Origin of the sequence: Colwellia hornerae (assembly GCF_007954355.1) — a bacterium.
Classification (GTDB): Bacteria; Pseudomonadota; Gammaproteobacteria; order Enterobacterales; family Alteromonadaceae; genus Colwellia_A; species Colwellia_A hornerae.
On the sequence record NZ_VOLR01000010.1, the window covers coordinates 57,672 to 163,073 of the forward strand.

Here is a 105,402-nt window from a genome sequence, read left to right on the forward strand (position 1 = left end):
CGCGTTTTTCGTCCGGGCTTAAGTGTTTCGCAAAAAACGCGTGATAAAGTAATGACTGCTGCAAATAGAATGGGCTATCGACCAAATGCAATTGCCCGAATGCTTATCACTAAGCAATCGGGAATGGTCGCGGTTATTGTTTCTTCGCGCGCAAACGTTAATTACCCAGAAGTTCTTTCGCAAGTGAGTAAGCAACTTGCGGCTCAAAATAAACGAGTTTTATTATTTACATTAGATGACCCTGATGGCGTCGACGAATTATTTGAACAAATTTGGACATTCCAAGTAGACGGGGTTATTGCATTAGCCGCTCATTTCGAAAGCCATAGATTAGCTCAATTTGAAGAGCATGATATTCCTGTCGTGCTTTATAACCGAAATGTGCCTGACTCAATGGCTAATACCGTTTGTTGTAATCATGAGTTGGGTATTAAGCAACTTATTACTGAATTAGAGAAAAATAATCCTAAAAAGTACTTGGTATTATCTGGCCCTAAAGACTCAGACGTTGCGAATGAACGTCGAGAAATTGCTATTAGTTTATTAAAACAATTTGATGTTGAAGACGTTTCTATTCTTTATGGTGATTATTCGTATCAATCGGGTCGTGACTGCTTAGCAAAATGGCTACAGAAGAACCCAGCACCAGATGCGATTATTTGTAGTAATGACACAATGGCCATTGGTGTTATTGATGAGGCAAGAGAAAATCACAACATTCATATTCCTAATGATATCTCGGTAGTTGGTTTCGATGGCATCACATCATCAGCCTGGTTAAGTTATCAAATTACAACCATTAAACAGCCTGTAGAGCAATTGGTAAAAGCCGCTGTAGCAATGTTATTAGAGCGTATAGAAACCCCTGACTTACCACCTGAAGCACGTGTATTAACCGGTGTTTTAATTAAAGGTAATTCAGTTAAACGTCCTTAGTTGGCCCAGGTTACCCAATATAATTGAGTGTTCTGTCGTTAGCTATTATATGAAATAAGCGATTAACGATGACTCAACTACCCATACTTATATTACCTGGTACCTTATGCACAGGTACTATGTTTAACCAGCAGATAAATCACCTACAGCAATATTGCCAAGATATTACTGTCGTGCAATTTACCACTGAAAAATCACTCGCTGAAATGGCTAACAAAGTCATTACAGCAGCTAAAAATAAACCTTGTGCATTCATCGGCTTTTCCATGGGAGGCATCGTTGCTTTAGAAGTAGCACGAACACACCCACATCTCATTGAAAAACTAGCCTTAATTAACAGTAACTGTCATGCGGATCTACCTGAACGAAAAAGTGCACGTAAAGCACAAATTGCTCAAGCAAAATCTGGACAGTTAGTTGAGTTAATTTCGGAAACATTTTTACCAAATTATTTGTTCAAAAAAAATAACGATCACGAACAATTAATCATTGAAATGGCAACACATCTTGGTGCTGATTGTTTTGCAGCGCAAGCAATGGCCATCGAAGATCGGTCTGACTCTTTATCCGTGCTTCAGAAACTTAAAATCGACATTCTCATTGTTGGAGGCAAGCAAGATAAAATATGTCCTGCTGAACATCAACAAATGATGCACGATAACCTTCACGATAGCCATTTAGAGTTACTTGAACAATGTGGTCACTTTTCTCCACTAGAACAAGCCGAAAAAGTTTCAAAATCATTAGCACATTGGTATTTATCTAACGCTCTTTAATCATTATTATTACATTACTAACAGGTCTATTGTTATGTCTTTAAAACAGTCTTTAGCTCAAAAAAAACCTTTAATTGGTACTTTTATAAAAACACCCCATTTTCATAATACGGAAGTGCTAGCTCATACAAGTTTTGATGTTTTGTGCTTGGATGCAGAACATGCACCGTTTGATCGCTCTGATCTCGACACATGTGTATTAGCCGCTAAATCAAAACAAATGCCGGTGGTAATACGAGTGCCCGACACAGAGAATGCCACTATTTTAAATGCGCTCGATTTGGGCGCAGACGGTATTGTATTACCGCACATTTTAAATGCAGCACATGCACGTAGAGTCGTTAAGAAATGTTTTTACGGCCCTGATGGTAGAGGTTATGCTGGGTCTACTCGGTTTGCAGGTTACACCACTAAAAAACTGCCTGAAAATTTAGCAAACAATCAAAATGAAACATGTGTTATCGCTCAAATTGAAGACTTGGAAGCAGTCAATGATATCGATGCAATATGCCAAGTGGATGGCATAGACTGCATTTTTATTGGCAGAATGGATCTAACCGTTGCCTTAGAGCAAACTAATGCCAGCCATTCTGAAGTATTAGCAGCAGTAGAGAAAGTTGTAAAATCAGCAAATAAACATGGTAAAAATTGCGGCATGTTTGTTGGCGACTTAACAGAACTTCCGCACTGGATTTCACTAGGTGTTAGCTTATTTTTACTTAGCTCAGACCATGGGTTTATGCTAAGTGGGGCACAACAGCTCCAACAAACATTTAACGATGCTATAAAACAAGCAGAGAAGTAATACCCAATGAATTAATGAGTGATCTACTCATTAGTTCATTGCCATTACTATACATATAAAAAGCGCTTAACTAGCGCTTTTCTTATAACTGTTTTAAAACCAAAAAACCTAACGACGCGCTTTATTAAATTCCCGCATGCGTCCCAGTACATCAACACCCAATTGATGATAGACATGTAGTAGGTCAACTAAAACCCAATTTTCACGAATCAATCCATTTTCACAACGCCAAAAATCTAAGCTACGCATGGTGATTTCTTGATTTGATGGCGCTATTCCAAGCCAGCCATCACCACTCACCTTCATTTGCATACCTGGCCACGCGGTAAACCCTACGTACTCGCTATCACTAAAAATATAACCTTTACCTACATCACCGACACGATTAGGTAGCGCATTTAAAAAAGGGATTTGATGCCAATTTCTAAACCCTTTAATACCACGTCCAGTACCAATTCCTGACGGACCATACCAGCTACAACGTGGATGCCAATACTTCTCAAGTTGCATTGCTTCAACGCCACCTGTCGCGTAATGTCCCAATGAATCACACATATCGGCAACGAGCTTACAGCTAATATTCGCTTTTTCATTATCATACTGAACAGATAAACCATCTTGTGTGGCCGGTGCAGGCACGTGCCATTCTCGACCTAAGCTAGGAGACATAGGCCATGCGTTAGCTTGCATCATAACTTCTGGAATATCCCATAGTGCTTGCATTTCGATCACTTTGCCATTTTCTATACGATAAAATTCATGAAATCGCATAGAAACTTGATGACCTGTTGCTGGAATATCTAGCCAATTTTTTTCGAAGCTACCGGTATAATAACCACAGCACCCCACCCAAGCACTGTCATCTTCAGCTGTGCCCGATATGACAATTGTTTCACGTCGTTCAAGATCAGGAATCGCTTTATGCAAAGGCTTATACACATCTTCGTAAAGGTTTACTGGACTTGCTAATGTTTCAAAAGGATAGCAAAGCTGTATTTTAGCTTTGGGTGAAAACACTTCTTTGAAAGCCTGTCTAACTGCTTTGTCCTCGTAATCATACAATGCATTGCTGAGTACTTTTATTAAACTCTTATTCGCGTTATATAAATGTTGATACACCCGCATTCTCCTCTATTTTAATACTGCATATATATTATATATTCAATAAAACCAAGACACATATAGCCGCTAATTTAAATGATATTCGATATAACACAAAACAAATGACTTCGAAGTCACTAAATGATAACCTCATTGAAAAGTAATTCAAGTAAAAATTAATTGAGTGGAGAAAATTATGTTATCTGTTATTGATAAATTGTATAAGCAACTTAAATCATCCCCTGGCAACATTGAACAATATATTCACGATGATGTAGCGTGGCATGTTAGTGCTCCTATTAATGATTTGTTTGGCTTTGCAGAGGTATTAACGTCATTTTGGCAACCTTTAGTAAATGCCCTACCCGATATAGAACGTAGGCCTTTTATTAATGTACAAAGCGAATACAAAGGTCAAGATTGGATTGCTAGCACAGGGTATTTTGTTGGTACTTTAAGACAACCGCTTTGGGGAATACCTGCTAACAATAAAACCTTATATTTACGGTACACAGAACTTGTTCAATTAAAAGATAATAAAATTAAGCAGTGTTTTATTATTGTCGACTTTCTTGATGCGATGAACCAAGTGGGTGTTAATCCATTAAGAAAAAGCTTAGGTCATAGCGGATTAATAATGCCTCCATCAACAATGGACGGCTTAGTAAGAGAAAAAAGTAATGCAGGTGCTGCACAAAAGTCTCAACAACTCATACTAGATATGCTTGATGAATTAGGCCGCTTTGACGGTAAGTCATTATCAAGCATGAAGTTAGAAAACTACTGGCATCCAGACTTTATGTGGTACGGCCCAGCAGGCATAGGAACAACGCGTGGTATTGAAGGTTTTAGAAGAGACCATCAAGGGCCGTTTGTCTTTAGCTTTCCTGACCGGGATGTAGACCATAAAGCAACCTTAGTGGCTGACGGTAATTATGTAGCAACCGGTGGTTGGCCACACATGCATGGTACTCATAGCACAGGCGGTTGGTTAGGGCTACCTCCTTGTAATAGACAACTCTCGTTACGTGTTATGGACATTTGGCGTAGAGAAGGCGATCTGCTCAAAGAAAATTGGGTAGCTATCGACATTATTGATATGTGTATGCAAATGGGACTTGATGTATTTGCTATGATGAAAGAGCAATTGGGTGATGAAGCTTAGCAGCTGATTAAATGAGTTAAATAAGAGCCAAATAAAAAGGAAGCTGAGTAAGCTTCCTTTTTAATAGATTTAACTATCAGAGATGTTAACTTGCCTTTACCCAGATTAACTCGGGTTATTAATTTTTCGACTTCGTTCTAAAATATCCAAGCCCTGCTGTTTTAACCAATATGGAATATCAATTAACACCCAGTTTTCCACCAGCTTATTTCCTTCACGGCGATAGACATCAACAACACGCATATCTGCACGAATTTCAGATCCCGGTAATCCCAAGAAACCACCAATAGGTGTACTGCTTAAATTAGGCCAGCCGAAGAAACAAGCATAATTCCCCTCTGCATATCGACAAATATGACCATTAAAAACCTTATCTTTCAACCCTTGTCTAAACGGGTAAGAATGTTGCTCTTGGAATTTAGGAATAGTATACGTAGCGCCAATGCCAGCTGGCCCATACCAAGCCATGTCTTTTGCCCATGTTTTTTCTAATATCTCAGGTGGATAATTATCGTTCGCTGTTTTATTGAGCTGTGAAAAATCATCAATCATTTGATTGAGTAAACTCATTGTTTTTTCACCATCGGCGAAATCCATATCCTGTAACTGAATACCATCATGTGTTCTTGGCCCAGGATAAATAAAAGAATGTCCTGTCGATTGCGGTAATGGATTGATCCCTACTTGATTCATCACACTGATGATGTCACAAAAGAAACCTGAACGAACAATTTTGCCATTTTCAATACAGTTGAAATCAGCATATCGAATCATCGCCACTTTACCTGATCGTGGTATTCCTAACCAATCTTGGTCAAATTGAACCATAAAGTGGCCCATACTGGTGACCCAGTTGGCACCATCATTACCACTGACACCTGCCATAAAGACATCTTGGCGACGCTGAACATGTTTAAATGCATGTAAAAAAGGCTGCCAGAAGATTTTATTTACCGCTTCAGGTCCTTTTTGCTCATTAAAGGGATGTACACCATACCACTGACAATCATCACTCATATAGTCAGATAAAACATCACCGATAGTTTCAGCATTAGCCTGCTCAATTGCTTGATAATACTCAAGGATGAGTTCTTTATTTTTCAGCTCGATACTCATTAAATGAGTTCTCCGTTAAATTTATGAAATAAAGTGTTTATGTAAAATTTAGATACTTTTCAAAAAATGGATACTTAAAAAACTAATACATATTAAATATTTATAGCACCCCATAGTTACGTAATTCATGCTTAACAATAATATAATCTTTCAAATCATTTTAATCGATGCTATTCTTATTTGACTTCGAAGTCAAATAATGTAGATTATAATAATCACTACAGCCTTGAAACAATAAGAGAAATATACATGACTGAATTTGGTACATTAAATTGGACTATTTTAATCGTCTACATCTTAGCCAACCTTCTACTGGGTTATGTTATTAGTAAAAAAGTTAGCACTGCAGATGATTTTTATTTAGGCCAAAAACAAACACCTTGGTGGGCTATTGGTATTTCTGTTATTGCAACTTATGTCAGCGCAATGACTTTCCTTGGAGCCCCCGCATGGGCATATAAAGATGGCTTATCCGTTATTGCCATTCACCTTAACTATCCCTTGGTTATTATTGCCGTTATCACCTTCTTCTTTCCCTTTTTCTATAATGCTGGGTGTGCTTCTATTTATGAATATCAAGAGAAACGATTTGGTAAGAAAGCACGCGCTTTAGTCTCTGGTATTTGGCTGATATCTCAAACAATGAGTTCGGCTGCTGTTTTATATGCTACAGCAATTGTCCTTAGCTACATCACGGGGATTCCTGAAGTTGCGGGTATTGTCATTGTTACTATTATCGCCTTAATCTATACAGTAATGGGTGGGATCACCGCCGTTATTTGGACCGACGTTATTCAATCAGGGATTCTATTGCTGGGGGCAGGCATCATTATGTATGCGCTTATCGATGGCAGTTCAACCCCGATAATGGAAAGTTTATCTCAGTTAAAAGAGCAAGGTAAAACCAATCCACTGAATTTCGATTTTGACGTATCTCAGGTATCCACTGTCTGGTCGGGTATCCTTGCAATGACCCTTTACCATATTACCGTTTATGGCACGAACCAAATGATGGTTCAGCGCACACTTGCTGCCAAAAACATTGGTGATGCGAAAAAAGCGTATGTATTAATGGGCTTTTTGGCATTTTTTGTCTATTTCTTTTTCATCATCATGGGGATCCTATTTTATAACTATTATCAAGGTAAGCCGTTTGAAAATGAAAATACCATTATTTTAGAGTTTGCTTCTGAGTATGGTATGCCTGGATTAATGGGCATTATTGCCGCAGCGGTAATGGCTGCTTCAATGTCGAGCTTAGACTCTGCATTTAATTCTTTGTCTACTGTTTCTACACTAGATTTTTATAAAAAGTACTTCAAACCTAACGAGACTGATACACATTATCTTAACGTATCACGCGTATTCACCGTATTTTGGGCCACGATTATTATCTTCCCAGCAATTATGTATCACTTACACAGTACCGGTTCAATTTTAGAAGTATTAAGTAAAGTCGGTTCATTTTTTGTGGGTGCACAACTGGGTATGTTTGGTTTAGGTTTTTTCTCTAAACATGCAACAGAACGCGGTTTATTAGTAGGAACATTTGTTGGGGTTCTAGCGGTCACTTACGCAGCACTTTTTACCGATGTTGCTTGGCCGTGGTATGCAGCAATAGGCGCTTTTGTAAACGTTGCTGTCACCATTGTCGCGAGTATCGCAATAGATGGAAAGCAAGCGGAATACTCTCCTTACACCGTAAAAGGTCAAATAAAAGCTTTTGCAGATAGTGGCGCTGAAGAAAAAGAAAATGGCTGGTACTTAGTCCCGGGTAAAGTTGACAAAGTATGTTATGTGCTTTTCGGTTTCTTTATTTTTACACTAGTTTTTTTATTCTCCTTTGAATCATTCATTTAAGGGTAACAGGTAATATGATGAGTTCTACACTTAAAAATACAATCACCCAAGTGCATTGGCAACCGCTCACAAAATTGTTAAATCCTTCGGGAGAAAAACAACAAAATCTTGATGGATTTGATGAGGAATTTATTGATATTGTTGATTATATTATTCGTATAACCCATCGAATTTGGGAGCAAAAGAACGTTGGGCTTTGTTATAAATACTATAGTGATATTTGTCCTGTTTTTACCCTAGGCGGATATTTTGAATGTGTTGAGCAAGTCGTTCAAGGTACGTTAAAAACCATTGCCGCATTTCCTGACAGAAGCTTAATTGGCGAAAATGTGATTTGGAAAGAAGAAGATGATAACACTTATTATTCTTCACATTTAATCACAAGCATCATGACCAATACGGGTAACTCTGATTTTGGCTTAGCAACAAATAAAACCGGTCGAGTAACCACTATTGCTGACTGTGTATGTTTTGAAAATAGAATTATTAAAGAATGGTTAGTACGTGATAATAGCTTTCTAATCGCTCAACTCGGTATTGACTTGATTGACGCTGCGATTCATTTTTCGAAGCTGGTACAAAATGACACGTTTAATACTTGGTATAGCGATGAGTTTGACCGTGTACGAAAAAAAGAACACAGAGCACCTTTAGGTTTTTCCGATAAAAGTTGGACCGTTGAGAGCTTTGTACAATCATGGGCACAAACCATATTCAATCAAAAGCAATTCTCAACCTTAACTGACTTTTACCATGTTGCCGCCGCACAACAATGGCCAGGGGGAAGAAAATCAACGGGTCTTGCACAAATTAGTGGCACCATCATTCAATGGTTAGCACAATGTCCCGATGCCAAAATGACAATAGATCATGTTGCTGTTGTCGGTTTTGATGGCGATACTATTGATATTGCGCTTCGTTGGTCGGTTGCAGGTACTTATTCTCCACATATTGAACGTCTAGCTTCGCTAAAAGGCAGTCAATTTTTTGTACTAGGCTGTACTCATCTACGAGTACAAAATCAAAAAATAATTAAGGAAGTCACTGTTTTTGATGAAATTTCACTTTACGCTAATATGATCAGAGAATCAGGCAAGTCGTTACCCTTACTACAGGAAGGAGCTTAATTATGTTTAATAAACTCATTGAGCTATATACTCAAGGTGATATCGCGCAACTATCTTCGAATGTACTGCATAGCACGTCTTGGAAACAACACGATTTTACCGCCTACGGTAATATGCAAATCGAAAAATTATGGTTAAAAAGTCTTGAGCAATATGGCTTTTTAGCACTGTCTAAAAAGCAAACCGTGCAGGGTGAAGCGTTTTCTGCCCTCTATTTTGAATTGGCCGATGATGAAACCGGGCAAAGTGTTTCTATCACGTTTTTCTTAGAGCATAACAATGTACATATTAAACGCCTGCACGCTATAGTCGATACCGTTAAACTAGCGAAACTATTAAATTTAACGCCGGCACAAGTTATTGCAGAATTACCGGCACCTGATCCTTTGCTGTTGAGTCAGTTTGATCATCAAATGCACCCACAAAGCTACCATGCGATCCCCTCTGATATCTGCGATATGCCTAAAGACATCAATCAAGTAATGACGCAATGGTGGAACATCTGGCAAGAAAAACATTTTGCCAGCTTTGTAAATATTTATCATGCTGATGCCGAAGTGACCATATCAGGGTTTGGTACAAACCAAGGTTATTCCGCATTAAGAAAGTTTCATTTGCAATTACACAATAGAATGAATCGTAATTACTGTCAGCTTGAGCATATGTGCTTTGATGAGAAACAAAACACAATTGCTGTGCAATGGCATATTGATGGTGACTACATTGAGAATGGCAGTTTTAATCGCATACGCATCCCTATTACCTCGATAATACGATTAGAAGATAATTTAATAGTCGAAGAATGCTTTCAAGTAGATTGGTTAGCTATTTGTAAAGGTTTCAATTTGTCCTATCCGTTTGTATGAGTCAAATAACATCGTGGGTTGATGCTCACCATCACCTTTGGGATTTAGACGCGGTCCATTACCCTTGGCTTGCTGCCAAGGGTGAAAAGCGATTTTTTGGTCAACCCGACCCAATCAGAAAAAACTACCTTCCTGAAAGTTTTGCTACAGATCATCAGCACAAAATAAGTCAAAGTGTTCATATCCAAGTCGGTGCCTCACATTCATTAGAAGAAACGGCACTCATACACCATTTATCTCAATCAACTCAAAGTGATAATATACGTTTTCCTTCTGCTGCCGTTGTGGCGATTGACATGCGTCAGCCATCTATTGAACAACAGCTTGCTGCTCATTTACCTTTTGGCATCACTCGCGGCGTTAGAGATATTATAGGTAAAAGCCCTGAAGAAAATAAATTCCTCCCTGAATTTATTCCTAGCATTTGGTTGCATAACTGGCAATATTTGGCCAGTAAGTCCATGAGTTTCGACCTACAATTAACGAGTGAACAATATAAAATTGTGCTAGAAACCTTGGAAAAAGTGCCAGAGTTAAAAGTCGCTATTTGTCACTTTGCTTCTCCTTGGGACCAGTCAAAGGAAGGTTTTTCTTTTTGGACAAAACAGATGAAAGCGTTTGCTCATCTACCGAATTGTTATATGAAGCTTTCAGGGTTTTCAATGTTTAAACACGCTTTTGAGCCAGAAAGCTTTCAACGTTACGCACATGCTGCGATTGAAATTTTTGGCCCTGAACGTTGTATGTTTGGCTCTAATTTCCCTGTTGATAAACTTTATATCTCGTATGCTGATTTATTCATCCAATGGCAAGAGATCACATCGGTCTATAATAACCATGAAGCTAACTATTTAACGGCAAAAACTGCTATCAACTTTTATCAGCTGTAACTCAACCTGTAAAAAGCAGCTTAGTGTTATTCATTTATTATTGAATAAAGCTTTATAGTCATTTTTAATAAACAAAAATGACTCACGTTTACGAAAATCATCCCTAGCTTGTTCAAATAAAGTATTAACTAATCCGGATGCTTGATAATGTTTAATCAAGATATTAAATTTATCTGAATATTTTGCGCAAGGAGAAGTTTTTGCAAATGAGAAGTGAACTGAATTTAAACTTAAAGAGTCAGATAGTTTAATTACATCAACTAAACCAAGCATTTCTGCATAACCTTGAATATTTCTTTTTTCTGATAACACATAATCAACCCTGCCAGCTAAAAGTTGGCCGATCATCGCGGAATTATTTTTAAGTTCACCAATTTTATAACCTGATATTTCTCCAGATGTATATTCATCAATAACAGCTCCATAACTTGCCCCGCTTGGTTTCACGCCAACTAGACCTTTTAAGTCGGAGATTTTCTCAACTTCGAGTCTTTTATCTAAGTATACGGCTCGAATATCATCAACAAATAAACCATCACTTACTTGCCAGTTTTGTTCACGCTTTGGATTCAAATAATGGCCAACTAGCATATCTATTTTACCTGAATCTAAATAACTGATTGCTCTCTTCCAAGGCAGCTGGCAATTAAATATTATATCTACATTTAACTTTTTATTGGCAGCACGTACAATTTCGACCGCAACCCCACTTGCTCTATTTTGATTTTCAGATAATAAAAATGACACTGGATACCAAGTAGAACTGCAAGCAGCGTTGATAACTTTACACTCATTTGCAGAGCTTGAAAAATGTAAGAAAATAAAAAGGAAAGGCCAGAAAAGATTTTTTACCATTACAACATTCCAGTATTTAACATCGGATTAGTATATACATAATCCTAGATTACATAATCTTATATAAACAGTGAACATAACTAATTTTTCTAACGAACTAAAAATAATTTTAGCTTTGATAAATATATAACTTAATAATATGCATTCATAAAAAAGCCGTAGATATTACTACGGCTTTTTTATCACTAAACTAATTAAATTAGAATGTGTACTTTAGGCTCACACCCCAAGTTCTTGGGTCATTCCAGTTTGCTTGTACTGAATTGAGAGGCTTTGCATCACGAATTTGTGAATGTACAACAGCACGCGTAAGTATAGTTTCATCTGTTAAGTTTTTAACAAAGAAATCCATTTGTATGTTTTCTTGGATGATCCAACTTACTCGAGCATCAATCATTGCATGAGCATCAACTTTAGCTTCTGGAATATTCGTATCGAAAGCATAATAGTCATCACTATAATTCACTTGTATGTGTGGAATTAGAAATGCTCCTTTACCTAAATCGATTTCATATGTCGCAGCAAGACCAACAGTATACTCTGGAGCCATTGCTGGAGACCAACCAGCAAAACTAAATTGACTGTCATTGTTATTTATATCTTGGCGGCCATCGATATTTCCTAAGCCAAGTAATGGACGCAACAAGTCGTTACCTACTGCAAAGTCTTCTGAAAACTCAGCATCAAGCCATGTAAATGTACCTGAAATTGATAAGTTATCTATTGGGTACCACTGCATATCAATTTCTGCACCGGTAGTGTCTATGCCGCCACCATTTTCGTAGTATTCGAAGCTTTGGGTCGTTCCAGCATTAACACAGTCTAAAACGGTATCTGTGCTTGTTGTATCACTACAAGCTACAGCAAATAATTGTGCTTTTACATCTTCGTATTCATTTAAAAATACCGATATGTTTAAACGCATTTCGCCATCGAGTAATGTACTTTTCATACCTAATTCATATGATGTTACTTCTTCATTATCATATAAAGGGTCTGCACCACGAGATACAACACGACCATCGTTTGCGCCACCGGTTCTAACACCCGTAGACGCTGAAGCATAAAGCATTAGATCATCGCTTTGGTCGAACTCAATAGCTGTTTTCCACAATACCGCTGAATCATCCCAATCTGGAATACTGTCACCGGTAAATGTTTTTTCATCCTTGTTGTAACGTAAACCACCGACTAAACGTAAATTATCTGATACTTCATAACGAAGTTGTCCAAAAGCAGCGATTGAATTTGAAGTATGTGGGTCATGATCTGGATTCCCCCAACCTGGAACAACTAACGAATCGGCTACACCATTTCCTGTGGTATCTTCTCGCCAGACCCATTCCCAGTCAGCTTCTTGATCAAAATAATAAACACCCGCGATCCACTGTAAAGGGCCATCATGATTTGATGATATTTGTAATTCTGTTGAGATAGTTTTTTGATCGTCTTGACGACCAAATCCACCAACAAAGTCTAAGCCGCCATCACTATAATCATTGTCATAAAATTGTTTACCGCTTAATTCAGAATAGTTTGATGTCCACTTAAAATCAGCCATATCTGTATACCATTCTAAAGTGGCCGTAGCAGAAAAAGCTTCTTGCTTATCTAAAGACATTGCATTTCGATAAACATCATAAGGCCCAGCGTCATTGCGTTCAGTGTCGCTAGGTTGATAAATATGGCCTTGGGTGACAGTGGCATTAGGGTTAAAAACACCTGAACCTGTTCCCGTTTCAGTTAACGAATAACCTGCTATTTGTTGATACCCCCAAATGGCTTCAGAGTTAGCATCTTTTTTAGAGTAATCTATACGGATCGTGGCATTAAAGTTTTCATTTGGCTCATAGCGCGTAATTGAACGAGCATAAAACGCGTTTTTTTCACGTAAATCATCTGAAGGGCCTGGTATAACGTGATTATTAATATAACCATCATGTCTATCGGAAGCGATAACAATACGTGTTGCTAAATTATCAGCTAGAGGAATATTTATCACTCCCTCATATGCACTGCGATTGTAAGCACCCGTTGTTATTTTTATATTACCTTCAACCTCATCCATCACAGGACTGTTAGTAATGACATTAATACTTCCCGCAAAGGTATTACGACCATAAAGTGTACCTTGTGGTCCTCTTAATACTTCAATTCGTTCAATATCAACAAATGCGCCCATACCTGCTGTTGTTGTTGGAACATAAATGCCATCTTGAAATATTCCTACAATTTGTTCAGCAATACCTGTGCCGGCTACACCCACTTCATTTGTACGAGCACCACGCATTGCTGGGCGTACTTCACCACCAGAGCTACCTATTTTCAATCCAGGTACGACTTGTTGTAAGCCTGTAATATCAACAATTCCCGCTCGTTCCAGATCATCTGGCCCTAACGCTGTTATAGACGAAGATACTTCTTGTAGATCTTGAGAGTGGCGGTTAGCAGTAACGATAATTCTTTCAATTTTGTTGGAGTCGATATTTTTAGATTCTTCTTCTGCATATACAGATTGACTCAAACAAGCATTGAAGACTGCCAACGCGATAGTGGATTTAACAAGTTTTCTTGATGTAACTGGCTTCATGGATAACCCCTGTTCTTTCACTTAAAAATTTAAGTGCATATTATTATAATTAGTGTCAGCTATGGGATATTTATTGGCTATATATTACCCATCCTTATATTTATACTTCGAAGTCACTTTGATGTCAAGTAAGTAACGTTTAAGTTTATATTCAATTATTACAACTCTTGCTAAAAAATCCTTTAATAAACACGTAAAACTTACAATCACCTGTTTTAAAACAGTTAAAAAACTAAAACTAAAATAAGAAGTAAAGTGTAAATAAGCAATAACCCTATGACTCCGCTGTCAATAAGTCACTTTAAAATCAATAATATGAACAAAGTCTAAATGTAAATTGTGGTATTTATAACTATTATTTAGATATTAGTTGAATTTAGTCTGCTATTCAGGTGATTTACAAGGCTTATGATCCCTGCTAATGACTCCGAAGTCACCATGAGTGCCATAGATTGATGATTAATGATTAACAACTAATAACCCATCATGAGATATAGCGTTAACGATAAATCCACCATAGTCACTATCATGGTTTTACTCATGAGCTTATTTGCTTAGATGCAAGCTATTAGCTTACTTGGTATTACCATTCCATTTAGCCTACTAAGTAATGAAACGTCTACTCACTCGGTTGAGCAAGTTATTGTCTGATGGATGCCATGGAAGAAAGTAGCAAGAGTGGGGATACACCGTTTGTCCAATGTCATGGCAATGATATGTTCTCTTACATGAATGAAAATAAAGATTTTAATGACTTAACAATCAAAATGATGAATCAAGTTTTCCGATATAATTTCTATAAATTTAGTTGGAGAAAGCTATCTCGGTTTGTGCCCCACAGCGAGTTAGAGCTAACTGTCACTAATGCCACACTACTGTCTAAGATCTGAAATATTAATTTAGTCCTCGCAGCCTCTTCCTAGCGCACTTTGGGAAAGTTTATTAAATGAGTTTTTAGAAAGTTTTCAAAATAGAAATACCCGATAACGGGGTCATAGTATCGTGCCTGCATATACAGTAATTGAACTAAGGCGCCCTATGCTCCTCTCGCAAAATTAGTAAACATATATGTTAGCGGTATGATCGGAAAGCAGGACTACATTTTCGAGAAGGCGTAATGACTAATGAGCACAACGTTACCTATTTATCTAAACTAGTATTTCTTTATGACGGGCTATATCACAGAATAATTATTAAAAAGTAAGGCAATCACTTTTAAATCACAACTTTGTCACAAAATAACAACCACTGACTAAATTATTTGATTGTATTAAATAAAATACATTTACGCCTTAATAAACGGAAAATAATGGTTGGCTAAAATAAGTGAACGTAGTGAACAAATAGCCAACTATTATTTGTCCTGCTTGAATACCCTGTTAATTAAGGGCTGTAGGAACAGAAGCCTATAATTGAGAAATTATAAATATTATTTTTTGTAGTTAAGTGAGTAACTCTACGTGCAATTTACTGGTTAATATTTACGTCAATACTGAACTATTTTATTAACATTTCTAAAAGGTCCCTGCTTTGATAGATTTTTAACAGACATGATTACATTGCGCTAGACCATGATTTCGATGTTAAGGGAAAGTCGTGTTATGCGTATCAATTATTGATAAAAATCTCCCTGATCGGAGGTGCGATTTAGTTGGCTAAAATGTTGCGTGCAGTAAAAAAAGCCATTATCTGCTTTAATGGCTTATACATTAACCTAATTAAACATACATTTTTTTGATAGTTTTTCCTTTAGTTACCCGGATTAAGGTTCCTCTTTAACAAAGCGCAATGAATAGCCTTTAAATGACTTGTTTAAGATAAATCTCATACAATACATTGATACTGGAATCGCCACGATATATCCCGCAATAGCACCAAACACAGTTGCTCGCCAAAAGAAACTCCACCACACTAGATTTGATTTAGACCAAGAAAATTCAACTTTTTCCATAGTAATACTCCTTATTTCACTTGAACTTCAACATAAAATTAACACTCTAGATATAATTGCTTAAAATAAGTAGCGATGAAGTATCTGCTAACTATCTATTACCCTTATTCAACAATTACCTGTTCTTTTTTGACTGCCAATGTATCTCTTTTTATCGGCCTACCACGCAAAATTATAGTATCGATACTATTCCATGACTCAATTGAAATTAATGGATTTTTTTTAAGTAATAATAAATTAGCCATTTTACCAACTTCGACCGTACCGTAATCATTATCAATTTTAAATTGTTTAGCATTGTTAATAGTTGCAGCCGCTAGTACTTCCTCTAGCGATAGTCCTGCATCAGCCATCGCTTTCATTTCTTGGAACGTCGTTAGTCCTGGTTGATTGGCAAAGCTAGGACTACCCGGAAAATCAGATGCTAACAATAGGGGGTGCTTAGATTTGTTCAAGTAATTAATCACTATGTTCCCCTTCCCGATCCGGCCATATAAAAATGCATCTGAAATTGCTTTATCAGGCATTCCATCAAAACCAATGCGAAGCTCGTCTATAAACCATTGCGCTTGCGGAGTTTTATACCAATCTAGCAGTGACTGTGGCGTAATAGATAAAAACTCAGTTGAGTCAACAATGTCAGCAAGCATGACTTCGCCTAAACCTGCTATGACTCTTTGTGTCGGCATATAACCTACTTTTTCATCAACTATGTGGTCGAGTACTTGAGATATCTCTTTAGAGATAACGCGCTCTCGAGCATATTCACCCCAATTCCACATTCCATGTGCGATAACGTCAACATCTGCCGCTAGCGCTAATTGCTGCATGTCTAAAGCATTTGCGTGCGCTAAAATAGGTAAGTTCACTTTTCCAGCAGACACTTTAATTCGTTGAAGTGTTTTAGGTGAAAGTATTGGCCATTGGCTCGCATTGCCATATCCGTTTTCAAAATAGATTTTTATGCAAGAAGCACCCGATTTATAAATTTTTTGTACAACACTTTCTACTGAATTAGCCTCATGCTCTAAAGCATGCTCATCAACTAAATAAGTAAACATTGATTTAGATTGATCGTCTTTCTTCTCGACATAAGGAAAGGTCTCCTTTGACGTAATAACCTCACAACGAAAATAATCAGGATGATCTACAGCTGATGTAAAATGTTTAAAGTTCAAACCAGGATTAGGGTCAAGGAGTTGTGTGACTCCGTAATATAAAAAACTTCTGGGTTGTTGAGCAAAGTAAGCCGCTGCAATTTTTGGATTTTTAACTGAGATTGGCTCAACACCGAATCCCATACCAGGGATTGATGAAACGTGAGCATGACTGTCCATTAAGCCCGGTGTTAAGAATTTTCCTGAGCCATTTATCTTAAAATCAAAAGGAATAATTTTATCTTGGGTGATCTTAGCAATGCGACCATCCTCCACCAACACGTTCATATGCCGTTGAGGAGCTTTTAGGTGGGATGACACAACAGTGACATTTTCAATCAGTACGGTATTTTTTGAAAATGCTGTAAAAGAGGATACTAAAACAGCAAATAGTAATACTTTAATCATAGGACTTCCATGTCGGATAGATAAAATAGTTATCACCTTATTATATGGCAATAAAATTGTTAGTTTAAATTTTCGAGTGACCAACACAATCAAGCCTTACTGACTTATTAAGCGGATGGTATAATTAAATTATTACCTCTATTGTTGACATTTACACGGTTCGATTTAATTGAATTTATCCCCTTTAATAATTGCCCTCTTGGGTTAAGCCGGTTTTGATTTTACGCTGAACTTTCAGTATCTGTAGAACAGGAAAGATCATTTTTTAATATTAAGACAATGAGATAAACGATATTAAGTGGCGGAACAATACATAACACAATGCCAATTAATGTAGCAATTTTAGCAGAAGATGTTTTGCGTTTACCTAAGTAATAACTTATCGCACCAACAATGAACATAGAATAAAAAACCAGTTCACCAACAAATGAAATATTCACTATATAATCCTTTCGCATATTCCCCAATAAAGGGTAATGTTTGTTCTGATAAATGTCATGAGGGAAAATTTGTCAACACAGACCTGTTATCGTTTATTTATAATAAAGGTTACGCCTTTTTAATAAGGCCAATAATAAACAGCAGCAACGCTGCACCGGCAGTTGCGGTAACAATTGAACCAACTAACCCACCTGCAGATATGCCTAAAAAACTAAAAACAAAACCACCGAATGCGGCACCTATGACGCCGATAACTATATTACCCAGTAAGCCAAAACCACGACCTTTCATTAGAATTCCAGCCAACCAACCAGCAACAGCACCAATGGCTAAAAATATAATTAATTCTTTTATGTCCATAATCTCATCTCTGTTTAAAAACACCTAGGTACACTAAAACCTAACAGTCAACGCCTCAAGAGAAGCAATAAAATAATCAGTTAAAATAAGCCAAGCAAGAACAAAAGCCAACTGTTTTTTGCCGTTATTGATGAGTTTACTTATAAAAGCATCATTGCTAGTGCTTGAATACCTCCCTAAGTAAAAGAGTCATTGATGTTTAACCGCTTTTATTTAACTTAAACCTAAGGGAGCAACGAATCTCAAGTGAAATAATGAGTCAATAAAGATGACCGTTGCTAAGTTATTAAATAGTATAAAGGGCACTTGCCTGATATTCTCAGATTGAAAGACCATAATCACGTTATATAAAGATAGATTATTTACAAGCCTTTCAATTGCGCTTAAACTATTATTAATTTTTACCAATATAATAAAAACAAGATCCATTCAAGGCGAGACACAATTCGTCATATTCTTAAAATAAATAGGTCAATTATGCAACAATCCTTCATGAGTGCATTTTATAAAAACTTTCTCGGCAATTCGCCAGAATGGTACAAGCTGGCAATAATCTCATTTTTAGTGATCAACCCTATCCTCTTTTTCTATGTCGACCCTTATACTGCGGGTTGGGCATTAGTTATAGAGTTCATATTCACTTTAGCTATGGCATTAAAATGTTACCCGCTGCAACCCGGCGGTTTATTAGCGATTGAAGCTATTGCCATCGGTATGACGTCACCGGCTCATGTAAAACATGAATTAATGATTAACTTTGAAGTAATTCTGCTACTAATATTTATGGTGGCTGGAATATACTTTATGAAGACTTTATTGCTCTTTTTGTTCACGAAAATAGTGACTAAAATCCGTTCAAAAATAGTGGTCTCTTTATTATTCTGTTTTTCAGGCGCATTTTTATCAGCCTTTTTAGATGCACTGACGGTAATTGCGGTTATTATCAGTGTTGGTCTCGGTTTTTATTCTGTCTATCATAAAGCCGCATCCTTAGGAGAAGACCACTCTTCTGACCATACAGATGATGACAACATAAAAAGTGACTTGCAAAGTTTTAGGGGATATTTACGTAACCTATTAATGCATGCTGGTGTTGGTACTGCTTTAGGTGGTGTCTGTACTATTGTTGGCGAACCACAAAATTTAATTATTGGTCAACAAGCGGGGTGGGACTTTATTGAATTCGCTATTCGTATGTCGCCAGTTACTATCCCCGTATTTTTTTCCGGCTTAATAACCTGTGCTTTATTAGAAAAATTCAAATGGTTTGGTTATGGTGTCGCCCTACCAGAAAATGTTTATCAGATATTACGTGACTTCGATATTGAAGAAAGTAAAAATCGCAACAAAAGTGATAATGTAAAATTAGTCGTGCAAGGGTTAATTGCCGTTTGGTTGATTATCGGCTTAGCATTACATTTAGCGCCGGTTGGCTTAATTGGTTTATCCGTTATTATACTTGCGACCGTATTCACTGGCGTAACTGAAGAGCATCAAATTGGCCATGCCTTTGAAGAAGCATTACCTTTTACTGCGCTATTAGCGGTATTTTTAGCCATAGTTGCGGTGATTGTTGATCAACAGTTATTCACCCCTGTCATTACTTGGGTATTAACTTTTGAAGGTAATATGCAATTAGTAATGTTTTATTTGGCTAACGGCGTACTGTCTATGGTCAGTGACAACGTTTTTGTTGGCACGGTATACATTACTGAAATTGAAAAAGCACTTTCTTCTGGAATAATAAACCGTGATCAATTTGATTTACTGGCTGTTGCTATTAACACAGGTACCAACTTGCCAAGTGTCGCTACGCCAAATGGTCAAGCTGCATTTTTATTCCTATTAACTTCGGCGCTTGCTCCATTAGTTAGGTTGTCATATGGCCGTATGGTTATTATGGCTTTCCCTTATACTATCGTATTGACTATTGTCGGTTTACTGGCTATTTCTTCAGGTCATTTAGAGGAATCAACGCAAGGTTTTTATGAGTCTGGTTTAATTCAGCATCATAGTGCTAAAGAGGGTGCTTCTTCTTCAGAAGAACACTAAAGTTAATCTTTAGTTTTCCCTTTGATTTTTTATAAATAAAGCGCCCGTGTGGCGCTTTTTATATATTCAGATAGCAAAATAAAACGATAACAATGAACATGACTAAGGAAAAATTTTGAAATTTTTAAGTGATCTATCAGTAAACACCCGTGCTTGGCAATTACTTGCTCTTAGCGCTTTTGGTTTAGAATTATCAGCACTTTATTTCCAATATGTGATGGGCTTGGCTCCTTGCATTATGTGTATTTACCAACGAACCGCACTATGGGGAATATTCTTTGCTGGCATAGTAGGCAGCATGGGTAATAAAAACAGTGTCTTGCGCTTAGTCGCCTTTTCACTATGGGGTGTTGGCGCTATATGGGGCTTATTGATTGCCATTGAGCATGTTGACATCCAATCCGCTACTTTATCATTTCTCTATAGCTGTGAGTTTGTACCTAACTTTCCTAGTTGGGCGCCCTTACATGAATGGTTGCCTTCTCTATTTGAAGCAACAGGTGATTGTGGTGATATTAATTGGCAATTTTTTGGCTACACTATGCCACAAATGATGATTGTTGTTTTTGGTGGCTTCACAGCGGCTTTAGTGGTTATTTTATTAGCTCGACTTATTGATAAAAGATCACTGTAATATTTGAAATGCAGCTTTGTCGCTGCTTTTAAATAAATACGCATAGAACGCAATAGTCAAATTATAAGGCTTTAATGGCCTAAACTAACGACTCTTATTGTTTTAAACTATAGCCTCACAATGAGGCCTAACTCCTTAAGTGATAAAATAATGTCTGTATTACTCACTGTTATCATCTCGACATTTCTTGCTGGATTGGCTATGCCACTAGGTGCAGCCATTGCCTGTTTCGAAAAAATTGGCAGTGACTGGCTTGAGCAAGAGCTAAGGCATAGTGTGATGGCTTTTGGCGGCGGAGCGCTGTTGTCAGCGATTGCTTTAGTTTTAGTACCAGAAGGTATAGAAAGTCTTAGCATCTTACCCGCGTGTATTTGGTTTATCGTTGGTGGGCTTAGTTTTATGGCGCTTGATATTTATCTTAAAAAAATAGCGACCCCCGCTAGTCAACTGGCAGCAATGCTGGCTGACTTTATTCCAGAATCAATAGCACTTGGAGCGGCATTCGCAACAGGAAGTAGTAGTGCATATTTACTGGCAGGATTAATCGCATTACAAAATTTACCTGAAGGATTTAGCGCTTATCGTGAGTTAAACGCTTCTTCAGTGTATAAACCTCAAAAAATTATTATGGTCTTTGCTTTAATGGCAATACTCGGTCCTATAGCAGCAGTTTCTGGCTATTTATGGCTATCTGAATCACCCAAAGTTATTGGCGCAGTCATGCTGTTCGCTTCTGGCGGAATTCTTTATTCGATATTCCAAGATTTGGCGCCACAAGTAAAACTAGAAAATCATTGGGCTCCACCAATGGGTGCTGTGTTAGGCTTTACTCTGGGTATGTTAGGTCTAATGTTAACGGTACCATAAATAATAATGGCACTATAACTGAATAATATAGAAGGAAAAGGGGCTGAAGTTAAGCCCCTTTTTCGTCAAGTTATAGCAAAAATAAATAGCAAACAATTGCTATTAAACAAGACAAAATAAAACTTAGGATTGCCCCTTCTTTCACCATATCTTTAATTTCAAGTTCACCGGTACCATAAGCAATTGCATTGGGCGCAGTGGCAACAGGTAGCATAAACGCACAACTTGCACACATAGCGGCAGGTACCATTAATACCATGGGATCGTAACCCGCAGAGGTGGCAACTACGGCCAAAATAGGCATCAGCAAAGTTGCTGTCGCGGTGTTACTGGTAATTTCTGTGAGATAAGTAACCACTAAACAAATTGTCAGTATCATCACAATTACCGGTAAATTGGCCAATGAAGACAACCACTCGCCTAGTATCTGGCTTAGACCTGATTCAACAAAGCCTTTAGCAATGGCAATACCACCAGCAAATAACAACAACATTCCCCATGGTATTGTTTTAGCGGTATCCCAATCAAGCAGACGCGAGCCTTTGCCATTGGGTATTAAAAACATTAAAACCACCGCGAACAAGGCTACTGTGCTATCGCCCGCAATTGAAATATTTAACAAGTCACTCCAACCACCAAACGGCTCTGAACGTGTGATCCAGGCAAGTGCCGTTAAGCCAAAAACCCAAAGTGTTCTTGTTTCTTCACTTCGCCACACTCCTTGTGCTGGTAGTTTTATTTCATGGTCAAGTCTTACATTTCTGGTTAACCACCACGCCATTATAGGTAAGGCAATTAACACTATCGGGACACCAATTTTCATCCATGACAAAAAGCCAAATTCTCTGCCAGTGTGCTCTTCATATATCCCCATAAAAATCACGTTAGGTGGCGTACCAATTGGGGTACCAATACCCCCAACAGAAGCGGCATAAGCAATACCTAAAATGAGAGCAACTTTAAGTTCTTTGTTATCTACATGAGCAAGTATCGCTAATGCAATGGGCAGCATAATTAACGTGGTTGCGGTATTTGAAATCCACATACTCAATAAAGCAGACGCCAGCATAAAGCCAAAGACTAATCGCCGTCCACTTGATACACCTACTAACTTGACCATATAAACAGCAAGTCTTTGGTGCGCGCCACTTTTCTCTATTGCTTTTGACAACATAAATGCCCCCATCAACAACAAAATAACGTGACTACCTAATGATGAAGCCACCGTTTTGTGATCAACGACCCCCAATAGCGGTAATAAAGCAAAAGGGACTAAAGAAGTAGCGGGAATAGGTATGGCTTCGCTAACCCACCAAATAACGGTGAGCAGTGTTATAGCGGCTGCGGTTGCTGGTTTTTCTGCCAGGCCCAGCCAAAGTAGTAAAAAGTAAAACCCAAAGGCTAGCAATGGCGCTAGCACAATAAAACTTTGTTTAGTTAACTTCATTTAACTCTCTATTTTTATTATTTTTAAGAGGACGGTAAAATTATTTTATAAGTATTTAGCTAATGCTTGCCGAGCATGTTGCCAATGAGTATTTGCCTTTAACTCTCTGAGCCCACTCGTTGACGTTTTCAATAAACGTAACAAGCGCTGATTACTCTTTTCATCAATACTAATATTGGCATGGTCGATAACATCGATACAGCTGTCTCGGTTATTACACAGCAGTAACATGTCGCAACCTGCTTGTTGAGCCGCTTCAGCTCGTTCGACATAACCACCAACACATGCGGCACCTTCCATCGATAAATCATCACTGAAAATAACACCGCTAAAACCAAGTTGCTTGCGCAAAATATCTTTAAGCCAATAAGCAGAAAAACCGACGGCTTCGGGGTCAACATCAGGAAAAATAACGTGGGCAGGCATTAATGCATCGACCTTATTGCTATTAATTAACGTTTTAAAAGGTAACATATCGACCGAAAATATTTCATCACGTGAACGAGGGTCAATTGGTAAGGCAAGGTGCGAATCAGCTTCAACACTGCCATGACCAGGAAAGTGCTTACCCGTAGCCTTCATACCAACCAGATGTAAGCCATCGACAAAAGCACTGGCGAGCTGACAAACAATTTCTGGGTTTTTATGAAAAGCCCTATCACCGATAACCGCACTGATATCATCAATATCAAGAATAGGCGCAAAACTGATATCAATACCGACCGCTTGAACTTCTAAGGCCATTAATATTGCACTTTGTTTAGCCAGCTCTTGAGCTGCGACAATATTTTGATCGCCATAGTGCCAAATTTTGCCCATCGCAGGAATAAGAGAGAAGCCATCACGAAAACGCTGTACTCGACCACCTTCGTGATCAACGGCAATAAGCAGGGGTTTATTGGCGGCACGGCGAATATCAGCAGTTAATTCAGCTATTTGTTGGGGAGATTCATAATTACGAGTAAATAAAATTAATCCGCCAACGAGAGGATGTTGCAGCAGTTCTTTGTCTTCTGCCGTTAAAGATGTGCCAAGCACATCTAACATAATAGGACCCATATACACACTTTGAAGATGATAAATTTTTGATGTTGCTACTTTACCTAAAACAATAGCAATTACAAAGGCTGATCTTTATATATCCAATTAAAACGACTAATTAAAGATTATAATAAAGGAGCCGCTACACCTGCAGCAACATAAGGAATAACTTTTTTAATTACGCCAGCAATATCCATTTTTTTATCAAAATCACTTTTTGCAATATCGATTAAAGCGTCACTCGACGACATAGTAAATACCACGGTGCCCATGGTGAAATGCAAACGCCAGAACATTTCTTCAGCCGTTAACTCTGGATAAGCTTTTTGCACGGCTTTAACAAAGTTATTAATAACACCTGGATATTGCGTGGTTAAAAACCAGCGTAGAAAACCTTGGCTGTCACTATAACCTCGCCCTAGCAATTGTAAAAAATTACTAGTACCATTTTCTTTAAATTCATTAAGTGATAACAAGGGGTCAATAAAAGCTGAGAACACCTCAAGCAAGGTCAGATCTTCTTGTTCACATATATTCACCAGTGATAATTCTAAGCGTGGTGAAAGCTCATTCATATAGCGCGACATTACCGACTTTATTAACTCTTTCTTAGAGCCAAAATGATAATTTACCGCAGCTAAATTAACTTCTGCCTGGCTAGTGATTTCTCTTAACGATGTACCATTAAAACCTTGTATCGCGAATAATTTTTCTGCTGCGTCTAAAATTTTGTTTTTTGTACTCATCTGACAACGATACCTCTTACCTACACCATAAATGAAAATATTCATCATTAATTAAGCCTAGTTTAAACAAGCGTTTGAAATAACGCAACAATGAATATGCGAGGCAATATTTTTTCATATAATTCAATGCGATATAATAGCACTAAATAAGCACTGCCATTCCTTAGGTAACTATGCTGGTTGAAAAAATCCGTTAACTTTTATAGTAATCTTAACTTTTCCACAAAATATACCTAATGTGGAATTTCTAATTATCTCTGCTTTAACGTTATTTTAGAAAACACTTAGTAAATTTACTGAGCTTTTTTCTGTCAAAGCTTTAAGCCGCCTAGACAATTTTATATACTGGCTATACATTATCTCTTAATAATAATAAATATAAGACTTTTATGATAAAACTGTTCAAGCAAACAAGCGTAGCCCTGTGTGTACTTGCATCACTTACCGCGTGTAACGATGAAAATACCACGCAAACTCAACAAGCACAAAAACAAGTAGCTCAAGCATTAACGGCAAAAGATGCCAATGCATTTCTTAACGCTACCGAAAAAGAATTAATCGCATTAGGTATTGAGGGTAACCGTGCCGAATGGATTTATTCAAATTTTATTACCGATGATACTGCGGCGCTGTCAGCAGCAGCAAACCAAAAATCAACAGAAGCTGGCGTTCGTTTTGCTATGGCAGCAGCTAAATTTGACCATGTTGATGTTACTGAGACTCAACGCAGAAAATTAAATACCTTAAAACAAAGTTTAGTCATGCCTGCACCACAAGATTCTGAAAAGTCAGCTGAACTGTCAAAAATTGGCTCAGAGCTTGGCGGTATGTATGGCAAAGGTACTTATACCACCCAAGCTGGCAAAACCTTAAGCTTAGGTGAAATGACATCAACAATGGCCACGTCACGTGATTACGACGAATTGCTAGAAATGTGGCAAGGTTGGCGGACAATTAGTCCTGAGATGAAACCTTTATTTGTTCGTCAATCTGAGTTAGGTAATGAAGGTGCACAAGGTTTAGGTTACAAAGATTTAGGCGCAATGTGGCGTTCAAACTACGATATGCCTGCTGACGACTTTGCCAAAGAACTTGACCGTTTATGGGGGCAAGTAAAACCCTTGTATGATGACTTGCATTGTTATGTTCGTAGTGAACTAGGTAAAACCTACGGAGAAGACAAGGTACCACAAGACCAACCTATTCCAGCTCATTTATTGGGTAATATGTGGGCCCAATCATGGGGAAATATCTACGAGTTAGTTGCTCCCGAGAATGCAGATCCAGGTTATGATGTTACCGAGCAATTAGCTGCAAATAACTATGACGAAATTAAAATGGTTGCTGGTGCTGAAACCTTTTTTACATCTTTAGGTTTTGATGAGCTGCCAGAAACATTCTGGACTCGCTCATTATTTACTAAACCAGCAGATCGTGATGTTGTTTGTCACGCTTCAGCATGGGATCTTGATGCAAAAGATGATATTCGCATTAAAATGTGTATCCAAAAAACAGGCGAAGAATTCAATGTTATTCACCACGAACTTGGGCATAACTTCTACCAACGCGCTTATCAAGATCAGCCGGTTTACTTTCAAAATAGTGCTAACGATGGTTTTCATGAAGCGATTGGCGACACCATTGCACTTTCAGTAACACCTAAATATTTGAAAGAAATTGGCTTAATCGACACTATTCCAGATCAATCAAAAGATATTGGCCTATTAATGAAAATGGCGCTCGAGAAAATAGCCTTTATTCCCTTTGGCTTAATGGTTGATCAATGGCGTTGGAAAGTCTATTCCGGTGAAATCACACCAGAAAATTACAACACAGCTTGGTGGGAGTTACGTGAAAAATATCAAGGTGTTGCTGCACCATTAACTCGTGAAGCTAATGCCTTTGATCCAGGTGCTAAGTATCATGTCCCTGGAGGTGTGCCTTACAGCCGCTATTTCTTAGCTCATATTCAACAGTTTGAATTTCATAAAGCGCTTTGTGAAATATCGGGTAATACCGATCCCATTCATCGCTGTTCAATTTACAACTCTAAAGCAGCGGGTAAAGCACTTAATACCATGTTAGAGATGGGCTCTAGTCAACCTTGGCAAGAAGCTTATAAAGTTTTAACGGGCAGTAAGCAGATGGATGCAACTGCGGTACTCGATTATTTTGCCCCTTTACAAGTCTGGTTGAAAGAGAAAAACAAAGGTAAGCAATGTGGTTTTTAAGTTTTTAAAAACGTTATAAATTTGTTTGATGATAAAGCCTGATAATTAACTTATCAGGCTTTTTTATTGGAAAACAGGGTGGAAATGATTAGTTAAAGTGTTGCATCACTTCATAGCTAACATTTAACAAAGTCGCTTGTTTTATTTTAATTTCAGCACCTTTAAAATTAAACAATATATGAGCGCCTGGTTTATTTTCTATCGAAAATTCTTGGCTAAATGTCGCTTTAACCATATTTCCGGAGTACTCAGAATAGTTAAAATTAATTTTACCATTTGATAAACCTTTATAAGATAACGTTTTTCTGAAGTAGCCTTTTTCAGGTTTTTTGCTATTATCGCTAAATATATTATAAGGGATATTTAAAGAGGCGCTTTCATCCCCAGTAAACGTTCCCCTTTCAAAATAACCATCTTTATCTTCATCGAATAAACAAAACTTAACCAAGCTATCGCCGTATTCAGCGTCATTAAAACAAGCGGCATTGCCCCCTGTAGTACTCATTCCCAATAGGGTGGTTTTTCCTTTACCCAACCCTGGTTGTTCATCATAAATAAACTTAATCTTGGTAAGTAAACTAACAGACTGCGTTTTGTATTCTAAGTAACTACCCGACACTTTAGTTAATAAATTATCACCTATGTCTACCATAAACTCTTGCGCTAATTCAGGACTGTTTTTTTTAGCATTTACCACTACAGCATCACTAGACAAATTCTGATAAACAGGTAACGAAGAACAAGCACTCATTATAACGCTACTCGCAACCCAACAAATAACAGGTAAAAAACTTTTCTTCATTCTACTCATCAATAACCCTTTATCGAAAAATCAAAATATTATGAGTAAGGTAGCTTAAACCTAAACTTTACGTCAACCAATCTGTACAAGTAATTGCCTCAGATATGCTTTTATCGGCAAAGTAAAAAATAATATTGCGATCGGCTCGTGCCTATTTATTAAAAAAATCGTTTTTATTGCATTATCTACTTTTAAATTCACTTTACTGACATTGTTTTGTCGACTATTACACAAAAATTATAAAGAGAACCTATACTTGTGTTAATAAAAGCTAAAACTGTAAACAGGGATCATAATGAATAACATTGAACATTTTGTTGATATTGGTATCGCGCTATCAACAGAAAAAAATCACCACGCTTTATTAGAGCTTATTCTTAAAAGAGCGATGTTATTTGCTAATGCCGACGGTGGTACTATTTATTCAGTGACCACAGACAAAAATGAGCAAAAGTCTTTAGTCTTTGATACAGTTTTAAATAATAGTTTAGCCTGTCACTTAGGGGGTACAAGCACTAACCCAATAGACTACCCAAATATTAAGTTGTTCAATTATGGTAAAGTCAACAATAGCGCGCTTGTCGCTATAGCGGGGGCAACGGGGCAAGTTATTAATGTTAACGATGTTTATCACTGTACAGAATATGACTTAACCCAGGCAAAAATTATGGACAAACGCATCGGCTATCATACCCAGTCGGTATTAACTCTGCCGATGCAAGATCACCAACAAGAGTTAAATGGTGTTATTCAACTCATCAATGCCACGGATCCCCAAGGTAAGGTCATCACTTTTGAGGCTGACGTTGTTAAAACAATCACAGCGCTAACCTCTTTAGCCGCCGTTATTTTAACCAATAAACAATTGATTGACGAAATGGAAAATCTCTTTGCGGCATTCTCTCGGTTAATCGCTTCCGCCATTGATAGGAAGTCGCCCTACACCGGTAATCACTGCCGACGTGTGCCCGAAATAACCATGTTATTGGCCAAAGCATGCCATGACATAGATTGTGGGCCATTAACAGATTTTAACTTAGCCGCTGAAGACTTTCATGAACTCAGCGTTGCCGCTTGGTTACATGACTGTGGGAAAGTAGCGACGCCTGAATATGTAATGGATAAATCAAAAAAACTTGAAACAATCTTTGATCGAATAGAGTTGGTCAACGCTCGATTTGAAATAGCGGCACGTGATATTACCTACTCAACTAAAATGGTTGATAAAGAAAAACTCAATTTATTAAAACAGCTCAATAACGATAGAGCGTTTATTAATGACGCTAATACCGGTGGTGAGTTTTTTGACGATGATAAGATAACGCGTGTTTATCAAATTGCTAAACATTATAAAATAATGATTAATGGTATTAATCAAGCGGTAATTAATGATGATGAAGTGCTTAATTTGATCACTAAACGAGGCACATTAACGGCTAAAGAGCGGCAAATCATAAATGACCATATGAAAGTTACCGTAGAAATGTTGGAATCGATGCCCTTTCCAAAGCATCTAAAAAATGTACCTGAGTTTGCCTGTGGTCATCACGAAAAAATGGATGGTACCGGTTATCCAAAAGGATTAACCCGTGACCAAATGTCAACGCAAGCAAGAATTATGGCTATCGCCGATGTGTTTGAAGCATTAACCTCAAATGACCGCCCTTATAAGGCACCTAAAACCTTATCTGAAACATTAACCATTATGGGTTACATGAAATTAGACAATCACCTTGACCCTGATTTGTTTGATGTCTTTATTCAGGAAAAAGTCTATCTCGAATTTGCCAATAAGTTTTTAGATGCATCTCAAATTGATGATTTTGATATCCAGAACATACCTGGATATCAAAAAATAGCTTAAGCCTGTTTACGCAACTTACTCTCCTTGAGTAGCTGTGATTGGCTATTGAATATCAGCTTACTCTTTAACCTTAGATAGCATTTTTATCGCTGTTCTGGTCTTAAATAAGCTAGATCATCTTCATCATCAGCATGAAAGTCATAGCCACCATCAAAGTCACCATTGAGCTCATTTTCAACCGTGATAGGCAGTTCTAATATTTCTTGAATATACATCGAGATATTTTCTTGTTGATCAATAATGCCTTTTAGTTCGGCAAATGTTAATAATTTTATCTCTTGCAAGTAACTCTTAGTTATAACGGACAATTGTTCAGTAAAACTGGCAACACACGTAGCCAGTTTAGTCAGTAATGCCTGTTTATCGGTCTTGGTCAGGTAAGTATTCAACTGCTCATATAAACGAGTTGTGAACACTTTTTTGTCTGAATCAATCAGCAATAATGCAATGGCAGTATTTAGAAATTTTTGCAATTCAAACAACAAGACCTCTTCATCATCATCGACAAGTAAAGTCGTTGCACAATAGTCTGTGGCAATACTTTTATAAACTTGTAGTAACTTGGCACTTTTATAGCCTTCATTGACTAACGCTGTATGCATTGCTCTGATATCACTGGTATCATTAATGGCGAGAGCATAACGACGAATAGATATTTCTTCGAAGTATGAAGGCGATATGGTTTTTAATTGGGCATACTTTGCCCAACCTGCCCGAAAGCAATAAACAACACCTTGGTTTTTTAGGATCTCTTTCGCATTATCTGTGTCATTATCGCAAAGATCTAATAAACCTAAATTGCTCATACCCAGAACAATTTCACAGCCTTTTTTAATTTGATCGGCGTAAATTATTGATAGGTTATCAGACGCTATTCTCAAAGACATATCTGATAACTGTTGTTTGGTTTTATGCATAAATTCAGGCGTAAAAAAGCCTTCACTTTCGCCATCTCTTAAGACTAAAAGTAAAAATGGATAGTTTCTTAACTCTGCAATGTTCATTGATGAATTCCAATCAATTAAATGAAATAAATAAATACGGTGGCTGTTTAGCGTTAAAGTGGCGCAAACATATCGTCGGTATCCATTTCTACAGCAGTAACTCTTTGTTTATTTGCATTTTGCTTTAAGGCATTCTCTATATTATCGAGTGTACCATTACTGCTAACCGTCATCACTTCACGGTAAGCTTCTTCGCTTAAGGTTTTTATTTTCATTAATAATTCTTCAATACTGCCTGACGTTTGCTCTTCATCTTCTTCTATTTCTGAAAAATCATGGCCGATGAACGGTAAAGACAAATATAAAAGCCCAAAGTCATCTTCAACTATCGCGGTTAATACTTCTCGTTGCTTTTCTTCATCATCAGAAGAAAGAAATATTTGCGTTAATAAGCTGTGCGCTTCTGTTTGCGCACAAAAAACGTGATCTTCATCGATATTTTGCCAATAAGACGGTTCAACATTTAAGAGCTGTTTAATTGATTCTGCATCCATTAACCACGTGGCAATAGAGGGAATGGTGGCATCGTGCTCTCTAACGATTTTTGCGACCGTTAAAATATCCATTTCTGTTAACACCGCAAGCATTTTTTCGTCGCCGTGTTCAGAGGCAATTGCTTCTAATGAAGTACCCGCACGTCTACCACTGTGTTGTGCTTGTTCAATAATATCGCTAGCTAGAATTAATGCATTTTTTGTCAAGGTGATTCCTTAAAACTTATATTTGTTTATCAGTGAGTTCAGTTGTTAATGAGTGAATCTAAGTGTATAAAACTAATACTTAGTAGTTCTCATCATAATCATTAGATTCATCGTCATCATCGACTTGAGCGTATTCATCTTCTTCAGCTTTTAACGGTGTTGCATCATAACCATTATAAAAATGAATGAGCAAAACAGCTTTTTTCAAGTCTTCTTCTGCGTGCGCCATTATTTCAGTAATACATGCTCGGGCATCGGCATGAACACCAACAAAAGGTTTCACGTTGGCCCATTCAGGTTCGTCGTTAAGCTCGAGTGTCGATAAATTTTTACTATCGATTCTTACCTTAGTTGAGATAGCCATTGCCAATTGATCAACCATGCCATTAAATAATAAAGGCATTTGTTTTAATTGTTCAAACAAGTTTGATAAATAATTTGATAATAGCTCAGGATTTTCTGGATCTGATAATGAATTCATATTCTCTAAATACATAGAGAAGTCATCCGTTAAATATTCAGGTAAGTTGGTTTGGGATTGCATGTAAATGTCCTAGTAGAAAGGCTAATTCTGCGCTGGGTTAAAAGCACTTTGCCAAAAAGAATCAGCAATTTCTCGCGGATCGGTTATGACGGTATAGTTACTTTTTAAATATAAAGACCGTTTTTTGGGATCAGAAATAACATCATATGCCTTTTGAATAAGTTGAAATTTTTCTTTAGCCTCAACATTATCATTTCTATCTGGGTGATATTTATTAGCAAGTTTTCGATAAGCTTTTTTAATTTCGATGGTGGTCGATACCCTACTCACGCCTAACTGTTCAAAATAATCCATAAAATTTCAACTACCTTTAGCAAGACAACATAAAAATGACTGTTGACACAATTGGCGCAATTTTACCTTCGCAATTACATAATTAACATCATTATGTTTGCTTATTTGTCGTTTATATTAAGGGATAGGGCTAATCTATTAAAACTAAGCACAAATAATTTTTCTTAGGCTAACTTCAACAACAGATATAATCAGTAATAGCCAATGAAACAGTAGGCTATTTTATATTTTGATTATTTCAGGTCTTAAAACAGCTAATTTAACCAGTATTTTATTTTGGGATTGATAAGAAATATCAACATCTTCCATCGCTTCTATCAGCAATTCCACCACCCGATTAAAATCTGCTTCATTGATATTCATACCGGTATGAATATCAATCATGCTATCACCATTATATTTACATGGGCCATTGACCACGCCACATAAATGGTTGATAAAGCCTTGCTTAAAATGTTTTACGCTCGACTTGGCAAAGTAAGGCAAAATGGCTTTATCTTTAACAATTCTTTGCACAAAAGCATCAACAAGTTTTTCGATCCCTTGATGAGCGCCAATATCATAATAAAGCTGATCACTTTGTGCTACATTTTTACTACTACAGCCAAGGCAAAGTTGCAGTACTAAGACAATCAACAAACCGTAAACATACTTAATCATTAATAAGATCCCGACAAAGATAAATACCAACCCTTTTGGTCGGTTAGTGCGGCTATAGTGCCTAAATCAAGGTAGGCGAGAGTAACATTGAGGTGTTTGTTTGGAAACCAGGCAACAAAAATGTCTTGCCAGTCGTCTTCACCTAGGCCTAAATTATCAGGTTTATGGCGATATTCAGTACCAACAGCAAGGTGTTTATTCAATAATACCAGCACTGACATTTCGGTTTGTAATGCACCATTCCCCTGCGGCCCGCCAAAGCCAAGTAAGCCCATTTCATTTGCTTTGGTATAACGAGCAGTGGCATTCCACAGCACGTTATAACCTGCCAACAAACCTAAATGAAGCTTACTTGCTGCTAAGTAAATATCGGTACCTGTGTCATCTTGTGCGCCTAATGAAAAAGCAACATCGGCAGTGCTTAAAGATTTGTGCTGAATACCTACTGATAATTGTGGCCAAGTACTGTAAACCAAATCGCCATACAACCTTACTTTAAGACCTAAAATTTCTTGAGATAAGGTTAATGATAATGGATCAACCTGTAAGTTTTGCTTAGCAAATGAGAATTCCAAACGATCATAAAAATTAACCTGACCACCACAGTTGTTTAATTGAAAGTCTTTCACGTTAGCCTGTGAACAAAAAGCAGAGAATGCTATTTCGTCTTCCGTTGCATAACCCGCTAATTGAGCCCAAGGTACTAAACCACCACCTCCTGAGCCTTCTACTTGAGAAACACCTGGGGTTGCTAATAATTTACCATTAGCAAAGCTAAGCATAGGTAAAAGCAGTAATATAAGGCTAAAGAGGCGATTCATAAGTTTTATACCATTCAATAAATTTTTCAGCGCTAACAGGTCTCGATAAATAGTAACCCTGTGCATAGTCGCACTGAAAGTCATTTAATAACATTAAGCTTTCTTTGTTTTCAACACCTTCAGCGACCACACTTAGCCCAAGTTTATGGCCAAGAGAAATAGTTGAGGCAACAATATCTTGATCTTTCTGGCATTGCTCTAACTTTAAAATGAATGTTTTGTCGATTTTTAATTCATCGACAGGCAAACTTTTTAACTTAGCTAGTGACGATTGACCAATACCATAATCGTCAACTGAAATAACAAAACCCAGTGATTTTAGATGAGATAAACGCGCAACCACTAATGCTTCGTTTTCTGCGATATCCCTCTCTGTTAACTCCAACGTTATTTGCGATGTCGATACCTGATGATCATTTACCGTGGTCAGTAAATAATCAACAAATTGTTCATTTTGAATATCTTGGGCGGATAAGTTAATGGCTACCTTAAAACGGTAGCCCATCTTATTCCATTGTTCAGTTTGTTGAATAACTTCTAGAATGACCCAGCGAGTTAACGATACAATTAAACCCGCTTTTTCAGCTAAATCAATAAACAATTCGGGGTTTACAAAGTTACCCTCTTTATTTATCCAACGAATTAACGCTTCAAGTTTATCAATCTTACCGGTATTCATATTTAATTTTGGCTGATAATTCATAAAAAGTGGGCTTACTTCGCATTCAAGTGCCTCTTTTAATTCTTCTATTAAGCGCAACTTATAAAGATAAGCCTCGTCTTCTCCGTCTTGATAAAATCGCAATAAGACCTGTTCTTGATATGCTGAAGCTACCGCCATGGTTGAGCGCCTGATCAATCGTTCTGCTTCAACACCATGCTCTATAGAGTTGGCGACACCGAAATAAAGTGATAAATTAATTTTGATATCATCAAGCCAAAAAGGACGATTTAGTTCACTTTGCAGTAACTCGATAAAATGTTTTATTTCGTTGGTTTGATGAATAGGAATAGCTAATAAAAATTCATCTGAATTGGTGCGCGCAGCAATAATATCGTGCTCTAGGTTATGATTTGATTGTTCAATATAGACTAAAATACGCGCAGCGATTTCTTTTAAAATATTATCACCATTAGTGAGTCCAATGGTGTCATTAAGTGCTTTAAAGGCTTTAATATTAAAAGTAATGACCACTAAATGAATAGCTTTATTAAAGTACTCAGCTACTATTGTTAATGTTTTATGGCGGTTATATAAGCCAGTTAAGATATCGCGCTCTGCCTGATAAATAATTGACTGCTCACGATTCTCAATAGCCGCACCCATCACTGAAAATCCTTGGTAGAGTTCGCTAAATTCAACAGGCAAACGGTTGGCCAATTTAGGTACATTAAGTTCACCACGGCCAATTTTTTGCGTGACTTCCATCAAAATATGTAATGGGGTAGATAAGCCTTGTGATAACAGACGAGAAAGGGTGATAGCAATAACGATAACAATCACTGCAATTATCAACATAGAAAGGATCAGGCGATTAAAATCACTCTGAATTTGTGTTAAAGGCGCAGACAAGGTGGCTTTTATATCTTTAGAACCACCAAAGCTGATGGTTTTGTGAAAGTAATCAGCACGAGTTAGCAATAGGTTTGGCGATTGTTGTTTAGTGCCTTGTAACAATTGTTCTATAATTTCTTCACGTTCAATACTTGATTCAATCAGTTGATTGTCTTGCACTAAGGTTAAGTCTAAAGCAATTAGATCTTTAAGTTTTAATAACGAAATTTGATCAAATTCAAAGCCAATCACCGTGTAAGCAATAACTCTTGGAGCCTTAACCGGGACAACAATAACTTGATAAACTTTATTTTCAATACTAAGAATTTGAGCATGAACTTCCCTAAAAGGAAGTTTATTAATATTTGCTTCAATTGTTTTTGCATCAAACGAGTGTAATGAACTGGTAGTTGACAGCTTACCTTCTAAGTCTAGAATCAACATTAAATCAGCATTGATACGTTTACCATGATTAAGCAGGACACTTTCCACAGTGTTTTTGTCGCGAGTCGCGACCGCTTGTTTAAAACCAAAGTCGGCGGCTAAAACACTGGCCGTGGTCGTTAACACTTGCTCTTGCGACCTTAATGTTTGATCGAGTACGTTTTGAGCAAAATACATTTGGCGTTCAATTTGGTTTTCTGCATAATCTGCAAACCTAAACCAATTACTGCCCGTTAAAATAATTACAGTTAATAAAATTAAACTGGTTAATAGCCACGTGATTTGTGCTTTAAAACTCAACCTAGTGTTCATGAAAAGCTAACTCTTCAAAACTATCTCTTGGTGGCGGTGCATTAACACTTATTACAATGACAATTTCATTATTATCAATCATGTTTTGATCAACAGTTAATAGGGTATGTTTAGTTAAACCAATAGTGCTATTAGGATGCCAAATTTTTAACTGGGTATTTAACGCTAAAGGTTGCGTTAATAATACCTCTCCATTGACATCACTTAGATAGGCATTATCTTTATCTGAAACATAAATATAGCCGACCATAGCATCATGGATATTGCAGCCCATAACGACAAGACCTTTTTGGTCAAAACGAACCGGACTTTTAGGTTTACCCGCATAGAGTTTTAATTCAAATGTTTTAGCTAACGAAAATGAATAAACATGATGTCTAATATCATCTTTATTGGGGAAGCTGACTTGGCTATTAATCGGCACAACTAGGACATGAGGGGAGAATTGTTTGTTTATTTGATCCATCTCGTAGACACGATCATCGCTTGATTTATTTATAACGGTCTGAGGCAGCACATATTCAATCACGGCATCAGGTAAAGGAGCGTTGTTTTGATCGACAACTTTTATAACAACTTGGCTAAAAGCAGTTTCAATAAAGACTACTGAACAGAAAAACATGACCATAAACAATCGAAACTTAAGCGCTATCATAATGACCTTAGATAATTTTTTCGTGGCTAAATCATACCTAGAGATATAACAAGAGTCTAATTTTATTAATGTAATAATGAACAATTTTCAGTATTAACAATACAGTAACTTCACTTAAGTAAATAAAGATTAGAAATCACAGTTATTACGATGTAAGTTTTATAAGATGCATCCTTGTAATTTTTTACTTAATAACATTAACATTTATATAAAATAAATATCTTCTCTACACTTATACATAGGTACTAATTGATCCGATCACTTCTTGTGAGAAATAGCGTACTTTTATAATATTCACTAGTTTCTGCACTTAGTTATGAGTATTACCGCTAGGTTTCACTAGAAATTAACACCTACTCACAGCGTTAGCGTTAACATCACCGAAAAATCAGTGGACAGGTCTACTGTGTTTATCTGGCTTAATTATCAATTAAGCCAGATAAACCTTTGTTGACAAAACTTGGTAAAGCAAAGGCCGCTGAATGAAGCGGGGCATTATAATAATCAAAGTTTAAGCCTGATTTTTCGACACGTTCAGGACTAAAGTCACTAATAGGATGGTATTGCTTAGACGCAAAAGTAAAACTCCATAAACCACCTGGATAAGTTAAGTTACTAAAACTGTACAAGTAGGTTTTAGGAAAGACATTGTTCAATACTTTCAACAGCGACTGCTGAATTTCCATGGCATACCAAGAAGACTCGCCCTGAGCAACAACAATACCGTCATCGGTTAAACAATTAAAAACATCTCTATAAAACGCTTCTCCAAATAACGGTTGCGCAGGTCCAATAGGGTCTGTGCTGTCAACAATAATAACGTCAAACTTTTCCTTGGTCTCTTTAACAAACTGCACACCATCACCAATGATAAGGTGGATGCGCTCATTATTAAGTGCCGAAGCAGTTTGTGGAATATGCTCTTTACAGGCTTCAACAACCATTACGTCAATTTCAACCATAGTGCATTTTTTGACGGATTGATGGCGAATGACTTCTCTTGCTGTACCGCCGTCACCACCGCCAATCACTAATACATTTTTAGGGTCAGGATGCACAAACAATGGCACATGGCTTATCATGTCGTGGTAAGCAAATTCGTCTCGTTCAGTGACCATAATCAAGCCGTCATTTAACAACATCTTGCCATGGCCTTTAGTTTCAACAACATCAACCGTTTGAAATTCACTTTTCCCAGAAAAAAGCACTTTTTCTACTTTAAATTTAATGCCCAAAAAATCTTCAAACTTTTCTTCTACCCATAAATTAGAGTGCATGGTTTTCTCCTGAAATATCAATCATAATTGGCTCAGCAAACGTAGTTTGTGGCAGAATATAGTTGGCAAAATTTACTAAGTAGCCATTATCAAGTTTTTTACAAACGCGTGATTTACTCACGTATTGTATTGGAATTAACGCCGCTAATTTTTGCTCAAAAGCTTGCTCATTAAAACTCATTAAATCAAAAGATTTTGGTGCTAATATTTCTAAAAGTTTCGGGGCAAGCGAAAGTAAATCGACATTCGATTCAAAGCTAATATAACTACTGTCCATTTGTGGCGTTACATGGATGGTTAAGTATTGCTGTTCATTAATCGCATTGAGTGAATAACCGTAAGGGGAAAAGACAAAGTCATCAAGAATAAAACCAGGTAAAATACTATCGATACACAAGAACTGACGAATCTCTTCAGCCGACAAATTGGGCTGTGTTAAATGTTTCGAGGCTTGCTCACTTATTTGATAGGCGAGTAACTCGTAGGTAATATCATCGGTATCAGCAGTAAAGTCGTTATCTAAATGAAAAACATAGTTGTGGTGACTGTCCATTTCGCCAAAACGGTAAGCCTTACCCGGTAAATATTGATTAATTAATTTGATATCATCGCCAAAACAACTAGGCTGAGCGTTTGAAAAGTATTCATTTTTTCGCTGATAAGTAAGCTGCTTAATTGCTTTTGTGCCAAACTTTTGAATGAAAAACTCTACGGCTTTCACTAATTGTGTTTCACCACAGGTTAATATTAATATTCTATCTGACCAAACAAATAAACTCGACTCGGATAACAAAAACGCTTTGCAATATTCATTTTCAATCGAAGATAATATTTGAGCTTGACTACGATTAACTAATGCTGACCAAAATTCGTCGTCGATGTCATTAAGTAAAGAAAGCTGTTCACCATCGATTAAGATTTCAGCTTTTTTTTCTGATCCCTCAAAAAACATAACACCTCCTCAGTAAAAAAACAGTCAGTCATTTTACAAATTTTTTCATTTTTATCAATAAAATAATGTCGCTAACATCGAAAAATAAACAACAAGCTTGCTATCTGCAAGCATCATTTTATTAACAAGACTATATTTTGTAAAAAAAGCTATACATTTAGCCTTTATTTTGGATAATTGAGCAAAATATTGCTGTTAGGTATCACGACTAAATGAATATGGTTAAAGAGATCAATGTTGCTTTAATATCCACGCCAACACCTTTTGAAGGTGCTCAAAACAAGTGGGGGATTTTTCAGGACACAAGCCACATCATTGGCTTTGAGTTTGATGGTACGGCATGCTTTAGAAAAGGCACTAAAGCTGGCCCTAACGCACTTCGCGATGTTTCCGATGGTATAGAGTCCTATTCACCGTATTTAGACGCAGACCTTGAAGATATTTCATTTGTTGACTTAGGTAATTTACCGTTTGATTTATCTATCGATGAAGAAAGTAGCCAGACTGATATAGAGAATGCTTATCATAATGCTAATAGTGACTTTAATACCTTATTTGAAAATGTGGCTTTAAAAGACAATAATGTTCGTATTGTAAGTTTAGGCGGCGAACATTCTATTTCGTACGCACCAATAAAGAAGTATTTAAGCGAATTTCCTGACTTAGTGATATTACATCTCGATGCACATGCTGATTTGCGCGATGGTTACTTAGGGTATCATTATTCGCACGCCGCTATTATCCGCCGTATTACCGACCATTTTGGTAAAGATCATCAACTGATACAATACGGTATTCGATCAGGAACGCGCGAAGAATACCAATGGATGAAAGCCCATCAAACACTCAAAAAAAGTCGAGCTGAATTTCTCGCCAGTGTTGACGCGATTGCAAAAGACATTCCTATTTATTTAACCTTAGATTTAGATTATTTTGACCCAAGCTTTTTCCCAGGTACCGGCACACCCGAGCCCGGCGGAGAAGATTTTCATTCACTGATTAGCTTATGCAAAATATTGCGTTCTAAATATTTTGTTGGCTGCGATGTAGTGGAGTTATCGCCAAAAATTGACAGTACAGGTAATAGTGATGTTTTTGCGGCGAAGGTAGTACGTGAACTATTGCTTTGTTTAGCGGGGCCAAGCCCTGCTTTATAGTTAAGCAACACCTTTACTTTAACACTGCTAAAGTAAAGGTGTTGCTAGGTCACTTAGCCATTAATCAAAAAATGAACATAGATACTGGCGCTATAACCTAAGGCGATAGCCCAACTCCATTTAAGATGACCAACAAATGAGTATTTTCCTTTCGTTTGTCCCATTAAAGCAACACCCGCCGCAGAGCCAACAGAAAGTAAACTTCCCCCTACCCCAGCGGTCATGGTTACCAATAACCATTGCTGTAAATCCATCACAGGGTTCATGCTCAAGACAGCAAAAACAACGGGGATATTATCGATAATGGCTGAAAGTACACCGACGGCAATATTGGCATAGGTCGGATCCCAGTTGGTATATAATAAGTCTGACACTAAACTTAAATAGCCCATAAAACCAAGCCCACCAACACACATCACAACCCCATAAAAAAACAGCAAGGTATCCCATTCTGCCCGTGCTATTTTTTCAAAAATATCAAAAGGTACGATATTCCCTAATCTTTCTAGGGCTTTTTCATCATGACTGATGGTTGCTAGGGTACGTTTTTTATCTAATGAACGAGGTAGGCTTCTCCGTAAATAAAAGCCTAAAAACTTAAGGTAACCTAAGCCCATCATCATTCCTAATACCGGTGGCATATTAACAACACTATGAGTGGCAACAGAAGTAGCTATGGTCAGCATAAATAGAAAAATAATTCGTTTTGCGCCACGTTTTAGCATGAAGTTTTCGTCTGTTATCGGTGTTGATTTTTCATTAGAGATAAAAAAGCTCATGATAATCGCGGGAACTAAAAAATTGACCAGTGAGGGGATAAAAAGTACAAAAAACTGCTCAAATTTAACCAGCTCTGCCTGCCATATCATTAAGGTGGTTATATCACCAAAGGGGCTAAATACCCCGCCAGCATTAGAGGCTACGACTATATTGATACAGGCAATGTTAATAAACTTGAGATCCTTAGGAGCCACTTTAAGGACGATTGCACACATCAACATTGCGGTAGTAAGATTGTTCGCAAATGAAGAAATAACAAATGCCATTAAGCCGGTAACCCAAAATAAACTGCGTAAGCTCAACCCTTTAGAAATCATCCAAATACGTAAACTATCGAATACCCCTCGCTCTTCCATGGCATTTATATAAGTCATCGCCACTAATAAAAATAATAACAACTGAGCATATTCTAATAGATTATGATTAAAAGCCTCTTCCGCGGCTTTTGGAATGCCGTGTTGGGTATAAATCCAACCAATAATCAACCAAATGACTCCAGCCGCGACCAATACCGGTTTTGACTTTCTCAGGTGGAGAAATTCTTCACTAATAACCAGTAGATAAGCAATAATAAAAATCGTTAATGCAGTAAATCCTGCAATAGTGTTAGTGAGGTCAATTTCACCTGCTCCAGCGGCAAAAGCAGGCGTTGCAAATAGGAATAGCAATACAGTCGTTATTAGTTTTTTCACGATATTTCTCTGAGTTAATTTAAAATTTGTCAAAAAGCGTTTCATCTTAGCTAGCAGCACTGCATTAGATATTTCTTTCAAAGTAGTGAGTAAAGATAATACAAAGCAACGTTTACTGTTAGGGCAAGCCAGTAGCTAACGCTTTTTAAGGCTGAAAATTAAAAACAGCCATAATATAAGTATGTTGGGTTTTACCTGTGTATTTCGTTTAAATAAAATAAGCCATTGGTAAATACCATCAATATAAGCGTAATTTAGCGTTAATATTTGACATGGCGGCCAACAAAATGACAATTATATTCCAATTAAAAGACAATACAATTCTAATTATATTATAATCAAATTAACATACAGCTAAAAAAGCACTAAACATGGAAAAAAGAACAGCCAGACTTACGGTATTAATTGACCCTAAAAAAAAGGCAACCTTTGAAAAACTATGTGCATTAGATGATGTAAATGCATCTCAGAAAGTACGACAAATGATCAGGGAGTATATTGAGGAAAAATTAGGGGAAAGCTGGCAAGACGATGTTTTTAAATAAAAAACAGTTAAAACCTTGGTGACCATTCGTTTTTATAATTTATAATTAAGCCCATAAAACCATTAGCTAAATAAGTATTTATCGCCAATAGCGCTTATATCGATAAGCATGGTATGGATTTTTTTGTGGCAATAAAAAGTAGACTTGCAACCGCTACCTTGAGCGCGTTGCTCTATTGAAAAGTCATATTTAATCGCTATTCATTGTTAAATTATTAAAAATAGCGATTAAATAGTCTTATGCTGGTACCAATACTATTCAGTTTTATAATCTTGAAGGGTCATTACCGCATCATGAAGGCTATCTTGATTAACTTGTATGATACCGCGCTTGGGTCTGTCTAAATCAATGATAATAAAGACCACCAAGACGATTAAGGTGAATAATAATATCGTAGGGAATGCCGGACGTTTCTTCCCTAAGCCGCTGTTATATCCCAGCATGCCGCCAACAGTTACAAAAACACTGAACAATAAAAATAATACTGGCTCGGGCACATGCAGTCGGAGCATAGCCGAGCGTTTATTTTCAATTTGAATCATGCCAGATAGTGACTGATAAAAGCCATTAGCGATTAACAGTGATCTTGGATTTTCTAATTCTTGTTGTGCTAATTCAATGAGCTTGGCTTGTGATTTACTGACTTTTTTATTGACGGCTATACGCTGCTCTGCATTGCCCAAGTCTATTTGGCTCAGTGAAATACGCAGGGTGAGATAAGACTCTAATTCATGAAAAACATCATCTCTTACCTTGCCACTCAATAATTTTGCTTGCATGGCGACTCTTGAAATAGCGCCCGCTTCTTCTATGACCGCACTGCTGCGTCCATCATAACGTTGCAGTGACATATTAAACGTAAAACCCAGTAGTAAAGCCAACAAACCCAGGATACCGGCTTGAATAGCCGTCGATTGGCTTTTCATTTCGGTGTTTTCTGCGTCTTTATTACGCAAACCTAAGCTGTAGCCTATTTGATTAATAATTAACATCAAAATAAAAAGGGTAATAATAATGATAATGCTATTTTTGTCGTACATTAATTCTTGGCTCACTAATTAAATCTCTACATTTGAATAAATTCTTGGGCAAAGAGTGGGTTGAGGTAGTTGATTGGTCAAGGACTATTTTAATAAATATCTTTATCAGCGTTAATTCTGAGGAAATATTGTAGCCAAAGCGCTATTTTAAGTAAACAGTTTACTCATCTGAGCATATTTTAGTAACGTTCAAAAAAACCAATAGATGATAATAATTTTTCAATGGCTTGTATTAAGGTTTTCACCAAGTATTCATTACGCTAGGCACTAGGAAAATTAAGATGTTTTGATGGTTAATAAATCAAAAATGGGCAATCTGTGAAAGATTGACCATTTTTAGTGTTATTGCAACGACGTTGTCGAGTGTTTAGCCAGTAACGCTTATGGCTATTTTACTTTACTGATACCTTTACGAATTAACCAACGCATGTCATTTTTATAGCGGTCACTATAGCGCTTGATATCTTCCATTATTAGGTAATTTATCGGTACTAAAAACAGTGTAATTATCGTTGCAAATAAAATACCAAAGCCAAGACTTACCGCCATAGGAATTAGGAACTGTGCTTGAGTACTTTTTTCAAATAAAAGTGGCATTAACCCAGCAAACGTTGTTAATGATGTCAGTAACACCGGCCTAAAGCGACGACCACCTGCGGCATAAACAGCCTCAAAAACAGCACTCCCCTCGGCACGCTTTTTGTTAATATAATCAACCAAGACCAGTGAATCATTAACTACCACACCCGATAACGCTAAGACCCCCATCAGACTAAGTAAGGTTAAATCCATACCCATTATCCAGTGACCTATTACCGCACCAACAATGCCAAAAGGGATAACCATCATCACTACTAAAGGCTGGGAATAACTTTTAAAAGGAATGGCAAGTAGAATATAAATCACTAATAATAAGCCAAACATACCAAATTTCAGTTCTTGAGAAGACTCTTTTTGATCTCTAGCTTCACCAGCCATTTCATAGTTCATGCCTGGATACGTGCTTATCGATTGTTGTAAAAATTCTTCTAACTCTTCCTGCACCGCAGACAAATTACCTTGCTCTTTGTTAAAGTCAGCGGTAATTGACAGTGTCCGCTGTCGGTCAATACGTAAAATACTCGAAGGACTTAATCCAGGTACTATATCAGCAATCTGCCATAGCGGAACTTCTTGACCGGCCTCAACTCTTATCATCATCTGCTCTAACGTTTCAATCGACTGTCGAGCTGCAATAGGGTAGCGCACCATAACTCGCACTTCTTCACGCCCACGCTGAATACGCTGAACTTCAAAACCATAGACTGCTTGACGAACTTGTCTTGCAACCATATTTAAATTAAGTCCGAGTAACGTTGCTTCGGGCTTAAGTTTTAATTGTAGTTCTTCTTTGCCATCAGACATTGAATCTTCAACATCAGAAACTGCTGAGTACTGCGTTAACTTACTTTTGAATTTATCGCCTAGCTCAGCTAGATCATCAGCATTCTTACCACGCAATTCGATATTAATAGCGGGTCTATTCCAACCAATTTCAGCCCGATAATTTAACTGCTCTGCGCCAGCGACTTGTCCTACCATTTTACGCCACTCTGCAACTATCTGTTGTGTGCCAATGTCTGTGCTACGGTCTTCTGGCGGGATTGTTTCGACACGAACGCGGCCCGTACTTGAATTACGTCCACCACTAATAGAATAAATATTCTTAATAATAGACTCACCAGATTCGGCATCAATATATTTCTCTTGTAATAACTTCGCTTGCTTAGTCATATGTTGAACAATACGATCGGTACTTTCAAAGGCAGTACCTGTTGGCATTGTTAATGTTGCTGTTGCTACTTCACTTTGCACACGAGGGAAAAATACAAATTTTGTTTGTCCGCTTGAAAGCGCACCAATCACAATAAAAAGTGATGACAACATAATTGCCAGCGTCGCATAACGCCAGCGCAGCGCTAATGCTAATGTTGGTTGATAAAATTTAGCAATAAACGTCTCTAAAGAGGTCGATATTGCCATTTGAATACGTGTTAGCCGTGATGGCGCGCCAGTACGTGGTTTAATATGCTTAAGATGTGCGGGTAATACCAATTTAGACTCGATTAATGAAAAGAGTAACACCGGCACAATAACGTAAGGAATACTTTGATACCAACTGCCTCTACCTTCAAGTAAAGCTAGGGGGATAAATGCTGCAACAGTCGTTAAAATACCAAAGGTAACTGGCACAGCAACTTCTTGGGTACCTCTAATAGCAGCAGTAAGGGGATCTGTGCCGCGTTGCATATGTTCGTAAACATTTTCACCGGTAACAATCGCATCATCGACGACAATACCTAGTACCAAAATAAAAGCAAATAGACTCATTAAATTCAAAGATATACCAAAAAATGGCATCAATATAAATGCGCCCATAAATGACATTGGAATGCCAAGACACACCCAAAATGCAACGGCGGGTCGTAAAAATAAAGCTAATAGCAGGATAACTAATAGCGCACCTTGCCAAGCGCTTGTAGTAAGCGTAGCTAAACGTGCTTTTATCGACTTACTGCGATCGCGCCAGTAAGTCATCGTTAGCCCTTCAGGTAGTGCTTGTTGTTTACCTGCGATATAATTTTTAACAGCGTCTGTTACTTCGATAATACTTTGATCGCCAACCCGAAAAACTTCTACCTCTATTGCAGGTATACCGTTAAATCTTGTTCTCAAAGGGGTTTCTTCAAATTCATCACGTAAAACAGCAATATCCCCTAAGCGAATTAATGTACCATCTTGATCGGTTAAGATCGGTAGCTGGCTAAAGTCACTTGCTTTATAAGCTTGGCCAATACTGCGGATAAAAATATCTCCACCTTCAGTTTTTAAATTACCGGCGGATACATCTGTAGAGTTACGTCGTAAAGCGTCAGCAACCTGCTCTAAGGTGATATCATATTTTCTCAATGACCATTCGGGTATTTCAATCGATATTTCAAAACGCAGTGAGTTATCAACACTAACTTGAGTAACCCCAGGCAACGAAGCAATTTCATCTCGAACATCTTCAGCAAAGCGGCGTAATGTTAAGCTGTCATAATCGCCATACATCACCACACCAATAGCGTCACGCATACGTTTAGGCATAGTCACCAAAGGACGTTCAGCTTCAACGGGGAAATTATTAATCGCATCTACGCGAACTTTCATTTCGTCGAGTACTTCTCTAACATCGAAACCATCTTCTACTTCAACAGTCACCGTTGAGCTACCTTCATTAGAGCGCGAAGTCATTTCTCGAATACCTTCGATATCTTGAATTGCTTCCTCCACTCTTATGGTTAAACCTTCTTCAACCTCTTGTGGCGAAGCGCCAGGTAAAACACTACTAACTTGTACGGTATTTATTTCAAATTCAGGAAATAAATCGACCGGAATTTTGTTGGACAAACTATAAAGTCCGGCGGCAACGATGACCACCATAAGAAGATTAGCAGCAACGTCATTACGAGCAAACCAAGCGATTAAACCATGCATAATGAGTTCCTAGTCCGTAGTTGAAGTGGATGAATTACTTGGGGATTTCTTTAAAGCAGGTAAACCTTCTTGCTTCTCACTACCACTGGCTTGTATTTCTTCATTCATTGCGGGTTTTGAAATTTTCTTTTTAGCTAGTTCTTCATTGGTTGTCGAATTAATGTCATTTAATGATTTAACTCGGGTACCAGCGGCTAAATTGGCCGTTGGCGTTAAAATAAGCTGATCGGCAGAATCAATAGCGGCCGCATAATTATCAATGTCGCCAGCAAGTGAAGAGGCAGAAATAACCACAGACTCAACATCTGTCCACAAAGGTTCAATAGCCCGTTTTTGCAATAAACCATTTTCAGCAACAGCGATCATATTATTCTGACTTACTGCTCTTCTTGGAATAGCATAGACATTCTTCAATTGTGTGCCTTCAATCTTTGCTCTTAAAAACTGACCAACACGTAATGCAGGCAGTTGTGGAGAGCTAACAAAAGGATTATCAAGCTTGGCAACAACGTAAAGCATACGAGTAGATGAATCAAAAGCTCCTTCACTGCGCACTAATTTACCTTCCCACGTATAAGTTTTACCTCCTAACTCACCTTCAAAAAGAACAACAGATTGGTGTTCCTTATTGTCTGTAGGCTCGTTGCCCGGTGCATTGTATTCATCGGGTAAGTAAATATGCGCTAGATCTTGGGCTTTTACCGGTAATCTTACTTCAATATAATCAGTGGAATATATCTCAGCAATAGTTTGAGAAGGATTAACTACTTGTCCTAAATCAACCATTTGTTTCAAAATTTTGCCGTCAAAGGGTGCTTTAACTTGTGTTCTATCAAGGTTGAGCCTAGCCTTTGCTAATTGGGCTTTTGATGCATCATAAGAAGCGAGTGCAGCAGCTACTTGTGGGATGCGCAGTGCTAAATCACGGCCAGCTTTACTGCCGGGCTTAACATTCCAGTCCCGCTCAGCAACATCTGCTTGAGCCAGCTCTTCCTTGTATTTTACCCAAGCATTGGCGACCGTTGACTTTGCAACATCAACTTCTATTTGGTAATCACGAGGGTCAATTGCCAGTAGAACATCACCTGCTTTAAATGATGCTCCTGCACGAATATTGTTGGCGACTTCAATAACTCGACCACTAACATCAGAAACTAATTGGGTGCGAGTTAATGGCTCAGCTGAACCGTATGACTCAATCCAAACAGGATAATTAGTAGCGGTTAATTGCACGGTTTCAACACCAACAGAAGCCGGCGGACCTCCTCCCCATTTACGTGGAGTAGGTTTACTAGCAAACATCGCAGCAATAATAGCGAAAGCAATAACAAAAATAACGATGGTTACAATCAAATGTACTCCCCAAACAACAGGTTTTTGGGTTACTTCCACCGGTTTTTGTGGTGAATTATTATCGCTCATTTCGCACTCTCTTAAATTATTTTACTGGGTGTCTGCACGTTAATCGCGCTTACTACCGATGATACGTATAAATTAATATATGTTATACGATAAAACCAAGATTAAGTTTACTATTTATATGAAAAAATAGTTTTATTTTCAGGTGGGTTGTAAGTTGACAAAGAAGTATCATACTTTGCACGCTTACTATGCCAATTCTTAGGTGATATATTCAAGAAGCAATAGATCATAAGTAACACACTAATTTAGACGACATAAACATTCTGCATAATATTGTTACAATAAAACATCATACTTTAGACAGGTTCGGGCAGGTTGCTATGGTTAGAATATTTACTTGTAAAGACGGTCTTTTGAATTTGCAGACATTATTATCCACAAACATCTTATGACTTCAATTAGCCATTACCTGACATTAGCTTTTGAGTTAAAAACGGCAGATCAGAGATTCTAAAGCTTCATTTTCCACTTAAAAAATTACATCTATTCACAACTGAATTTATACCTAAAACTTTTACATGGCGTTAGATATCAAATCCCCAAAGCGGACATTAGAGTCATCTTGAATACACATAAGTTAGAGTGTTAACTCTAAGGTGCTAACGCCCCATGAGCGCCATAGCAAACCTATTACTGCTCGTTTACATGTCATAATATGCCACTACAAAGTCTCACCTTATCAAATATCACTATGTACTCAAAGGTTTTGAGTTTGTATTGAAACATGGCTTTCTGGAATAATTTCTTCCGAGCGTTTATAAACGAATAACCGTGAAGCAATTAACCAACAAAATAATGCCAAACTTATTAACATTATCTCAACGACAATCACATGATAGTAGCCAAAACTCAGCATAACTTTAATGCCCTGAGATACGACGAACCAATCCAATATTGGAGTTATCGATAAAGTTACCGCTGTAATTCTTAAAAAGGTGGCTGCAAATTGTTTTTGCGCTTTAATATTTAATGAAACGACAATAGCGGTGAATAAGCAACCAAAAAATAGATAACCAATTACGTCACTACGTCCCACAAAATCAATGGGAATAATACGAGCAAAAACAAAGCCAACAGCACTGGCAAATATAGTACCTATAAAACCACCAGTAGTGATTGCATAGACAACTTTTAATCCGATGGGGTTTTGTTTTTCTACCCGTAAGTTTACTTTTTTCTGAATCCACATCAAATTACCCGTTAAAATAATATAACAAGTTCCAATACCTAAGATGAAAAACAGTACCCGTATTAAATAGCCAGAAAAATCACCAAAATGCAAACTCGATATTACTGAAAGGCCACCACGTAAATCATTATCGAAGTTATCTTTCGTTAAATACAAAACTCGCCCTGATGCTATATGATACGTTGCCTCTTTACGTGTAGAAAACTGGCTTTTATCTGCTCCTCTAAAAGTGACAGAAGCACTCTCATCACCAAAATGGTCTATGGATACACGGTCTATAGTTACTTCACCTAAGGAAGCTTTGGCGGTTAAAAACAAATTATCTATACCTTGCACTGGCATTACTATTTTAGTTTCATCTAAATGAACATCTACAACGCCAGCGGCCTTGAATAATTCATTTTGATCACCGCCATACAACACAACAGCATATGATATTTGATAAATAATCAGTAAGTTAAACACTAAGCCAGAAAAGGCATACATAATATGAAAGGGTAACCCCATTACGCCGATAAGATTGTGTGCATCAAGTAACTTATCTTTATTTCCATCTTTCCTATATTGGAAAAATTTGCTAATTATTTTACGCCAATGAATAACGACACCGCTTAGTAATGCAACAAAGAAGAACAACGTAACTATGCCAACAAAATAGAGCCCAACTTCGGGTATATGTAAGTCGTAATGCAGTTCATATAAAAAATCCCCCCATCTAGAGCCATTACCCTTGCCTATTACTTTTCCGTTTGGAGCCAAAATCAAATGTTGATCAACATGCTCTTCTTCAGAAATTTTTTCTTCAAAATACAGGTTAGCTAAAGGTTGCTCAGCCGTGGGCATAGATAAGATAAAATAGCCGTGGGTATTAATGTTATATTCTTGCGCTACTTCGTTGATCAAACTATCAAACGAAAATTTATCACTTTGCTCATGTACTGCAAAATGTGGGTTTAGTTCCCAGGCATTTATATCATCACGAAATAAGCTTATTGAGCCCGCAAAAAATATAATAAACAAAATGGTCGATATAACTAAACCAACCCATGCATGTGCGTTGGTTAACGCTTTTAGCGAATCTTTATTCATTTCACTTTACCTCAATGATAATAGAGCAGCATTAATTAACACTGACGGGATTAATACCATAGTTAACTTTAACCATGCTTTTTTTGCATTAGCAAAAGAATAACCCCACACTTGTACCCCAGCCCATAGGGGGAATGCGAGTAGTAAACCAATTAACAACATAGTGTCTTCTTTTATCGGGAGTAATAAATTAAGGTTTAGCACTAAAGACACGGATAGTAATAGTCCGATAATCAATCCTGCAAAAGTTCGTGACCACATTATAAACCTCCTTCAAATACAGAAAGCACTATTGACAGTACACAAACTAAAAAACTAGCGAATACAAGGTAATATTTTTTATAAGCACTGATCAGGGTAATTAAAGGTAAAAAGCAACACACTAATGCAAAGCCGGTAATCAATGCCGATACTGTTGGCAAATATAAAAATAACTGCGATAGCATTGCGCAAAGTAAAATAACCGCGACAACACGACTTATTATTACGGGTAATGGCTTAACAAATACCGTTTGCCGCTGGCTAGTGCCGAATAAAAGGAAACATGCCAGCCAAGCAGGGATAAAACTTAAAAACATAAAAACTCCATCTAGAATATAAATAACCAATAAAAACAACCACTTAACTCGAGGGCGCGATATTGATATCCCGCATTAATCGTTGATTAAATTTTGTTTAATAAACTACGCTTTTTCCGTAGGTAGGGTGAAACTAAACGACGCCAAGAAAGCGTAAATCCGGTATAAACTAAAAAACATCCAGCTAGAGACGCCAAACCAGCAATAGTTTGCCCAACAAGCCCAAAGTATTCACCTGTATGCAGGAAGCGAGCCCCCCCCCAAGCCTGCGCGCCCTTCGACCAATCTGAACCTCGCTTTATTCGAACTACGTCAGCAGTATCGTTATCTAAAAACAGTGCGTAAGCTGCATCATAATTATTACCAAGACTGCGATCGATATAGAAACGCGTGTTTTCTGTCTCTCTTCCGAACTCTACCCACATCGAATGCCAATCTGCCGAACCATTATCAACCGCATGTTGCTTAGCAACCGTAAAGAGTGATTCATAGGGCTGCTTGCCATCAATTAATTCTACAGGTTCACGCCGCTGACGAGGCCCCGGCGCTTCCTCTCCATAAATGCCATAAACCGCGCCATTAGCCCATTGAAAATGGAAAATGGTTGCCGTCGAAACGATGACAAATAACGGCACCATCATCCAAACACCAAAGACATGGTGCCAGTTATAATGTTTAGCATGATGACTTTTAAAGTGTTTTTTAAATAATAAGTGCCCTTTAATAGAAGACCAGTTAAAGCGACGCGGCAACCATAAATATGCCCCTGAAATGATAAGAAATAAAAACAATAAGTTGCTGTACGCGGTGACTTCTTTAGCAATCGACTTTTCTTCTGCCGCCATTGCCAACCAACGATGAAGATCGGTAATAAAATGTAGTAACTCTACAATCGGACTTTGCCCTATTTGCAACGTTTCACCAGAATAAGGCGAGAGTAAATACCTATGTTTACCAGCCCACACGGGAATAGCTCTTCCTTTTTCATTTATCCAATGTATATAAATGTGATTTTCATTCGGATGTTTTTCACGTGTTATGCGTAATACTTCATCTGTCGTTAACCTTTGTTCGCCCTCTAAAGGAAGAACGCTATGTCGTGAATCATCCCATTCGATGATCTGCTTTTCATAAGTTAACAGCACACCCGTAGCAGACATGATAAACACAATAATGCCAACACTAATTCCTACAACTAAGTGCGACCAAAAGAAAATCTTACGAATCATTTTTTACCTTTTTCATATAGTATTTAAAAACTTACATTTAACCGATGATCATCCAGCGTTAACGGCTTTTATCAAAGGACCTAAATAACGTTCATAATTTCGCCAACGTGCTTTAGCACTTTGATATAATGGCTGCCGTACTTGCCATCGACTAGGTGTTTGTACTGCACGATCACTTTTATGAAAACTTAAGACTCGATCATCCCATGCTAAACCAACAAATTCGAGTAATTGACGACTTTGTATCTCAATTTCTGAGACCGTATATTCATAATTAACTTCATGTATTTGTAGTCCGAAGATATGCTTAAAATGTTGCATAAGCTTTTGGTAACCTTGCCAATAATAAGCGATGTCTTCAAGATCCGTAGACCAACTCTGTGTTACATTAAAGTTTTGAGTGAAAATTGATAAGCCACAATCTCTAATATCCCGGGTACAATGAACTATGCGGGCATTTGGAAATGCCATGGCGACTAAGCCTAAATGCCAAAAGTTCAATGGTTGTTTATCAACTACTTTACATACGGTATTAGACGCACGCTTTCCGGAGTCAATCAGATAGTCTGTTGATATTGATTGAACTTGTTTTTTTGATAAGTGATTAGCCGTTTCTGGCCATGAAAGGTCATCAATACCAAGCCTATCGGGTGTTCCTGTCGCTAGATCAGTTAGTACATTTAACTCTCCTGCACCAAAACAATCAGGGTGTGAGGCTAGTACTTGCTCAGTTAATGAAGTTCCTGAACGTGGTAAGCCCACAATAAACACCGGTTGCTCTGATTGATTGCCCCAGCCCTTGCGCGCTTTAAAAAATTCAGCGGAAAAAACGTCTATCATGTTTTGAATACGGGCATCAAAAACTTTACGATTAAATACTTCCGTATCTTCTCGTCTAGCATTATTAGCAACTTTATACGCCATAAATGCAGCAGGATAATTTTTTTGTTGCTCATAAGCTTTACCTAGCCCGTAACCTACGAGTGCTTTGTCTTTCAATGGTAAACATTCTAACTTGGCTTTTGCTTGTTCTATTTCCGATGAAATATCTACATGACGACCTAAGCCTAACAGACCTGACAGGGCTTCATTTTGGGATTTATCAATTGATAAAGCTTTTCGGTAGGCATCTGCAGCTTCTTTGGCCTCACCAATATCTTCTGATAGCTGACCAAGACCGCAGAAAGTAATTGCGGAGTTAGGGTCTAACGTCAAAGCATTTTCAAATTCACGCTTAGCGTGATCAACATAACCCAACGCCTGATGAGACGAAGCTAATAATTGGCGCACCATGACATTATTAGGCTCTACAATGATTGCTTTGTGCAAACACTGACGTGCCTCTTCCAACTGATTATTGGCATCCATCAACTGAGCTAACCCTATCCAAGGGGCTGCAACTTTAGCGTTAAGTTTTAATGACTGTTTAAACGCATCAAACGAGCCGGCTATATCACCGGCTCGTTTGCGTTTATAGCCACATTCATACCAATCTTTTGCCATTAAGGCATTGGCTGTAACCATACTTTTTTACTACTATTGTTTAAGTTAGATTTTCCAGTTTAGCGTTAAAACTGCTGTACGTGGAGCGCCTAATACGGCAGATCCTGTTAGCTTATTTACCGTATTTTGGAAGGTGTTTTCCACATAAAGTTCATCTGTTAAATTAAGAATATCAAATGAAACTTCAATTTCCTCATTGATTTGGTAACCAAAGTTCAAATCTGCAATAGATTGGCTATCCCAAGTCACTTTAGGACCGTCACGCTCGCCCATATGGCGTAAACCACCTCCCAAACTTAACCCTTCAAGTGCGCCCGATTGGATTTCGTAATTTACATATAAACTACCTGTCAACTCAGGAAATACCGGTTTTGTAATTTCATCATCTCCAGCTTCAGTCACATCAACATTGGTATAGCCTAGATTAAAGGTAATGTTAAGACCATCTGTAGGGTAGATGTCACTAGAAAACTCTACGCCTTTTACTTTAACTTCACCCGCCGTTACAACAAAAGCAGGTCCACCAGCAGTATTGTTTGGATCTTGTAAGGCAACATTATTACGAAGCGTATGGAATACACCTGCCTGAAAAGTGATCATATTGTCAAAAGCTGAACCTTTAGCACCAAGCTCAAAACCGTCTGAAGTTTCAGCAGGCACTGGCTTACTATCGCTTCTAAGACCAAATTGAGGGACAAAAGCTTGAGCAAAACTAGCATAAACATTAATATTTTCAGATGTTTCTAGTGATGCACCTAAACGCATAGTAAGCTCACTATCATCAAACGATACAAGGTATTCATTACCTCGACGCCAGTTAGTTGTATCTTGCACTAATTGATCATAACGAATACCAGCAACAATGGTCAGTTTGTCAGTTGGGCGAAGTGCCGTTTCAGCGAATATAGATTCAAGTTCAGAATTATTTAAAGTGAAAGGCTCTGGTTCGCCTGTGCCACCATCTCCATAGCGAGGCTGATCAATATCAGCGATGCTAAATGGTCCATCAACCCCGTAACCATTAAAACGTCTATCAAATAAACGTTCATCATGAGCTACACCAATGACTATGTTTTGATCTTGACCCCAAAAGTTAGCAGTATAAGCAAGTTGCGCATCTAAAAAAGTTGCTTCAGAGTCTGCTACAGCGGTTTGAGGATAAGCCGCCATCGCTTCTAGACCTGCGTCACCTCTATAGTTGTACAATCCCGATGTATTCTTATAATCAAAATCTGTCTGTTGTTTACTACCACGAACGGTAAGTTTTAGGTTATCTAAAAATTCGTGACTCACTTCAAGATTAACTAAAGTGTCTTCTACTTCACCTTCACTGTTTTGATAACCGGCAAAAGTTCCTGTATCTATCCCATCAGGAATATCACCATTTTCCATCAGCGGAAATCCAGCTGGAGGCGTAACTTCATGCTTAGTGTAGGCAATACTGGCTTTTACTGAAGTAGCATCACTAAGGTTAAATATAGCGACAGGTCGAAGTGCTGTGGTTTTTCGGCTAACTTCATCAGCATCAAATTTAAAATCTCGATAAGCACCACTGACACGTAGTAATACAGTCCCTGAGTTATCTAATTCACCTGCATTGACATCAAAATCAACACCTGTACTACCGAATTGATCAGCGCGTAATTTTACATTTGCCGCACTATTTTCTGTTGGTGATTTAGTTACCGTATTGATAATACCACCTGCACCGACAGGGCCTGAGGCAATTGAAGCGGGGCCTTTGAGAACTTCATAACGCTCTACAAATGAGCTATCACGTGCACCTGTACCTCTAAAATTATTCTGAACACGGTTATCAACTAAAATTGGCGCTTCAAAACCTCGAGATAAAAACCCTGTCCCACCTGTACCGCGTCTATCTTCAGTACGGAAAATGTTAGGTAATGTGGTAAGTGCTTCTATCGGACGGGCAAAGTTACGAGCATCTAAAAGATCACTGTCCACAATATTTAAGGTAAAAGGTAGCTCTTTTGGCTTAACGGGAATACGGTTGATTAGTGATTGCTGAAATTGGCTCGTTACAATAATTTTTTCAATATCTTCTTCTTTTACTGTTTCTTCATCAGCAAATGCTATTGGCGCGGCAAGTGCAAGCGAAATTGCTGCAGCTAAAGGCGTTAACCCTTTGTAATTATTTTCTGTTTTCATGTTAGACCTGTGGGTAAATATTTATTTTGCGCACATACTAAATGAGAATCATTACCATTTACAATGGGGAGGACGAAATTGTTACAACTGTTACATTAAAACATGAACAGGCTTAATTTTTTGGGAGACAGATTAGCATGCATAAACCACCATTTTTTCCATTGCTTGCTGTAATTGATCCTCGAATTGCAGCAAGTTGACGCTCTGCCAACGCTAAGCCTAAACCAAAACTTTCACTGTCGGCAGACCTTGAACTATCTACCCTAAAAAAGGGTTTGAAAATAGTATTCAATAATTTCTCAGGTACACCTGGGCCTTGGTCAATTATTTTTATTTTGAATTCATTCTCTTGTTCAGAGACAAATAATGAGATTGTTTTTCCAACTGGCGTATATCGTAAAGCATTTCTCAATACGTTTTCTAATGCTTGCCCTGCAGCTCTGTGACTAGAATTTTCAACTATTGCGGTATTTGGAAAATGACTAATAATTGATTTGTTAGGAAACTCGAATTTAGCGTCTTCAATTAACACATCTAATAAATCAACAAGTTCAAGTGATTCTTGTTGTAGTTTAGGTTGTTCATTTTCAAGCCAAGCTAATGTTAATGTATCTTCTACTAATTTTCTAATCTGTTTTGATTCTCGATCTATACGTTTAATATTTTCACTCGGTGTAGGTAAACTATTTTCCTTATCTAGGGCTATATCAAGACGAGTAAGCGGGGTTCTTAATTCATGTGACAAGTCCGCAATCAATTGTTTTTGACTGGCAAATTGTTCCCCTATTCGGGCCGCCATTTGATCAAAGGTAAAAGCAAGATCTGAAAATTCATCATTTCGATTACCCATCAGTTTTTTGGCACTCACATTAAATTTACCTTTACTAAATTCTCGAGTTGCTACTTTTAGCTTAAGTAACGGTGTCATAATATATCGATAAAGTAGGTAGGATAGAAATATAAGTAGGATTGCTGGCACAATGATTTGCAAGGTAATTTGAGTATATTGCCAGTAGAAACCGGGTCTCATTCTATTAGGTAGATAAACAAGCAAGCTGGTGTTTTTATCGCTAAACGGCATTTGCATCACCGGGTTTAGGTCAAAATACAAATGAATTTTCCAGTTTACATTACGGCCTAAATTATAGCCTTTATAATATTCAGATTTTAGTGTTGCACCAGCTATGTTTTCAATATCAAAAGCAGCAACGACCATCCATGTATCCTCTTGTTTTTGCTTGATTTCTAACCAGTTATCTAATGATTTTTTATTGCCTGACAAATACAATTTTTCAGCCTGTTTACCCCAAGAATTTAGCGTTTGTTTATCTGTTGAAGAAAGGTAACTCATACCTTCTTCAGTTTTTGACGTGAGTAAGTTGAGTAAATAAAAAACGATCACTAAACTCAAGGCGATAATTAAACATAATTTTAAAAACAGTTTATTGGTCATACAAGACAATACCCTTTGCCATGGCTAGTTTTTAGTCGTTCACCTTGCCAATTTCCTTCATTGAGTTTTCTACGTACCCGACTTAAGTGCATGTCTAAACTGCGATCATAAGCGCCAATGTTTTTATTGAGTACTTTTTGATATAAATAGGCTTTACTCAGCACTTCACCTCGGTTTAATAACAGTTCCCACAATAATTTAAATTGTATTGGTGTAAATTCTAATACTTTATCTTCTACAAAAACGAGTTGCTTTTCAATATTGATAGTTAAACCGTCAACGGTAAGCTCTTGATTAGATGATTCAGCAACCTGATGATGACTGCGGCGTAAAATAGCTTCTATGCGCAATATTAGCTCAACAGTGCTAAAAGGTTTGGAAACATAATCATCCGCTCCCTGGCTAAACCCCTGAATTCTTTCTTGCTCTGCGTTTTTAGCAGTAACTATGATTACAGGCGTTTTGGATGATTTTCTTAATACCTTGAGCAGTGAGAAACCATCTCGCTCGGGTAACATTATGTCTAATAAAATTAAATGGTGTTGCTGTAATGAAGCTTTAAGCAAACCGGTTTCACCATCGAAGCATTGCTCTACTTTATAACCTTTTAAAGTAAGTAATTCTGTTAGTTGTTGATTAAGGATTTTATCATCCTCAATAATCAAAATATTGAAATTAGACATAATATCGTTTTTTCTCATAAGAGCATAAACTTACCAATACCAACAATCAGACTTTTCTTATAAATCACTATCTGGAAGGTCTTTATTGATATTCCACAAGATAAGTAAAATACCTCTAAGTGTTAATTAACAAATATGGCAATACGAAAGCTATACCTGTCATTTTCATATCAATCCGTCATGAACAAATAATTCAGCAAATTAAACGAAATGACTGAATAGCAAAGATACTAAGTGAGTAGACAGCAAAGGCTAAATTTATTAATTTTTAATGAAGTTTTAACATCAAATTATCAGTAGGAACATTTAAAGCACCGTACTCTTTAACACATTCATCACAAATAGGGTTATTTTTACGAAAAACCAATAAAGGAGGTAATGTCAGCGATAACCCTTTAAAAGCAAGTAGTTTGATGTCGTTACTTGCATGCTCTGACTGACTAACACTTTTCAAATACTCATGGGGAACAGATAAGAATCTTAGCGACAAAGTTAACTTCCCTATTTCTTCATACAATGAAGATAGATTATGACAGCTACATATCCATGCCATCATTGTTTCTGAACACAAAGGGTTACTTTTGTAACCATAAGCTAATAAATCGTATGCTTCAGAATAAAAAAATTCAGCTTGTTGCCATTGGCGATTAAAAAAACAATCATTACCTTGCTTTAATAACATCTGCCATTGAGCATTTTTCATTTATATCCCCTTAATAAAACACTGTGAACGTAATGATAATCATTTGCATTGACTTACACAAGTGTATTTTTTAGAATGATTTGATTAATGTATGCTATTAGATAAATCAAACTTAATGCTATAACTCTCAGTTATGTATTCACTAAGCGCATGAAGTGAGTATGTTTTCAGTGACGCAATATCCTACTTTCGATTCAGCCTTCTGTAATAACTATTAGTAAAAGGAGGTAATTTATATTGCAAAATATCATTGATGCTAATAACAAAAATGAATGATACCGAAAATATTGCAAGGTAAAGTAAATTAGTTGGTCTGTTTTTTAGTGCTTGCGTCAACTAATTAGAGATTAAATTATGATTACTTATCGGGATATTTAAAAAGAAAACTAACCTAAAACATTGTATTTACTGTCAAGCAGGTCTGAATTCACATTTAAATTTACTTCATAGCAGCTAGGTTATTTAAATAAGCTAACTTAAAATCCGGCTTAGTTTTTTGATTTTCAGCGTTAGATTTATCGTGATAAAAATGTGTATTAATAGACTCATCGCATAAGTCGCCTCCATGTTAGTAATTTCCCTCTTCACATTACGCTCAAAATAATATCCATTAATCACTTGAATATATAACTCTAATACTTTAAATTACCGCCATCAAATACAAAGGGTAATCATTCTCATTAAGATTAGGTGTTATTATGAAAACTAAAATGACTCATTTACCATTTAAAAAGTCACTCGTCACATTCGCAATACTGCTTGCTTCAACCACAGTTGTTCAAGCTGAAGAAAAGCTTGATACAGAAGATATTGAAGTAATAACAGTTAAAGGCAGAGCAGCACAATTCTATTTTGTAGAAGAGTCAACTATGGCAACGAAAACACCAACTGATTATATGGATCTACCTCAATCAGTTCAGGTTTTGAGCAAAGAGTTAATAAGAGATCAAGCAGCACGCCAAACGTCAGATCTTTACCGTTCAATATCGGGTGTTACCCAATTTAGTTACTCTGGTATCACCGCGAGAGGCTTTAGACAAGATCAAGTTCGTTATGATGGTGTACAAGGAGACCCATATTCAGGTTTTTCTATTCCACAATTATTCAATGTTGAGCAAGTAGAGGTATTAAAAGGGCCTACGGGTATGTTATATGGTACTGGTCAGCCTGGTGGCTTGTTAAATTATGTCACCAAAAAACCAAAATTTTCTCAGCATTCTGAAATTGCATTATTCACAGGTAACGAAGATCTCTTTGGTGGTTATGCTGATACGACAAACACAATAAATGAAGATTCTACATTGGCTTATAGGCTTGGTGGATTTTACCAGAGTAAAAAAGGGTTTAGAAATAATACCGACGAAAAAAATACATTATTATCAGCAGGTCTTACTTGGTTGCCTACCGATGATGTTGATATAACTTTTCAGTATGATTTCATCGATCAAGACTTAGGTGGACACCGTTTAAGAGGTGTTCCTGTTGATGACAATGGAAACTTTTTAACCGATATCAGTTACAGCCCGAATGAAAAAACAGATTTTCAACGTTTAACTGCTGATGTATGGCAAGTCATTGCGAATACGCAAATATCTGACAAGCTAACAAATAGTACAGTATTACGTGCCTTGGAGAATGAGAGAACACAAAACTATCATGAAAATAGAGGGTTAGCTGAAGATGGACGAACAATGACCCGTGAGTTTCGTGATCAGTTAAGAGAAAATAGTGAATGGAGCATAACTACAGATTTTGTTTATCAAACCACTAATGGCTCTGTTGAACATATATTATTATTTGGTGCAGATTACTTTAATAGTGAATTACATTATGAATCTAAACTTGGACGTGGTGCTCCGTCATTAATCCCTGATATTGATATAATTAACCCTGTATATGGTGCTAATACAAACGATTATCTATTACTAACACGCCCAGATTCAGACAGCAAAAATAATCGCCTTGGAATATATATACAAGATCAAATACGTTTAAATGAACATTGGTTAGCGATAGCAGGAGTAAGATTCGACAAATTTGAAGATAAAAGCGTGACAGATAATTTTACCTCTTCTGATGATAATTATAGCCCACGTATCGGTGCTATTTACCAACCGAATGATGAGATGTCTGTGTTTGCTAATATAACACAAGGTTTTCAACCACAAAGTTTATATAACCAATCAGAATCTAGCTACGACAATGATGTTATTGGAGATTTAAAAGCAGAAACAAGTACTCAACATGAACTTGGCATTAAAAATGAATGGTTAAATAGCAGTTTACACACCACGATTACTGCTTATCATATTGTTAAAGAAAATGTGACAAGCTGGAATCCTGAAGACACAGGAGTTAATGACGGTATTGCCGCTATTGTACAAATTGGCGAGGTAACTAGTGAAGGGGTTGAAATTGATGTAGTAGGCGACATAACTGAAACTTGGACGGGCACTTTCAGTTATGCTTACAACAAAGCTAAAATTACAGGTGGTGCACCGGACTCGGTCAGTAATTCTGTAGGAGATGAATTTGTTAATGCCCCTGATCATACTCTAGGAATTTGGACACGATGGGATTTACCGTCAATAAATTCAGCTATTGCTTTTGGTACTGATTATGTAAGTGAACGCATTAGTTTAAGCGGTCAAAAAGTAAAACCTTACACCGTGTGGGATGCCAGTTGGCGCAGTACTATTAATAAATTTGAAATTCAACTTAACCTGAAAAATATATTTGATAAAGAATATGCTACGAGTGGCTTTAACAAGCGAAATGGTCATTTTCCTGGTGAACCTCGTAGCATACAGCTACAAGTAAGTTACGCTATATAGCTTAAATAGCGGGTATTAATATTTAATTCATACCCGCTTTAACTTCGCTGATATTTAACTATTATGAATAGAAAAACATGGTACAAGTGGCATAGTTTAGCAGGTATTAAACTGTCTATATTAATATGTTTTATTTTATTAACAGGCACATTGGCTGTTATTTCACATGAAATCGATTGGCTAATCAATAGTAGTCAAAGAGTTTTACCATCCGTTCCTGCTTCAAATATCAACTGGTCTAAAGTATATGAATCGGCTAACAAGCAAAATAGTACAGCACCGATAGCAAGTATTAATGCACCTATTGATGATTGGTTTGCTGTAGAAGTTATTCGACTGAATGAGCAAGAACAACGCTATCGTGAATATTATCATCCTCTTACTGGACAATATCAAGGAGAAGGACGTTGGTATAACTGGCAACGCTTTTTTAGAATGTCGCATCGACATTTAATGATGCCTACAATTTATGGCGTTACTATAGTTTGTATTGTTGGCCTTGCCATGTTCTTTTCTCTTATATCTGGTTTTTTTATAATTCCTCAATGGTGGAAAGGATTTTTTAGGAAACCAAGAATAAATAATAAGAAAACATTTTGGAATGATTGCCATAGACTTTTCGGATTATGGGCTAGTTGGTTACTATTAACTGTTTGTATAACAGGTATATGGTATTTAATTGAAGTTTGGGGAGGCAATGCGAGTTTTCCTGAACAAACGATACCTGCGGCTAATAAAGTTGAGCAGGGATTAATTAAAACATCCTCAACTGTTTTTGAAAAAGCGATAAAAAGTGTTTCCATATACCATGATTTAAATATTAAACGTATTATTCTGCCTACAAAGAAAGAGCAATTAATTATTGTTCAAGGACAAAACGATACACTATTAGTTAGAGATAGAGCTAATAATGTTATTTTTGATAGTATAAATGGTGATTACCTAACACGCCGTATCGCACATAAACAATCTGTACATGTAAGAATATCCGAAGCGGCAGACCCTCTTCATTTTGGTGTATTTGGCGGCATATACACTAAAATATTATATTTTATATTCGGTAGTATTTTATGTGCCTTGGCAATTTCAGGAACTTACCTTTATGGCTTGCGACATTATAATTCACACCGTAGTGAGTTCAATATTGCTTTAAAAGCTTGGAAAGCATCTTGGCTTGGCATAGGGAAATTGAAATGGTTGTCTTTAGTGTTAATTAGTATAATGTTTATTCTCGCTTTATTTATTTTCACAAATTATGTCTTAATATAAAATTAAATTGGAAATATTAATAACCTAATAATCAGGGTAGTTTGAGCATAGACTTGTTCACTATTTATTGTCATGCTCTTAAACTGTGGCGAAAACAAGACATTAATTATAACAATATTATGCTTTGCTCATTTCCAGATTTAAAAATAGCTATTGTATATTTGAAGTACACTCTAAATTTACGATAAGAAACCATAATAAAACTGTCAGTTCTAAGTCTACTTTAAGGCTAACTTTACAGTAATTTTTGACGTCTAAGATTCTAAATAAACATTTAACTAAGTCTATTAGATATTTCCTGTGACGCTTTGTGCCCCAAACCGCAATAGAATCATAAATTTTAATCGCTAAAATCATATTAATCTAATGTCCGCTTTCTGTGTTTTTAATCAAATTAGAATTTTTGATTTTACAGATGCCTGATGATATTTAGCACAATTTTATTATTTAACTCAGGGCTGTCTTGCATCAGATTACTCATCGCTAGATAAGCTAAGGCTAACGTCCGCTAACGTATCTTTGTTGACATAAATATACCTGATTTTGGTCAGTTCTTGATGAAAAATAGCTAAAGCTATTTGTGCTTATAACGAGGAGACAACCTATTTTTGTCGAGAAAAACACCTCAAAAGTATGATGATTTATTGTAAAGTATGATTCTTTTTTGTTGAGTATGACACTTCATTGTCACTGCACATGGGTATAACAAAGAAGAGATAATTAAAATTAAACACGGCTGATAAATAGCAACTTCAACGCTAATTTTTCTTGTATATAGGCTTTAAAACAAGATCTGGTGCTAAGTATCTATAGCCAGTTCTTTTAAATCTTTAATCAAATCGTCAAGTTTATTATTTAATCGATTCAACTGTTTATCTGTTAAGCTGTTCATCATTACCTGAAATATTTTTACAGAGGTATCACTATTATTTTTAGATAAAGTTTTGTGTTGCTCAGACTTTAATGACTCTGGTTCAGAAATAAGTTCGGTAAACATCACTTCATATTGTTGCTTATCTAATCCCATGGCTAATACCTGCTTTAAACCTGAATGCCATTTTATTAAATAATACATTCGATGATTAAATGTCGGTGTGAGACTTTTGGCCAGTTGACATACTTCAACTTTTTGTCCTTTGGTTAACTTCCCCAACCACTTTTTGAACTGATCTTGCCGCTCGATACATGTTTCGCTAAACCATTGCTCTTGGGATATTTCATCGTAGTCATCGATACGTGCTTCATTATTGCTGGCAATTTCATCGACAACTTGTTTTCTTTGGCGACTACTCAAGCTATGCACTAATGATATCAGTGCAGGTTTTGCTTGCTCTCGCACTACAAGCCAATGCTGTTTAAGATTAACTAACTGAGCGTTGACTTCTTCAAGGGTAATACCGCGATTTACTTGCGTCTTTAGCGTGATAAGTTGCCGAGTATATTCACTGAGTTGTGTTTGTCTATGCCAAGTATGAAGCTCATTAAATGCTGTATCAAATCTTTGTTGTTGGTCTTGGCTTAAGGTAACGTAATCATCAAGGTACCAATTACTCCACCAATCTAGATGGTTATAAATAAAACTAAAGCTGCAGGCTGATAGCAAAAATGCACTGAAAATCACAACAATGCCATTTTTAATAATTCGTTGCATATACTCGACCTTTGTTTATTTGTTATTGATAACTATCAAGATTAAAAATGATGAACTATTTGTTATTTTCAGCTAGGTGATCTCTACTCAGTTAATTGCAGTACGCAAAAGATTAAAAAAAGATCAAAAAAGATCAAACGCCGTTAGTTTTGCATAAGAATATAAGTTACCGTTAGTAATAGCGGCTGAGGTAATAAGCAATGATAAGTTTGTTAAACAACATTATAAAGATTTGCTTGCGGCAAGACGCTAAAAAAAATCAGTAATACTGTCAAAAGTGGTGATGTCGTCTAATACTTTCGCTAAAATCATCATTCCCTCTAAGGTTGCTAATAACCTAATAGCACTGATTTTTGCCTGATCGACCGTTAGACCTTTTTCTTCAATATAGACTTGTTGTAACCATGCGATGTTTAATTCAAAAAAACGTTTAATTTCTATTTTAACGGCTTCAGGTAAGGCATCTGATTGGGCACCTAATAAACCACACAAACACATCTGTTGGTCTTTATCTAATGCCATTTTAAAGGCATTTATATAAAGATTAATGGCACTACCACCTGTTAGTTTTTCTTTTTCGTCATTTAATGACGATAAAAAAACATCGGTATACTGGTGCGCTAATTCAGCACCTAAGTCACTTTTAGTTCGAAAATAGTAATGAACACTAGAACTTTTAATACCAATTTCATCGGCAAGCTCTCTAAAACTAAAGTTACCATAACCACCAGAGCGTACTTTATTTTCGGCTAAGGTTAATATTTGAGATTTTTTGTTCATAAATAAATGCTATTTGACCGGTAAAGTAAATGATGAAATTATTGAATTGATTTACTATTACTCAGTAATTTCATCCATTATCAATGACTAGGCTATTTTATTCAAATAGTTAATAATATCACCAGATTCATACAGCCAAGATTCCTGACCGTTTTCTGTAATTTTTAAGCAAGGCACCTGTTTCTTTCCCCCTTGTTCAATTAATTCTTTATTAAAGGCTAAATTTTTCTCTGTATCACGTAATTCAAGGGATATATTGCTAGCTTTCATTGCGGTGATGACTTGTCGGCAATATGGACAATGAACCTTGTGATATAAAGCATAAGAACTTTTAGTCATTATATTTTCTCTCTAGTAGAAGTCATTAAATTCTTTTTTAATGAGCTAATGGTTGTATTGGCGGCAAATAATGCGCCTTCAAGGTAACCTGCTTCTTGCTGAGCAAATTCGCTACCGGCTAAATATAAATTTAATGAAGATAATTCGCCAGCAAAAGCCTTTATATCAAAATAAGGATGATTCGACGGCTCCACTATGTCTTTTTCAACAGCAACATAAGGATCACTCCCCCAGCTTTTTAAATAACACTGTGAATATCGTTGGGCCTCATCACCAAATAATAAGCTCAGTTGATTAATGCACAAGGCTTTAACCTGTTCAACCGATAAACTTTCTATCGCTTGTGCTGAAAGCCCAATAAAACCAAATAAAGCAAAGCCTTGCTGTGCATGTGCCGATGCATCGTGAATTTCTATCATAGGTCCAACACGGCTGAAGGCTTGCCCTGCTAGGCCTTTGGTTCGCCAAAAAGCCTGGTTATAAGTCGCAATAAACTTAGCTTGGCTTGCCATCCAAGTAGGCACAGCGACAAGGGCTGCGGTTAAAGATTTACTTGCCCAATGAACGGGTGTTAAAAATTCATTAATGATCCGTGGCGGTAAAGCTAACACTAAATGGTCGGTTTCAAAAACAGATGTCGAGTCATCTTTAGTATTTTTTACCGTCACTTGCCAGCTATTATGCACTTTTGTTAATTGCTCGACTTGACAACTAAGCTGATAGTTATCTTTAGATAGCTTAGCCTGTAAGGCTAAAATGAGCTTGTATAATCCACCAGCTAAACGATGTAATAGCGGCCCTTGACCATTTTCAATAATTTGTGGCTGCGTATGCTGAGCCGCATGATAAACAACAGCACCTTCAATATGTTGGTCAAATAAATGCGCTTTCAAATCAGCCACTAATGCTTTCATCTGATGATGATGCGGAAATATCCATGTCGGACCTAAATCATGTAGTGCTGCATTTTCATCATACGTTTTGGCTTGTTCGCTATATATGCGGCCACCAAAAACATCTTTTGCTTCTAAAAGTAAATAAGGAATATTCAGCTGTTCTAGTTGATAAGCGCTATATAAACCCGCTAATCCTCCACCGACAATAATCACGCGTTTATTATTCATATATGTAAACTTCAAAAACTACCTACTGATAGATAAATATTAACCAGCTCGACTTGTAAAAGCAACGTTAATTTTTAAAGGACTTGAGTCTTAAATAAAATTTGACAATATAATTAAATATACGCAAACTACCTACCAGTAGATAGATAACTAACTTAACAATGACAATCAAATTAATTGGAAATATAAAATGAAAATATATGATGTAGAAGGTTTTCCTAACCCATTACGTGTCCGCATGGCGTTAGCAGAGAAAGATGCTTCTGACAAAGTTACTTTTATTGCAGTTGATGTGATGAAAAAAGAACATCGAAGCGATGCTTTCCTCGCTATGAACCCTTTAGCTAGTGTACCCGTATTAGCATTAGATGACGGAACTTACATCGCTGAATGCTCTGCTATTATTGAATATATTGACCACACTTTTGAGGGGATATCGTTAACAGGGACAACGGCAAAAGAGCGGGCAATTATTAGTATGATGCAACGAAGAGCTGAACTGATGGTACTTGATGCTGTCGCTACTTATTTTCATCATGCTACCGACGGCTTAGGGCCTGAACTTGAAATAGATCAAAATAAAGCATGGGGTAATAAACAGGGCGAGAAAGCACTTGCTGGTTTTAAATACTTTAATACTATTTTAAGCAACCAGGCTTATGTTGCAGGTGAAGCTTTTACTGTCGCTGATATTACCTTGTTTGCCGGTCTTGGCTTTGCTGACTTTGCCAAAATAGCCGTACCCAATGAATACACACATTTACTCAATTGGCGTGCTAAGGTTGCACAACGTCCAAGCGTTAAATAAAGTTACCGCGAGTCACTTTAGCTGACTCGCTTTATTTATTACTGTTTTAAAATAGGATTAGTTATGGAAATTTTAGCTGACTTTACGCAAAGAGCTATTGTGCACAGTGCATCATTAGATTGGTTAGCTTCTCCTATGCCAGGCGTAGACAGAAGACCCTTAGACCGAGTTGGCGGTGAAGTTGCCAGAGCAACATCGATAGTTAGATATGCTAAAGGAAGTAAATTTTCCGCCCATGTTCACACCGGCGGTGAAGAATTTATTGTACTTGAGGGGGTATTTCAAGATGAACACGGCGACTACCCTGTCGGCTCATACATTAGAAACCCACCACAATCGTCTCATACACCCCGCTCTGATGAAGGCTGCATTATCTTTGTAAAACTTTGGCAATTTCAGCCAGAAGATAGCAGCCATGTTTCTCTACAAACACAGCAAATGTCTGCAACACCGACAGAAATACCAGGCGTTTCAATTATCCCCCTTCACCAAGATACAATCGAAGAGGTCGCTATTTTATCGTTTGAACCGAGCGCAATAATGAATATTGTCGCGACTCGAGGGGCTGAAGTTTTAGTGTTGTCAGGAGAATTACACACAGCCAGTGATCTATTACCAAAGCACAGTTGGGTACGTTTGCCATTAGGCGATACCTTAACAGTAACTGCTGGTAGTGTTGGCGCAAAAATTTGGCTTAAGAGCGGTAATTTAACTGAGGTAAACAACCAAATTAAACGCGTGAAAGCGGCTGGTTAATCGTTAATAGCACAGATAAATATCTACCCTGTATATAACTGTTCAAAATTAGGAATAGCACGCTCCCAAATGGGGATGTCTTTTCCTAAATACTCACGAACCGCATCAAAAAATAGTCGCGTTCTAACGGGTAGGTCGCGATGTGGATATACTGCATAGATAGCGCCATACTCCATTAATCTAACGTCGGTCAACAAAGGTACTAGACGCCCCTCTTTCACTTCATTATCAAGCACGAAAGCCGGCGCAACAAAAAACGCGCTACCTGATAAAGTCTTCATCAATAAAACTTCAGCATCATTTGCCCTAAAAATACTGTTGAGTTTTTGTTCCTTGGCTTCACCATTTTTATCATAGTAGCGTACACCTTCGACTTTAAACGAGGTACTAGCGTAACTTGCCGCTGGTAATTGCGTTAAATCTTCAATAGTTTTAGGCATACCATAGTTAGTAATAAATGTTGGAGTCGCTAAAATTAACAAACGGTTACGCGCTATTTTACGAGCAATTAATGACGAATCTTTAGGTTCGCCGATGCGAAATGCAAGATCAAATCCTTCTGAGACAATATCAATAACACGATCATCTAAACGCAATTCCACTTCCACTTGCGGAAAACGCATCTGAAAATCGTTAATAACTGGCTGTAAGTAACGTTTACCAAATAAGGTAGAAGAGGTTATTTTAAGGACTCCTTGTGGCTCCAAATGATAATTTTCTGCCATTCGTACCGTTTCGCCCAGTAATTCTCTAAGTTCGGCTGCTTTTTTAACCATCTCAGCGCCAGCAGCGGTTAAAGAAAATGAACGCGTAGTGCGATTAAGTAATCTAACCCCTAATTGCTCTTCAAGGCGGCTGAGCTGTTTAGAAATAACCGAGCGGTCAATATTACGAACTTCAGCCGCTTTAATAAAAGAGCCTTGCTCAACAACTTCAAGCAACATCAATAATCGACTAGTCGTATCCATTTTTCATCACCATCACAATCCTATTGATGCCATTTTGGCACTAATCAAATGCAAAATCTATGGTTTTTATCGACAGGTTTATTCCGTAAAATTGCGCTCAAATTAAAAGAGGTCTTATTATGAATAAACATTTAATCGCAGTAGCTATTGCTATGGCAAGCTTAACTTTATTAGGTTGCTCAGAAGCGCCTAGTCAAAAAACCCAGCAACAACTACAGTCGATTGATGTGGCAGAAGTGCTAGTCAAATCTGTACAAAATTGGCATACCTATACCACCCACTTAGAAGCTCCCGAGCAAGTTGCTTTGAAACCGCGTGTTTCTGGGGTAATAGAATCGATTGCTTTTAATGAGGGTCAGAAAATTAAAACGGGCGACCTCCTGTTTAAACTAGATGACCGACCCTTTTTAGCTATTGTTGCTAGCCTTCAAGCACAAGTAAACAGTGCAAAAGCAGCATTTGACCAAGCTAAAAGTGAAGAAGAACGTGCAATACGTTTAACGCAGCGAAAAGCGATATCGACTGAACAAGCAGAATCTCGCACCTCAACATTACGTCAGCGCGAAGCACAGCTAGCAGCGTTACAAGCACAATTAACAGCGGCGCAACTTGATTTAGAATTTACCGCCATTCGTTCACCTATCGACGGTATTATTTCTCGCGCTAACATTACCAAAGGCAACAACATTATTGCCGGACAAAGTGTGCTAACAACAATTGTTTCTAATCAAGCGATGTTTGCTTACTTTGACATTGACGAGCGTACCTGGAATAGCGACTTTGCTAATATTAGCGCCTCCGATCAGCAAAAAGTCATGATGCAAAAAGTAGGTCAAAGTGAGTTTGCTTACCAAGGCTATATTGATTTTATTGATAACCAAATAAATTCGGCAACCGGCACATTGCGGGTAAGAGCAGTATTTAATGAAGACAAAAACCAACTCCGCGCTGGCTCTTTTGCACGCATTAAATTGGCTGCTAATGCCATTACCGAAAAAATTATCGTGCCTTCGCGCGCTATTGGAACCGACTTAAAAAATAATTTTGTGTTAACTGTTGGTGAAAATAATATTTTGCAATATAAACTGGTTAAATTGGGCGAGCGTTACGGTAGTTTACAAGCAATTACTTCTGGGCTAAAAGCAACAGATGTTATTGCTGTTAATGGCCCTGCCCGCGTAGGTCCCGGCATGCCTGTCGCACCTAATAATGTCACCATTGATAGTGCTGGTATTGCCTTTACTTTATCACCTGTTGCTGATGCCAGTTTAACGGCAAAACTAACGTCAGAAGAATAAGAGTTAACCATGAATTTTTCCCATTTTTTTATACAACGCCCGATATTTGCAGCGGTCTTGTCATTTGTCATTCTGCTAGCTGGTGGACTTTCACTTTTTCAACTACCCGTTAGTGAATACCCGGGTGTCGTGCCACCAACCGTAGTGGTTACGGCAAATTACCCAGGGGCAAACCCTTCGGTTATTGCACAAACAGTGGCAACGCCACTTGAGCAAGAAATCAACGGCACTGAAAACATGCTATACATGTTTTCACAGGCCACCGGCGATGGTCGTATGACCTTAACGGTGACGTTTGCTCTTGGAACTGATCTAGATCGCGCGCAAGTACAAGTACAAAATAGTGTTAACAGTGCATTGTCTCGCTTACCAGAAGAAGTACAACGTCTGGGTGTGGTTGCAGAAAAATCATCGCCTGATTTAGCTATGGTGGTGCATTTATATTCACCTCAAGAAAGCCATGATACCGCATATTTATCTAATTACGCCGATCTCTACATTAAAGATAAAATCTCCCGCTTACCCGGCGTTGGTGATATAAAATTATTTGGTGGTGGTCAATATTCAATGCGCGTTTGGCTTAACCCAGATGCATTAGCGGCACGTGAATTAACCGCAACCGATGTTATTAATGCGTTACGTGAGCAAAACCAACAAGTTGCTGCCGGTAGTTTAGGCTCTCAACCTGCTGCTAACGACAGTCAATTTCAAGTATTACTCAATGTAAAAGGCCGCCTTGACAACATTGAAGAGTTTGAACAAGTTATTATTAAAGTCGGCGAACAAGGCCAGCTTACGCGATTAAAAGATGTCGCGCGTGTTGACCTTGGGCAAAATACTTATGCCTTGCGTGCTATGTTAGACGGGCAACCCGCTTTAGCTATGCCAATTTTTCAACGACCGGGTTCTAATGCTATTGAGTTATCAGATCAAGTACGGGCAACCATGGCGTTATTATCTGAAGACTTCCCTGCTGGTGTCGAATACGACATTGTCTACGATCCCACTATTTTCGTCCGTGATTCTATCGATGCAGTAATAACCACCTTAATTGAAGCCATTGTTTTAGTTGTAATTGTGGTAATACTGTTTTTACAAACATGGCGTGCATCAATTATCCCGTTAATTGCCGTACCCGTGTCATTAATTGGTACCTTTGCAGTAATGCAGTTACTTGGCGTATCAATTAACACCCTATCACTCTTTGGTTTAGTACTGGCGATAGGTATTGTCGTCGATGACGCTATTGTTGTCGTTGAGAATGTTGAGCGCAATATCGAAAAAGGGTTAAGCCCTTTAGAAGCAACACGTGTTGCCATGACAGAAGTCACCGGACCTATTATCGCTATCGCCCTAGTATTAAGTGCGGTATTTATACCAACGGCATTTATTAGTGGTGTATCGGGTCAATTTTATAAACAATTTGCCTTAACGATTACGATATCAACGATAATATCGGCCTTTAACTCTTTAACGTTATCGCCAGCATTAGCGGCATTGTTATTAAAATCACACGACAGTAAACCAGACCGATTAACACGCCTACTGAATAAGCTTTTTGGCCGTTGGTTATTCGCGCCTTTTAACCGAGTTTTTGAACGTGGTAGTCATGGTTATCAGAAACTGGTTAAAAAATTAATGCGTATGAGTGTTATTGTTATTGTTGCCTATATCGCACTCTTGGGTGGAACCGTACAGTTATTTAGTAGTGTGCCCGGTGGCTTTATTCCAGCACAAGATAAACAATATCTTATCGCTATTGCTCAATTACCTGATGCGTCAAGTCTTGACCGTACCCATGCTGTGGTAAGAGAAATGGAAAAAATTGCTCTAGATATACCCGGTGTTGCTCATACGGTTGCTTTCCCAGGACTGTCGGTAAATGGTTTTACTAACAGCCCTAATAGCGGCATTGTTTTTGTTCCACTCGATGCCTTTGCCCTGCGCACTGACCCTAGTAAATCAGCTATGGCAATTGCGGCACAATTGAATCAGCGTTTTACTGCCATAGATGAAGCCTTTGTTGCAGTATTTCCGCCACCACCGATCCAAGGTTTAGGCACCACAGGTGGCTTTAAATTACAAATTGAAGACCGAGGTAATAAAGGCTTTGAAGCATTATTTAATAGCCTACAGGCTGTTATCGACAAAGCAAGACAAGACCCTGCATTGGTAGGACTGTTTTCAAGTTTTAGAATTCAAGTTCCGCAAATGGATATAGATATTGACCGTGAACAAGCCTTAATACAAGGCATTCCCCTTGATGAAGTCTTTAATGCCCTACAAATCTATTTAGGCTCGGTTTATGTCAATGACTTCAATATGTTTGGTCGTACTTATCAAGTGAAAGCGCAAGCAGAAGCTGAGTTTCGCCAAGACCCTGATCAGATATTAAACCTAAAAGTGCGCAATCGCCATGGTGATATGGTGCCGTTAGGCTCTGTTTTAACCGTAACGCCAACAACAGGTCCAGACCGTGTAATGCATTACAATGGTTACCCAAGTGCTGAACTTAATGGTAGCCCTGCCCCTGGTTACAGTTCAGACCAAGCACAAACGGCAATAGAAACTATATTGGCCAATATCCTACCCAAAGGTATTGCTTATGAATGGACAGAAGTGACTTACCAACAAATATTAGCGGGTAACACTATGGTGTATGTTTTTCCACTAGTGGTGCTTTTAGTCTTTATGGTTTTAGCCGCACAATATGAAAGCTTGCGTTTACCCTTAGCAATAATTCTTATTGTACCTATGACTATTTTCTCTGCTTTGTTAGGTGTTTGGCTCGTTGGTTCAGACAACAATATTTTCACCCAAATTGCGTTAATTGTTCTGGTCGCACTGGCCTCGAAAAATGCTATTTTAATGGTGGAGTTTGCTAAAGATCAAAACGAGCAAGGCTTATCTCACTTTGACGCTATTATTGAGTCATGTAAGCTACGTTTACGTCCAATACTCATGACTTCGATAGCCTTTACAGCGGGTGTGCTACCGTTAGTTTTTGCCACGGGTGCTGGAGCAGAAATGCGCCATGCTATGGGTAATGCGGTGTTCTCAGGCATGATAGGTGTTACGGTATTTGGCCTGCTTTTTACGCCAGTATTTTATATTTTAGTGACTAAGACTAAACAAAAAAAGGTTGAGGAGTAGCCAATGATTAAGTTACTTACCTCTTGGTTAACAGCCAAGCAATTTAGTGCTAAACCGCTAAAAACCAAATTAACGATTAGTGTCGTTTTAGTTGCCAGCTTATTATCAGCATGTGCCAGCAAAATTGATGAGCAACAGCACCAACAATTGATGAAAAGTTTTATTACTGATACTGAAATAGCCACACAGTTGACCGGTCAAGACGAGATAAATTGGTGGCAACAACTCAACTCAGTTCAATTGAATCAATTGGTTAAAGATGCACTGGCCAATAACCATGACTTAAAAACAAGTCAGTTACAGTTACAAAGTGCTCTAGCTAAATTAAGGGTAGAAAAGAGTGATTTCCTCCCCCAAGGTGGGCTTGAGATTGGTGCGCAACGCACTAGCATCGCTGATAACATCAGTCGCCAATCAAGTGCTAATCTAGCCTTAAATTGGCAACTCGATTTATTTGGTCGTATTAATGCCTTAGTTGATGCGGCTAATGCATCAGCGATGAGCCAAGCTGAACAATTACGCGCCTTGCAAATCGAAGTGATTTCATCGGTTGTTAAAGGTTTCATGAGTTATCAGGGCAATATGCAAAAGCAACAGATTATTAGTCTGCAAGTTGCCGCGCTTAAAAAAAGTATCTTGGTTCTTTCAGCACAGGTTGAAGAAGGCATTGCTAACGAACTTGACTTAAATCGCACTCGTGCTCAGTTAAGTCAACAACAAGCCTTATTACCTGAAACAAGTTATGCATTATATAAAGATTTATCAACGCTAGCCTTATTAACGGGTCGTTTAAGCGGTGATATAAAGCTGACTAATGAACAAAAGATTTTTGACTTACCCTTTGAGGTCACTTTAGCGCAACCCAGCTCGGCTATAGCTTTACGTCCCGACATTAGCCAAGCCTTATATCAATTTAGCCAAGCTAATTCTTTAAGTGTAGCAGCAAGTAAAGCGTTGTTACCCGACATTAGTTTAAGCGCCTTTGTTGGTGTGCTAAGCCTTGGCAGTAGTCAATTAAGTAATAGCCAGCAACAATGGCAAATCGCGCCACAAATACAATGGTCATTATTAAGCTATCCAGCGCTATTGGCGCAGCGTGACGCGCAGCAATATTTAAGTGAAGCGGCTTACAGCCAATACCAGCAGGTTGTTTTAGCGGCTATTAATGACAGTGAACTATCGTTACAATTGCTAACAAAGCACCTTAAACAAAAACGCTTTGCGGATAAACGTTTTCAATTTGCCCATCAGGCTTTTATGCAAGCTAACGCTATGTATCAAGAGGGACAAATCCCTTACTTAGAGTTGTTAGATGCGCGGCAGGATGTTTTAATAGCCCAAGAAAATGCAGTAAACGCGACCATTTCTTCATCTCTCGCCAAAGTAAGTGCCTATCAGGCTTTTAATGGTCGATGGAGTTACGGTTTAATCACCTTGTAAAATTTGAGTTTTTTTATGTTAACTACTGAGATATTGCCAAACATTGACCGACCTACTTCTATGCGAGCTATAGTGCTCGCAAAGGCAAGTGAACAAATTCGTTTATCTGACGTGCAATTGCCGTTACCTGAATGCGATGAACACGAGCTATTAGTTAAGGTGGAATATGTAGGTCTCAATCCTATTGATGCACATTTTGCTAAAACAGGATTTTCTCAGTGGCAATACCCTCATATCCTTGGATTAGATGCTGTTGGTATAGTCGTTCAAGCTAAAAAAGGTCTGTTTCCCAATATTGGCGATCGCGTTATGTGGCATGCCAATATTGGTCAACAAGGGGTGCTGAGTGAATACGCTAAAGTGCCTAACTTTGCCGTTTCGGTTGTGCCAGCAAATGTAATGGCAAGTGAAGCGGCGACCCTACCTTGTGCCGGTATGACGGCTTTAATTGCTTTAGATAAATTACAAATAGTGCAAGGTGATACTATTTTAATTGAAGCGGGTGCGGGTGCTGTTGGGCAATTTGCTATTCAATTTGCCAAGGAGCGTGGTGCAGATGTTTTTACCACCGCGGCTAAACATAATCATAAATTAGTAAAGAAACTCGGTGCTGATGCAATATTTGATTACCACGATAAAAAGCTTTGTCAAAAAATTCGCCTAGCATTAGGACCACAAGGTTTTGATGCAGTGCTTGACTCTGTTGGTGGTGACTCAACAATGCGTAATATTGAGCTAATGAGGTTTTGTGGTCGTATCGCTTGCTTGCGTCCCTTGCCTAACATTGACCAAGAGCTCATGTTTAGAAAAGCGCCCAATATCGGCATAGTATCACTCGCTGGTGCGTGGTTAGCAAATAGCTTATGTGCACAACAAAAAATGAGTTTTATGAGTAATCAATTACTTGATGCGCTAGCAAAAGGTAGTATTCAAACGCCTGATATTACCCTAATTGAATTTAACGCTGAGCAGATTTCTCGTGCCCTGCACACACAAGTCAATGGAGGTTTCACCGGTAAACAAGTGGTAAAAATATTTGCCTAAGAGTTTTATTTAGCCCGTTTGCTGGCTACTTTTTTGAGTGCCAATCTGAGATACCATAACGCTGCAATATTTTTGATAGTTGCCCTTTAGCTCTTAATTGCCTTAAGCCTTTATCAAAGGCACTAATATATTTAAGCTCAGTGTCAGGCGCAAAGCCGATATAAAGAGGAACAAAGATACCTTGGGTACCGGCATATTGTAAGTTAGTAATTTTTTTATTCTGAATTTCATATTCAACATTAAAACGCGAATCAAGCAGCACTGTTATTCGCTGCTTACTGAGCATTTTTAAAGCACTAGGTAACGGCTTATCTCCCGAGGCTAAAAATATAAAGTCACTCGAAGTTTCTTTTAGGAGACTTACTGCACTCCCGTATTCATAGCCATTAATGAGGCCAAGAATATTGCCCTGCTCGATAAAGTTTTTAAGGTTTTCTACCGTAGAGAATCTCCATTTAGTTTCGTTACTAACATAAAAGTCATTATACAAGCCGCCATAAACTTGTTGGCTCTGCCTTAAATCAAAAGCTTCAATATGTTCTTTTGTTAAAGCGAGGACCATATCTAACTTTGATTGTTGAAGAAGCCTTAATGAACGGGCCAGCGGCATAAGGGTAAAGTTAATATCATAGCCTTGAGCTTCAGCAATTTCATTGATGATTTCAATTAATATACCTGGCTTATCATCCTCATTACAAATGTAAGGACACCATTCGTCTGAAGCAATGTTTAAGGTGTCATTTGCCCCAACATGCAATGACCATAATAAAACAATAAAAAATATATATTTATACGACATTTAGCGCCATCAGTTTTGCTAATTTCAACAGGAAAATTAAGTAAAACCCCATAAGAATGTAAATAGATCAATTGGTATATTAATAATTATAACAATAATCAGCTTTTAGCTTGCTAAAGATTAGCTTCTTTATAACTTTAATAATAGCAATTTAGACCTTACCGGCATTGCTAATGTAAAGTCGCTTGTCAAACAACTGAGCACTTATCCTGTAATTGTAATCAATACACACTGTCATTTTATCATGTCAGTGGCAACTACCTATTTGAAAACCTGTCATTAAATCAAGTCTTTGCCTTAACAAGACTAAAGACCATAACTGCCCTAAAGTCTAGAATCATGACATTAACACATTCAAGGAAATGTACAGATAACATCTTATTGCATTGATTTTATTGCTGTACACTCGCCAAAAGTATTACTAACACATTTTTATATTTACCTCAGACTTTTGATTTAAGTAAACTAACTGTCCTTACTTAGATACCATTAGCTTTATACACCTAAAATTTAGTAAGATGCTGAATAATCTTTGTTACTTAATAGCCTGCTAAAGATTTAAAATAACGATGCTTGCTCAAAGCATGGTTACAGTAATGATAATTCATCACTGCATACACGGTAATATTTTTAGGAAATGAAATGAAGTTAAATTGCGATCTTGGCGAAAGTTTTGGCTCTTGGAATATGGGCTCAGACGCAAAAGTAATGCCGCATATTGATCAAGCAAATATTGCTTGTGGCTTCCATGCTGGCGATCCTTTAGTCATGCAAAAAACATTACAGTTAGCTAAGCAGCATAACGTTAGCGTTGGCGCGCATCCTAGTTACCCTGATTTAGTTGGTTTTGGTCGTCGCTCAATGAAGTGCACCAGAGAAGAAATTATTGCTTTGGTTTTATATCAGATAGCGGCTATTGATGGCGTCGCTCAATCTTTAGATATTGAGCTTAGCTATGTAAAACCTCATGGTGCGCTATATAACGACATGATGACTAATATTGAGGTGCGCGAGGCGATATTTTCAGCCATAGCCCAATATCACAAACCACTTAAGCTGATGATACAAGCAAGCTCAAATATTAAAGAACATCGCGCTCAAGCAGAAAAATTTAACATAGAAATACTCACTGAAGCTTTTGCTGACAGATGCTACAACGACGATGGCAGCTTATTATCACGCAACATCACAGGGGCTGTGCATAATAGAGAAAAAATGTTCGCACAAGTTAAACTGTTAAAAGAGCAAAGCAGTGTCATCACTATTAATGGTAAGCACTTACCTTTAGAAGTCGACAGCTTGTGTGTGCACGGTGACAACCTCGAAGGCGTAAAAGCAATCGCCACTATTAGGGAGCTTATTCGTTAATGTCAGCAGTATTTAAAATAGAAATTGCCGGTGAAAATAGCTTGATACTTTATTTTGACAAACCAGTTAATGATGAGGTTTCCGCAAAAGTACAGCAAGTACAATGGCTGATCAGGCAAGAGATGAGCAATGATATTATTGATTTAATACCATCTTATACTTCAATATTAGTGGTGTTTAATTTATATAAAATCGACCACCAACAGATCACTAAAAAATTGCAAAAGCTATTAATAAACTTACCCGTAATTAATAATATTCAAGGGGCACTCATCGAATTACCCGTTTATTATGCTAGTGAATCAGGACCAGATTTAGCGGCTATTGCTCAATATAAAGACTTAACCATAGAGCAAATAATTACCTTACATCAGCAACAAGAATATCATGTTTATGCTATTGGCTTTGCGCCGGGTTTTGCTTATTTAGGCGAAATTGATGAGCGTATTGCGATGCCTAGATTAAGTACTCCTCGTATGAAAGTGCCTAAAGGGGCTGTTGCTATTGCCGACAGGCAAACAGCGGTTTATCCAAGTACTTCTCCTGGCGGTTGGAATATTATTGGTCTTTGCCCTACTGAAATGTTTAACGCCAATAAAACGCCAGTAATGCCGGTACAAGTAGGCGATAGGGTTAAATTTAAAGCGATTTCCAAAGATGAATTTTTTGCACTAGGTGGTGTATTAGGTGCAGCATATGATTAGTCAAAGTAAAGCTTCGTTAAGAAGACCGGCAATAAGTTTAGGTTTTATTGTTAAACGACCAGGCATGTTAAGCCTTGTTCAAGATGAGGGCCGTTATGGTGCTTTTAATGTCGGTTTAACCAACGGTGGTCCGATTGATAAGCTGGCTTTTCACTGGGCAAACCGCTTATGTAATAATGCCCTTAATGTTAGTGCCGTTGAAGTGAGTGTTGGTGGTTTTGCCATCATCGCACAAGTAGATGCTGTTATTGCCGTAACAGGCGCTGACATGCCATTAACCATTAACGGTCAAGTAAAAACGTTATGGCGCAGTTATCAGGTGAAAGCCGGTGACTTAATCGAGCTAGGTTTTACTAACCTTGGCATGCGAAGTTATTTTGCTGTTGCTGGTGGTTTTGATATAACACCAAGTTTTGGCAGCACTGCAACGGTTTGCCGTGAAGGTATCGGCGGTTTAAACGGCAAAAAATTAGCCGCGAACGATATACTCCCTTGTGCCACAACAAAAGATGCTGAATTAGTGAGTTTATCTAAAAAAGACCAACCTAAATATAGCCAAGCAGTACTGCTGCGTATTATTCCTAGTTATCAGCAACATCATTTCTGTGTAGAACAGCAACAATTGTTTTATTCAAGTGAATATAGCGTTGGTAAAAGCTTTGATCGGATGGGTTATCGATTAGAAGGTCAAAAAATTGTTTCTGATATTAACGGCATATTATCAGAAGGTATCTGTCATGGTGCCGTGCAAATCCCAAGCGATGGCCAGCCAATTGTCTTGATGAATGATCGTCAAACCATTGGTGGCTATCCTAAAATCGGTACAGTTTTATCCCTTGATACCGCCAAATTAGGTCAGTTATCTCAAGGCGGTAAAGTACGCTTTGCGCCTATTACGATGGAGAAGGCACGTGAGCTTATCCTCGAAGATTTAAACTTATTTGAGCAAACCCAAGTTAGTGTGTATAAATCACACCAATAAGCTATTCTATTGGTTCTGTTTGAAGCTATGGTTGTATTACTTAGCGCGAGTAAAGTAATGTTTATAGTAATAGTGCAAAACATAACCAGAGGCTAGCACAGGGAAAAGGATAGAACTTAATAAATTAGCCAACTGCCCTGTCGATGGCTCAAGCAAAGCTAAACTAACTAATAGACTTAAACCAAGCCCAAAAAGTGAACACAAGATAGCGACGCCAAATAAAACGATTTTTCTGGTAAAAGAAGAATCATCTTCTTTTAACTTTTTAACACCTACACCCATTAACTGCCCTTATGAAGCTAACAACTTATTTTATAACCGTATTTCATTATATCTATAAAGATACCTAATAAAAATACCTAATAAAAATAATATGATACTAATAATAATTAAGAAGCCTACGTTTATTATTACCTCAACTGCAAATATTAACTTGTGTAATTCGAAAGTTGATTCTACTTAGGTTTTGTATCGCTATTTGGGCTTTTATATTTTGTCGCTCTTTAACCTTAAGACTAAGTTAGCGTTTTTGCCAAACCTTGATTTATTTTATGTTGCATATAAACCACATGTAACATTGAGGTAATAAAAGGGTTTAACCAAAGTTTGTCTCCTTTGTTAGAACCTGCAATTAGATTGATACGATTACGCACCATAATTATCCATGTGATATCGAAAATAGATGAGATAACATGAAAACCTAAGGTGAGATTTAAAATCCCAGCCTCTTGCCAGTTTGCTAGTGCGTGAACTAAGCTACCCAACGAAATAATATATAAAAATATAGTAATAAAAATAAAAGTCTTAGATATTTTAAACTCTGTATGTTTATTAATTTGGTTAGAGAAAAGGTAGAGCTTATATATTAAATATAAGCCGATACTTAGAATGCAAAGAGCTAAAACCTTTGATACTGAAGTAATATCAAAAACGCCTGTAAATCCATTTTTCATTTATTATCCAAAGGTGAAACACACTAAGACTATGTAGCTAAGCTTCAATCATAAAAAATTAAGAGTTTGCTAAAATGTTAAGCGGAATGACAAAAGCAGACGGTTAATTTTCACTCTTGTGTGGCTTGTTAGCTGTGTTCTGAAATTTAGAATATAGTATATTGTCATTACGACTTAATAAAGCCAAAGATCACTTTGGTTGCCAATGGTATACGTAAATAGGTGTCTGGTAAAAATCTCTAAGCCTGATGACTCTTGTTGGCTGACATGAAGGTAAAGCGAAAGTGTTACTCACAATAGTAACCTGGTTAAAAACCTCATGTGCTAGCTTTTCTTGAAGAGCTACCATGCCTTCGGGGAAAAGGTAGCAGACTAGGGTCGAAGCAGCACTGAGTTCAGCGCTTTTAAAGTCTTTACGATAGAGTGTAAGATTATCTAAACGTAAACTATATTTCAAAATTTTTGAGACCAACCACGGAAGCCAAGATAACTCGTAGCCGATAACTTGCTTATTGGGATGTTTCTGGGCAGCAGCGATAACCAGCGTCCCCCAACCAGAGCCTAGATCAATTAAAAGTCCTTTTTCATGGTTATCTATTTCAGCAAGCATGGTTTTGCACGCTTTGCTTGAACTCATCATAGGGGAAATCCCCGTTTTCAGCGTACTCCAAACAATAGATAAGACGATTAAAAAAACTATAACGAGAAGTATTAGAAAAAAATAGTTCATATTAATAATAGTCTGAAAACTGTTGAGCGCTTATGATTTCGCTTACACCTAAGACCGCAATAAGCGGAAAAAGCCAACGGTTTATTTTACCTTTAATAAAAATTAACAAGGCAGTCATCCTAAGTAAAAAATTAACAAGGAAATTAACAAGACACTCATTCTAAATGCGAGTTAATTCCCCAAGCTATAGCAGTTTATAATAATCGCCAAAGCCGGCTAAGATATTTGTAATAGCAATAGATGAAAGAAGGAAATTAACAAGACACTCATTCTAAATGCGAGTTAATTCCCCAAGCTATAGCAGTTTATAATAATCGCCAAAGCCGGCTAAGATATTTGTAATAGCAATAGATGAAATTAACAAGACACTCATTCTAAATGCGAGTTAATTCCCCAAGCTATAGCAGTTTATAATAATCGCCAAAGCCGGCTAAGATATTTGTAATAGCAATAGATGAAAGAATAAGCCCCATTACTCGACTGATCACACTAGCACCACTAGTCCCTATAATACGATTAATAAAGCCAGCGAGTAACATTAATATATAAACTAAAATTAGCACGGATAACATCACTAATGCAGTTTGTGTTTGCTCCCAGAGTGAATATACAGAGTTTTTAGTTAAGAGTACGGCCGCTAGCATAGCCCCAGGGCTTGCAATGGAAGGAACCGCAAGTGGAAATATGGCAGTTTCTTTATGGGAGTTTTGTAATGATTTTATTTCTTCATCGGGTTTACTATCGCCAAAGATCATATTGAGAGCAAAAAGAAACAAAACGATCCCTCCAGATATTTGAAATGCGGGCAATGGAATGGATAACGCTGTTAAGACTATTTCACCAACAATCAAGAAAAATAACAACACACACGCAGAGACAATGGTGGCGAGTAATGCAACACGACGCTTAGTTTTTTGGTCATATTGAGCTGTTACCGCTATAAATACTGGTATTGTGCCAATTGGATCTATAACAGCAAAAAATGTTATAAAAACCGCTAAAATATCTATCATTTTATATGTATCCCCAGAATTAAAAGTTTAAAACACAATAGTATTATTTAAGTGGAAAACTGATAAAGTATACAAGATATCGACGTTCTAAACGATTTTAATTAAGGTAATTGTTCCTTCTTAAAAATTGATACTATCAATAAGAATACCTTAGGTTTTTCAGTTTATTACGTCAACTAAGTCTAATTTAAAAAACGGTTATTTAACACATGATATCCGCTTTTAAATGTTATTCTGCGCTAAAACCTTCTGCTCCCTATACGCTATTTACAGCTACTATCAATTATCTCAGATAACTTAGCGTATTATCGACTTTCAATCATAAATAAAGAGGAATGTTCTGCCCTGTTACTCCCAACAAGTAAAAGATCAGCTGTTGTTAGGTTTACTTGTAAATAATCAATCATAAGGAATTGTTTGCGGCGAAGAAATTGACTGATAAGTCATGGGTCTATCAATTTGGTGAGCAATCAAAGACTGCGGTAAACGCGGCTGTAACAGATGTTCAAATTGATCAAGTTCATCAAATTGAGGATCTAACCACTTATCTACTAGTGATGAATTTTGCGGTAATATCATTGGCATGGCTTTGCTGTGGATATGTTTTAATTTTTCATGTGCCGGCAGCGTTATAACCGAGCAACTCAGTTTGATTTCACCCGTATTCTTATGCTGCCATGTTCGATACAAGCCCGCCAATATTAAACCGCCAGACTCTGCTTGCATATCAAAATAATGAATAGGCTTTTTATCAACAAATTCAGTTTCACCAAAGCCTTTAACGGCAATAATACACCTGGAACTCCGATACGCTTGATAACCAGCACTTTGGGGAGTGTTAAGCTTATCAAATCGGGTATTGAATGAAGTAAACCGAGAGGGTCTAAAGTCATTGTCTGTTTGATCTAACAATAACCACCACATAGCACTTTCTACTCGGCGTTGTTCACCCACATTCCTGACAATGGAAACCGTGTCTGCAGCTTTAACAAAGCGACGGTCAATCGGCCTATCGATCACCTTATTTATTTTTAAGCGGGTATAAAGCTTTTTCACACCACTATCAAACGTCGTGTTCAACCGACCACACATAATGCTTTCCTTATTAATTATCGGCCAGTGTAGCAACGAATATTAAGTATGTCTTCTCAACAAATGCAACAAGTTGACGTTGAAGATTAAATGACTTAGTAACAACTGATGATTAAAAAGAAGATGTTTTTATGATAAAAGTGAGCTTATTAAACTCACTTTTATATGACTAACAAGGGTTATTACCTTTTAAGTTAAAAGCGATAGGTAGCGTATACACCCGCAACACGGTCAAAACTATTATCAGCTTGATAGCCATTTTCTTGCGCATCAAAGCTTGAATAACCAATAAACATACCAATGTCGGTTTGCTTGCTGTAATTATAATTAGCACCAAGACTCATGCCATGAGCGGATTTTTGCTGAAAGTCTTTTAAATCACGATAAGTATAGTTAACGGTGGCCGTCCAATCTTTTGCCAAGTTAGCTTGCACACCAACAGAGTAACGGTATTCATCTTTATTTTTTAGTTTATCTTCATCCCACTTTACATAACCTAAAGAAAAGATCATCGCTAAGTTTTTATCAAAGACATATTTACCCTTTAAGTCGGTACCATAAGCAACCGAATCTCCATTAATGGTTGATTCTTGAAAGCCCCTTACACCTAGTCCAACCGCTAATTCAAGGCCTGTTTCATTGTCAGGGCGTGCTAAAAGTCGATAACTAATACCATTAAAGCCAATCATTAAATTGTTAGTTAAACCGTAACCTACATTTAAATTAAGCTCTCCGCGGTTTTCATCTTTCTCTTCTCCCCACGCTAAGGCGCCACTAACCGCAATGGTGCCATCAGTTAATGTTAAAGGTCTTAATACTGGATTTGTAGGATACTCAGTTTCTGCAAAAACAGTTGATGAAGCTAAAAGTAATATCGTGCTAACAAGTGATTTGTTCATAATAATTGTTCCCTAACGTTTATGTTTTGTAGTTTGTGAGGACATTATAAAAACTTATTGCGTTCGGTTCCTGATGCTTTTTGTCTATCAAATGTGATTGTTATGTGAAAAATTGTAAGAAAGAGCGGTCAGATGGCAGTCATCAAGACAGGGTTAACATGAGAGGTTTTTGTGTAAAAGCAGATGCAGCGTTGGATGAAATATCTAGCCCGTATAATAGCGAATATAATGTTAAGAGCGCTATTTTTGGAAAAATAAAGCAACAACACCATGGTTATTGCTTTATATTTCAGAGCGATTTAAATTTGAGACAATAAGGATTATGCCTAAGGTGACTTAAGCTTCTTCGCTTTCTTCATCTTCTACGCGAACGCCCCAAACATCATGCTCATCGGCATGGATTATTTGTACCCACATTAAGTCGCCCGGCTTAGCGTCATAATCATCAGACAAGTACACTTTGCCATCAACTTCTGGCGCATCCATATAAGAACGACCGACAATACCCAGAGCACTTACTTCATCGACAAGAATCAAATATTCTTGGCCAATACGTGCTTGTAATTTATCACTGCTAATTTTCGCTTGTACTGCCATAAAACGTTGGAGTCTGTCTTCCATTACTTCGTCTGAATTATGATCTGGTAAAGCATTAGCCGTAGCACCTTCAACGGGTGAGTATTTGAAACAACCGACGCGGTCTAATTGTGCTTCTTCTAAAAACTCTAATAATTCTTGAAATTCTTCTTCTGTTTCACCCGGAAAACCAACAATAAAGGTTGAACGAATAACCAGTTCAGGACAAATCTCACGCCATTTAGCAATACGCTCTAAAACACGGTCTGAGCTACCAGGACGTTTCATTAATTTTAAGATACGTTTATTAGCATGCTGAAAAGGAATGTCTAAATACGGTAGTATTTTGCCTTCCGCCATTAATGGGATAATTTTATCAACGTGTGGGTAAGGATAAACATAATGTAGGCGTATCCAAACGCCCTGCTTGGCTAATTCTTCACATAACTGCTGCATGTGAGTCTTAACTGGCATACCGTCCCAAAAGTCTGTTTTGTGTTTAACATCAACACCGTAAGCCGAAGTATCTTGCGAGATAACTAATAATTCTTTAACGCCAGCATCAACCAAACGCTTTGCTTCACCTAAAACATCGCCGACAGGACGAGAATCTAAATCGCCACGCATTGACGGAATAATGCAGAACGTACAACGGTGGTTACAGCCTTCAGATATTTTTAAATAAGCATAATGCTTAGGCGTAAGTTTAACGCCTTGTGGCGGTACTAAATCAATAAAAGGATTATGAACAGGCTTGGCAACGTGCTTGTGCACTTGTGTTAATACTTCATCGTAAGCATGCGGACCAGTAACGCCCAAGACATTAGGGTGAAGTTCAATAATTTCGTCTTTCTTAACGCCTAAACAACCGGTCACTAACACTTTACCATTCGCGGCAAGCGCCTCTCCAATGGTATCAAGGGATTCTTGAACCGCTGAGTCAATGAAACCACAGGTATTTACAATAACAAGTTCTGCATCATCATAACTATTGGTTACATCGTAACCTTCAGTGCGAAGCTGAGTAAGAATACGTTCGCTATCGACTAAATTTTTTGGGCAGCCCAATGAAACAAATCCGATTTTAGCGGCTTTAGAGGGCTGTTGACTATTCTTTTGCTCTTCAATCATCTTCGACGGAATAGCTAAAGTGGTTGTTTGGCTCTCGGCTGAATTACTGCTTTTTGTAGTTGTTTGTGGGTCGAATTGTTCTACGGTCATATTGTGCCTCAACTTGCTCTATATTTTATTACGGTGTTGCTACTGGTGCTTTTACTCATCGTTTAATAAAGATAAAGAGCAGCGTCATCAATGGTGATTTAACGGCCTTTAGTGTAAAGCTGGAGCTTTAACTAGGTCATTATTTAATGCGCCAGATTATACAGTAATGTTGGCAGAGGATGAATAATTAGTTTCAGAGATTTATATTCGATAAACTTAAGTGACTCTCCTGACCTTGTGCTAAATAACGACCTGGCGATATACCTTAGATAAATTTACGACGACTTCTTTCACCACTCAGATTATAACGTTACAAAGTTAATGATTGTTAATCTCTAATTAGTTATATTAAATCAATACATTAATATTAAGGTACCAAAATATGATCTACCAATTAGGTGAACTTTCTCCCAATATTTCAAAAAGCTGTTTTATAGCACCAAACGCTACTGTAATAGGAAATGTAGATTTAAGTGACAATGTTAGCATTTGGTTTAATGTTGTGATCAGAGCTGATTTAGCACAAGTGAAGATAGCGAAAAATTCTAATATTCAAGATGGCTCTATTTTGCATGTTGATGAAGGCTTCGCCATTAATATCGCTGAAAATGTAACTATTGGTCATAAAGTAATGCTGCATGGCTGTACGATAGGCGAAGGTAGCTTAATTGGTATCAATGCCGTGGTATTAAATGGCGCTAAAATTGGTAAAAATTGCTTAATTGGTGCCAATGCTTTAGTGACAGAGCATATGGTTATACCAGATGGTAGTTTAGTCTTAGGCTCTCCAGCAAAAGTAATTAAACAACTCGATGAAAAAACCCAAGAAATGATCGCAGCAGGCGCAGCGCATTACGTTCAAAGCAATCATCAATATAGGAAAGAATTAAAGCAAATAGGTTAAGTAACATGATTGATAAATTACCCGTCTTTATTGAAAATTCAATGGCCCGCAGTAATTAACACTAAGGTCGCTATTGAGCGTGTGGTTATAAAGGAGGGTTTGAGTTAATAATGAATAATTAGTGCCCAGCAGTTATTTAGCTTTTTTTTGTTTTATCTATTGATTAAAATATGAGAAGGTAATCTTAGGACAACGTCGACGCTAGGAGTTACAGTGATTAAATGGTTATTAGCATTGATATTATCATTGATATTATCATTGATTTCCACCTCAGCTATTTTAGCGAAAGAGGTAAATGTTGATTCGTTAAAAGCAACATTAACAGCACTTTCTCCCGATGATAAAGCGCGGATAGCGCCATTAATTGAACTGGCAAGCTTTTACCTTTATATCGCTCCACAAGAAACAAGCGCCTATGCGACGCAAGCCTTAGCCTTAGCCTTTCCTAGTATTGAAGATAATGATTTCAATAAAGCCAAACTATTACGTTTACTTGGACAATCACAGATGTACCAAGGTTTAAACCTTGAAGCTTTTACTCATCTCAATCAAGCCATAAATAGTGCCAACAAGAGTGAGAACGTACATTTAATCTCAGTATCTAATCGAGCAATGGGAGTATTTTACGAGCTCATTATAGATCACGAAAATGCAGTAAGATACTATATAGAAGCATTGAAATTTGCTAAATTAAGCGATCAAAAAGAAGATTTGGCGATGGTTTATAATAACTTAGGGAATGTGCTTAATTCTCAAAATGATTATACTAATGCCGCTAAATATTTTAAAAAATCAATCGTAATCAACACTGAGATCAATGACATTGCAATGAAGATGAATGCTTCTGTTGGATTAAGTGTCTCTTACTTAAAATCCGGTAACCCCCTTAAAGCACAAGAATTACTTGAAGAAGTGCTAAGAAATAGAGCTTACATCAATGACTTTAGCTTTAGTGAAGCATCAGCCAACTTAGCCCATGTTTATAAGTATTTAAAAAACTTTACGGCGGCTAAATCTCTTTATAAGTTTGTTATTAATGATGAGAAAGGCAGTGTTTATCCTCCTGCTGTTGCATCAGCATACTTAGGGCTCGCTGATATTTATATCCAAACAAACCAAATAAAAGCCGCTATCGATTTATATCATAAAGGTATTGTTGAGGTAAAAAATAAAATATCGGTGGAAAGTGAAATGGCGCTTTATGAAAATTTAGCCAAATTAGAATTAAGCCAAGAAAATTTTGAAGCGGCGGCAATTATTCAAACAGAATACATTAACAGAAGAAATCAAGTTCAACCGTTGACACAAAAAGGTCTAGTACAAAAATTGGAGAGTCAATTGCTCTTGGAGCGAGATTACATAAAATTACAAGATGCATTACTGATTAGCGAACGAGAGTCTCGCCACGCATCACTGTACTTATTTGCGGTCATTGTTATTTCGCTGATCAGTTTAGTATTATTTCTAATATTGATGTTAAGAAAACAAGTGATATCTCGTTTAGAAGCCACCAACAAAACATTAAAAAAAGCTTCAGAAACCGACCATTTAACAAGCATTGGCAACCGTCGTTTTCTTGAGCATCAAATCAACACCTTTAAAGGGCAAGATATACCGATGGCTTTTTTACTGCTTGATGTTGATCATTTTAAAGATATTAACGACAATTTTGGTCATGATGCCGGTGATGAAGTGTTGGTGGCGATTGCGAATAATATTAAAAGGCTGTGTCGCAAAGGTGACTTATTTGCTCGTATTGGCGGGGAAGAGTTTGTTATTTTATTGATGGATAGCAATGAAGTGTCGGCCTGTTTGTTTGCAGAAAGAGTCCGGAGTAGTATTGAAGAAATGGCCAGACCTTTTGAGTCAAAAGTCACTGCCAGTATAGGTGTTGCGTTTGGCAATATGGAAAAAGCTAATTACGACGAACTTTACAAACAAGCTGACATTGCACTTTACTCAGCTAAAGACAAAGGCCGTAATAAAGTGCTGCTATTTCCAACTATAACCCCAAAAAGTGCTCATTAAAGGATGTTAGCACTTATGAATATCTACAGCTATTATCAGTAAATAATTGTCATTACTCATCGGCTTATTTTATATCGAATGAATAATAGATATCAGCAGAGTTTTCTAGCCCAGAAACCGTTTCAACCCACAGCCTGCTTAATAAATAAAACCTCACGGTTAATTCATTGATAGGCTCCATGATACCAACACCATATTTAATATAAACTTGCTCACCTAAATAACCGGCTATAGAAGCTTGTTCATCATCTCCGTCTATTTCGATTCTATTGATCAATGGCAATTTTTCTATTTGGGTGAGTACACCGGAAAAATTAGTTAACGCTGAACCTAAAGCGACACCTATAGCCGTATTACTGTCACTGGTTTCTGCATCTAACCCTCGACCTCTTACCAGATATGACAAGGTTTCAGATTGCTGCATAGTTGGTTTTGAAAACAGCTTGATATTCAAGCTGTTGGCTAAGCCAGTCGCATCAATGCCGACAATAATATTCTCTTTTTCAATACTACGTGTTGCTTGCATTGCGACATAAGGATTATTCGCTGTGCCATTAAAAGAAATAATCCCTTTAGTTAACGACAAATCTTGCCCATAAGCGCGATAACGCCCTTCAGGGATCTTTAAGCTACCAAAGAGCTGCAAGGGTTGGTTTGCCTGCTGACTCACTTGTAACTCACCGCCTAAACGACCTATAAATCCTTGCCCTTCAACTTTAAAAGCATCAGCAATAACCACACGCACATTGGTAAATAACTCAAATGGCTTTTCATTAGCGACTTGTTCGCCTTCATCATTAACCATAATGACATCTTTGCTTAAGCTAACACTTCCCTGCGGCAATTTATTAACCAATAATTTACCCTCAAGCACTTCTATACGACCGGATATTTTAAGCTCTGATGCTTTTATTTGAGCATTAAGATGAGGAGAAACGGTGATGCTAAGATCAGGTGGAACGGACAATTTTAGTGATTCACCATCGAAGTCAAAATTACCTTTCAATTCGTCTTGCCAGTCAACGTCACCTTTAAGATTAGCTAAGGCATTATTAATATTTACCCCGCCAGAAATAACGGCTTGCTGACCTTTAAATTTTAAAGCCATATTAATATCGGTTAAGGTATTAATATTTCCTAAAATTTTGGCATTCCCCTTAGTTAATGAAATGTCGCCAGTGATTATCGGTTGATCTAAATCCCCAATGACAGTTAACTGGCTATCTAATATACCTTCCAATGATGTCAGCTCTGGCAAAAAAACTTGTAAGGGTGAAAGGTTGAACGTGTTAATGTTAAGCTGGCTATTTATAGTGCGCTTAGCAGCAAATATAATCGTACTGCTAAGATTAACGAGTTCCGCACTATCTTGAGCAAACAAAGCAAGTTTCCCTGCAACACGGCTATGATCAACGTTTAACATTAACTCGCCCTTTTGCCACTCAAGTAATTTATGTACATCGCCTTCTTTATCTGTCTTTATATTACCATCACTGATGATTAATTTAGCATTAACGGTTGGCGGTTTGTCTTGTTGCCAACCAACAGCAACACTCCCCGCTAGCGTGCTCTGCACCGTGATATCTTTCGGAATAAAGGGCGTTAAGAGATCGGTATCTAATAGAATGCCTAACGTTAAGGTATCCTGAACAAGTTTTAAGGAGGCATCTTCTTTCAGACAAAGCTGGGCGCCTATACCCAGCCAGCAATGCTTGTTAACAGCAAGCGTTTTAAGGCGATTATTATAAAGTATATTAAGTGGCTCACTCGATTTAAAAACATCATCACCTAAAGAAATTTTCACCGGTTCAGTTGCTACTCGCCACTCTGCTCCCACGAGTGAGTAGTGGCTATTGATTGACAAGTCAATAGCTGAATCACCGAGCCATGCTAGCTTTATTTCTTGCTGATTTAAATCGCCGCTACTCGATAAATTAATACCATTAATGGTGTGATCATTCCAATGGATACGGGCACTGCTAAACGCGACCTGATGTTGATGATTATCCAACGGGCGATATTTTACCTCAACGTTAATCGCCTCACTGGCAAGATTAGCCACTAATAATTTTTGGACTTCACCTTGTAAATTTAGCTCTGGCTGCTCAATCGGACCAGATATTGAAATCTTTGCCGCTATAACGCTTTCAATATCTTTTAACCATAAACTGCTATCTCCAATATTCACCGTGCCATCAATATGCCAGTTGGCATCGCTATGGCCTTTTATGTTGAGCGCTATATCGCCATAATTGAGGTTAACCTTACTGGGTGCTAATTGACCTTTATGGTTAATATCAACATTGCCGTCTACGTTAAAAGCGATATTATTAACTTCACCTTTGACCATAGAATCAGTAAGTGTAAACGCCCACTCATTGTCCTGCCAAAACCCTTTACTGTAAATATTTCCCTGCAGACGCCCCGATAAACGCTTATCAATATTAGGTAAGCTAATGCCCAAAGAGTTCACCTTAACATCCCATAACAATCGGTTACCTAACTGTAACTCTCCGGTTATATCCAAGCGGCTATTTTCCTTGAACTCTTCGAAATATAAGGTCTTTATTTTAACTGTTTGTTCACTATAAGTTGCATTTAATTCTAGTGCGGCGTCTTGGTAACCAAAGCCACTAATGTTACTTTTTAAATCGATAACATGGCGGTTAAGGTCACCTTCGCTGTTTAATAACAGTGAAGATGGGGTAACAACCTTAGCAATGTCATCAGGTAAAATAAACTGGCTAACGTCAGCTCTCAATTTATAGGGTAAGTTTGCGTCAGTAACATCCACTGACATTTTGGCGCTTAATGATAATTCACCCACGTTGCGAATGGTTGTCACTAAATTAGCTAAATCACCTTTTAATGCAATATTTTGTTCAGAATGACTGAGTTGTGGTAATAATTCAAAGTTATCAATTGAACTATTTAACGCTACATCAACAAGATAAGGTGGCACAAAATCAACTTTTCCTTTTAAAGAGAACGCCGCCACTTCCGCTACTTTTGCTGATAGCTCTTCAATGGACAATTGTGTTTTAAACCATGATAAACGTGCCACATTATTAGTGGTATTTATGAGCGTTTTTTCACTGCCAGTAGGGTCTAATTCATTAACAATTAGCGTTTTTACTACCAACGACTTTATCGCTAACTTAACCGGTGAATACAACTTAGGCAGTGTTGCCAGTGGCCAAGGAGTAACGGGTGGTGGTGTTGATGAAGTCTTCGTCGCAGATAAATTAATATGTGCTTTAAGCAATCGAGCATTTTCTATATTAATAGCGATATTACTCACGACATTTTTATTGACCGATAAAGCACTAGTAAACTCAGTTAAATTTACGGTTAGCCCCTGAGTTGTTATTTGGGCGCGTGCTAAAGAAAACTTCTTTAATTTAACACTAAAGGGCAAGGTGAAGCTGGTTGAGTTAATCGCTGATTCAACAAGCTTGTCAGATGATATCACCGGCTGTGCTTCTTTTATCTTGACTTGCAGTGCTCCTAAACTCAGCTCGTCAATACAAAGCTGATTTTTCCACAGGCAACGCAAATGCAATCTCAAACGAATGTTACTGGCATTAATTAGGGTGTTATCGTTTTCAATTTTTAGTTTACGTAGCGCTAAATCATCTAAAAGTGCACCACTTTTGTACTCAACTTGCAGCGAAGAAACTTTACCAACAAAATAAAGTGATAACTGAGCTCCCCAAGGCGTTGAAAGTAGTATGGCAAAGCAACACAGTAAGCCGGTTAACACGCCCATGAGTGTAAAGCTGGCACGTTTATAAGTCATAGTTCAGCACCAATACTAAAATGAAGCCGCCATGAAGGGGTTTCTTCACTTAATGAATACCCTAAAGCAAACCTGATCGGCCCAATGGGAGAAATATAATGAATTCCCGGGCCAATAGAGTATACCGGCTCAAGTTTGTCATTATCATTTACACTTCCAGCGTCAATAAACAGTGCACCGCGCCATGTATTTGAAAAGTAGTATTGGTACTCCAAGCTAGCAACGACCATATTAGTACCACCAATCACGATATCCTTACCTTGGTTAATACCTTCTGAAAGAGTCACTTTAGGGCCAATCGATTGGTAATCAAATCCTCGAATACTTTGATCTCCACCGGCATAAAATCGTAATGAAGGGGACAGTTCCTCTTCAAAATTTTTGTCAACAATAACATAGCCAAGTTCTACTCGTGCAACAATACGGTGCTTAGGGGCAAACAGCGAAATATATTTCCAACGCGCATTAAAACGTAAAAATGAGGTTTCTGAAGATAAACCTTCATAGCTGCCTTCAAGATTATAGTATTGTCTAAATCCCTTGGTTGGATCGAGTAATGGACCATCACGATCAATATCAGACCAAGTAAAGCCAGGAATAAAATAACTGGCATCATCGTTAACACTATCAGTCTCCCACTCTTCGTCTAAGTGTCTTAAATAAGGTTGGCGTAAAATATCATCTTTTAGGTAAACCCGTCCCACTTGAAAAGAAAAAAAGCGACTAGTTAAGTCTCCATAGTCATTTTTTTCTAGTTCAGTTTGTAATTGCAACACATCATTGTTGGGATGTGACAAAGGAATACTGTAAATAAAATGCCCAGTCGGATTAATGTTTGAATAGGATAACCTTGTTTCTTGACGATGCCCGTAACGATTGACTAGCGGTGTTTTCCAACCGAAGGAAAACCTTTCTTTGGTGTCAGTAGCATAACCTAGTCCTAAATTAAATTGATGGCGTTTCGCTTTTTCCAGCGATACATCAATTGGCAAGATGTTATTAGCGCTATTCTCAGTTTCAGGACGAACCACAACATTGCTAAAATATTGAGTTTCATCCAATTCATTTTGTAAGTTTTGTAACGAGGTTTGTTGATAAAAATCACCCTGCTTAAAAGAAATCAAAGGCGTTAATACATCTGCATTTATATCAAAATCATTAAATTTTATTTCACCAAAACGATAACGAGGTCCACTGTCAAAATGAACAATAATCTCTGCGGTATCCAAGTTTTTGTTGATGGCGATATTAGCTTTAATAAACTTGCTATCAAAGTAGCCACGTTCCAAGCCAAGGGAAACCAAGTCTGTTTTAAATTGCTCATAAACACCATGATGTAATATATCACCGCTAACAATAGGCACTTTTCTAATAATGTCTGAAAAAGCACTATCCTCTAACGCGTCACCACTTAGGTTAATACGCACTTGTTTTATTCTCGTCGGCTGATTTAATACCACCACAAGACCAAGCGTCCAAATATTTTTATCGAGGTTTTTGTCAATTGAACTTGTTATCTCAGCACGGTAATAACCCAGTGCCTTAAGCGCATTTAAGGCCTGTTTTTTCGCCGCGAAAACAAATGCTGTTCGCTCAGTATCATTCTCTGGCAAGCTGCCCAAATAAGCATTAATGTTTTGTCTTGCCGCACTGGGTAAGTTATCGGATAGTTGAACGTGAAGTGTGCTCGATGATGCAAAAGGTGAGATTAAAAAAAACAAGATGAACCAGAAAAAACGACTATACATTATACTAGATTACCAGTGAAATTTTCAGCAATTAAATAAAAGCATAGCATAACAGTATATGAGGTTTTGCCGATAGAAAATTTTTAAGCTAAAAATAACTATCTATACTTTCAACCTTACGATAAATTTACATAATATTGACTTCCTTAGTAAAGTCGCCAGACCGTATTCACAAAATTTGGACAATCCCACCCGGGAACTAATATTCAAAATGAGGAAATAAAATGATAACTGAGCAATTAATTTGGTTTATAGATGGACGTTATTTCTATAAAAACATCACTTTAGATAAAGTTATTCATCTCGCCAATGCTCATAAAATGCGCGTTAAGATAATTATAGATGCTAAGGTAAAATCTACTCAACGTTGGTACTGGCATACTATGGTTGGTGACTCGTCAACGGCTAATGAAGATTTAGCTGCTATTAACAAGAAAAAACAGACCTTACTTAAGGCGCTAGAAATGAGTGCGATTAAAGCTGAAATAATCATTTCTGAGTCTACTGATCACATAAAAACAATCAATACTGAATTAGCAAAGACTAATAGTGGCCTGCTAATTTTAGAAGACACGCCGCCTAAACAAAGACACGGCATTTTTCAAACGCTCACTGAAATAAACGCACCGGTATTATTGTTAAGCGATAAGGTATGGAAAGAAAAAATCAATGCTATTGGCGCTGTTGACCCATTACACGAAAATGATCGCCCAGCAAAAATTGATGAACATATTGTTGAGCATTTAAAAAGCTGGGAAGGTTCGCTTTCAATAGAATGGAAACTTCTCCACTGTTGTTACATTTCATCGGTTTTATACCAATACAAAAACAAAGTATTATCGATGCATCAAGACGGTTTAAAAGAGTTCGCTGATCAGTTCCACATTAAGAGCGATCAATACAGACTACTCCAAGGTTTACCTGAAGATGCCTTAAAATCGTATATTAACAAAAACCATATCGATATTTTATTTATCGGTTTGGTTAATAGAAGCATGCTTGATAAGTTTTGGGTGGGAAGTACTACATCAAACTTTTTATATGAGCCGCCGTGTGATTTATTACTTATTAAACAGTAAATAAATAGTGAGCATTAACCGACAAGGTTAATGCTCAACGTTGGTTACTTGACTATTCTTTTGAGGCAATATCTGCGGTATTTTTGGCTTCATCATTCATAACAACTTTAAAGGGTTTACTCGCACTCCCTGAATAAAGGCTGATATGCGGAAATGGAATTTCAACGCCCTGCTCATCAAATGTTTTTTTGATGTTCTGATACATTTCATTTTTAAGCGCAAGAAAATTCTCTCTTCTTGACCAGACTGAAAACTGGATATCAACCGAAGATGCTCCAAAGCCAGTCAAAATAAATAAAGGTGCTGGTTCTTCCAAACAGATAACATTTTTTTCGGCTATTTTTAATAATATATCACGCACTTTTTCAATATCTTCTTTGTAAGCAATACCTAATTTTAAATCAGCTCTTCTAATAGGATACTTTGTCATGGTGGTTACCGCACTTTTTATCATACTTTCATTGGGTATTCGCACAAACAAATTATCAAAGGTTCTTAATTTAACAGATAACAAATCAATCGAAATAACCTCTCCTAAAATGTCATTCACTTTAATCACATCGCCAATTGAGAAAGGTCTTTCTATCATCAAAAATATACCACTGATTAAATTTGATGCTGAGGTTTGTGAAGCAAAGCCAATAGCCACAGTAAAAATGCCCGCTGCGCCAAGTAATATCGTTAAGTCGATACCAATATGTTTTAAAGCCGACAATAAAAACAAGCCCAGCAAGGTATAAAACAGCGTTCTTTTTAATAAAAATACGCCATGTGTCGTCATTCTATTGCTAACAATTCTTTCTATCGCGCTACTCATCGCTTTAGCAATAAAGTAACCGACCACAAATAAAATAAGTGCTTGTGTTAAGGTGTATAAATGAGATGCTTTGAGCATGTTAAAAAACTCATTAATGACTTCCATATAATATTTACCTAACTAATGTTTACCCAAATAAGTTACTAATTCTGCGAATTAATTTTCCATGTTCAGAGGTTTCTCGCGGACTACTAATTGCGGTAAGTGGCTGAAATTCAACTGAAACACTTCTTTCAATAATTAATTCAATATCGGCTGATTCATTATTTCTTTCGATGGTAATGCCCGATGTCCATAGTTGATATTTATCATCGCTGTATAAATGTAAATAATTGACAGGGACATTAATCCGATTAATGATAAGTTCCTTGTCGTGACTATTAATCACCATAATTGACGTTGTTGCTCGGTGTGGATGTAAGTCGAGCTCTTCAACTTTAGTTTTTGCAGAGGTATATTTCGCATAACACAATTGCCCGTCGATGGTCGAACTACCAAACCATGAATCTGAGGGACGCCAAAAGGGTAGATCAACTAAGCATTTAGCACTTGGAAATGTTTCTGCATAAAACCAAATGGGTGTACTAATAAACAACTGGACTTTCTCACCGGCCAAAATAGTTAACGGTGATGAAGGACGAGCAATAACAGATCGGTCGGCTAATTTTGGTAATACTTTTATTTTATCGGAGCTGGCTTTCTCTAAAAAACGACCGATAACGGCATCACTTTCTAACTCAAAATCTTCACCCGCAGAAACCACAATGTCTTGGTCTTCTTCCTCGCTTTCAATATTCCAAATATTCCATTCGCTTGCTTTACGCTTTATTAATACCGCGCGTTGACCAACGCTCCAACATTTTTTTTCATGACTTTCATCAAAGGTAAACTCGCCCCACCAGATGTTGTTACTCATAGTTTACTCATTAAAAATTAACTTTAAATAATAAATCGCCAAAACCCCAGATAAAGGTACCTGTTATCAATAATGAAACTTCTAAAATACCGAGTTGGTATCTAACATTGTCTTTAACAACATCAATTTTATCGTCGAAGTTATCTTCAATTGTTTCAATTTCTTTGTCGATGTACTCTGCTGGCACATTGATTTTTCTGAGTTTCATTTTCGCTCGTGACAATACCAAGCGATGTTGGATATTGAGTTTACTGATGAGTACTCGTTCAGCAATAATAGCGCCAATACTCGACCAAACACCAAGTATAACAATTAAACAACCACTTCTAGAGAGCCACTCTAGCCCTAAAAACTGAGTTTTAGACAAATAATAGCCCATAGAAATCAGTGTTAAGGAAAGTAACCAAGCCATTATCGGTTGTCTTTTTCTTATGTTAATGACTTGTGTTTCATAAAGTGTTTTTGAATCGCTCAATATCTGTCTTCTTTTTCAATTTATTAATTAACGGTTCTTACAACCAGCGCTTTTTCTTAAACCAAACGATAAGGCCAACAGAGATAACTGACATCACCCCAAGTAGGGTAAAGTAACCGTGTTCAAATTTAAGCTCGGGTATATATTCAAAGTTCATCCCGTATATTCCCGCCAGGAAGGTCAAAGGTACAAACAAGGCGGTGATAACAGTTAACACTCTCATCGTTGCATTTAGCTGATGTGAAGTAACCGACATATAGCCGTTAATTAAATCACCACAAATATCGTAATACATTTGAGATAGGCTCAATAATCGGTCGAGTCGCTCTCTTAAATCATTAACGCTATGTATTTCTTTATCGGTAATAAGAGATGTTTCATCATCTTCGAGATAGCTGTTTAGGGTATTACCAACGGTAACATGGTAATTAAAAGTTCTTCTAATTTTAACTAATCTTGAGCGATGTGAAGTGATTTCTCGCATCATTTTATCGTTTCCACTGACTTGAAACTGATCTTCTATTTTTTCTAAGTTTTGTTCAAAATCGAATAATTGCTGTAGGTAATTACCACAGCTACTGTGAAATATTTTTAACGCTAAATGGATAGGACTTCTCGCTAAATATTTTTCGCTAGTTGCGTTAAACAAAGCATTTATCGCTATCGAACTTTCAGGATGGCCGGTAATTAACACGCGTTGACCGATGAACATACTAATTTGTACATGCTCAAACGTTAAATGATTTTCTTTGGCAACAAAGCCACGGTAAAGCAAAAAAATGAAATCACTAAAAAGTTCAACTTTTGGCGGATGTCTCTCTCTTTGGGCATCCAAAATAGCCAAAGGATGACAGCCAAATTGGGTTAATATTTCTTTTTCTTGAGACTTTTCGACTTTATCAAGATCAATCCATAGCACAGTATTTTCATCTTGTTGCCATTCACTGACTAATTCTTGGCCGCCAATTTTAACAGGCGCAGAAGGTGAAATTAACATACATTTAATCATTAAAAATCCTTAAGTATAATTACAAAATAGTGCTGATGTTAGCATTACAAATAATAAGTGATAAACTTGGCTATTATAAGCAATATTTTAGAGTAAAGGTCAAATAATTAGTTGTTATCTCAGCAAGTAAAGTTAATAATTCATCCCATTAACGCTCTTAACATTCCTACTAGGATTATTACATGTCAACTGACATTATTACTTGGTGTGCCATCGCCTTTTGTATAACTCAATCAGCCATTTTCTCAGGATTAAATCTCGCATTTTTTTCTATAAGTCGGCTGCATTTAGAAGTTGAAGCTAAAAAAGGTAGTAAAGCAGCACAAACCATTCTACGCCTTCGAGATGATTCAAACTTTTTATTAACCACCATATTATGGGGTAATGTTGGTATTAATGTACTGCTAACGATGCTCTCTGATTCGGTACTTACTGGCGTTAGTGCTTTTCTCTTCTCAACCATTGCAATTACCATTATTGGCGAAATTACACCACAGGCGTACTTTTCAAGAAATGCCTTAAAAATGGGCAGTATGCTCGCCCCTATTATTCGTTTTTATCAGATACTCTTTTACCCTGTTGCCAAACCAACTGCACTTATTTTAGATGCTTGGCTCGGCAAAGAAGGTATTACTTACCTTGAAGAAAGTGAACTTAGAAGTATTATTCGCCAGCATATTACCGCCGAAGAAGCCGACCTCAATCATGTCGAAGGTATCGGCGCGTTAAACTTTTTTGCTTTAGATGAAATACAGGTCACTGAAGAAGGTGAAATCATTGACCCAAAATCAATTATTGCCCTACCAACAAAGTTAGACTTACCTATTATTCCGGTAACAACACAAAGCCCAGACGACCCATTTTTAATGCTGGTAAATGAAACTAACCATAGTTGGGTAATACTAACCAATGAAGCTGGCTACCCATTACTTGTGCTTGATGCAGACGGTTATTCACGAGCTGCCTTATATCAACCAGGTGATTTTGACCCTTACAATTATTGTCATCGTCCCGTAGTGATAACAGATGAAACAACACCATTAAATGAAGCTATGCTGAAAATGAAAGTGAATACTTCGACAGATAAAAACTTTGATGGTGTGATAGAGCACGATGTGTTACTAATTTGGGGGGAGACCAAACGTATTATTACTGGCGCAGATATTTTTGGTTTACTGCTTAAAGGCATGCTTCCTAATATAAAATAAACAGGTTAAATATTTATAATGGAATGGTTAGATAAAATATTCAACTTAAACGGTTTTACCGAGTTACTGTTTGAATATAAATTTATTGTTACTTTTTTATTGCTGATGGTTTCTTTCTTGATTAAAAATTTAATCATAAAAGTCATCAAACTAAAATCGAAGCAAACTAAAAGATTAAAAATCAATATGGTAAATAATATTTTTACTATATTGATTATTATCATACTTTTTAATTTATGGTCCGAAGAAATCCAAAAATTTGCTTTTTCGATTGCCGCTTTTGTTGTGGCAATTGTATTAGCGACTCGGGAGTTTATTCAGTGTTTTATTGGCTTTATCTATATATTATCGAGTCGACCTTTTCGTATTGGTGACTGGATACAAGTAGGTAATTATGTTGGTGAAGTACACTCTACCGATTGGGCTAAACTTACTTTGCTAGAAGTTAATAAAGATGATTATGAATATACTGGTAAGACTTTATATTTACCTAATAGCCAGTTGATCACTTCGGTTATTAAAAACCTTAATTTCCTCAAGCGCTATGCGGTACATCATTTCACTATAGTCCGTGATGACAGTGCCAACCCCTTTGACTTTATCGATACCTTGCACGAAAAAGCAAACCTATATTGTCACGACTTTAAAGATGTTGCTATTCGTTATAACCACCTTATCGAAAACCGCTTAGATATAAAAATCGCTGGACCTGAGCCACATATCCAAGTAGCTACCTCAGACCTGGGCGACACTCAGGTGTTTTTCACTATTTTTTGCCCAACAGAAAGTGCGATGGAAATAGAACAAAAATTAACAGCTGACTTTATGCAGCTATGGTTTGAGCATAAAGCCTTAAAAAGCGTTAGTGGATAAGCGACCAGCAAACACCATATGATGATTATTAGCCTGTGTCGTCGATTAGCTGGTATTTAAGCATAAGGCTTTAGCTGCCAATTATTTAACAAGCCCCGCGATAAACACCACTTTATCTTTAGAGTTAACCGCCAGCCTCATTATTGATGAGGCTTTGGCTTGGCATAATCGCTTATCTTCAGTATATCGGCGCATGCTAAAGTACAACTGCCCTGCTTTTCTTACAAATATAGCCAATTTAACAGTAACGATAGGGTTACCCACATTAAAATAATCAAGGGAATACCAACACGCATAAAGTCAGAAAAACGATAACCACCAGCGTTCATTACCAATAAATTAGTTTTATAAGCCATAGGTGTTGCATAACTTAAGTTAGCACCAAAGAGTACCGCCAATATAAAAGGTTCTGCTGGCAGGTTGAGTTGGCTAGCAACAGAAATAGCAATAGGCGTACCAATAACCGCAGCGGCATTGTTAGAAACAATATTAGTTAATATCGCTAATAACAGCATTAAGGCCGATAATACACCTCCCGGTGGCAAACCAAACGATAAGGCGACAAACACCTGGGCTATATACTCAGCGCCACCGGTTGTCATCATTGCAGAGCCCAACGCTAGAGACGCAGCAACAATTAAAATAACTTGCGTACTAAGCGCTGATGAAGCTTCTTGCCAATTTAAACACTTTGTTAATAACAAGATAAGTACACCACATACCGCACTAATTTCAATCGGTAAAATACCCAGCGCTGACGATACAACCACGGCCAACAAGGTACCTAAGGCAATTGGCGCTTTACTTGTTTGAGGCAATGACTCCGCGCCATCAATGATTAATAGCCCTTGTTTAGCTTTTAATAAATCAATTTGCTCTTGCTCTCCTTGTACAAGTAAAACATCACCAATTTTCAGGCGTGTATTACCGATACTGCTGCGACCAATTTCCATAGCTTTACCGGCTCGATGCAATGCGATCACTGATATACGGTGTTTTTGTATAAAATTGACTTGTTGTAAAGTTCTCCCTTCAACGCCGGAGCCAGCAATAATAACAATCTCTGCCAAGGTTTGTTTATCGGCTTTTAAGGGGTGTTCGTCATCAACTTTATGCAGTCCTGAGAATAAGGTCGCTCCTAATACTGATTCATATTCTTTTAAACGGTCGGGATAGTCATGAACTTTTAATCGGTCTCCAACAATAAGCACGGTATCGGGTAAAGGCATTATATTACGATAGTTGGCGCCACGCTGAATGCTCTCTATTTTTAGTTGGCCATCAGTCAAAGCAATTATTTCGGTGATTGTTTTCTCGTTCGCCACGCTCTCTTCGTTTATATTAAGATAAGCGCTAAATAAACGTGGTGAAGTATCAGGCATTGATGGCGTTCGACTTGGGAGAAGCTTGGGTGCTATTAGCCATAAGTAGAGCACGGCAACAACCGAAGCAATAAGTGCTGGTTGAATAAAATCAAAGAGCCCAAATTCAACCGCCCCCATATTTTTTGCAATACTGACCACTAATAAGTTAGTCGATGTTCCGATAGTTGTCGCCATTCCCCCAACTAAAGTGGCGAGCCCCATAGGTAATAACATCGGCGAAGAATCAGTTTTAGTACGCAGTGACACACTAATTAAAATAGGCAGTAATAGCACCACAACAGGGGTATTATTAATAAAAGCACTTAAGCCGCCAGCCAAAACAAGTGTTAATAACAAAGACAATGTTGGACTTATTTTCCATAATTTGGCTAAGTATCGACCAATGGGTTCTAGTGCCCCAGTGCGCACGATACCGTGACCAATGATCATTAATGAACAAACAGTAACTAAGGCTTCATGGCCAAAACCAAAAAATAATGAGCTAGGTTCGAAATGTGTGCCATCGATGTAAAAGGGAAAGAATGCAAACGCCAAACATAGTATAGCGATAACAGCCAAAGAAGAGGTTTCTAAAGGGATATCGTCTCGACGAAAGAGATATAAGGCAAGTACGGTTATTAATAATACCGCTAATGCATGATTATTAGGTAAGTCAGGAATATTCAAAAAGTGATACCAAGTTAATTTAATTATTTAGCGGCTACAGCCACTGCTTATAAAACTTATTCTAAAGGGATATGGCAAATTATTACCAGTCAATGACATCTATTCTAATTATTTTTAATAACTATAATACGAGTTTTCAATTAAGTACATACTCGCTAATCAATAGATATTTTTGTAGTAAGCTCACTAAAGAATAAAATATATCAGCTACAAATAGTGACAACAGCAATTGAACCACCTTGCACAATAGAGATTTTAAACAGCGGAATTTAGCGACAGGCTGTAATAATTAACGTTTAGTGACTAACAAAACAGCGGCAAGATGACTGATATATTGTTGGATTATTTGATGGTAGTTAACATGCTACTTTTGATATCGCACGTTATTGAGCGATTCATCTTCTGTGCTAGTGATCACAGAAGATGCATCGTATTTTATCTATAAAATGAATAGGAAACTTAACTAACTTTTTATTTTGATCCCAAAAAGACTTTTGATGGGTCAACAAGAAAACGTTTGCCAAGCGCCTCTCTACCTAACAACATTAAATAACTCATATCAGAGCGGTCTGTTAAGGTTATTTCAATTGACCACTTTTCTTCACCAAGTACGATTAATGTTTCAATAACATAACGTTGCTCTACCGTGCCATTGGAAGACTTTATTTTCCTGATATCACTAATTGGCGCACTACATTTAACAATAGTATCAACATTATGCGCATCAGGATGAATATCAAAGATAACAGAAGGTTTGCCATTTTTAATAACTTTTGTAATATTATCAACGTGTAACGACGAAGTTTTCGCACCAGTATCAACTCGCACTTGTAACTCGTCAATAGCTAAGTCTGGCAAGGCTATTGACTCTAAACGCCCGATAACCACTTTATTTGCTTTTTTCATACCCCCTCCTAACTGTCGTCATTTTCAGGTAAAAGTTGCTCTTGTACATTTTCGATGTGTTCTGCTATCTCTTCATCATCTTCACTAAAGTAAGCGACATGAAACATCGCCTCTCCATCTTGTACTAACGGTATATTTTGCTTACCAATTAAAATACCTGAGCGTGTTGCTTTAACCGAATCGTATATTGCACCATATGGGCTACCAATTTCGGCTAATACTTGGCCTTTAGTGATCTGATCACCCAAATTAACAATATTATGGACAATACCACTGGCATTAGCGCGCACCCATTGACTGCCATTAGCAATAAATGGCACAAGTTTTTTCTTGCTTCGGACAACTTTTCGAGTCATCCCTAAATACTGTAAAACATTTAAGATACCTTTCATGCCCGCTCGAATTGAAAACTCATCAAAGCGCAGCGCTTCACCCGCTTCATATAATAGTATTTTAGTTTCGTTTTTAACCGCTGATTCTCTTAACGAGCCGTCAACCAAAGTAGAATTCAACACAACCGGTACACCAAAAACTTCCGCCAAGGCTTTGGTATCAGGGTCAGACATATCGGCCCTAATTTGTGGCAGGTTTGAACGATGAATTGCCCCGGTATGTAAATCGATACCGTAATCACAATGTTTTACGATTTCATTAAGAAAAATATGTGCAACACGCCCCGCTAAAGAGCCCTTCGCTGACCCTGGAAAACAACGGTTTAAATCACGACGGT

Annotated in this window: 88 protein-coding genes (1 of these 88 cut by a window edge); 31 read left to right on the top strand and 57 right to left on the bottom strand. The window is 37.5% G+C overall.

Translation table 11 applies throughout. The features are described 5' to 3' along the window. From ESZ26_RS08660 to ESZ26_RS08670, 3 genes are all read left to right on the top strand, one after another. Window positions 1–936, top strand: partial view of a LacI family DNA-binding transcriptional regulator gene (locus ESZ26_RS08660; RefSeq protein ID WP_146799349.1) — the 3' portion only. 72 nt of this gene lie to the left of the window's left edge; 936 of the gene's 1,008 nt are visible here — the last part of the coding sequence; its start codon lies beyond the left edge, outside the window; the stop codon is at window positions 934–936. A gap of 68 nt (window positions 937–1,004) precedes the next feature. Then, window positions 1,005–1,712 carry an alpha/beta fold hydrolase gene (locus tag ESZ26_RS08665; RefSeq protein ID WP_146799350.1) on the top strand — a complete coding sequence of 236 codons (708 nt, stop codon included), beginning with the start codon at window positions 1,005–1,007 and terminating at the stop codon, window positions 1,710–1,712. Window positions 1,713–1,746: 34 nt separating this feature from the next. Further along, on the top strand, window positions 1,747–2,517 hold the full coding sequence (locus tag ESZ26_RS08670; protein ID WP_146799351.1) for an HpcH/HpaI aldolase family protein: 771 nt from the start codon (window positions 1,747–1,749) through the stop codon (window positions 2,515–2,517). Window positions 2,518–2,625: 108 nt separating this feature from the next. Here the strand turns inward: ESZ26_RS08670 and ESZ26_RS08675 are convergent, their stop codons facing one another. Then, window positions 2,626–3,642, bottom strand: coding sequence for an ester cyclase (locus ESZ26_RS08675; protein WP_146799352.1), 1,017 nt, complete (start codon window positions 3,640–3,642; stop codon window positions 2,626–2,628). Between the two features lie 172 nt (window positions 3,643–3,814). On the opposite strand from ESZ26_RS08675, the gene ESZ26_RS08680 reads away from it, so the two are divergent. Then, window positions 3,815–4,783 carry an ester cyclase gene (locus ESZ26_RS08680; RefSeq protein ID WP_146799353.1) on the top strand — a complete coding sequence of 323 codons (969 nt, stop codon included), beginning with the start codon at window positions 3,815–3,817 and terminating at the stop codon, window positions 4,781–4,783. A 105-nt stretch (window positions 4,784–4,888) separates the two neighbouring features. On the opposite strand, the gene ESZ26_RS08685 is transcribed toward ESZ26_RS08680, so the two are convergent. Next, complete coding sequence (locus tag ESZ26_RS08685) at window positions 4,889–5,899, bottom strand: nuclear transport factor 2 family protein (protein WP_146799354.1); 1,011 nt, start codon at window positions 5,897–5,899, stop codon at window positions 4,889–4,891. Between the two features lie 249 nt (window positions 5,900–6,148). On the opposite strand from ESZ26_RS08685, the gene ESZ26_RS08690 reads away from it, so the two are divergent. From ESZ26_RS08690 to ESZ26_RS08705, 4 genes are read left to right on the top strand one after another with little or no spacing between them, the layout of a single operon-like run. Then, window positions 6,149–7,759: a sodium:solute symporter family transporter gene (locus tag ESZ26_RS08690; RefSeq protein WP_146799355.1), complete on the top strand. Its 1,611-nt coding sequence runs from the start codon at window positions 6,149–6,151 to the stop codon at window positions 7,757–7,759. Between the two features lie 14 nt (window positions 7,760–7,773). Continuing rightward, complete coding sequence (locus tag ESZ26_RS08695; RefSeq protein ID WP_223271605.1) at window positions 7,774–8,886, top strand: nuclear transport factor 2 family protein; 1,113 nt, start codon at window positions 7,774–7,776, stop codon at window positions 8,884–8,886. Window positions 8,887–8,888: 2 nt separating this feature from the next. Next, the gene (locus ESZ26_RS08700; protein WP_146799356.1) at window positions 8,889–9,752 is read left to right on the top strand and encodes a nuclear transport factor 2 family protein; all 864 of its coding nucleotides are present in this window, start codon (window positions 8,889–8,891) and stop codon (window positions 9,750–9,752) included. Next, window positions 9,749–10,642: an amidohydrolase family protein gene (locus tag ESZ26_RS08705; RefSeq protein WP_146799357.1), complete on the top strand. Its 894-nt coding sequence runs from the start codon at window positions 9,749–9,751 to the stop codon at window positions 10,640–10,642. Before ESZ26_RS08700 ends, ESZ26_RS08705 begins: the two co-directional genes overlap by 4 nt. A 30-nt stretch (window positions 10,643–10,672) precedes the next feature. Here the strand turns inward: ESZ26_RS08705 and ESZ26_RS08710 are convergent, their stop codons facing one another. The 6 genes from ESZ26_RS08710 to ESZ26_RS08735 form a co-directional block, all read right to left on the bottom strand. Continuing rightward, complete coding sequence (locus ESZ26_RS08710) at window positions 10,673–11,497, bottom strand: substrate-binding periplasmic protein (RefSeq protein ID WP_146799358.1); 825 nt, start codon at window positions 11,495–11,497, stop codon at window positions 10,673–10,675. Between the two features lie 199 nt (window positions 11,498–11,696). Then, window positions 11,697–14,087: a TonB-dependent receptor gene (locus ESZ26_RS08715; RefSeq protein ID WP_146799359.1), complete on the bottom strand. Its 2,391-nt coding sequence runs from the start codon at window positions 14,085–14,087 to the stop codon at window positions 11,697–11,699. Window positions 14,088–15,849: 1,762 nt separating this feature from the next. Next, complete coding sequence (locus ESZ26_RS08720) at window positions 15,850–16,038, bottom strand: hypothetical protein (protein ID WP_146799360.1); 189 nt, start codon at window positions 16,036–16,038, stop codon at window positions 15,850–15,852. A gap of 104 nt (window positions 16,039–16,142) precedes the next feature. Continuing rightward, window positions 16,143–17,603, bottom strand: a complete 1,461-nt coding sequence (locus ESZ26_RS08725) for an amidohydrolase family protein (protein WP_223271604.1) — start codon at window positions 17,601–17,603, stop codon at window positions 16,143–16,145. Window positions 17,604–17,824: 221 nt separating this feature from the next. Continuing rightward, window positions 17,825–18,043 (bottom strand): hypothetical protein, encoded by a 219-nt coding sequence (locus tag ESZ26_RS08730; RefSeq protein WP_223271603.1) that lies wholly within the window; start codon window positions 18,041–18,043, stop codon window positions 17,825–17,827. Window positions 18,044–18,152: 109 nt separating this feature from the next. Next, complete coding sequence (locus ESZ26_RS08735) at window positions 18,153–18,404, bottom strand: GlsB/YeaQ/YmgE family stress response membrane protein (RefSeq protein WP_146799362.1); 252 nt, start codon at window positions 18,402–18,404, stop codon at window positions 18,153–18,155. A gap of 477 nt (window positions 18,405–18,881) precedes the next feature. Here ESZ26_RS08735 and nhaB point away from each other — a divergent pair, with 477 nt between their 5' ends. The 3 genes from nhaB to ESZ26_RS08750 all read left to right on the top strand — a co-directional run bounded on the left by nhaB (window position 18,882) and on the right by ESZ26_RS08750 (window position 21,957). Further along, a complete protein-coding gene (nhaB, locus tag ESZ26_RS08740; protein ID WP_146799363.1) occupies window positions 18,882–20,456 on the top strand; it encodes a sodium/proton antiporter NhaB in 1,575 nt (524 codons plus the stop codon). Between the two features lie 115 nt (window positions 20,457–20,571). Then, window positions 20,572–21,090 carry a disulfide bond formation protein DsbB gene (gene dsbB, locus ESZ26_RS08745; RefSeq protein ID WP_146799364.1) on the top strand — a complete coding sequence of 173 codons (519 nt, stop codon included), beginning with the start codon at window positions 20,572–20,574 and terminating at the stop codon, window positions 21,088–21,090. Window positions 21,091–21,240: 150 nt separating this feature from the next. Next, window positions 21,241–21,957, top strand: a complete 717-nt coding sequence (locus ESZ26_RS08750) for a ZIP family metal transporter (protein ID WP_146799365.1) — start codon at window positions 21,241–21,243, stop codon at window positions 21,955–21,957. A 70-nt stretch (window positions 21,958–22,027) separates the two neighbouring features. Here the strand turns inward: ESZ26_RS08750 and ESZ26_RS08755 are convergent, their stop codons facing one another. The 3 genes from ESZ26_RS08755 to psrA all read right to left on the bottom strand — a co-directional run bounded on the left by ESZ26_RS08755 (window position 22,028) and on the right by psrA (window position 25,191). Next, entirely contained in the window at window positions 22,028–23,404 is a 1,377-nt protein-coding gene (locus ESZ26_RS08755; RefSeq protein ID WP_146799366.1) for an SLC13 family permease, read from the bottom strand. 45 nt (window positions 23,405–23,449) lie between these two features. After that, window positions 23,450–24,487, bottom strand: a complete 1,038-nt coding sequence (gene nagZ, locus ESZ26_RS08760) for a beta-N-acetylhexosaminidase (RefSeq protein WP_223271608.1) — start codon at window positions 24,485–24,487, stop codon at window positions 23,450–23,452. An 83-nt stretch (window positions 24,488–24,570) separates the two neighbouring features. Then, window positions 24,571–25,191, bottom strand: a complete 621-nt coding sequence (gene psrA / locus ESZ26_RS08765; protein WP_146799435.1) for a TetR family transcriptional repressor PsrA — start codon at window positions 25,189–25,191, stop codon at window positions 24,571–24,573. 389 nt (window positions 25,192–25,580) lie between these two features. On the opposite strand from psrA, the gene ESZ26_RS08770 reads away from it, so the two are divergent. Then, complete coding sequence (locus tag ESZ26_RS08770) at window positions 25,581–27,422, top strand: M2 family metallopeptidase (protein WP_146799368.1); 1,842 nt, start codon at window positions 25,581–25,583, stop codon at window positions 27,420–27,422. Between the two features lie 88 nt (window positions 27,423–27,510). Here ESZ26_RS08770 and ESZ26_RS08775 read toward each other — a convergent pair whose 3' ends face one another. Beyond that, window positions 27,511–28,233, bottom strand: a complete 723-nt coding sequence (locus ESZ26_RS08775; RefSeq protein WP_146799369.1) for a hypothetical protein — start codon at window positions 28,231–28,233, stop codon at window positions 27,511–27,513. A gap of 286 nt (window positions 28,234–28,519) precedes the next feature. Here ESZ26_RS08775 and ESZ26_RS08780 point away from each other — a divergent pair, with 286 nt between their 5' ends. After that, complete coding sequence (locus ESZ26_RS08780; RefSeq protein WP_146799370.1) at window positions 28,520–30,088, top strand: HD domain-containing phosphohydrolase; 1,569 nt, start codon at window positions 28,520–28,522, stop codon at window positions 30,086–30,088. A gap of 83 nt (window positions 30,089–30,171) precedes the next feature. Here ESZ26_RS08780 and ESZ26_RS08785 read toward each other — a convergent pair whose 3' ends face one another. The 10 genes from ESZ26_RS08785 to ESZ26_RS08830 all read right to left on the bottom strand — a co-directional run bounded on the left by ESZ26_RS08785 (window position 30,172) and on the right by ESZ26_RS08830 (window position 39,307). After that, a complete protein-coding gene (locus tag ESZ26_RS08785) occupies window positions 30,172–31,092 on the bottom strand; it encodes a DUF6178 family protein (protein ID WP_146799371.1) in 921 nt (306 codons plus the stop codon). Between the two features lie 53 nt (window positions 31,093–31,145). Continuing rightward, window positions 31,146–31,793 carry a hypothetical protein gene (locus ESZ26_RS08790; protein ID WP_146799372.1) on the bottom strand — a complete coding sequence of 216 codons (648 nt, stop codon included), beginning with the start codon at window positions 31,791–31,793 and terminating at the stop codon, window positions 31,146–31,148. 79 nt (window positions 31,794–31,872) lie between these two features. Continuing rightward, window positions 31,873–32,337 carry a hypothetical protein gene (locus ESZ26_RS08795; protein ID WP_146799373.1) on the bottom strand — a complete coding sequence of 155 codons (465 nt, stop codon included), beginning with the start codon at window positions 32,335–32,337 and terminating at the stop codon, window positions 31,873–31,875. A 21-nt stretch (window positions 32,338–32,358) separates the two neighbouring features. After that, window positions 32,359–32,631, bottom strand: a complete 273-nt coding sequence (locus ESZ26_RS08800; RefSeq protein ID WP_146799374.1) for a DnaJ domain-containing protein — start codon at window positions 32,629–32,631, stop codon at window positions 32,359–32,361. A gap of 222 nt (window positions 32,632–32,853) precedes the next feature. Then, a complete protein-coding gene (locus ESZ26_RS08805) occupies window positions 32,854–33,291 on the bottom strand; it encodes a group I truncated hemoglobin (protein ID WP_146799375.1) in 438 nt (145 codons plus the stop codon). Then, on the bottom strand, window positions 33,291–34,112 hold the full coding sequence (locus tag ESZ26_RS08810) for a DUF3034 family protein (RefSeq protein ID WP_190278396.1): 822 nt from the start codon (window positions 34,110–34,112) through the stop codon (window positions 33,291–33,293). Before ESZ26_RS08810 ends, ESZ26_RS08805 begins: the two co-directional genes overlap by 1 nt. Then, entirely contained in the window at window positions 34,096–36,423 is a 2,328-nt protein-coding gene (locus ESZ26_RS08815) for a bifunctional diguanylate cyclase/phosphodiesterase (RefSeq protein WP_146799376.1), read from the bottom strand. The genes ESZ26_RS08810 and ESZ26_RS08815 overlap by 17 nt, the downstream gene beginning before the upstream one ends. Next, the gene (locus ESZ26_RS08820; RefSeq protein ID WP_146799377.1) at window positions 36,413–37,078 is read right to left on the bottom strand and encodes a methylamine utilization protein; all 666 of its coding nucleotides are present in this window, start codon (window positions 37,076–37,078) and stop codon (window positions 36,413–36,415) included. Before ESZ26_RS08820 ends, ESZ26_RS08815 begins: the two co-directional genes overlap by 11 nt. A gap of 419 nt (window positions 37,079–37,497) precedes the next feature. Beyond that, complete coding sequence (speE, locus tag ESZ26_RS08825; protein ID WP_146799378.1) at window positions 37,498–38,355, bottom strand: polyamine aminopropyltransferase; 858 nt, start codon at window positions 38,353–38,355, stop codon at window positions 37,498–37,500. Continuing rightward, window positions 38,345–39,307, bottom strand: coding sequence for an adenosylmethionine decarboxylase (locus tag ESZ26_RS08830; protein WP_146799379.1), 963 nt, complete (start codon window positions 39,305–39,307; stop codon window positions 38,345–38,347). Before ESZ26_RS08830 ends, speE begins: the two co-directional genes overlap by 11 nt. Before the next feature lie 212 nt (window positions 39,308–39,519). Here ESZ26_RS08830 and speB point away from each other — a divergent pair, with 212 nt between their 5' ends. After that, on the top strand, window positions 39,520–40,464 hold the full coding sequence (gene speB, locus ESZ26_RS08835; RefSeq protein ID WP_223271602.1) for an agmatinase: 945 nt from the start codon (window positions 39,520–39,522) through the stop codon (window positions 40,462–40,464). Between the two features lie 53 nt (window positions 40,465–40,517). Here the strand turns inward: speB and nhaD are convergent, their stop codons facing one another. Beyond that, window positions 40,518–41,939: a sodium:proton antiporter NhaD gene (gene nhaD / locus ESZ26_RS08840; RefSeq protein WP_223271607.1), complete on the bottom strand. Its 1,422-nt coding sequence runs from the start codon at window positions 41,937–41,939 to the stop codon at window positions 40,518–40,520. 368 nt (window positions 41,940–42,307) lie between these two features. Here nhaD and ESZ26_RS08845 point away from each other — a divergent pair, with 368 nt between their 5' ends. Then, window positions 42,308–42,481 carry a CopG family transcriptional regulator gene (locus tag ESZ26_RS08845; RefSeq protein WP_146799381.1) on the top strand — a complete coding sequence of 58 codons (174 nt, stop codon included), beginning with the start codon at window positions 42,308–42,310 and terminating at the stop codon, window positions 42,479–42,481. A gap of 254 nt (window positions 42,482–42,735) precedes the next feature. Here the strand turns inward: ESZ26_RS08845 and ESZ26_RS08850 are convergent, their stop codons facing one another. The 12 genes from ESZ26_RS08850 to ESZ26_RS08905 form a co-directional block, all read right to left on the bottom strand. Beyond that, window positions 42,736–43,536 (bottom strand): bestrophin-like domain, encoded by an 801-nt coding sequence (locus ESZ26_RS08850; RefSeq protein WP_146799382.1) that lies wholly within the window; start codon window positions 43,534–43,536, stop codon window positions 42,736–42,738. Between the two features lie 372 nt (window positions 43,537–43,908). Further along, entirely contained in the window at window positions 43,909–47,040 is a 3,132-nt protein-coding gene (locus ESZ26_RS08855) for an efflux RND transporter permease subunit (RefSeq protein ID WP_146799383.1), read from the bottom strand. Between the two features lie 9 nt (window positions 47,041–47,049). Then, window positions 47,050–48,462, bottom strand: coding sequence for an efflux RND transporter periplasmic adaptor subunit (locus ESZ26_RS08860; RefSeq protein ID WP_146799384.1), 1,413 nt, complete (start codon window positions 48,460–48,462; stop codon window positions 47,050–47,052). 697 nt (window positions 48,463–49,159) lie between these two features. Beyond that, window positions 49,160–50,740, bottom strand: a complete 1,581-nt coding sequence (locus ESZ26_RS08865; protein WP_146799385.1) for a PepSY-associated TM helix domain-containing protein — start codon at window positions 50,738–50,740, stop codon at window positions 49,160–49,162. A gap of 6 nt (window positions 50,741–50,746) precedes the next feature. After that, complete coding sequence (locus ESZ26_RS08870; protein ID WP_146799386.1) at window positions 50,747–51,001, bottom strand: hypothetical protein; 255 nt, start codon at window positions 50,999–51,001, stop codon at window positions 50,747–50,749. Continuing rightward, a complete protein-coding gene (locus ESZ26_RS08875) occupies window positions 51,001–51,318 on the bottom strand; it encodes a hypothetical protein (protein ID WP_146799387.1) in 318 nt (105 codons plus the stop codon). The genes ESZ26_RS08870 and ESZ26_RS08875 overlap by 1 nt, the downstream gene beginning before the upstream one ends. An 86-nt stretch (window positions 51,319–51,404) precedes the next feature. Next, window positions 51,405–52,547, bottom strand: coding sequence for a PepSY-associated TM helix domain-containing protein (locus ESZ26_RS08880; RefSeq protein ID WP_146799388.1), 1,143 nt, complete (start codon window positions 52,545–52,547; stop codon window positions 51,405–51,407). Between the two features lie 48 nt (window positions 52,548–52,595). Beyond that, complete coding sequence (locus ESZ26_RS08885) at window positions 52,596–54,071, bottom strand: tetratricopeptide repeat-containing sulfotransferase family protein (RefSeq protein ID WP_146799389.1); 1,476 nt, start codon at window positions 54,069–54,071, stop codon at window positions 52,596–52,598. A 24-nt stretch (window positions 54,072–54,095) separates the two neighbouring features. Further along, window positions 54,096–56,219 carry a TonB-dependent siderophore receptor gene (locus ESZ26_RS08890; RefSeq protein WP_146799390.1) on the bottom strand — a complete coding sequence of 708 codons (2,124 nt, stop codon included), beginning with the start codon at window positions 56,217–56,219 and terminating at the stop codon, window positions 54,096–54,098. Window positions 56,220–56,331: 112 nt separating this feature from the next. Then, window positions 56,332–57,672: a sensor histidine kinase gene (locus ESZ26_RS08895; RefSeq protein ID WP_146799391.1), complete on the bottom strand. Its 1,341-nt coding sequence runs from the start codon at window positions 57,670–57,672 to the stop codon at window positions 56,332–56,334. Beyond that, window positions 57,669–58,355 (bottom strand): response regulator transcription factor, encoded by a 687-nt coding sequence (locus ESZ26_RS08900; protein WP_146799392.1) that lies wholly within the window; start codon window positions 58,353–58,355, stop codon window positions 57,669–57,671. Before ESZ26_RS08900 ends, ESZ26_RS08895 begins: the two co-directional genes overlap by 4 nt. Window positions 58,356–58,623: 268 nt before the next feature. Next, entirely contained in the window at window positions 58,624–59,058 is a 435-nt protein-coding gene (locus ESZ26_RS08905) for a hypothetical protein (protein ID WP_146799393.1), read from the bottom strand. A 698-nt stretch (window positions 59,059–59,756) separates the two neighbouring features. Here ESZ26_RS08905 and ESZ26_RS08910 point away from each other — a divergent pair. Continuing rightward, a complete protein-coding gene (locus ESZ26_RS08910) occupies window positions 59,757–61,892 on the top strand; it encodes a TonB-dependent siderophore receptor (RefSeq protein ID WP_146799394.1) in 2,136 nt (711 codons plus the stop codon). Between the two features lie 63 nt (window positions 61,893–61,955). Further along, window positions 61,956–63,161: a PepSY-associated TM helix domain-containing protein gene (locus tag ESZ26_RS08915; protein WP_146799395.1), complete on the top strand. Its 1,206-nt coding sequence runs from the start codon at window positions 61,956–61,958 to the stop codon at window positions 63,159–63,161. 799 nt (window positions 63,162–63,960) lie between these two features. Here the strand turns inward: ESZ26_RS08915 and ESZ26_RS08920 are convergent. The 4 genes from ESZ26_RS08920 to ESZ26_RS08935 all read right to left on the bottom strand — a co-directional run bounded on the left by ESZ26_RS08920 (window position 63,961) and on the right by ESZ26_RS08935 (window position 67,055). Next, a complete protein-coding gene (locus ESZ26_RS08920; RefSeq protein WP_146799396.1) occupies window positions 63,961–64,812 on the bottom strand; it encodes a DUF6279 family lipoprotein in 852 nt (283 codons plus the stop codon). Between the two features lie 249 nt (window positions 64,813–65,061). After that, window positions 65,062–65,592 (bottom strand): TetR/AcrR family transcriptional regulator, encoded by a 531-nt coding sequence (locus tag ESZ26_RS08925; RefSeq protein WP_146799397.1) that lies wholly within the window; start codon window positions 65,590–65,592, stop codon window positions 65,062–65,064. Between the two features lie 87 nt (window positions 65,593–65,679). After that, a complete protein-coding gene (locus tag ESZ26_RS08930; RefSeq protein ID WP_146799398.1) occupies window positions 65,680–65,931 on the bottom strand; it encodes a glutaredoxin family protein in 252 nt (83 codons plus the stop codon). Then, window positions 65,931–67,055: a flavin monoamine oxidase family protein gene (locus ESZ26_RS08935; protein WP_146799399.1), complete on the bottom strand. Its 1,125-nt coding sequence runs from the start codon at window positions 67,053–67,055 to the stop codon at window positions 65,931–65,933. The genes ESZ26_RS08930 and ESZ26_RS08935 overlap by 1 nt, the downstream gene beginning before the upstream one ends. Window positions 67,056–67,245: 190 nt before the next feature. Here ESZ26_RS08935 and ESZ26_RS08940 point away from each other — a divergent pair, with 190 nt between their 5' ends. Continuing rightward, complete coding sequence (locus ESZ26_RS08940) at window positions 67,246–67,863, top strand: glutathione S-transferase (RefSeq protein WP_146799400.1); 618 nt, start codon at window positions 67,246–67,248, stop codon at window positions 67,861–67,863. Between the two features lie 63 nt (window positions 67,864–67,926). Next, window positions 67,927–68,619, top strand: a complete 693-nt coding sequence (locus ESZ26_RS08945) for a cupin domain-containing protein (RefSeq protein ID WP_146799401.1) — start codon at window positions 67,927–67,929, stop codon at window positions 68,617–68,619. A 23-nt stretch (window positions 68,620–68,642) separates the two neighbouring features. Here ESZ26_RS08945 and ESZ26_RS08950 read toward each other — a convergent pair whose 3' ends face one another. Continuing rightward, on the bottom strand, window positions 68,643–69,587 hold the full coding sequence (locus tag ESZ26_RS08950) for a LysR family transcriptional regulator (protein ID WP_146799402.1): 945 nt from the start codon (window positions 69,585–69,587) through the stop codon (window positions 68,643–68,645). A gap of 119 nt (window positions 69,588–69,706) precedes the next feature. Between ESZ26_RS08950 and ESZ26_RS08955 the strand changes: the two genes are divergently transcribed. From ESZ26_RS08955 to ESZ26_RS08970, 4 genes are read left to right on the top strand one after another with little or no spacing between them, the layout of a single operon-like run. Continuing rightward, entirely contained in the window at window positions 69,707–70,885 is a 1,179-nt protein-coding gene (locus ESZ26_RS08955; RefSeq protein WP_146799403.1) for an efflux RND transporter periplasmic adaptor subunit, read from the top strand. 9 nt (window positions 70,886–70,894) lie between these two features. Then, window positions 70,895–74,038, top strand: coding sequence for an efflux RND transporter permease subunit (locus ESZ26_RS08960; RefSeq protein WP_146799404.1), 3,144 nt, complete (start codon window positions 70,895–70,897; stop codon window positions 74,036–74,038). Between the two features lie 3 nt (window positions 74,039–74,041). Beyond that, a complete protein-coding gene (locus ESZ26_RS08965; protein WP_146799405.1) occupies window positions 74,042–75,478 on the top strand; it encodes a TolC family protein in 1,437 nt (478 codons plus the stop codon). Window positions 75,479–75,493: 15 nt separating this feature from the next. Further along, window positions 75,494–76,522 (top strand): zinc-binding dehydrogenase, encoded by a 1,029-nt coding sequence (locus tag ESZ26_RS08970; RefSeq protein WP_146799406.1) that lies wholly within the window; start codon window positions 75,494–75,496, stop codon window positions 76,520–76,522. A 25-nt stretch (window positions 76,523–76,547) separates the two neighbouring features. Here ESZ26_RS08970 and ESZ26_RS08975 read toward each other — a convergent pair whose 3' ends face one another. Continuing rightward, window positions 76,548–77,321, bottom strand: coding sequence for a substrate-binding periplasmic protein (locus ESZ26_RS08975; RefSeq protein WP_146799407.1), 774 nt, complete (start codon window positions 77,319–77,321; stop codon window positions 76,548–76,550). A gap of 642 nt (window positions 77,322–77,963) precedes the next feature. On the opposite strand from ESZ26_RS08975, the gene ESZ26_RS08980 reads away from it, so the two are divergent. Genes ESZ26_RS08980 through ESZ26_RS08990 form a run of 3 tightly spaced genes read left to right on the top strand, consistent with a single transcriptional unit; the run spans window position 77,964 to window position 80,375 of the window. Further along, a complete protein-coding gene (locus ESZ26_RS08980) occupies window positions 77,964–78,689 on the top strand; it encodes a 5-oxoprolinase subunit PxpA (protein ID WP_146799408.1) in 726 nt (241 codons plus the stop codon). Next, window positions 78,689–79,393 (top strand): 5-oxoprolinase subunit PxpB, encoded by a 705-nt coding sequence (gene pxpB / locus ESZ26_RS08985; protein WP_146799409.1) that lies wholly within the window; start codon window positions 78,689–78,691, stop codon window positions 79,391–79,393. Before ESZ26_RS08980 ends, pxpB begins: the two co-directional genes overlap by 1 nt. Then, window positions 79,386–80,375, top strand: a complete 990-nt coding sequence (locus tag ESZ26_RS08990; RefSeq protein WP_146799410.1) for a 5-oxoprolinase subunit C family protein — start codon at window positions 79,386–79,388, stop codon at window positions 80,373–80,375. Before pxpB ends, ESZ26_RS08990 begins: the two co-directional genes overlap by 8 nt. 36 nt (window positions 80,376–80,411) lie before the next feature. Here the strand turns inward: ESZ26_RS08990 and ESZ26_RS08995 are convergent, their stop codons facing one another. From ESZ26_RS08995 to rimO, 7 genes are all read right to left on the bottom strand, one after another. Then, entirely contained in the window at window positions 80,412–80,657 is a 246-nt protein-coding gene (locus ESZ26_RS08995; RefSeq protein WP_146799411.1) for a hypothetical protein, read from the bottom strand. 233 nt (window positions 80,658–80,890) lie between these two features. Beyond that, complete coding sequence (locus ESZ26_RS09000) at window positions 80,891–81,328, bottom strand: hypothetical protein (protein WP_146799412.1); 438 nt, start codon at window positions 81,326–81,328, stop codon at window positions 80,891–80,893. A 190-nt stretch (window positions 81,329–81,518) separates the two neighbouring features. Continuing rightward, window positions 81,519–82,058 carry a class I SAM-dependent methyltransferase gene (locus ESZ26_RS09005; protein ID WP_146799413.1) on the bottom strand — a complete coding sequence of 180 codons (540 nt, stop codon included), beginning with the start codon at window positions 82,056–82,058 and terminating at the stop codon, window positions 81,519–81,521. Window positions 82,059–82,456: 398 nt separating this feature from the next. Beyond that, entirely contained in the window at window positions 82,457–83,071 is a 615-nt protein-coding gene (locus tag ESZ26_RS09010; protein ID WP_146799414.1) for a MarC family protein, read from the bottom strand. A gap of 399 nt (window positions 83,072–83,470) precedes the next feature. Continuing rightward, on the bottom strand, window positions 83,471–84,163 hold the full coding sequence (locus ESZ26_RS09015; RefSeq protein WP_146799415.1) for an SOS response-associated peptidase family protein: 693 nt from the start codon (window positions 84,161–84,163) through the stop codon (window positions 83,471–83,473). Between the two features lie 194 nt (window positions 84,164–84,357). Then, a complete protein-coding gene (locus tag ESZ26_RS09020; RefSeq protein WP_146799416.1) occupies window positions 84,358–85,062 on the bottom strand; it encodes a porin in 705 nt (234 codons plus the stop codon). A gap of 336 nt (window positions 85,063–85,398) precedes the next feature. After that, complete coding sequence (gene rimO / locus ESZ26_RS09025) at window positions 85,399–86,859, bottom strand: 30S ribosomal protein S12 methylthiotransferase RimO (RefSeq protein WP_146799417.1); 1,461 nt, start codon at window positions 86,857–86,859, stop codon at window positions 85,399–85,401. 382 nt (window positions 86,860–87,241) lie between these two features. Here rimO and ESZ26_RS09030 point away from each other — a divergent pair, with 382 nt between their 5' ends. Next, window positions 87,242–87,763 carry a gamma carbonic anhydrase family protein gene (locus tag ESZ26_RS09030; RefSeq protein ID WP_146799418.1) on the top strand — a complete coding sequence of 174 codons (522 nt, stop codon included), beginning with the start codon at window positions 87,242–87,244 and terminating at the stop codon, window positions 87,761–87,763. Between the two features lie 213 nt (window positions 87,764–87,976). Then, window positions 87,977–89,791: a tetratricopeptide repeat-containing diguanylate cyclase gene (locus ESZ26_RS09035; protein WP_146799419.1), complete on the top strand. Its 1,815-nt coding sequence runs from the start codon at window positions 87,977–87,979 to the stop codon at window positions 89,789–89,791. Window positions 89,792–89,855: 64 nt separating this feature from the next. Here ESZ26_RS09035 and ESZ26_RS09040 read toward each other — a convergent pair whose 3' ends face one another. Together ESZ26_RS09040 and ESZ26_RS09045 are read right to left on the bottom strand one after the other, a co-directional pair. Further along, complete coding sequence (locus ESZ26_RS09040) at window positions 89,856–93,590, bottom strand: translocation/assembly module TamB domain-containing protein (protein ID WP_146799420.1); 3,735 nt, start codon at window positions 93,588–93,590, stop codon at window positions 89,856–89,858. After that, on the bottom strand, window positions 93,587–95,311 hold the full coding sequence (locus ESZ26_RS09045; RefSeq protein ID WP_170246339.1) for an autotransporter assembly complex protein TamA: 1,725 nt from the start codon (window positions 95,309–95,311) through the stop codon (window positions 93,587–93,589). The genes ESZ26_RS09040 and ESZ26_RS09045 overlap by 4 nt, the downstream gene beginning before the upstream one ends. Before the next feature lie 251 nt (window positions 95,312–95,562). Here ESZ26_RS09045 and ESZ26_RS09050 point away from each other — a divergent pair, with 251 nt between their 5' ends. Continuing rightward, window positions 95,563–96,417 (top strand): universal stress protein, encoded by an 855-nt coding sequence (locus ESZ26_RS09050; RefSeq protein WP_146799422.1) that lies wholly within the window; start codon window positions 95,563–95,565, stop codon window positions 96,415–96,417. A gap of 52 nt (window positions 96,418–96,469) precedes the next feature. Here the strand turns inward: ESZ26_RS09050 and ESZ26_RS09055 are convergent, their stop codons facing one another. From ESZ26_RS09055 to ESZ26_RS09070, 4 genes are read right to left on the bottom strand one after another with little or no spacing between them, the layout of a single operon-like run. Beyond that, entirely contained in the window at window positions 96,470–97,339 is an 870-nt protein-coding gene (locus tag ESZ26_RS09055) for a mechanosensitive ion channel family protein (RefSeq protein ID WP_146799423.1), read from the bottom strand. Between the two features lie 22 nt (window positions 97,340–97,361). Continuing rightward, window positions 97,362–98,150 carry a hypothetical protein gene (locus tag ESZ26_RS09060; RefSeq protein WP_146799424.1) on the bottom strand — a complete coding sequence of 263 codons (789 nt, stop codon included), beginning with the start codon at window positions 98,148–98,150 and terminating at the stop codon, window positions 97,362–97,364. Between the two features lie 10 nt (window positions 98,151–98,160). Next, window positions 98,161–98,625 (bottom strand): hypothetical protein, encoded by a 465-nt coding sequence (locus ESZ26_RS09065; RefSeq protein ID WP_146799425.1) that lies wholly within the window; start codon window positions 98,623–98,625, stop codon window positions 98,161–98,163. A 37-nt stretch (window positions 98,626–98,662) separates the two neighbouring features. Further along, window positions 98,663–99,634 (bottom strand): magnesium transporter CorA family protein, encoded by a 972-nt coding sequence (locus ESZ26_RS09070; RefSeq protein WP_146799426.1) that lies wholly within the window; start codon window positions 99,632–99,634, stop codon window positions 98,663–98,665. Window positions 99,635–99,816: 182 nt separating this feature from the next. Between ESZ26_RS09070 and ESZ26_RS09075 the strand changes: the two genes are divergently transcribed. Together ESZ26_RS09075 and ESZ26_RS09080 are read left to right on the top strand one after the other, a co-directional pair. Next, window positions 99,817–100,842 carry a DUF21 domain-containing protein gene (locus tag ESZ26_RS09075; RefSeq protein ID WP_146799427.1) on the top strand — a complete coding sequence of 342 codons (1,026 nt, stop codon included), beginning with the start codon at window positions 99,817–99,819 and terminating at the stop codon, window positions 100,840–100,842. A gap of 18 nt (window positions 100,843–100,860) precedes the next feature. Next, complete coding sequence (locus tag ESZ26_RS09080) at window positions 100,861–101,715, top strand: mechanosensitive ion channel family protein (protein WP_146799428.1); 855 nt, start codon at window positions 100,861–100,863, stop codon at window positions 101,713–101,715. A 221-nt stretch (window positions 101,716–101,936) separates the two neighbouring features. Here the strand turns inward: ESZ26_RS09080 and ESZ26_RS09085 are convergent, their stop codons facing one another. The 3 genes from ESZ26_RS09085 to ESZ26_RS09095 all read right to left on the bottom strand — a co-directional run. Continuing rightward, the gene (locus tag ESZ26_RS09085; RefSeq protein ID WP_146799429.1) at window positions 101,937–103,766 is read right to left on the bottom strand and encodes an SLC13 family permease; all 1,830 of its coding nucleotides are present in this window, start codon (window positions 103,764–103,766) and stop codon (window positions 101,937–101,939) included. Window positions 103,767–104,237: 471 nt separating this feature from the next. Then, window positions 104,238–104,672, bottom strand: a complete 435-nt coding sequence (locus tag ESZ26_RS09090) for an ATP-dependent zinc protease family protein (RefSeq protein ID WP_070376389.1) — start codon at window positions 104,670–104,672, stop codon at window positions 104,238–104,240. Between the two features lie 8 nt (window positions 104,673–104,680). Continuing rightward, window positions 104,681–105,402: succinylglutamate desuccinylase/aspartoacylase family protein (locus tag ESZ26_RS09095; RefSeq protein WP_146799430.1), on the bottom strand; the 722-nt coding region annotated here is incomplete at its 5' end.

Excerpts from the sequence above, each read along its gene's own strand:
- ESZ26_RS08665 (WP_146799350.1), top strand. The coding sequence starts at position 1,005 with ATGACTCAACTACCCATACTTATATTACCTGGTACCTTATGCACAGGT.
- ESZ26_RS08670 (WP_146799351.1), top strand. The coding sequence starts at position 1,747 with ATGTCTTTAAAACAGTCTTTAGCTCAAAAAAAACCTTTAATTGGTACT.
- ESZ26_RS08675 (WP_146799352.1), bottom strand. The coding sequence starts at position 3,642 with ATGCGGGTGTATCAACATTTATATAACGCGAATAAGAGTTTAATAAAA.
- ESZ26_RS08680 (WP_146799353.1), top strand. The coding sequence starts at position 3,815 with ATGTTATCTGTTATTGATAAATTGTATAAGCAACTTAAATCATCCCCT.
- ESZ26_RS08685 (WP_146799354.1), bottom strand. The coding sequence starts at position 5,899 with ATGAGTATCGAGCTGAAAAATAAAGAACTCATCCTTGAGTATTATCAA.
- ESZ26_RS08690 (WP_146799355.1), top strand. The coding sequence starts at position 6,149 with ATGACTGAATTTGGTACATTAAATTGGACTATTTTAATCGTCTACATC.
- ESZ26_RS08695 (WP_223271605.1), top strand. The coding sequence starts at position 7,774 with ATGATGAGTTCTACACTTAAAAATACAATCACCCAAGTGCATTGGCAA.
- ESZ26_RS08700 (WP_146799356.1), top strand. The coding sequence starts at position 8,889 with ATGTTTAATAAACTCATTGAGCTATATACTCAAGGTGATATCGCGCAA.
- ESZ26_RS08705 (WP_146799357.1), top strand. The coding sequence starts at position 9,749 with ATGAGTCAAATAACATCGTGGGTTGATGCTCACCATCACCTTTGGGAT.
- ESZ26_RS08710 (WP_146799358.1), bottom strand. The coding sequence starts at position 11,497 with ATGGTAAAAAATCTTTTCTGGCCTTTCCTTTTTATTTTCTTACATTTT.
- ESZ26_RS08715 (WP_146799359.1), bottom strand. The coding sequence starts at position 14,087 with ATGAAGCCAGTTACATCAAGAAAACTTGTTAAATCCACTATCGCGTTG.
- ESZ26_RS08720 (WP_146799360.1), bottom strand. The coding sequence starts at position 16,038 with ATGGAAAAAGTTGAATTTTCTTGGTCTAAATCAAATCTAGTGTGGTGG.
- ESZ26_RS08725 (WP_223271604.1), bottom strand. The coding sequence starts at position 17,603 with ATGATTAAAGTATTACTATTTGCTGTTTTAGTATCCTCTTTTACAGCA.
- ESZ26_RS08735 (WP_146799362.1), bottom strand. The coding sequence starts at position 18,404 with ATGGACATAAAAGAATTAATTATATTTTTAGCCATTGGTGCTGTTGCT.
- nhaB (WP_146799363.1), top strand. The coding sequence starts at position 18,882 with ATGCAACAATCCTTCATGAGTGCATTTTATAAAAACTTTCTCGGCAAT.
- ESZ26_RS08750 (WP_146799365.1), top strand. The coding sequence starts at position 21,241 with ATGTCTGTATTACTCACTGTTATCATCTCGACATTTCTTGCTGGATTG.
- ESZ26_RS08755 (WP_146799366.1), bottom strand. The coding sequence starts at position 23,404 with ATGAAGTTAACTAAACAAAGTTTTATTGTGCTAGCGCCATTGCTAGCC.
- psrA (WP_146799435.1), bottom strand. The coding sequence starts at position 25,191 with ATGAGTACAAAAAACAAAATTTTAGACGCAGCAGAAAAATTATTCGCG.
- ESZ26_RS08770 (WP_146799368.1), top strand. The coding sequence starts at position 25,581 with ATGATAAAACTGTTCAAGCAAACAAGCGTAGCCCTGTGTGTACTTGCA.
- ESZ26_RS08775 (WP_146799369.1), bottom strand. The coding sequence starts at position 28,233 with ATGAGTAGAATGAAGAAAAGTTTTTTACCTGTTATTTGTTGGGTTGCG.
- ESZ26_RS08780 (WP_146799370.1), top strand. The coding sequence starts at position 28,520 with ATGAATAACATTGAACATTTTGTTGATATTGGTATCGCGCTATCAACA.
- ESZ26_RS08785 (WP_146799371.1), bottom strand. The coding sequence starts at position 31,092 with ATGAACATTGCAGAGTTAAGAAACTATCCATTTTTACTTTTAGTCTTA.
- ESZ26_RS08795 (WP_146799373.1), bottom strand. The coding sequence starts at position 32,337 with ATGCAATCCCAAACCAACTTACCTGAATATTTAACGGATGACTTCTCT.
- ESZ26_RS08800 (WP_146799374.1), bottom strand. The coding sequence starts at position 32,631 with ATGGATTATTTTGAACAGTTAGGCGTGAGTAGGGTATCGACCACCATC.
- ESZ26_RS08805 (WP_146799375.1), bottom strand. The coding sequence starts at position 33,291 with ATGATTAAGTATGTTTACGGTTTGTTGATTGTCTTAGTACTGCAACTT.
- ESZ26_RS08810 (WP_190278396.1), bottom strand. The coding sequence starts at position 34,112 with ATGAATCGCCTCTTTAGCCTTATATTACTGCTTTTACCTATGCTTAGC.
- ESZ26_RS08815 (WP_146799376.1), bottom strand. The coding sequence starts at position 36,423 with ATGAACACTAGGTTGAGTTTTAAAGCACAAATCACGTGGCTATTAACC.
- ESZ26_RS08820 (WP_146799377.1), bottom strand. The coding sequence starts at position 37,078 with ATGATAGCGCTTAAGTTTCGATTGTTTATGGTCATGTTTTTCTGTTCA.
- speE (WP_146799378.1), bottom strand. The coding sequence starts at position 38,355 with ATGCACTCTAATTTATGGGTAGAAGAAAAGTTTGAAGATTTTTTGGGC.
- ESZ26_RS08830 (WP_146799379.1), bottom strand. The coding sequence starts at position 39,307 with ATGTTTTTTGAGGGATCAGAAAAAAAAGCTGAAATCTTAATCGATGGT.
- speB (WP_223271602.1), top strand. The coding sequence starts at position 39,520 with ATGAATATGGTTAAAGAGATCAATGTTGCTTTAATATCCACGCCAACA.
- ESZ26_RS08845 (WP_146799381.1), top strand. The coding sequence starts at position 42,308 with ATGGAAAAAAGAACAGCCAGACTTACGGTATTAATTGACCCTAAAAAA.
- ESZ26_RS08855 (WP_146799383.1), bottom strand. The coding sequence starts at position 47,040 with ATGCATGGTTTAATCGCTTGGTTTGCTCGTAATGACGTTGCTGCTAAT.
- ESZ26_RS08860 (WP_146799384.1), bottom strand. The coding sequence starts at position 48,462 with ATGAGCGATAATAATTCACCACAAAAACCGGTGGAAGTAACCCAAAAA.
- ESZ26_RS08865 (WP_146799385.1), bottom strand. The coding sequence starts at position 50,740 with ATGAATAAAGATTCGCTAAAAGCGTTAACCAACGCACATGCATGGGTT.
- ESZ26_RS08870 (WP_146799386.1), bottom strand. The coding sequence starts at position 51,001 with ATGTGGTCACGAACTTTTGCAGGATTGATTATCGGACTATTACTATCC.
- ESZ26_RS08875 (WP_146799387.1), bottom strand. The coding sequence starts at position 51,318 with ATGTTTTTAAGTTTTATCCCTGCTTGGCTGGCATGTTTCCTTTTATTC.
- ESZ26_RS08880 (WP_146799388.1), bottom strand. The coding sequence starts at position 52,547 with ATGATTCGTAAGATTTTCTTTTGGTCGCACTTAGTTGTAGGAATTAGT.
- ESZ26_RS08885 (WP_146799389.1), bottom strand. The coding sequence starts at position 54,071 with ATGGTTACAGCCAATGCCTTAATGGCAAAAGATTGGTATGAATGTGGC.
- ESZ26_RS08890 (WP_146799390.1), bottom strand. The coding sequence starts at position 56,219 with ATGAAAACAGAAAATAATTACAAAGGGTTAACGCCTTTAGCTGCAGCA.
- ESZ26_RS08895 (WP_146799391.1), bottom strand. The coding sequence starts at position 57,672 with ATGACCAATAAACTGTTTTTAAAATTATGTTTAATTATCGCCTTGAGT.
- ESZ26_RS08900 (WP_146799392.1), bottom strand. The coding sequence starts at position 58,355 with ATGTCTAATTTCAATATTTTGATTATTGAGGATGATAAAATCCTTAAT.
- ESZ26_RS08905 (WP_146799393.1), bottom strand. The coding sequence starts at position 59,058 with ATGAAAAATGCTCAATGGCAGATGTTATTAAAGCAAGGTAATGATTGT.
- ESZ26_RS08910 (WP_146799394.1), top strand. The coding sequence starts at position 59,757 with ATGAAAACTAAAATGACTCATTTACCATTTAAAAAGTCACTCGTCACA.
- ESZ26_RS08915 (WP_146799395.1), top strand. The coding sequence starts at position 61,956 with ATGAATAGAAAAACATGGTACAAGTGGCATAGTTTAGCAGGTATTAAA.
- ESZ26_RS08920 (WP_146799396.1), bottom strand. The coding sequence starts at position 64,812 with ATGCAACGAATTATTAAAAATGGCATTGTTGTGATTTTCAGTGCATTT.
- ESZ26_RS08925 (WP_146799397.1), bottom strand. The coding sequence starts at position 65,592 with ATGAACAAAAAATCTCAAATATTAACCTTAGCCGAAAATAAAGTACGC.
- ESZ26_RS08930 (WP_146799398.1), bottom strand. The coding sequence starts at position 65,931 with ATGACTAAAAGTTCTTATGCTTTATATCACAAGGTTCATTGTCCATAT.
- ESZ26_RS08935 (WP_146799399.1), bottom strand. The coding sequence starts at position 67,055 with ATGAATAATAAACGCGTGATTATTGTCGGTGGAGGATTAGCGGGTTTA.
- ESZ26_RS08940 (WP_146799400.1), top strand. The coding sequence starts at position 67,246 with ATGAAAATATATGATGTAGAAGGTTTTCCTAACCCATTACGTGTCCGC.
- ESZ26_RS08945 (WP_146799401.1), top strand. The coding sequence starts at position 67,927 with ATGGAAATTTTAGCTGACTTTACGCAAAGAGCTATTGTGCACAGTGCA.
- ESZ26_RS08950 (WP_146799402.1), bottom strand. The coding sequence starts at position 69,587 with ATGGATACGACTAGTCGATTATTGATGTTGCTTGAAGTTGTTGAGCAA.
- ESZ26_RS08955 (WP_146799403.1), top strand. The coding sequence starts at position 69,707 with ATGAATAAACATTTAATCGCAGTAGCTATTGCTATGGCAAGCTTAACT.
- ESZ26_RS08960 (WP_146799404.1), top strand. The coding sequence starts at position 70,895 with ATGAATTTTTCCCATTTTTTTATACAACGCCCGATATTTGCAGCGGTC.
- ESZ26_RS08965 (WP_146799405.1), top strand. The coding sequence starts at position 74,042 with ATGATTAAGTTACTTACCTCTTGGTTAACAGCCAAGCAATTTAGTGCT.
- ESZ26_RS08970 (WP_146799406.1), top strand. The coding sequence starts at position 75,494 with ATGTTAACTACTGAGATATTGCCAAACATTGACCGACCTACTTCTATG.
- ESZ26_RS08975 (WP_146799407.1), bottom strand. The coding sequence starts at position 77,321 with ATGTCGTATAAATATATATTTTTTATTGTTTTATTATGGTCATTGCAT.
- ESZ26_RS08980 (WP_146799408.1), top strand. The coding sequence starts at position 77,964 with ATGAAGTTAAATTGCGATCTTGGCGAAAGTTTTGGCTCTTGGAATATG.
- pxpB (WP_146799409.1), top strand. The coding sequence starts at position 78,689 with ATGTCAGCAGTATTTAAAATAGAAATTGCCGGTGAAAATAGCTTGATA.
- ESZ26_RS08990 (WP_146799410.1), top strand. The coding sequence starts at position 79,386 with ATGATTAGTCAAAGTAAAGCTTCGTTAAGAAGACCGGCAATAAGTTTA.
- ESZ26_RS08995 (WP_146799411.1), bottom strand. The coding sequence starts at position 80,657 with ATGGGTGTAGGTGTTAAAAAGTTAAAAGAAGATGATTCTTCTTTTACC.
- ESZ26_RS09000 (WP_146799412.1), bottom strand. The coding sequence starts at position 81,328 with ATGAAAAATGGATTTACAGGCGTTTTTGATATTACTTCAGTATCAAAG.
- ESZ26_RS09005 (WP_146799413.1), bottom strand. The coding sequence starts at position 82,058 with ATGAACTATTTTTTTCTAATACTTCTCGTTATAGTTTTTTTAATCGTC.
- ESZ26_RS09010 (WP_146799414.1), bottom strand. The coding sequence starts at position 83,071 with ATGATAGATATTTTAGCGGTTTTTATAACATTTTTTGCTGTTATAGAT.
- ESZ26_RS09015 (WP_146799415.1), bottom strand. The coding sequence starts at position 84,163 with ATGTGTGGTCGGTTGAACACGACGTTTGATAGTGGTGTGAAAAAGCTT.
- ESZ26_RS09020 (WP_146799416.1), bottom strand. The coding sequence starts at position 85,062 with ATGAACAAATCACTTGTTAGCACGATATTACTTTTAGCTTCATCAACT.
- rimO (WP_146799417.1), bottom strand. The coding sequence starts at position 86,859 with ATGACCGTAGAACAATTCGACCCACAAACAACTACAAAAAGCAGTAAT.
- ESZ26_RS09030 (WP_146799418.1), top strand. The coding sequence starts at position 87,242 with ATGATCTACCAATTAGGTGAACTTTCTCCCAATATTTCAAAAAGCTGT.
- ESZ26_RS09040 (WP_146799420.1), bottom strand. The coding sequence starts at position 93,590 with ATGACTTATAAACGTGCCAGCTTTACACTCATGGGCGTGTTAACCGGC.
- ESZ26_RS09050 (WP_146799422.1), top strand. The coding sequence starts at position 95,563 with ATGATAACTGAGCAATTAATTTGGTTTATAGATGGACGTTATTTCTAT.
- ESZ26_RS09055 (WP_146799423.1), bottom strand. The coding sequence starts at position 97,339 with ATGGAAGTCATTAATGAGTTTTTTAACATGCTCAAAGCATCTCATTTA.
- ESZ26_RS09060 (WP_146799424.1), bottom strand. The coding sequence starts at position 98,150 with ATGAGTAACAACATCTGGTGGGGCGAGTTTACCTTTGATGAAAGTCAT.
- ESZ26_RS09070 (WP_146799426.1), bottom strand. The coding sequence starts at position 99,634 with ATGATTAAATGTATGTTAATTTCACCTTCTGCGCCTGTTAAAATTGGC.
- ESZ26_RS09075 (WP_146799427.1), top strand. The coding sequence starts at position 99,817 with ATGTCAACTGACATTATTACTTGGTGTGCCATCGCCTTTTGTATAACT.
- ESZ26_RS09080 (WP_146799428.1), top strand. The coding sequence starts at position 100,861 with ATGGAATGGTTAGATAAAATATTCAACTTAAACGGTTTTACCGAGTTA.
- ESZ26_RS09090 (WP_070376389.1), bottom strand. The coding sequence starts at position 104,672 with ATGAAAAAAGCAAATAAAGTGGTTATCGGGCGTTTAGAGTCAATAGCC.